Here is a 112,500-nt window from a genome sequence, read left to right as displayed (position 1 = left end):
TGCGCTCATTATTCGCATATGCCCCGCCTTCGGCGATGGTCCGTCGAGCAGCGGACTTGCTGGTGACCAAGCCGCATCGGGTGAGCAGCTCATCAATTGCCGGCAGCGCTCCATCGACGATCTCATCGGCCTGGACTGCGGCCAGAGCGGCCTCGCGCAGGGCAGCAGCCAGGGTCGCCTGCGGCAGTGCCGACAGATCTCCATGCCCAAAGAGTGCGCGTCCGGCCGCTTCGGCGCTGATGCGCTCCTGGAGACCGTGCACCAGATCGGTCAGTTCCTCCGCCAAAGCGCGCTGGGCAGCTCGCTCATGGGGTCGCTCAGCGGTTGCCACGTTGAGTTCGTCGATCTCCTCGCGCGATTTGAAACTGAAGGTGTGCAACAGGTTCTTGACATCGCGATCATCTGCATTGAGCCAGAACTGGAAGAAGTCATAGGGGCTGGTCAGCGCCGGATCCAGCCAGATGGTGCCCGTCTCGGTCTTGCCGAACTTCGTGCCATCGGCCTTGGTGAGCAGCGGGGTGGTCAGTGCATGCACGGACGTCTGTTCTGTGCGACGAATGAGATCAACGCCGGCCGTGATATTGCCCCATTGATCAGATCCGCCCGTCTGCAGCACACAGCCATAGCGGCGAAAAAGCTCGAGATAGTCAAAGGACTGCAGCAGTTGGTAGCTGAACTCTGTGTACGAGATGCCGTCCTTGGCCAAACGTGCTGCGACCGCCTCGCGATCCAGCATGCGGTTGACGCTGAAGTGCTTGCCGATATCGCGCAAGAACTCCAGCACAGACATGCTCTGAGTCCAGTCGAAGTTGTTCACCACAACTGCTGCGTTAGGACCTTCAAAGTCATAGAAGCGCTCCAGCTGCGCGCGGATTCGCCCAACCCAGTCATGGACGACTTCCTCGGAGTTCAGCGTGCGTTCGCCAGTCGATTTCGGATCGCCAATGAGTCCAGTAGCGCCACCCACTAAGGCCAATGGACGATGCCCTGCGTGCTGAAAGCGGCGCACAGTGAGGATCTGAGCCAGGTTGCCCAGATGCAGACTCGGGGCAGTGGGATCGAATCCGCAATACAGAGTCATCGGTCCAGCAGACAATGCCGCATGCAAGGCGCCTAGATCTGTGCTCTGTGCAATCTGTTCGCGCCAGAGCAGTTCGTCGATGATGTCGATCACGGCAGCACCTTACGCACGGCTGGTAATCCTGCGTTGCAGGGCCACCAGCAGAGTCCCCATAGCCCTGCGCGGAAGTTGCGACCAGGTCGGCGGATACTGCAGATATGGCTGCAGTGCAGGGTTTGACCGCCGAGCAGGTGCAGACAAGCCTGGCCGTGCACGGCAGGAACGCCATGCCGCAACCTCGACGGCCTTCATCTCTTCGCCGCTTCGTTGGCCAGTTGTTGCACTTCTTCGCCCTGATGCTTTGGGGCGCGGCCGCATTGGCACTGATCGCCGGCATGCCGCAGCTTGGTGTGGCGATCATCGCGGTGGTCATCTTGAACGCGGTGTTCGCATTCGTGCAGGAAGGGCGGGCCGACCGAGCTGCAGAGCGATTGCGTTCATTGCTACCGACAAGTGCGACGGTTATCAGAGACGGCAAACGGCGGGAGATCGACGCAGCTGACGTGGTCGTGGGCGATCTCATTGCCCTTGATCCAGGCGACCGGATTCCGGCCGACGGAAGCATCGTGCGCGCCACTGCTTTGAGCTTGGACACTTCAATGCTCACTGGTGAGAGCAGGCCCAGCCACGCAATTCCCGATGATCCGGTGTTCGCGGGCACCTTTGTTGTCGAGGGCGAAGGCACGGCAGTGATGTCGGCGGTCGGCAAGAACACACGGCTGGCTGCGATTTCGCAGCTCACCACCTTGACGCCCAAGCCCGAGACTCCCCTTTCGAAGGAGCTCAGGCGCGTCGTGCGCATGATCGCGGCGATCGCCCTGAGCGTTGGAGCTGTGTTCTTCGGCATCACCTTGCTGCTGGGGAACCCTCCGTCGGACGGCTTCATCTTCGCTGTTGGCGTCACTGTTGCGCTGGTTCCCGAAGCACTCCTGCCCACGGTGACGCTGACTCTGGCGTGGGGTGCGGAGCAGATGGCAAGGCGTCAAGTACTCGTGCGCGACCTGGAGGCCGTGCAGACACTTGGCTCCACCACCTTCATCTGCACGGACAAGACCGGCACGCTCACGCGCAATGAGATGACGGTGGTGGCCGCATGGACCCCTGATGCCTCTGCTCGCGTCGATGTGCCGGGATACACGCCCGAGGCCGAGGTCTTCATCAGTCCAGCCAGCGGGGAATTGTCCATGCGTCATATGGCCGAAATCGCGGTCGGCTGCTCAGATGGCTACGTCATCCCGGTCGGAGCTGAATGGCATGCCCACGGCGACCCGATGGAGGCCGCCATCGACGCATTTGCTCTGCGCCTGGGGCTGAATACCGATGCGGTGCGTCTGGCCGACGTCGGAGGGCATCGCTTTCCATTTGACCCTCGACGCCGTCGCATGTCGGTGGTCTGCGGCGAACTCGTGCAGGTCAAGGGCGCCCCTGATTCCGTGCTTGCCCTGTGCGGCAATGCGGACGGGGCGGAAGCTGTCGTCGCCGAGATGAGCTCCCGCGGTCTGCGAGTGCTCGCCATTGCCGAACGTCGCGTATCCGGGCCGCTGCCACCTGCAGTCGAGCAGGTGGAGCAGGACCTGATCCTGTTGGGGCTGATGGGCTTGGAGGATCCGCCTCGAGCCGACGTACGTCAGGCCCTGGAGGACTGCCGAGCGGCGGGGATCAAGGTGGCCGTGGTCACCGGAGACCATCCGGGCACCGCGTCCGCCATCGCCACCGAGGTCGGTCTTCGGAAGGAAACAGATCCGGTATTCGAGGGCAAGGACCTGCCTCAGGATGAAGCATTGCTGGGAGCTCTGCTTGATCACACCGGCGTGGTAGTCGCGCGGGTGTCACCTGAGGACAAGCTCCGGATCGCGCGGGCGCTGCGGGCGCGTGGCCACGTGGTTGCCATGACGGGCGACGGGGTCAACGACGTACCGGCGTTGCACGAAGCCAATATCGGCATCGCTATGGGGAAGTCTGGATCAGATGCTGCCCGCGAGGCGGCCGAACTCGTCCTGCTGGACGACAACTTCGCCTCCATCGTGGCAGGCATTGAGCAAGGCCGGACCACCTACATCAACATCCGCCGGTTCCTGACCTATCACCTGACGGACAACGTGGCCGAACTCACGCCCTTTGTCATCTGGGCTCTGTCCGGCGGACGGATTCCGCTTGCCCTGGGTGTGCTGCAGATCCTGGCGCTGGACATCGGCACTGACACGTTCTCCGCCGTGGCCCTAGGTGCCGAGCCTCCGGCTCGAAGACTCCTCAAGGGGCCTCCAGTCTCCGGTCGTCTGCTCAATCACACCGTGCTGCGCAGGGCCTTTGGAGTCCTGGGCCCAACCGAGGCGCTCATGTCGATGCTGGCCTTCCTGTTGACGTTCGTGGCCCTGGGTTGGCGCCCGGGACAGGAATTCCCGGGAGGTGACGCACTTCTTGCTGCCTCCGGTGCAGCCTTCATCACCGTCGTGTTCGCTCAGGTGGCAAACGGCTTCGCCTGCAGGAGTTCAACCTTGTGGCCGGGGCGCCTCGGGTGGCTCACCAATCGCCTGCTCATCCCTGCGACGGCCGTTGGCCTGGCGTTCTCCTTGTCGATCCTGCTGATACCGCCAGTCGCAAGCGTCTTCGGCCAAAGCACACCCACTCCGATCGGCTGGCTCATCGCCGGGCTCGCGCCAGCGGCCTTGCTCGCGGCAGATGCGGCAGACAAGTGGTTTCGGCGCCGCTCTCTGGCACACAGAGCACCCGACAGCCCACACAAGTTGCAATCGGGCTCAGACTGATGCCGCGGCCAGGTGCGGTTCTATTTCACGAAGGATCGCTGCCTTCGGCCTTGCTCCAACGGTCTGTGACACAACCGTGCCGTTCTTGAACAATGCCAGGGTCGGCAGGCTCATCACCTGGTAGCGCAGCATCGTTGCAGAGTTCATGTCGGTATCGATTGCCACAACCTTGAGGCGGCCGGCTTCCTCGCCAGCAATCTGCTCGAGCACTGGCGCGATCATGCGGCAAGGCGGGCACCAAGCGGCAGTGAACTCCACCAATACCGGCAGCTCGGACTCAAGGACATCCTCTGCAAAAGTGGCATCGGTCGTGTTGGCAACAGACATCAGTACTCCTAGATCGCTTGTCGATTCAGCGGTTATTCTGCGCAATGAGTGGGCCGTGGTGGTCGATGTGCTCGCCGCATTCGCACAGCAACTGCGCTGTGACGCGGCCACCGCAGCCCAGATGCCGGTAGTCCACTGCGCGTTCGGCAGATGCAGGCAGATGGCGGGAACCCCAGTCAGAGAGTGCCGCCAGCAGGGGCAGCAGATCCACGCCAGCGTCGGTGAGGGTGTACTCCTGCCGCGCGCGTTGCCCAGGCACGCGGTAGGCGCGTACCTGCAGGATCCCAGCCTCAGTGAGCCGTTGGAGGCGGTCAGCGAGCACAGCACGCGGAGCACCGGTGGCCAGATGCAATTCATCAAAGCGTCGTACGCCAAGGCCGATCTCGCGCACGATCATCAGCGCCCAGCGCTCGCCGATCACCTTCACTGCCTCGCCGAGCGCATCAACTGCTTGCCTCTCCACCACAGTTCTGAGTCTAGATTGTGAACTTATCTCTTGGCAAGCTGCCTGGCAGGCACATGCCTGCTGACTGTTGGTTCATCGGGAAGGAAGAAGCGCCAAGGCGTGAGAGCACCGGCACCGCCTACTCCGGTGCGCGCACTCACGCGAAATTCATCAGCAATGATCGCTGGAGTCCTCAGTTGCAGGCTGCCAGTGCTCGTCAGCAGGTCGGCGCCGTTCAGTGATCCGTCGATGCCTAGTGCCTTGGTCAGTCGCGCGGGACCCCTGGCGAGCTCACGATCGGTTCTTGCCGCGCTCCGTCGAGCACGCGCGTGCTCGAGTCCTTCTGTGATGGCACCCGCGCGCACCAACACAGCGCCCGCCTCCCCCACTTCGCCGGTGACGATGTTGAAGCACCAGTGCATGCCGTATGTGAAATACACGTAGGCGTGTCCGGGTAGTCCGAACATCACAGCAGTTCGCGGAGTCTGGCCACGGAAGGCATGCGAGCCGGGATCTACGCCGACACCGGCATAGGCCTCAACTTCGGTGATGCGCACAACGACCCTTGCCCCGCCAGCTTCCGAGCTGAGGTACGCACCGAGCAGTTGCGGTGCAACAACATGCGCTGCTTGCGTCAGATCAACCAACGTTGGCGCTCACTGGCCACCAGTGCATCGAGTTGGTCAAGTTGTTCGTGCACGCGGTTTGGTGCGGTGCCGCCAAATGCAGACCTCGAGTTCAAAGACCCTGACACGGTGAGCACTTCTCGCACTGCAGGTGTCAGGTGTGCACTGATGGCGATGAGATCGGCATCAGTGAGATCCCACAGCTCCAGATCCTTGGCTTCGGCTTGTTGCACACATGCACCCGCAATCTCATGCGCTTGGCGGAACGGCACACCTTCGCGCACCAGCCATTCAGCGATATCCGTTGCCAGCGCAAAGCCTTGCGGCGCTGACTGCGCCATCACATCAGTGTTGAATCGCAGAGTTGCGATCATGCCTGTCATGGCAGGCAACACGAGGTGCAATTGATCGAGGGTGTCGAACACCGGCTCTTTGTCTTCTTGCAAATCGCGGTTATAGGCAAAGGGCAAAGCCTTCAATGTCGCCAAGAGGCCAGTCAGATTGCCGATGAGACGACCTGACTTTCCACGAGCCAGTTCAGCAACATCAGGATTCTTCTTCTGCGGCATGATCGAGGATCCAGTTGACCAAGCATCGTCGAGCTTGGCCCACGAGAACTCGCGAGAAGTCATCAGGATGACCTCTTCACCAATGCGCGAAAGATGCACACCGATCATCGCAGCGACAAAGAGGAATTCTGCAACCCAATCGCGATCACTCACTGCATCGATGGAATTGCCAAGCGCTTGTTCAAAGCCCAAATCAAGTGCAACGCCTTGCGGATCAAGCCCCAACGAGGAACCGGCAAGCGCACCGGCGCCCAGTGGTGAGCGCGCTGTGCGTCTGTCCCAGTCCGCAAGGCGTTCAAGATCGCGCCCAAGGGCGTGCACGTGCTTGGCCAATTCATGCGCAAAGGAGACCGGCTGCGCGTGCTGCAGATGCGTGAATCCAGGTGAGGTTGTTTCGACATGTGCACGGGCTTGGATGAGGAAGGCCGATTGAAGATCGATGACCTCCTGAGCCAGGTAGCGCACTTGGTCGCGCAGGTACAGTCGAAAATCCGTGGCTACCTGATCATTTCTGCTGCGACCCGCCCTCAGCTTTCCGCCAAGTTCACCAAGACGTTCGATGAGCTGTCGTTCAACGGCAGTGTGGACGTCCTCATCGTCGGCACCCGGTTGTGCAGCACCGCTGTGAACGTCGGAGAGCAATGCCGTCAGCGCATCGGACACCAACGCCAGCTCACTGTCGGTGAGAAGGCCGGCCGCGTTCAACACCTTCGCGTGGGCCTGGGTCTGCTGAATGTCGTACGGAGCCAGACGCCAATCGAAGTGCACAGACCGACTGAGTGCCGCCATCGCATCAGAGGGACCGTCGACAAACCGTCCGCCCCACAACCGGGTTGGTTGCGCCTTGGTCACGAGGTTCTCCTCTGCTTGGCGTCGCGTTGAGTGGTGTCTCGTGCTGGCGCTTCGCCCCGCCTATCGGCGAGTGAGAGCAGATTGGCACAGAATTCCGTGGCTGCTTTGTTCGTGGTCATCACGACCATGATCGTGTCGTCTCCCGCAACAGTGCCAACGATCTGATCGAAATGGGCTCGGTCCAGGTAGCCAGCGAGGTAATGGGCAGCGCCTGGTGGTGTGTGCAGGACCGCGATATTCTGCGCAGCCTGGGCCCCTACGAGCACGTCAGTCACGACTCGCCCGATGGTGTTCGGAATAGCCAGATGCGTGACGACCTTGCTGCGCGAAATGACGTAGCGAGAACCCAGATGTGCATCTTGAGTCTTCACTGCACCGATGGCGTCAAGGTCGCGCGAGAGAGTCGTCTGCGTGACATCAAGTCCTTCAGACGCCAAGGTCTCGCGCAATTGCTCTTGCGAGCTCACGGTTCCTTCTTCAATGAGCGCTTCAATTCGAGTTCGACGAGCCGCCATCGTCTTGGGGGCGCTCATGCAGTCGCCCCAAGGCTGTCGAACGCTGCTCGCCAGCGCGTGATCGTGTCTTCCAGATCTCGATCGGTGATGTTGAGTGCAGGGGCAAGGCGGATGGCATCAACCGCAACAGGATTGGCCAGAATCCCGTTCGCACGCAAAGCGAAATCGACCTCTGCACTAGTGACGCCACTCAACTCGGCCGCCAGCAGCAGACCTCTTCCGCGAACTGAGTGGACTTTGCCTCCTGAAGCCAAGGACAACTGCTCAGTGAGCATCGCGCCCGATTCAAGAACTCTCGCAAGCAGTTCCTCGCGTTCGATGATGTCAAGGACCGTGAGCGCAGCGCGCGCCGAGATGGGGTTCCCACCAAAGGTTGAGCCATGCGAGCCAGGCGTGAGCAGAGTCGCCGCGTCGCCGAAGGCAACCATTGCCCCAATCGGAAGTCCGCCGCCCAGCCCCTTTGCCAAGGTCAGGACGTCAGGCTGAATGCCAAATCGCTGGAAGGCGAACCACTCACCCGTGCGCCCGATGCCCGTTTGGACTTCATCGAGGATGAGCAAGGCACCCATGCGGTCGCAAACGCTGCGCGCGGCCGTCAAATAGTCGTCGGGCGGAACGATCACGCCGTTCTCGCCTTGAATCGGCTCCAGGAACACAGCTGCAGTTTCAGAAGTCACTGCCGCTTCGAGGGCGCCCGCATCGCCGAATGGCACGACCGTGACTTCACCCGGGAGTGGACGAAATGGATCTTGCTTAGCGGGTTGCGCCGTGAGCGCCAAGGAGCCCATCGTGCGACCGTGGAAACCACCTGCAGCCACCACAACATGCGTGCGACCAGTGAGGCGAGTGAGCTTGAACGCAGCTTCGTTTGCTTCAGCCCCTGAGTTGCAGAAGAAGACCCGAGAGCCAGAGGGCGCGCCGCTGAGATCCACCAGCCGCTCTGCGAGTTCCAGGCCGGGTTCGGTTGCATAGAGATTGCTGGTGTGGCCAATGGTCTGCAATTGATTTGTGACTGCAGCAACGAGATCGGGATGCCCGTGTCCGAGCACATTGACTGCGATGCCGCCTATGAGATCGATGTACTCCTTGTCTTTGTCATCCCAGACCCGTGAGCCACGGCCCTTCACTAAGAGCAGCGGAGGCACTCCGTAGTTGCGCATCATCGTTGTCTCCCAACGGTCCTGCCAGTTCATGACTGTCCCGGATAGACCATGGTGCCGATGCCATCGTTGGTGAACACTTCAAGCAGCACTGAGTGCGCCACCCGCCCATCAATCACATGGGCTTGGGGAACTCCCCCGTCAATTGCTCGCACGCAGGCCTCCATCTTTGGCAGCATTCCCGATTCAAGAGTTGGCAGCAATGACCTGAGTTCGTTGACCTCTATCTGCCGAATGATCGACTCCCGATCAGGCCAGTCCGCGTACAGGCCTTCGACATCAGTCAGCACGACGAACTTCGATGCGTGCAGTGACTCAGCAAGAGCAGCAGCAGCGGAATCCGCATTCACGTTGTAGATCACGCCTTCAACATCGCGAGCAACAGTGGAAACGACCGGAATGAATCCATCATCGAGCAGCTTGATGACAAAGTCAGGCCGGACCTCTACGACATCGCCAACCTGCCCGATGTCGGTTGGCACGCCGTCGACCATGGCGGTGTGGCGTTCCGCGATGAACGTGTGCGCGTCCTCGCCGGACATGCCCACCGCGAATGGTCCATGGTCATTGATGAGTCCGACGAGTTCACGCTGGACCTGACCGACCAGGACCATGCCAACCACATCCATCACTTCCGGAGTCGTCACACGCAGGCCAGCCTTGAATTCGGACTGCACACCGAGTTTTTCAAGCATTGCATTGATCTGGGGGCCACCACCGTGCACGACGACAGGGCGCAGCCCAGCGAGGCGCATGAAGACGATGTCCTCCGCGAAACTGGACTTCAAAGCATCGTCGGTCATCGCATGACCGCCATACTTCACGACCACGGTCGCGCCATGGAAGCGTTCAAGCCACGGCAGCGCCTCAGCGAGCACAGCCGCCTTGGCCGAAGCCTGGTTCAGATCAGTCATTGCAGCCCCATGTTTCATTAGGCGGATCAGGTGGAGTACGCGGAGTTCTCATGGACGTAGTCAGCCGTGAGGTCATTGGTCCAGACAGTGGCGTCAGCAGAGCCTGCACGAAGCACCACGGTGATCTCGATCTCACGCGCAGCCAGACTCACATTCGAGCGATCCTCACCAAGCCCTCCGCCCCGGCAGATCCACACGCCATTCATGGCGACATCGACCTGATCAGGCTCAAAAACTGCGGATGTTGTCCCGGCGGCTGCCAAGACCCGGCCCCAATTGGGATCCTCCCCATGGAGTGCACACTTCAGCAGATTGCTGCGCGCGATGGCCCTGCCAACCTCAAGTGCGTCATCAACAGTCGCTGCCCGCTCAACGACAATCTTGATGTCCTTGGAGGCGCCTTCGGCATCGTGAATGAGTTGCAGCGCCAGATCTGCGCACACCGAAGTCAATACCGATGTGAACTCCTGCTCCGATGGTCGGACTTCACTTGCGCCGCTGGCGAGGAGCAGCACGGTGTCGTTCGTCGACATGCACCCATCTGAATCAATGCGGTCAAAGCTCACCGCTGTTGCCTGCCGCAATGCCGCATCGGCAAGATCCGCGTCAACGATCGCGTCAGTGGTGATCACGACCAGCATGGTCGCCAGACCTGGAGCCAACATGCCTGCGCCCTTGGCCATTCCACCTACGACATAGTCCTCGCCAGCCATCACGCTCTTCTTCGGCACTCTGTCCGTCGTCATGATGGCAAGTGCTGCATTGTCACCGCCGGTGGCGGACAACTCGGCCACGGACGCATCAATCCCTGCGCAGATCTTGTCCATCGGCAGCCGTTCGCCGATCAGGCCAGTGGAACAGACTGCAATCTCGCCAGCGCCGAATTCTGAACCGCGGGAAGCAAGCACTGTCGCGACGTATTCCGCCGTGTGATGGGTATCGGCGAAACCTTCAGGGCCAGTGCAAGCATTCGCGCCGCCGGAGTTGAGGACAACCGCCTTCAGTTCACGTTCCGCGAGCACTTGCAGGGACCAAAGCACCGGTGCGGCTTTGAATCGATTGCTCGTGAAGACTCCGGCTGCGGTGAACTCCGGGCCTTCGTTCAACACCAGTGCAACATCATGATTTCCGGAGGCCTTCAGACCTGCCTTGACCCCAGCTGCGCTGAAGCCCTTTGCTGCGGTCACGCTCATGGTGCAACTCCATTGCCCGTAAGGCCAAGCGTCTCGGGAAAGCCCAGCATGAGATTTGCGTTCTGCAGCGCTTGTCCGGCTGCGCCCTTGCCAAGGTTGTCCAAGGCGCAGATCGCGATGACGCGACCGGCACGCTCATCGAGCACGACCTGCACTTGGGCCGCATTTGTGCCGTAGACAGAGGAGGTCTGCGGAAGGTAACCCTCGGGCAGCAACTGGACAAAGGGCTCGTCTATGAATGCAATGGCGAGAACCTCGCGTAGCTGACCTGCGGTCGTTCCCGGCGTTGGCAAGGCGGTGCACGTCGACAGCATGCCTCGCGACATCGGAGCCAGCAGCGGTGTGAATGAGACCGTGATCTGCTTGCCCGCTGCCCGCGATAGCGACTGCTCGATCTCCGGTGTGTGGCGATGCACACCGCCAACCCCATACGCCGACATTGAGCCCATCACCTGCGAGCCCAGCTGCGCATCAGTTGGCTTGCGCCCTGCTCCAGACGTGCCAGATGCCGCCACGATTGAGATGCCTTCGGTCAAGATCAAGCCGGCGCTCAGCAAGGGTGCAAGAGCCAGAGCAACTGACGTCGGATAGCAGCCCGGGTTGGCCACCTTGGTTGAGGCCGCGATCTTCTCGCGATTGCCATCGAGTTCAGGAAGTCCATACGTCCAGGTGCCCGCGTGTGGAAGTTTGTAGAACTGCTCCCATGCCTGAGCATCGGCCAAGCGGAAATCCGCGCCGAGATCCACGACCGCAATGGATGCGGGCAATTGCTCGGCCAGGGAAGCGGACTCACCGTGCGGGAGTGCCAAGAACACCAGATCTGCATCGCCGAGGCTGTCCGCGCTTGTGGCATCGAATCGGCGATCGGCCAATTGCGAAAGATTTGGGTGCAGGGCAAGAACTGGCTCCCCCGCATTCGAGCCCGCTGCAATCGCAGCGATTTCTACCTCTGGGTGGGACAGCAGCAACCGCAGCAATTCGCCGCCGGCATACCCCGAGCCCCCCGCAACACTGATCCTGACCATGGACAGAGTATACGCATACGCGCATATTCTCGTTCAGCGCAGGGTTGCTCCGTGCCGTTCTGCGGCCAGATCAATGGCAGCTTGCCGCGCTTGAGCAATCTCTGCGGCCTCCAAGGTTCGATCCTCAGCCCGGAAGCGCAGCGCAAATGCGAGCGATCGCGAGCCTTCAGGCACCTGCTGGCCGCGATAGACATCGAAGAGCCGGACTGACTCCAGCAGTTGGCCAGCACCGTCGTGGATGGCTTGCTCGATCTGCGCAGCCGAGACTTCTTCACGCACCACTAGCGCAAGATCCTCCTTGGCTACCGGCTGAGCCGACACTCCTGGCGCTGGTCGAGCATCGGGAGCCGCTGCGACCAGCAAGTCGAAGTCGATTTCAAGCGCACAAGTGCGAGGCGGCAGACCCAGGTCCTCGAGTACGCGTGGGTGCAATTCTCCGGCGACGCCGATGACAGCATCGCCACTCTTCAACTGCGCGCATCGGCCCGGATGAAAGCTGACGTCGGATCCACGCTCAACTGTCAGGGTCAAGCCGAGCGCATCAACTACTGCATGGGCATTCGCGATGGCGTCTGACCATTCGAAGGCCCGTTCTGACGAAGACCAGGATTTAGACCGCTCGTGACCAACAAGAAGCGCCGCAATGGCAGTGACCTGCGCCGGGAGCATCGCGTTCAATGCCTGCCACTGCTCATCGTCTGGTCGTTGCATCACATTTGGGCGGGAAGCCTGAACGCCAACACGCCCACGCACGACTGCACCCAATTCGAACAGGAATAAATCGTCGAAGCCTCGGCTCAGATTTCGCTTCGCCGCAGCTGCCAGCCCTGGCAGCAACGATGCCCGCAAGAACGGCTGCTCTTCGGACATGGGATTGGCCAAGCGCACCTGAGAAGCCCGGACGTCGTCGGCAGCAAATCTGAATGCCGACAGCTCTGCCTCGCCGACGAATGGGTAGTTGAGGACTTCGAGTCCGCCACGTGCAGCCAACGCAAGACCAACGCGGCGGCGCAGGCGCTGTGCCTTGGACAGTCCATGCCCAACGGCGGCCTTGGGCAAAGTCGAAGGCACTGCGTCAAAGCCAATGAGCCGAATGACCTCTTCAACGAGATTGGCAGGATCGGTGATGTCTGCTCGCCAACTCGGCACCCGCACGAACAGGGTTTCGCCGGATGCGGTGACCTCACACCCCACAGCGCTCAGCAGGGAAACGACCGTGCCAATTGATATCGGCATGCCAGCGACCTGCGCAGGCTCATTGCTGTGCATCTCCACCACTGTGGGTTCATATGGCGCTTCCACTGCCGTCATGCCGAAGTAGGTGCCACCGCCGAACTCGATCAAAAGCGCAGCGGCCCGAGCCGAGGCATACGGCGCGAGCACACGATCCACGCCTCGCTCAAATCGGCGTGAAGCCTCCGATGAAAGCTTGTGACGTCGAGCCATCCGCGCGATTTCGCCAGCTGAAAAGTGAGCGGCCTCAAGTGCGATCGTCGTGGTGGTCTCGTCAATCTCCGTTGCAAAGCCACCCATGGTGCCGGCGAGTCCAATGACACCTCGATCGTCGAGGATCACGAGATCATCGGCAGCCAGAATGCGTTCAACATGATCGAGGGTCTCAAGAGCCGTGCCCGCAGGCACATGGCCTGCCCGCACAGTTCCCTGCAACTTGTTGGCATCGAAGGCATGCAAGGGCTGTCCTAGTTCGAGCATCACGTAGTTGGTGACATCGACGGCAAGCGAGACCGGGCGCATGCCACAGTCGATCAGTCGTCGCTGCATCCAAACAGGCGCACTGGCCTTCGGATTGAAGCCGTCAATCGTGCGCAGGGTGAACAGGCCGCATGCAGCCTCATCGTCTGAGCCACAGTCGACAGGACGCCCGCTGGCCACAGGAGCCGGCAGTTCGGCCAATGCCAGCCCAGGATCGGCGAACTCAAGGTCATAGGCGATAGCCAGTTCACGGGCGAGGCCTCGAATGGAGAGGGCGTATCCGCGATCTGGTGTGACAGCGATGTCCAGGATCTCTTCGCCCACGCCCACAATCGGCTTGGCATCCGCGCCTACTTCAGTGCTGGCTTCCAGGATGATGATGCCGTCGTGGTCGTCGCCTAGGCCCAGTTCACGGGCTGAACAGATCATTCCGTCGGACACTTTGCCGTAGGTCTCGCGTTGGGCGATGGCGAATCCCCCCGGCAAGACGGTGCCCGGCAATGCCACGACGACGTGATCGCCTACGTCGAAATTGCGTGCGCCACAGATGATCCCGCGGACTGCACCATTGGCAGTTCCGACGTCGACCAGGCACCAATGGATTGGCTTCTTGAATTCTGTGAGCTCGTCAATGCTGACCACTTGACCCACAACTACTGGCCCGTCGACGCCAAGTCCCACAACGTCGACTGTCTCAACCTCGAGCCCGGCATTGATGAGGCGCTCAGCGATCGCTCGACCACTTTGGTCGGCAGGGATATCAACGAACTCGCGCAACCACGAGACTGGAGCCCGCATCAGGATTCCAATCCAAAGGCGCGGGTGAACCTCGCATCGCCCTCGACCATGTCGCGCATGTCTGTCACACCATTGCGGAACATGAGGGTCCGCTCGATGCCCATGCCGAATGCGAATCCGCGGTGGACCTGCGGATCAATGCCGACCGCTTGAAGCACGCGCGGATTCACCATTCCGCAGCCGCCCCATTCGATCCAGCCTTCACTACCACAGGTGCGGCACGGGCGTTCAGGGTTACCCACTGAGGCCCCTCGGCAAACAAAGCACTGCAGATCGACTTCGGCGCTTGGCTCTGTGAAGGGGAAGTACGACGGTCGCAGTCGGGTGCGAATGCCAGCGCCGAACATCTCCTGCGCAAAGTGATCAAGAGTGCCCTTGAGGTCAGCCATCGTGATGCCAATGTCAACAGCCAGACCTTCAACCTGGTGGAAGACCGGTGTGTGTGTTGCGTCAAGCTCATCGGTGCGAAACACACGCCCTGGTGCAACGACATAGATCGGCACTTCACGCTCAAGCATTGCGCGAATCTGGATGGGTGATGTCTGGGTGCGCAGCACGACGCCACTGTCGGCGGACTCCACATAGAAGGTGTCCTGCATCGTGCGGGCCGGGTGATCGGGCGGAACATTGAGCGCGTCGAAGTTGACCCACTCGGCTTCGACCTCAGGACCTTCTGCGATGTCGTATCCCATTGCGATGAAGACATCGCAAATGCGCTCCATCAGAGTGGTCAGCGGGTGGCGTCCGCCAATAGGGCTGTCGTAGGTCGGCAGGGTGACATCAACTGTTTCGCTGTGCAGCACCTGCTCGTCTCGTTGGGCCAACAACACAGCTTCACGAGCTTCCAAAGCAGTCTTGATCTCCTGTCGAGCCAAACCCATGCGCTTGCCTGCATCGGCCTTGGCGGCAGGGGGCAGGGCGCCGATCTCACGATTGGCCAAGGAAAGCGGCGAACGATCGCCGGCATGAGCAAGTCGAACGTCTTTGAGTTCAGCGAGATCTGCACACGCGGCAATTGCTGCCAACGCTTCTGCCACGACAGCCTCCACAGATTCCGCATTGAGAGCAGAGACCTGCTTGGGGTCAAATGACGTGTTCGGACCAGACATGAGGCGCCGAGTATGTCACTCACCGAGGATGGCGCGGGCGACCTGCTCGGCCGTGGCGTCGAGGTCTCCCTCACCGCGCAGAACCAGATCAGGGTGCTCAGGAATTTCGTAGGCCTGACCCGCGCCCGTCATATTGGGCAGGTTTCCGGCCGCAGCCTTGGCGTACAAACCCTTGGGGTCGCGCTCGGCACAGACCTCGACAGGAGTGTCGACATAGACCTCGATGAAGTCACCGTCATCAAAGATGTCGCGCGCGGCTCGTCGATCGGACCGATAGGGCGACACCAGTGCGACGAGGACAACCACACCTGCGTCCATCATCAGCTTGGCCACTTCACCGACTCGACGCACATTCTCGGCGCGGTCTTCTGGAGTGAATCCAAGATCCTTGTTCAGGCCCGTGCGTACGTTGTCACCGTCGAGAACATAGGTATGCACCCCGAGAGCATGCAGTTTGCGCACAGCAGCATCAGCGATCGTTGACTTGCCGGAGCCCGGCAGGCCCGTCAGCCAAAGCACCTTGCCCGGATGACCATTGAGCAGCTGACGCGCACCACGGTCAACGTCGTAGGTATGTGGCACGACGTTGAAGGCTCGACGCATAGCGTGCCGCGTCAAGCCGGCAGCAACCGTGTCGGCCGTCACGCGATCAACGAGCAAGAATCCGCCGGTGTCGCGCGAGAGTGTGTATGGATCCATCGGGATTGGTCGATCAGTCGCGATTTCCACGCGACCAATCGCATTCATCTCAAGAATACGCACGGCATCCTCGTGGCCAGTGACCACATTGATCCGGTTGCGGACATTGGTGACAGTGGCCGGGACCGATCGCGAACCGGAGACCAGCAGATACGAGCGGCCATGCGCGAGGGGCTCTTCACTCAACCACACCAGGTCAGCAGCAAATCGATCAGCAGGCTGCAATTGGTCATCACCTGAGATGACGTCTCCGCGCGTGACATCGACTTCATGGTCGAGGGTCAGCGTGACGGCCTGACCAGCAACAGCAAGTTCAAGATCGCCGTCATAAGTGACGATGCGATCAACCTTGGCCGTGCGACCTGAGTCGGCAACAACAATCTCGTCTCCTGGCTTGACAGAGCCAGAGACCACAGTCCCGGCGTATCCGCGGAAGTTGCCCTCGGCGCGCACGACGTACTGCACGGGGAATCGAAATGGGCCTTCTACGGGATCAACACCGGGCTGCCATTGCGCCAGGGTCTCAAGGAGCGTGGGGCCGTGATACCAAGGCATTGACTCGCCACGCGTGGTGACGTTGTCTCCAGAGAAGGCGCTCATCGGAATAGCCAGCACTTCTTCGACATCGAGCCGCGCAGCAGTGACGCGAACTGTGCCGACGATCTCCTCGAAGGTGGCGTGGTCGTAGTCAACAAGGTCCATCTTGTTGACAGCGATGATCACGGTCTTGACACCCATCAATGCGCATACGGTGAGGTGCCGGTGGGTTTGTGGGCGAACTCCACGAGCCGCATCCACGAGCAGCACTGCGACATCGCCGTTGGATGCTGCCACTGCCATGTTGCGGGTGTATTGCTCGTGGCCCGGCGCATCAGCGATCAGAACGCGGCGCCCATTGGGCAGGTTCATGTGGCGGTACGCCACGTCGATGGTGATGCCTTGCTCACGTTCTGCTTCCAAGCCATCAGTGAGCAGCGAATAGTCGATTTCACCCAGCGGAACAGTCGAGCCGCCGCGACGGGTTCGACGGGCGTAATCGAGTTGGTCACTTGGCACGCTGTCGGTCTCGGCAAGCAGTCGACCGATGAGGGTGGACTTGCCGTCGTCGACAGAGCCGCAAGTGACCAGATGCAGCACAGGTGTGGTCGTCGACATTAGAAGTAGCCCTCCGCCTTCTTGGCTTCCATGGAGCCACCGCCTTCACCGTCGATCAGTCGGCCAGAACGCTCGGAGAGCTTCGAGGTTTCCATCTCGGTGATCAGATCGTCAATGTTGTCTGCTGTCGACTCAACCGCACCTGTGAGCGGGTAGCAGCCAAGGGTGCGGAAACGCACTGAGCGCATCGCGGGCTGTTCTCCGTCGCGAAGAGGGAAACGCTCGTCGTCAACCATGATGAGTGCTCCATCGCGCTCCACCACGGCTCGCAGCCTTGAGAAATAGAGCCCTGGGATCGGAATGTTTTCGCGACGGATGTAGCGCCAGACATCGAGCTCGGTCCAATTCGAAAGCGGGAACACGCGCATCGACTGGCCTTCGGACAAGGTGGTGTTGGCAGTGCGCCAAAACTCGGGGCGCTGCTTGCGAGGTTCCCAGCGATGTCCCGGCTCGCGCAGGGAGAAAATGCGCTCCTTGGCTCGGCTGCGCTCTTCATCGCGACGGGCCCCGCCAATTGCTGCGTCGAATCCGTACTTGTCGATGCCCTCGCGAAGGGCGACCGTCTTCATGATGCGGGTGTACTCATGCGTGCCATGAGTGAAGGGATTCACCCCTTCGGCAATACCTGCATCATTTTTCGCAATCCGCATGTCGAGGCCGAGTTCACGAACGCGCTGATCGCGGAATTCGATCATCTCCTTGAACTTCCACGTGGTGTCAACATGCATCACTGGAAATGGGATCGGTGCCGGTGCAAAGGCCTTCAAAGCAAGATGCAGGAGCACCGAGGAGTCCTTGCCGATGCTGTAAAGCAGCACCGGATTGCGAAATGCGGCTGCAGTCTCGCGATAGATATGAATAGCTTCAGCCTCAAGCGCATCAAGGACTGCCTCATATGGAACATCGGTCATGCCTCAGACATCAATTCCTGGCCGTATTCGTCCATACCTGACTCTGCCAGCAACATGGTGCCATCGCCGAAACGAGGGTCCTTGCCGCGAGCTGCTATCGCCGCTGCACGTGCTGCAGCCTTTGCTTCTGCTTCAGCCTGAGAAGCAGCAATAAACGCAGGATCCAACTGCGGACTGTCAGCGTGCACCTTCGGATGGCGCTCAGTGATCCAATCATCAAGTCCCTCGTTGGACTCCACCGAGGTGATCAGGCAGTACCGCGGCTGCGCTCCCGGGTGCCAGACAGAGTGATAGAGCCGCTGTGTGTCAATGACAGCCTGAGTTCCAGCGGGGAGCCTGACAAGGGTCTCAGTGGACGGATCATCCTTCACCTCTCGAAGCAACATGACTGAATCAACGTCGTCTGTCAGGTTGAAGAAGGCACGCAGGATCCAGCCAGTACCTTCAGGATTCAAGCGGTTGTTGTCATCTCGATGCAGGTTGTACACCGCATCTGCATAGGTATTCGGCTGGAGTTCGATCACTCGGCAGCGGCCGATATTGGTCTTGAATGTCTGCGCACGCTGGGTCAAGATCGGCGCAAGAGCGACATTTTCAGGAACCCACACCCCATCCTTGTCAGTCTTTGGCGGCACGTGATTCCAGAAGCCATCGCACTCAATGTCGCCATAGGCGCTGGCCAGAGGCGCAAACCTGGTGTCGCCCGAGGATTTCCAGTCCACATAGATCAGTTGCTCCCACTCCTTGGGATCCACTGACTGGTCGTATGAATCAACAATGACAAAGCCAGTCTCTTCAAGGACAGGCAGTTTCAAGTACGTCATAACACACTCCTTCTCATTGACTACCTCAGTTTCCCATGCAACCTTGCTGCATCGGCGTACAGACATACTGCTGCAGCAGCAGCAACGTTGAGAGATTCAGCACGGCCATAGAGCGGAATGCGCACCTGAACATCTGCTATCACTCTGGCCTCCTGGCTTACCCCTGGCGCCTCGGCTCCAAACACCCAGCAAATTGACTGATGACGGGGTACGGAACCTAGCCAATCAAAGACATCGATCGCAGCATCCCCTGTTGCAACTGCGAAAAGCATGCGAGAAGGATCAATAGACGCCGCTAGCGCACTCAGACTGACGTCAGTGGCGATCGGCAGGTGGAAGATCGAGCCAGCGCTGGCCCGGACGCACTTGCCATTGGTCGGGTCGACCGAACCCGCAGTCAGCAGCACTCCCCCAGCCCCCGCAGCATCAGCGGAGCGAATGATCGTTCCGGCATTGCCCGGGTCACTCACACCATCGAGCAGCACTGAAGCTGGGCCCCCACCGGGGAGCGCTGAACTGAGCGAAGCCGCCTCCCAACGGCAAATGCCAACAACTCCCTGAGGGGTCTTCGTCTCCGCCAAGGCTTCCATGACTGATGCGCTGACATGGGTTATTTGCACGCCGATGAGCAGATTCAGGAGCTCTTCGGGGGCACCATCGCTGGCGAAGACCTCAATCAGCAAGCCTGAAGGAACTGCCTCACGAACAGCCTGCGGCCCTTCGACAAGGAAAAGGCCGGCATCGCGCCGGCCCTTCCGAGAGTGCAGTCGCCGAACCGCGACCACCCGATCAGAAGTGCGGGAGGTCAGGATCGGCACATTGCCGAGCAAGGTTATGCAGTGGCTGCTGGGATTGCGGCCCGAGCAACATCCACCAGCGTGGCAAATGCCGCCGGGTCGTTCACAGCGAGCTCAGCGAGCATGCGGCGATCGACCTCGATGTTGGCTTCCTTGAGACCTTGAATGAACCGGTTGTACGTGAGGCCATTGGCGCGTGCGCCAGCATTGATGCGCTGAATCCACAGCCGACGGAAGTCACCCTTGCGAGTGCGACGGTCGGAGTAGGCGTAGACCATGGAGTGCGTGACCTGCTCCTTGGCCTTGCGGTACAAACGCGAACGCTGTCCGCGGTAGCCGCTTGCGCGCTCCAACATGTCACGGCGCTTCTTGTGCGCATTGACTGCTCTCTTTACACGTGCCATTGCAATTCTCCTGAACTTCTCTGCCGCATGATCGCGGCGAAACTTTTGGGATTGATCGGCTAGCGGCCGAGCAACTTCTTTACCTTCTTGGCATCACCTGGGGCCAGGATCTTGTCACCCTCGAGGCGACGCATGCGCTTGGAGGACTTGCTCTCCAACAAATGGCGGCGGTTGGCCTGCTCATGCGTGATTTTGCCAGTCCCGGTGACCTTGAAGCGCTTCTTGGCGCCACTGTGGGTCTTTTGCTTCGGCATGTCGATCCTTTGCTTGTTGTTCGGTGGTTCGGGCTTGGGTAGCGACCAGGTCGCTAATGCTTACGAGGCGTCCGCATGCAATTCTTGGACGGTCTCCTCAGGAGAGCCAGCCGCACTCTCAGGCTTTGGCACATCTGCCTTGCGGCGATGCGGAGCCAACACCATGATCATGTTGCGGCCGTCCTGCTTTGGAGTTGCCTCCACGAATCCAAGTTCCTGCACATCTTCAGCAAGGCGGCCCAAGAGTCGCAGTCCAAGTTCTGGGCGGCTTTGCTCACGACCGCGGAACATGATCGTGATCTTGACCTTGTCTCCAGCCTTCAGAAATCGCTCCACGTGACCCTTTTTGGTGTCGTAGTCATGCGAATCGATCTTTGGGCGAAGCTTCATTTCCTTGATGATGGTGTGCGTCTGGTTGCGACGCGATTCGCGCTCTTTCATGGCAGCTTCGTACTTGAACTTGCCGAAATCCATGAGCTTGCAGACTGGCGGCTTGGCCATGGGAGCAACCTCGACGAGATCGAGATCAGCCTCAACGGCTAGTCGAAGCGCATCCTCTATGCGCACGATGCCAACCTGTTCACCGTTTGGTCCAACGAGACGGACCTCGGGAACGCGAATGCGGTCGTTGATTCGTGGTTCGACGCTGATGGCGCCTCCTTATTCGTGCGGTCAGTTGCCGCACGCAATGTGTAACCACTGTGTGCAGCGCGATCTGCGCCTAGGGATGACCCTGAACGCAGCGCAAGAAGACGACATCACGAACCGGCACGGCGAGCGTGCCTGAGCGCGTGACCCGGGCCATCTGGTGCGACGGACGGGTGGGAGCCGGAGCCCCTCTTGCGCGATCCAGCCAAAGGCCAGATCAATCGAGGGGAAGGGTAGCAGCCAGGAGGGAGTGTGAAGAAATCCCCGTCGCTCAACCCTTAGCCAAGAAGTCCAGCCGCTGCCCTGATACGACGTGCCGGTTGGGTCCCAGGACGTCGATCACGATTGCCGTGGCTCCATCACCGATCGCTGCCCGCGCTGCATCTGGACCCCAGATTGGCACTGGACGAGCGCTTGGATCCCATAGCGCCATCGAGTCCAGACCGGTAAAGGCCAAGAGTCCCCGTTCGCCCGAAGGGCTGATCATGGACACCACCGACATGTGACTGTTCTTGTCGGCTCCAGATTCGTTGACTTCGCCAGCTGTGGCCACAACGGCCACCAGAAGTCGAGCTCCCATGAGCAATTCCAGCGGGAGATCGCGAGCAATATCTGCCGTCAGAGGCACTGCTCCCTGTTCCAGGGCCCCGCGAAGCAGGGCATCTGCGTGCCCATCGTCTGACTCAAAGGCAGGCGATGCCAGGGATCGACCCCGCCCGAGGTCCGGATCGCCCATCTCAGAGGCGGCAAGCGTGGATATCGGTCACCAGGATCCCGCGCGCACCAAGTTCGTAGAGATCATCCATGACTCGGTGAATGTCGTTGGAAGGAACCATGGCTCGCACAGCGGACCAATCCGAATCCTGCAGCGGCGACACCGTCGGTGATTCGATACCAGGGGTGATGGCACACGCTAGGGCCAATTCGGTCTGCCGGATGTCGTAGTCAACGAGCACAAAGGTTCGAGCAACCATCACGCTTTGGAGCCTGCGGATCACTGTTTCAACCGCCGCGTTTGCCGGTGCGTCAATACGTCGCACGACCAATGCCTCGGAAACCAGAAGAGGCTCGCCGATGACCTCGAGCCCGGCACGACGCATTGTGGTGCCGGTGGCAACCACATCAGCAACAGCATCTGCAACGCCAAGCGCAACTGCGTTTTCGACAGCTCCATCCAGGCGGATCACTGTGGCTTCAATCTGGGTTTGTGAAAGCCAGGCCCGCAGGAGTCCGTCGTAGGAAGTCGCGATGCGCTTTCCGGCCAAATCCGCGACGGAGTCGTACTTGCCAATCGGCGCAGCCAGGCGGAAAGTGGAAGGCGCAAAGCCGAGAGACAGCAACTCGGTTGCATGAGCACCAGAATCCAGCAGCATGTCTCGTCCGGTGATGCCGATGTCCAAAGTGCCCTCGCCCACATACAAGGCAATGTCCTTGGGGCGCAAGAAATAGAACTCAACATCATTGACCGGATCGTTCACGACGAGATCGCGAATTCCTGCACTGCGGAGATAGCCCGCTTCCTGAAGCATTGCGCGCGCAGGTTCAGCTAATTGCCCCTTATTGGGCAGAGCGACTTTCAACATGAGGGTTACAACCGCCGATACACGTCGTCGAGGGAGATATTGCTGGCAATCATCATCACTTGAAGGTGGTAGAGCAACTGTGCGATCTCTTCAGCAGTGCGTTCAGGGCCTTCGTGCTCAGCAGCAAGCCATACCTCTGCCGCTTCTTCCACCACCTTCTTGCCGATGGCATGAACCCCCTGCTCCACCAGCCTGACCGTGCCAGAGGTGGCATCGCGGGAGGCCGTTTTGTGTACAAGTTCGATGTACAACTCGTCGAAGGTCTTCACGCAACCAGCCTACTGAGGAACAGACTGCCCTGCGATGCCGGCGACAATGCGCCAGGTCGACAACGCGGCCTGCGTTGCTTCAAAGCCCTTGTCCTCTGTCGATCCGTCTAGGCCGGCCCGAGCCAAGGCTTGAGCTTCGGTGTCACATGTGAGCAAGCCGAAGCCCACAGGCACCAGGTAGTCGAGCGCGACTTGGGAAAGACCATCAGTCGCGGCAGCGCATACATACTCGAAGTGCGGGGTATCTCCGCGGATGACCACCCCGAGCGCGACAACAACGTCGAAGTCGTCCGATGCTGCACAGGCTTTGGCCACAATCGGCAATTCGAAGGAACCCGCAACACGAATGACGATTGGTGTTGCTCCGGCGCTTTCGCAAGCCCGATGGGCACCGGCCACAAGACCGTCCATCACGGCGACATGCCAAGAGGCTGCCACGATCGCCACGCGAGCATCCTTGGCGGTGACGGTGACTTCGGGTGCCCCTTGGCCACTCATGCTGAACCTTCCGATGTGTTATCGCCCAAGGTGTGACCCATGCGAGTGGCCTTCGTGCGGAGGTAATCCTCGTTGTGCACGTTCGAAGCTATCTCCAGCGGCAGCCGATCAACGATTGTCAAACCATAGCCTTCAAGCCCGGCGCGCTTGGCTGGATTGTTGGTGAGCAGGCGCATGCTTCGCACGCCAAGCTCATAGAGGATCTGCGCACCAGTGCCATAGTCGCGGGAGTCGGCGGGCAGACCGAGATCAAGATTGGCATCCACGGTGTCTCGGCCGTCATCCTGCAATCGATAGGCCATGAGTTTGTGCATCAGACCGATGCCGCGGCCTTCATGCCCGCGCATGTACAGCACGACTCCACGGCCTTCAGTTGCAACTCGACTCAGAGCCGCCTGCAACTGTGGACCGCAATCGCATCGCAGTGAACCGAATACATCGCCAGTGAGACATTCAGAATGCACACGCACAAGTACCTGCTCGCCATCGCCGATCTCACCAATGACCAGCGCAAGATGATCCGTGCCGTCCAGCTCGCTGCGATAGCCAACTGCGCGAAACTCTCCGAACTCTGTTGGAAGTTTTGTCTCGGCGACACGTACGACCTGAACCTCGTTCCGGCGTCGGAATCGGATGAGATCGGCAATCGAGATCATCCGCAAGCCATGCGCGTCGGCGAAGTCGCGACATTCAAGGGCCCGCATCATCGAACCATCGTCATTGACGAGCTCGCACAATGCTCCAGCTGGAGCAAAGCCCGCCATGCGCGCGAGATCCACTGAAGCCTCAGTGTGACCAGGGCGACGCAGGACACCACCCTCTACAGCGCGCAGCGGCATGACGTGACCTGGACGAGTCAGATCGAATGGATCGGTGGCACTGTCGCCAAGAACGCGAATCGTGTGTGCCCGATCTTTGGCTGAAATGCCTGTGGTCTCGACATCTCGTGCGTCCACCGATACCGCATAGGCCGTGCCTTTTCGGTCTTCGTTGACCGCGGTCATCGGGGGCAGCCCGAGCCGGTCAAGATCAGCTCCAGTCATGCCGACGCAGATGTATCCCGAGGTATGCCGAATCATGAATCCGGTCAGTTCGGGCGTAGCGGCGTTCGCCGGGAAAATGAGGTCGCCCTCATTTTCGCGATCTTCGTCATCAACGACCACGACTGCTTGACCCTCGCGCAGAGCCGCAAGCGCGTCCTCGATCGAATCAAGCTGAACCCCGTCGATTGCTGCCGTCCGTGGGGTGGCCGTTGCAGAAGGCGGAAGCTTCTCCGGAGGATGCTGGCTCTTGAACAGCTCGTCAGCCGGGATCATCGTCGCGCCTCGAGCAACCGTTCAACGTATTTCGCGATGATGTCGATCTCGAGGTTGACCAGATCACCAATCTGACGTTCGCCAAGGGTTGTCTCGCGCAAGGTCGTGGGAATCAGCGACACCGCGAACGACTCATGATCGACATTCACCACCGTCAGCGAGACCCCATCGACAGTGATCGAGCCCTTCTCCGCTACATACCGCGCAAGTTGCTCAGGCAGGGCAATACGGACGACCGTCCAGTGCTCGGCCGGTGAGATTACAAGAATCTGTCCGGTCGCATCGACGTGTCCCTGAACGAGGTGTCCGCCCAAGCGTCCGTCAGCCGGCATTGCCCGCTCAAGGTTCACGGCCGAGCCAATGCGCGCAGCACCGAGAGAGGTTCGCGTCAAAGTCTCGGCCATCACATCGGCAGTGAAGCAATCAGATTCGAGCTCGGCCACTGTGAGGCAGACGCCGTTGACCGAAATCGAGTCACCGAGTTTGGCATCCTGAAGCGCAACATCTGAGCGAATCATCAGGCGCGCAGAATCGCCCTGAAGGAGGACAGAAACGACCTCACCACGCTCTTCAACAATCCCGGTGAACACTCACTTGTCCTATCGCTGGCTCACGGCGCCGCGGGAAATCCGCCCGCGCACCATCACATCATTCCCGATCATCCGAACCTCGAGTACATCGACTGGAAAAGCTTTCGCCATGGGATGGGTCGAGGCGACTCCGGCTCCCATGAGGGTGGGAGCCACAAACCACACCACCTCATCGACACACTCAGCATCCAGAAAGGCCGTTGCCAGGGTCGGGCCCCCCTCAAGCAGCAGTTGCTGCACTCCTTTTTCGAGCAATAGCGCCAGCGCAGTCTGCGGATGACGATCACGTATCAGCAAAGTCTGAGCCGCATCATCAAAGATGCGCAGATCGCTGGGGAGCTCTCGCTCCCCCATCACTACCCGCAGCGGCTGAGCATCGACGTGGATCTCACGAACAGTGAGTTGGGGATCATCTGCGAGAGCAGTGGCAGTGCCAACGAGCACAGCATCGCTTTGTGATCTGAGTTCGTGGGTGAAGACGCGGGCTTGCGGACCCGAGATAGCCGTCGGCCCACGCTGGGCATCAGCAACTCGACCATCGAGGGTGTGAGCCAGCTTCAGGACCACATATGGACGTCCGGTTCGCTGCACATGCGTCCATGCCACATTGATCCGCTCGGCCTCGACCAGACCAATGCCCTCGACAACATCAATGCCTGCCGCTCGCAGCACCTCAGCACCACCAGCAGCCACGGGGTTTGGATCGTGCTGGGCGAAGATCACCTGAACAACACCAGCTTCAATCAGCGCCTGAGTGCAAGGACCAGTGCGACCCGTGTGGTTGCAGGGTTCGAGAGTCACAACAGCAGTAGCGCCTCGTGCCAGATCACCGGCGACTGCAAGGGCTTCGACCTCAGCGTGCGCGTTCCCAGGACCGTGGAAAAACCCAGCACCGACCTCATTGCCGAACTCGTCAAGGATGATGCAGCCCACTCGATGATTCGAGGTACGCGGCCCCCGGTACGCCAGCGAAATGGCCCGGCGCATTGCCTGGGCCGCGACCTCTTCGTTCAGTGGCTGCATGCCGCCTGCGCGATCTCGCGCAGCTGATCAACGACGAATCCGGGATCCTCTGCACGGTAGACGGCTGAGCCAGCGACGAAGACATTCGCCCCCGCTTCAGCGCAGCGGCCAATAGTTTCGGCATCGACTCCCCCATCGACCTGCACCCAGATGTCAGTGCCGGAGCGTTGGGCCAACTCGCGCGCACGCGTGATCTTGGGAAGCATCGTGTCCATGAAGGACTGACCACCAAAGCCTGGTTCGACCGTCATCACCAAGATCATGTCCAACTCGGGAAGCAAATCCTCGAGCACGGCGATGTCGGTGCCCGGCTTCACGGCAGCGCTCGCGCGCGCGCCAGCAGCACGAATATCTCGACAGATCTGAACAGGGTTGCTTGCCGCCTCAACATGGAAGGTCACGCTCCCGGCGCCTGCTTCTGCATATTGGGGTGCCCATCGATCAGGATCAGCGATCATCAAATGGCAGTCGGCCGGCAGTGAAGTGCTGCGGATCAGGGACTCGACTACTGGCAGCCCGAAAGTCAGATTCGGAACGAAATGGTTGTCCATCACATCGAGATGTATCCAGTCGGCAGTGGCTTCAACCCTGGCAACCTCCTGTGCCAATCGCGATAGATCCGCGTTCAACACACTCGGTGAAATCAGCAAGCCCACAAGCGCACACTAGTAGTCATGAGCAGGCTCTATAAGGGGCGCTGCAACAGGGCAAGGAACATTGCATCCGTGCCATGACGATGAGGCCACAACTGCACGAAGGATCCCCGAGCAGCGTCTGGCACTTCCGGCAGATAGCTCGGGGCATCCAAGAGTATGAGTTCTGGATGCTGCTTGCGGATGTCGCTGATGACCAACTCAGTCTCGGCAAAATGCGGAGAGCAGGTGACATAGGCGACGACCCCTCCTGGAGCCACGGCGGCGATAGCAGCAGTCAAGAGCGCTCGTTGAAGTGGTGCGAGTTCTGCCACGTCGCTCAATTTGCGACGCCAACGCGATTCTGGCCTGCGGCGCAAAGCCCCCAGCCCACTACACGGCACATCCACCAGCACTCGGTCGAAAAGCCCTTCCCATGGTCGCGATACGGCATCAGCGACCAGAACCTCCGCTGTGCTGTCTTCGCCCAAAGATTGGCGCACAAGGTGCGCTCGATGTGCATGCGGCTCAACAGCAATAAGCTGCACGCCTTGTGCGTAGGCGACGCAATCAAGCAGCGCTGCCTTGCCGCCTGGCCCCGCGCACATGTCGAGCCATCGGCCCTCGTTGCTCAAGACAGACACTCGAGTCAACGCAAGAGTGACGAGTTGGCTGCCCTCGTCCTGCACTCCCACTTCGCCGCTGCGGATCTGCGGGATTGACTCCGGGGTGCCATCGACAAGAGTGCCGGCAACAGGTGACCAACGTCCGGGCTCGACTCCAGGGATCTCCAACAATTCTTGGACGGGAATTCGTCGGGCAACTAGAGATGGCCGTGCCGGAGTGTTGTCGGCCTGAAGAAGTTCGCTCAATTCGGACTTGCGATCAGCCAGTACTTGGGAAAACGCGCGGACGATCCAGAGCGGATGGGACCACCTGATCGCCAGATCCTTCTCAGAAGTGCCGTCGACGCCGAGCTCAATTGCCCACTCATCTGCTGTTCGAGCCGAAACCTTGCGCAGCACCGCATTGACGAATCCAGCGCGGGAGGCAGCGCCACCCACGGCTCCAGCAGCTCTTGCCAGATTGCAAGTCGAGTCAACAGCCGCGTGCGTGGGCACCCGCATCATGAGCAGCTGATGAGCGCCCAGGCGAAGGAGATCCTTCATGCCGGCATCGACTTGCTCCCAAGGACGCGTGACGCAACTTGCCAGAATCGCGTCGTACCAGCCTTGCCAGCGCAATGTGCCGTAGCCCAACTCGGTGGCGAAGCCAGCATCGCGACCATCGAGTCGACGCTCGCGCAGAATACCGGGGAGGGCCAAGTTCGCGTACGCATCATCGACTCGGACGGTTCGCAGGAGTTCCAACGCGGATTCGCGCGACGGATCCCCGCTCACTGGAAAGCCAATCCGTTGAGCTGAACTCCACGAGCCCAGTCAAGGGCCAACATCTGCTTGCGCCCAGCGGCTTGCACTTGATCCAAACACGCCGCCCGTGTTGCCGTGCCGACCCACACCGCCACCTTGGAAACCTGAATCTCGCCGGGTGCGAGCATTGGCGGCTCCTCTGGCGGGCGCAGCGCGATAGGCGAGATCTTGAATCGATCGGCGGCCAGCATCGTCCAGGCGCCAGGATCAGGTGTCGTTGCACGAATTCTTCGATCCACGCCAACCCACGGGTCAGTCCAGCGAATCCGAGCATCGTCACTGCTCAACTTCGGCGCCAGGGTGACGCCAGAATCTGGCTGATCAACCGGAGAGAGTTCGCCCGATGCAATGCCATCAAGGGTGGCGATCAACAAGGAGCTGCCGTGCTGAGCCAATCGGGACAAGAGCACGCCAGCCGTGTCAGTGGGCAGCACTCGCTCGGTGAATGAGCCGAATACCGGGCCATCGTCGAGCCCAGGACCAATGAGAAATGTCGTGGCCCCGGTGACTTCATCCCCATGCAAGAGCGACCATTGCACGGGCGCGGCCCCTCGCCAGGCCGGCAGTAATGAGAAGTGCAGATTGATCCAGCCATAAGGAGCTGCGCCAAGCAAACTGGTCGGGACAAGGTTTCCGTAGGCAACCACTGGGATGCAATCGGGAGCCCACTTCGCCAGCGTTGCTTGGAATTCTGGTTCTTTGAGGGAGCCTGGAGACAGGACTGGTATGCGGTGCTCATCGGCCATAAGGCCAACTGGACTTCGCTGCATGGAACGCCCTCGACCAGCCGGTGCATCGGCACGAGTAATAACCCCGACCACCTCGTGATCGGTGGCCAGGAGCGCTTCAAGAGCAACGGCCGAGACTTCGGGGGTACCTGCAAACACAAGACGCAAGAGTTACAACCACTTCGCGTTGATTGGGTGCGGGCTGAGTTGCAGTGGTGGCGCCTGGCCAAACCACTCTGACTCACGAATCTCTTTCATTGCGGCCTTACGCAGGGTTTCGTCGAGACGATCAATGAACAGGATCCCGTCGAGATGGTCGGTCTCGTGCTGCACAGCACGCGCGAGCAATTCACTGCCCTCGATGACCACCGGTTCACCGTGCATATTCATCCCCCGCGCAACAACGCGCATTGCCCGCTTGGTGTCGAAGGAAAGTCCGGGGAGCGAGAGGCAGCCCTCATCTCCTTCCTGGAGTTCATCGGAGAGGTCCAAATCAGGGTTGATCAGATGACCAAGTTCGTCGTCAACCCAATAGGTGAAGACTCGTAGTGATACACCAATTTGCGGTGCTGCCAATCCGGCGCCGGGGGCATCCATCATGGTCTCGGTCAAGTCCTTGACCAGTTTGCGCAATTCACGGTCGAAGGTCACCACCGGTGCTGCCGGAACTCGCAATACAGGGTCGCCGAAGAGGCGGATCTCCTGGATGGACATGGGCGAAGTCTAGGCAGCCGGAAAGCAGTGCTGCTCTAGCCCTCAATAATTACGGGCACGATCATCGGGCGCCGCTTGTGATTGCTGTTCACCCATTTGCCCACTTGGCGGCGAACGCGTTGTTGCAGTTCATGCACATCGGTCACGCCGCCAACCAAGGCTTCCTCGAGCACTGTGCGAACCTGATCAACGGCAATTTCGAAGGACTCATCCTTCAAGCCGAGCCCGCGAGCATGGATCTCTGGACCCGCCACCACTTTGGATTCAATGAGATCGACCGCGGCAAAGATCGTGATGAAGCCCTCTTCGCCAAGAACGCGGCGATCCTTGAGCAAGTTCTCAGTGACATTGCCAACGCTGGATCCATCGACGTATACAAAACCCACGGGCAGATAGCCAGCGATCGCGGCCTTGCCGTCAATCAAATCCACGACAACTCCATCATCGGCCAAGATCACCCGATCGGGGTCGATGCCGACTCCGATAGCCAGTTGCTTGTTCGCACGCAGATGTCGCCACTCGCCATGGATTGGCATCACATTGCGTGGCTTCACAACGTTGTACAGATACTGAAGTTCGCCGGCAGCTGCGTGACCTGAGACATGCACAAGAGCGTTGCCCTTATGCACCACGTGCGCTCCGAGTCGCGAGAGACCGTTCACTACGCGATTGACGGAGTTCTCATTGCCTGGGATGAGCGAGGATGCAAGGACAATGGTGTCCTGCGGACCAACACTGATTGGGTGATCGCGATTGGCTATGCGTGACAGCACTGCCATCGGCTCGCCTTGGGATCCGGTGCAGATCAGCACTGTTTCATCGTCAGGCAGGCCCGCCAGCTCATCGACCGTGACCATCAAGCCACCGGGAACCTTGAGCAGGCCGAGGTCACGCGCCACGCCCATATTGCGGACCATCGACCGACCCACCAGCGCAACCCGACGTCCGTGCAACGCTGCCATGTCGACTATCTGCTGAATGCGATGCACGTGGCTGGCAAAGGAGGCCACGATGATGCGTCCATCAGCGCGCAAAAAGACACTGTCGAGAACTGGCTCAATTTCGCGTTCGCTTGCGACGAACCCGGGAACCTCAGCGTTGGTGCTGTCGACCATAAATAGGTCAACGCCTTGATCGCCAATGCGCGCGAAGCCGTTCAGGTCAGTAATGCGTCCATCAAGCGGCAGTTGGTCCATCTTGAAATCGCCCGTGTGCAAGATGGTGCCACCTGGAGTGCGGATCGCGAGAGCCAGCGCATCGGGAATGGAGTGATTCACGGCGAGAAATTCCAGCCCGAAGTTGCCAATCTGCAGGGTCTGACCTTCGCTGATCAGATTGACCGAACCAGCGATGCGGTGCTCGCGAAGTTTGCCTTCGAGCAGAGCAAGAGTGAATCGCGAACCGTAGATGGGGATGTCCTGCCGCAGCCGTAGGAGATAAGGCAGCGCACCAATGTGATCTTCGTGCCCATGTGTCAGCACCACGGCCTCGACATCTGCCATGCGGTCAGCTATCGGGCTGAAGTCCGGAAGAATCAGATCGACGCCTGGTTGGGAATCCTCAGGGAAGAGCACCCCGCAATCCAGAATCAACAAGCGTCCGTCGAATTCGAAGATGGTCATGTTGCGACCAATTTCGCCGAGTCCGCCAAGTGCGTAGATACGTAAAGCGCCTTTGGCCAATGGCGGCGGCGGCAGTAGTTCGCTATGAGTCATGCAGAGAATCCGGCGACGCCGCCAGCAGCGAGATCGCGCCACAGTTGCTCGCATTGCTCCGGTGATGCATCAAGCAATGGCAGGCGTACCGGCCCAGAGGGAAGCCCAAGTTGGGCGAGTGCAGCTTTGATGGTGACAACTCCTTGTGCGCGAAATACGCCTGTGTAAACGGGAAGCAGTGATGTGTTGATCTTTCGTGCGTGCTCGAGATCGCCTTCGCGGACGGCGCGAGCCATCTCAGCGAGACGATCCCCTACGAGATGGCCGACGACTGAAATCATTCCGGCGGCTCCAAGGCAGAGCAGTGGGAGATTGAGCGCGTCATCCCCGGAGTACCAAGCCAAATCAGTGCGGGCCATCACCCATTGAGCAGCCTCAATGTCTCCTTTGGCGTCCTTATTGGCAACGATCCGTGGGTGCTCAGCTATGCGCACGAAGGTCTCGGTCTCAATAGCGGTGCCGGTTCGCTTGGGAATGTCGTAGGTGATCATCGGCAGATCAGTTGCATCAGCAATCGCGTGAAAATGAGCCAGCACGCCCGACTGCGGCGGACGGTTGTAATACGGAGTCACAGCCATCACCCCCTGTGCACCTGCGGCGGCAGCGGCTCGAGCGGCGCCAATCGAATGCGAGGTGTCATTCGTGCCGACTCCGGCGATGATCGTTGCTCGATCGCCAACTGCCTCAATCACCGCGCGCAGAACCGCTAGGTCCTCCTCATCGGTCTTGGTTGGCGATTCACCCGTGGTGCCGTTGATGACCAGTCCGTCATGGCTCAGATTGTCAACAAGATGGCTGGCGAGCACCTGGGCACCGGCGAGATCGACACTGCCATCGGCATTGAAGGGGGTGACCATCGCCGACAGCATGTACCCAAACGGGGAATCGGGGGTGGTGAGGCCAGGCATAAGTACGAGAGTACCGGTCTATGGAGAAACGCGACCGTTCGCCACAAAGGCCGCATGGGTCAATGGCATCAGCTTGGCCCATTCTTCTTCGTATCGCTCCGCCACCATCTCGATTTCACGCTGGGGATACGAGGGGAACTTCGAATCCTCCGTCTTTCGACGCAAGGACAGGAAGTTCATGAGGGCCCGCGCGTTGACCGTGACATATGCGCTGGAGTAGATGGACACGGGAAGAACCATGCGCGCAACTTCGCGCGCAATCCCTGCGTCGAGCATTTCCTGGTAGGCGACGTAGGACTGCGTGCAGGATTCGCGCATTCGATTCTCGATGAGTTCGTGCTGCTCCTGGCTGCCATCGAGAAATTCATATGCGCCCGTCTTGCCAATCTGCACGAGTTTGCGCTCGCGGGCGGGGATATAGAACACCGGCTTCAACTCCCGGTAACGCCCGGATTCTTCGTTGTAACTGGCGATCCGGTGGCGCATGTGCTCGCGCCAGACGAAGATCGGCGCTTGGACGAAGAAAGTCATCGAGTTGTGCTCGAATGGACTGCCATGGCGCTCGCGCATCAGGAAGTTGATCAGGCCCTTGGAGCTGCCCGCGTCGGCATCGACATCGTCGAGTGACTGCTCGCCCGCGGTCGATACGCGAGCAGCAAACACCACATCGGCATCCTTGGCACTGTCGCGAACGAGTTCAACGGTGATGTCACTGCGAAAGGTCAAATCCACTGCTCAACCTTAGCCGCGTCCACTGGTCGCACGCGGATTCCGGGTGCGTGCCGCGAGTGGCGAATTCCGGCGAGACCCCCGCGCTCGCCGGAATGGTCCATTGCTAGCTCAGGAAGGAGTCGAGACCAACAGTGAGTCCAGGGTGGGCAGCAATGCGTTCAACAGCCAGCAGGACTCCGGGCATGAACGAAGTGCGATCCATTGAGTCGTGCCGGATCGTCAAAGTCTCGCCGATGCCCCCCAGGATGACTTCCTGATGGGCCACAAGGCCTCGCGCGCGCACGGAATGCACGCGAATGTCGTCAACGCTGGCGCCCCGCGCGCCTGCAATCTCCTGAGTCGTCGCGTCGGGACTGACGCCAACTCCGTGATCTTTACGAGCTTGGGCAATGAGTTCAGCTGTGCGTCGCGCAGTGCCCGAGGGGGCATCAACCTTGTCCGGATGGTGCAGCTCAACGATTTCAACTGACTCGAAATACGGAGCCGCGATCTGCGCGAACTGCATCATCAGCACGGCGCCAATGCCGAAGTTGGGCGCCACCAGCACATTGACGGTCGGCTCTGGTCCGAGCCAGGTGCGGAGCTGATTGAGCCGAGCTTCGTCGAATCCAGTTGTGCCCACAACGCAGTGCACTCCCTGCTGAATGCAATGGTCAAGAGTGGCCATGACGACCTCAGGCGTGCTGAAATCGACGATGACATCGCAATTGTTCAGCAGGTTGAGGTCATCGCCTAGATCTACTTCAGCAGCGACCTCGCAGGTCGTTGATTCTTGGATCGTCTGCACAACCTGTCGGCCCATGCGTCCACGCGCACCAACCACACCAACCTGAAGGAGACCGGAATCGACCATGGCGTGATGCTAGTGGCTAGGCGCGAAAGCCGAGATGTCGTCAAAAGGTCCAATGACTGCCAGGCTCGGAGTAGCCGCGAACAGTTCAGCAGCGACCTCATGCACCTGCACAGAAGTGACGCCATCGACCTGGCTCAACAACTGATCGATGCTCAAGAGTGGTTCGCCTTGAAGCTCAGATTTCGCAATGCGATGCATGCGAGCGCCTGTGTCTTCTTGGCCGAGCACCATCGAGCCGCTGACCTGACCTTTACCGCGCTGCACTTCATCGGCCGAAAGCCCATTGAGCACGACATCGGCGATTTGCTCCTGAAAGATCTCGAGCACAAGTGGCACCTTGGACGGCAGGCATCCGGCGTAGAGCCCGAGCATCCCGCTGTCTGTGAAGCCCTGGCTGAAGGCATATACGGAATAGGCCAAGCCACGCTTCTCGCGAACTTCTTGAAAGATTCGGCTGCTCATGCCGCCACCGAGCGCGGTCGTCATGACTGCCATGGCATAGCGCCGCTCGTCGCCTCTTGCCAAGCCCGGCACGCCCAGCACGAGGTTGGCCTGTTCAGTTGGGCGCGAGTTGAGAGTGATGCCGGAATTGACTGCGGGGCGGGTCTTTGCGCTGCGCAAGGGCTTTGGCTCGGCACTTGCATCAAGGAAGGGCGCGAAGCTTGCACGCACTTGCTTGACTACCTTCGCGTGATCAACATTGCCTGCGGCCGCGACCACCATTGATGAAGGTTGATAGTGCTTGCGATAGAAGCCTTTGACGTGGGCGCGACCAAGTCGGTGAATGGAATCGGTGGTGCCAAGAACTGGCCGACCGAGTGGGGAATCCCCATACATGAGAGAGGCAAAGTCATCATGGACAAGATCACTTGGATCGTCCTCGTACATCGCGATCTCTTCGAGGATGACTCCACGTTCATCCTCGATGTCTGAATTTCGCAACAGAGCGTCGGTGACGACATCACATACGACATCGATGATCATGGGCAGATCGCGATCGAGCGCCTTCGCGTGATAGCAGGTGAGCTCTTTACCGGTGAAGGCATTGAGATCGCCGCCTACGGCTTCGACCATCGACGAGATCTCCAGCGCCGATCGTTTGCTTGTGCCCTTGAACAACAGATGTTCAAGGAAATGCGCGGAGCCGTGTTGGGCGGGGGTCTCATCACGGGAACCGGCCGTCACCCAGACTCCGAATGCAGCAGAGCGAACTCCCGGAACATGTTGCGTGATGACGCGCAATCCGCCAGGGAGGACGGTGCGGCAGACAATGCTGCCGTCGTCCTCCCTGAGCAGAGTGGTGGTGTGTGCGCGCGCCATTTGTGACTAGGCCGTGGCTGCTTCTGTTACCGGCTGAAGCGAGAGTTTGCCGCGAGGGTCAATCTCCTTGATTTCCACCTCAACCTTGTCGCCGACCTTGAGCACATCTTCAACAGCCTCAATCCGCTTGCCACCGGCAAGCTTCTTGACCTCGGAGATATGCAGCAGCCCATCCTTGCCAGGAACCAGCGAGATGAATGCACCGAAGGTGGTCGTCTTGACGACCGTGCCAAGGTAACGCTCGCCAACCTCTGGCATCGTCGGGTTCGCAATCTGGTTGATCATCGCGCGAGCTGCCTCGGCTGATGGACCATCCGTTGCGCCGATGTAGATCGTGCCGTCATCTTCAATCGTGATGTCAGCGCCGGTCTCTTCTTGAATCTGATTGATGATCTTGCCCTTTGGCCCGATCACCTCACCGATCTTGTCTACCGGCACCTGAATGCTGATCACGCGCGGTGCCGTTGCTGCCATCTCATCTGGAGCGTCGATGGCCTCGGCCATCACCTCAAGAATGGTCAGACGTGCATCGCGCGCCTGGTTCAAGGCGCCAGCGAGCACCGAAGCCGGAATGCCGTCGAGCTTGGTATCCAACTGCAATGCGGTGACGAAGTCCTTGGTGCCAGCGACCTTGAAGTCCATGTCGCCATAGGCATCTTCAGCTCCCAGGATGTCCGTGATTGCCACGTATTCCTGCTTGCCGTCAACGATTCCGGAGATGAGCCCCATAGCGATGCCGGCGACAGGCGCCTTGAGCGGCACCCCTGCGTTGAGCAAGGACATGGTTGAGGCACAAACCGAGCCCATCGAAGTTGAGCCATTGGAGCTCAGTGCCTCAGAGACCTGACGAATGGCGTATGGGAACTCCTCTCGCGAGGGAAGCACCGGCACTAGTGCGCGCTCAGCGAGCGCACCATGGCCAATCTCACGACGCTTGGGTGAACCCACCCGACCCGTTTCTCCAGTGGAGTACGGCGGGAAGTTGTAGTTGTGCATGTAGCGCTTGCGATTCTCAGGGTTGAGAGTGTCAAGCTGCTGCTCCATGCGCAGCATGTTCAACGTGGTGACTCCCAGAATCTGGGTCTCGCCGCGCTCGAACAACGCCGAACCGTGCACCCGGGGAATGACCTGCACCTCTGCGGACAGGGTACGAATATCGGTAAGCCCACGGCCATCGATGCGGATCTTGTCGCGAAGCACGCGCTCACGCACGCAGTTCTTCGTCACCGAGCGAAGGGCAGCGGACAGCTCCTTCTCGCGACCGGCAAAGTTCTCACCGATTTGAGCAATTATCTCGGCCTTGATCGCATCGAGACGATCTTCGCGCTCTGCCTTGCCAAGAATCGTCAGTGCCTGAGCAACTGAATCTGCTGCCACTGCTGCAACAGCCTCGTAGGCATCGTCCTCGTACTCCAGGAACACTGGGAAGTGACCAGTTGGCTTTGCTGCCGTTGCAGCAAGTTCAATCTGGGCCTCGCAGAGCACTCGGATGAAGGTCTTGGACGCTTCAAGTCCCTGTGCCACGACCTCTTCAGTCGGAGCAGTTGCACCGCCCGCGATCAATTCGATCGTGCGAGCAGTGGCTTCGGCCTCAACCATGGTGATGGCTATGTCGTCGCCGGCGATGGAGCCTGCGACGACCATGTCAAACACGGCCTCCTCAAGCTGCTCATGCGTTGGGAAGGCAACCCACTGGCCACGGATGAGCGCAACGCGCACAGCGCCGATTGGGCCACTGAATGGCAGGCCGGCGATCTGAGTTGAAGCAGATGCAGCGTTGATCGCCACAACGTCGTAGAGATCGCCTGGGTTGAGGGCCATGACAGTGACAACCACCTGGACCTCATTGCGCAGGCCCTTGACGAAGGTTGGGCGCAGCGGGCGGTCGATCAACCGACAAGTGAGGATTGCGTCCTCACTTGGACGGCCTTCACGACGGAAGAAAGAGCCGGGGATGCGTCCCACGGCGTACATGCGCTCTTCGACATCCACCGTCAGTGGGAAGAAGTCGAATGAATCACGCGGCGACTTGCCTGCCGTCGTGGCTGAAATCAGCATCGTCTCGTCATCGAGGGTAACGGTGACTGAGCCTGCCGCTTGGCGGGCGAGTCGTCCGGTCTCGAAGACAATGACGCGCTGTCCCAGAGCACCGTTATCAATAACGGCCTGGGTTGTTGCAATTGCGGGACCCTCCACGGGTGCCTCCTGTTCGTTTACAGGGGCGCTCGCGAGTGCGGGCAAGTGGCGGTCTCCGATCGAGGCCCACGGGTGAATCACACCCGGAGGTCACTACCGAGGACCGACAGGCGACAGCGTCGCAGCGCCCCGAATCTCATACGCAGTATGAAGTTGTGCCATGCGGAAGGTATCCGCGTGGATAAAGCAGAACCGGCGCCTCTTGCGCCGGTTCTCAAGATTTAGCGGCGGATGCCGAGCTTCTCGATGATCGAGCGGTATCGCGCAATATCCGTCTTGACTAGGTACTGCAGCAAGCGACGACGCTGCCCCACTAGGAGCAGCAGGCCACGGCGGCTGTGATGGTCGTGCTTGTGAGTCTTGAGGTGCTCAGTCAAGTCGTTGATGCGACGGCTGAGCAGCGCGATCTGAACTTCTGGGGAGCCGGTATCACCAGGCTTTGAGCCGAATTCGGCAATGATGGCTTCTTTGGTTGCACTATCGAGCGACATACGTTCCTCTCGGGCGCGCCCCATTGTGGGACACATTTCAATTTCGACACGAATCGCAAAGCGCCCGCTTCACGACCGTCTGGAGACACAAGAGTAGCAGTCTTCACGCCGTTCAAATCTCACGCAGACCCAAGACCGCGCGAGTGGCCTCTACATCCGCATTCATCTGCTCGATAAGCCCTTCGAGGGCTTCGAAGACCATTTGGCCGCGCAAATGCTCAACGAACACGAGGGTGACTTCCTGGTCGTAGAGATCAAGATCGTCGCGATCCAGGACGTAGGTCTCAACGCGACGTGCAACTCCAGAGAACTGCGGATTGGTTCCAACAGAGATTGCCGCGGGCAATCGCTGATTGCCTGCAACGAGCCAGCCGGCATAGACGCCGTCAGCAGGGATGACGGGCTGGCCAAGCCAAAACAGATTGGCGGTGGGAAAGCCCAACTCACGTCCACGATGGTCGCCATGGACCACAATGCCAGTGAGTTCGTATTCACGGCCCAGCACCCGCGTTGCCTCGGCAATATCTCCGTCAGTTATGGCCTTGCGAACACGAGTGGATGACCAAGGCTCCTGATCGGCCGCCAAGCCGACCTGGTGCACGACAAAGCCATGGCGAATTCCAGCCTCGCGCAAGGTTTCTACGGTGCCAGCAGCGCGATGTCCGAAGCGGAAGTTCTCACCAACCACTACCGCCTTGGCCCTCAACGTGCCGACAAGCACACGGTGAATGAACTCTTCTGGCTCCCAGCCCGACACTTCTTTGGTGAACTTCAGCACGAAGACATCGTCGGCACCAGCGTTGAAGAGCAGGAATCGGCGCTCAGCCAGACTCGCAAGAGTCTGCGGTGCCGACTCTGGACGCACAACTGCCATTGGGTGTGGATCGAAGGTCACAGCGATGAGCGGCAGGCCAAGTTCATCGGCAAGTGCACGTCCCGCGGCGAGCAATGCCTGATGCCCACGGTGAACACCGTCAAAGACACCGATGCACAGAACAGCACCTTTGCGCTCATTGCTGTTGACGATCGTTTGGTCAGTGGACATTTCGAGGCAACCCTAAGTCAGACAAACACTGCGAGGTATTTGGCAGTCGGGCCGTGCTGCTCGGCCAGTGCCAGAAAATTCAGTTCGCTGTCGTAGACAGCAACGATTGGGGCTGCACTCTCCGCATACGTCCAGTCAATTCGGCGACCATTGCGGACCATCACCGCCTCTGGTTCGGATACCACCCAACTTGGGAAGATGCGGGAGACCGCCGATTCCATCGTCAACAGCGACTCTTCAGGGATCTGTGCGGCTTCGAGCTGCTCCAGCGAAAGTGCCTCGTGCTGGTCCCACGGGCCGAGCCTTGTCCTGCGAAGAGCTATGAGGTGCCCACCGAGCCCGAGCTCATTGCCCAAGTCCCTGGCCAAAGCGCGGATGTAGGTGCCCGAACTACACGTGACCTGCACATCCAGATCAAGCCATGGATCTACAAAATGATGATCAAGGAGGGTGAACTCTGTGACTTCCACTTTGCGCGGAGCAAGGACGACTTCCTCGCCTGACCGCACCATCGCGTAAGCTCGCTTGCCTTCGACTTTTATCGCGCTGACCGAACTTGGCACCTGCATGATCGTTCCAGTCAGCAGCACTATGCCTTCTTCTACTGAAGACATCCGCACCGCTGCCATAGCTTCTAAAGAAGCTTGCTCCGTGAGTTCACCTTGAGCATCATCGGTGCTTGTGCTCTGGCCTAGGCGAATAGTGGCCGTGTAGCTCTTGTCCGCACCAGCGATATATCCGAGGAGCCTGGTCGCACGGCCAACACCCAGCACCAGAACACCGGTGGCCATGGGATCCAAGGTGCCGGCGTGGCCTACCTTCCGGGTGCCAAGCACACGTCGCACTCGACTGACGACGTCATGTGAGGTCCAGTCGCTCGGCTTATCGAGAACGAGCAGCCCGTTCACTCCTCCTCGCCGTCGTCCTCACGGGGATGCCGATACGGATCGATGTCGCCTGCGTACTTGGCACTGGTGGCCTGCTCGTGGACACGGGCATCGTCTTCCTGCGCTTTGCGCAGCAGATCTTCGACGTGACGAGCGTTCTCAGGCATGGCATCGGCAAAGAAGGCGAGGGACGGAGTGAACTTGATCCCCGTCTGCTTGCCGACCTCGCTGCGCAACAAACCCTTGGCTGACTCCAAGGCAACCGCCGTCGCGTCCACAGACTCGGCATCGCCATACACCGTGTAAAAAACCGATGCCTCGCGAAGATCCGAGGTCATGCGCACTTCAGTAATCGTGATGAAGCCAAGCCGTGGATCCTTGACTCGCTTTTCGAGAGTCTCGGCCACGATGACGCGAACGCGATCTTCCAACTTATGCTGGCGCGCCTTGGTCATGGCTTCCGGGGCTTCTCACGCATCTCGAAGGTTTCGATGATGTCGTCGGCCTTGACGTCCTGGAAGTTGCCAAGGTTGATACCGCACTCGAAGCCCTCGCGGACCTCGGTGACATCGTCCTTGAATCGACGCAGGCCTGCCACAGCAATGTTGTCTGCAACCACTGCGCCATCGCGCACGAGTCGTGCCTTCGAGTTGCGCCGGATCTCACCTGTTTGCACAACACAGCCCGCGATCGTGCCGAACTTCGAGGACTTGAAGACCTCGCGCACCTCTGCGGTGCCGAGTTGGACTTCCTCGAACTCAGGCTTGAGCATGCCGCGAAGAGCCTGCTCAACGTCATCGATGGCTTGATAGATGACGCTGTAGAAGCGAACATCGACACCCTCGTGCGTTGCCAGTTCGGCAACCTTGCCTTCTGGTCGGACGTTGAAGCCGATGATGACTGCCTTGGAAGCAGCAGCAAGGGTCACGTCGTTCTTGGTGATTGACCCAACGCCACGGTGAATGACTCTCATGGAGACTTCATCGCCGACATCAATCTTGACCAAGGCCTCTTCGAGTGCCTCGACTGAACCGGAAACGTCACCCTTGATGATGAGGTTCAGCTCTGCAACCTCACCCTTTTCAATGGACTCCAGGAAGTCCTCCAGGGAACGCTTGACACGGTTCTTGGCAAGCAGTGCATTGCGCTCACGTGCTTGACGTGTCTGAGCAATCTGCCGCGCGATGCGGTCTTCGGACACAACCAAGAAGCTGTCGCCCGCGCCGGGTACGGATGTCAGTCCGAGCACCTGAACTGGGAAGGATGGACCAGCCACATCGACAACATTGCCCTCGTCGTCGTGCATGGCACGAACGCGACCGAAGGCATCGCCAGCGACGATCGAGTCACCAGCGCGCAAGGTTCCGCGCTGAACCAGCACGGTTGCCACTGGTCCGCGACCACGATCCAGATGTGCCTCAATAGCCACACCTTGAGCATCCTGATTGGGATTGGCGCGAAGATCCAGTGCGGCATCTGCAGTGAGCAGCACAGCATCGAGAAGTTCGGGGATACCGATGCCGCTCAGTGCAGACACATCAATGAACATGGTGTCGCCGCCGAATTCTTCAGCGACCAAGCCATATTCGGTGAGCTGTCCGCGAACCTTCATAGGGTCAGCGCCCTCTTTGTCGATCTTGTTCACAGCGACAACGATCGGCACACCTGCAGCCTGCACGTGGTTCAGAGCCTCAATGGTCTGCGGCTTCACCCCGTCGTCAGCTGCGACAACGAGAATCGCGATGTCGGTGACCTGAGCACCACGAGCACGCATGGCCGTGAAGGCCTCGTGACCGGGTGTATCGATAAAGGTGATCTTGCGCTCGCCTGAAGCAGTCACCGCTGTTACTTGGTAAGCACCGATGTGCTGAGTGATGCCACCAGCTTCACCACCGATGACATTCGTCTTGCGAATGGAGTCAAGCAAGCGCGTCTTACCGTGATCAACGTGACCCATGACGGTGACAACGGGCGGACGGGTGATGAGGTCAACGTCTGCGCCCTCATCCTCACCGAACTCGAGGTCATAGGACTCAAGAAGCTCGCGATCCTCATCCTCAGGCGAGACCACTTCAACGACGTAGTTGAGCTCTTCGCCAAGCAGACGCAGAGTGTCATCGTCAATCGACTGGGTGGTGGTCACCATCTCGCCGAGTTCAATGAGCACTTTCACGAGATCAGCCGGCATTGCGCCGATCTTGTCAGCGAAATCGGACACGCTCGCGCCACGAGGCAGCCGGATTGCCTCACCACTGCCACGGGTAATGCGTACGCCAGTCAGCGAAGGCGCCTGCATGTTGTCGAACTCTTGACGCTTGGCGCGCTTGGACTTGCGTCCACGCGAAGGTCGTCCACCGGGACGGCCAAAAGCGCCGGCAGTTGTGCCGCGACCGCCTGCACCGGGGCGACCCGGGAAGCCACCACCACCGCCACCGGGACCACCTGGGGCACCAGCGCCACCGCCCGGACCACCGGGACGACCAGCGAAGCCACCGCCCGGACCACTGGGACGACCAGCGCCACCGGGTCCAGCTGGGCCACGACCTTGAAAGCCACCAGGTCCTGAGGGGCGCTGCCCCGGACCACCAGGTCCGCTAGGGCGCTGCCCCGGTCCACCGGGACCACTTGGTCGTTGACCTGGACCCGCGGGACGCTGACCTGGGCCAGCCGGGGCGCCGGGTCGGGCTTGGCGCATTGCGGGCATCATGCCTGGGTTTGGACGCGGCGCACCTGGTACGGCCGGAGCTGAGGGAGCCGCCGGACGGGCCATACCCGTAGAGCCGCCAAAGGGGTTGTTGCCCGGACGCGGAGCCGCCGGACGGCCCATACCCGTAGAGCCGCCAAAGGGGTTGTTGCCCGGACGCGGTCCGGCAGGACGAGGAGCATCCGGACGCCGAGCATCAGGGCGGGGGGCGACAGCAGCCACTTCGGTGACGGCAGCTGCGGCGGCGGGAACCAGCGGCGCCACCGGTGCTGGCGCGACGGGACCTGGCGCAGGGGCTGCCTGTACCGGCGCCACCGGTGCCTGAGCCTGCACGGGCACAGGTGCCGGTGCAGTTGCCGGAGCGGGCGCAGCTGGCTTCGCCGCTGCTGCCTTCTTAACTGCTGGTTTGGCTGGGGCTGCCGTTGCCGGCATTGCCTCTCTGAGTTTGCGGGCGACAGGTGGTTCAACCGTCGACGACGCAGACTTCACAAACTCACCTAGATCAGCGAGTTTGGCGAGTACATCCTTACTGGTGACCCCTAGCTCTTTTGCGAGCTCATGGACCCGGACCTTTGACACGTTTCTCCTGTCTTCGGCCCGGGTTATCCAACCCGAACCGTCAGTGCGAACGACGCATGACTAACCCTGCTCGTTCATCGGGTGGATGACCTCATGTGAGCTCCCGACGCTTAGGCGGATGGATGTGCACGCGTGTGCGTACAGCGGCGATAACTATAGCGCGGATACTTCGGCCGCTGGACCCTCGAGGTGGGAGCGGATCTCGGCGGTATCGAGGGGGGCGGCCAGACGCAGGGCACGGCCGAAGGCCGATCGGCGTTCGGCCAGGTTCAAACAGCGCAGTGTCGGATGCAGCCAGGCTCCTCGGCCAGGCACATTCCGCCCGACAAGCAGGATATGGCTCGTGGCGGCCACCCGCATGAGGAGTTTCTGAGGCGCACGTTCCCGACAGCCCACACAGGTGCGCTCAGGGCTCATGCAGGTTCGGCTTGTGCCGCCTGCGGCTCAACCACCGCGGTGTCGGGTCGAATATCGATGCGCCAGCCGGTCATGCGAGCAGCAAGCCGCGCGTTTTGGCCCTCTTTGCCGATCGCCAAGGAGAGTTGGTAGTCGGGAACTGTCACCCGAGCGGCGCGGGCGACGGGATCAACGATAATGACGGAAGTGACCTGGGCGGGAGAGAGCGCGTGGGCGATCAACTCAGCAGGGTCATCGCTGAAATCGACGATGTCGATCTTCTCCCCGTGCAATTCAGCCATGACTTGACGCACCCGCTGTCCCATGGGTCCGATGCAGGCGCCCTTGGCATTGACTCCGGAAACAGTGGAGCGCACCGCGATCTTGGTGCGGTGTCCAGCTTCGCGCGATAGGGCTCCGATTTCAACGGTGCCATCGGCGATCTCCGGCACCTCGAGGGCAAACAGCGCTCGGACGAGATTGGGATGGGATCGCGAGACTGTGACGACCGGACCCTTGAAACCCTTCCGCACTCCGACGACAAGGCACTTCAAGCGGCTGCCGTGGCGATAGTCCTCGCCAGGCACCTGTTCCTCTGGCGGGAGATTGGCTTCAATCTTGCCGATGTCCACGCGAATCATTCGCGGGTTGGACGTCTGCTGCACCAATCCTGAAACGAGATCACCTTCACGACCGGTGAACTCAATGAGGGTGGCATCTCCCTCAGCCTCGCGGAGTCGGCCTAGGAATACCTGACTGGCAGTGGTGGCCGCGATCCGTCCAAAGCCGTCGGGAGTGTCGTCGAACTCGCGAATCACTGTGCCATCTTCGTCCAGCTCGGCTGCCCAGACCACGACGTGGCCAGTCTTGCGATCAAGGTCTACCCGAGCTCGCTCAGAGGACCCTGGGGTGCGGTGATAGGCGACCAACAGTGCCTGTTCGATTGAATCAACGAGGAGTTCAAGCGAGAGTCCCTTCTCGCGCACAAGAGCCTTAAGAGCCCCAACATCAATGTCCATCTTCGGCTCCTTCGGTCGTCACGCGGTTGAACTCAACCTGCACCCGGCCAAGCTCAACCAGGGACAGGGAAATTGTTTGGCTGGCAGTCGTCTTGCCGTCGACAACTTCAAGAGTGAGCTCTTCATCGGAGATAGCAGTGATGCGCCCAACGATCTGGGAGCCATCTCGCAACTGCACCTCAACGAGGCGGTCGTGCGCTCGACGCCAGTGCTTGACCTCTGTCAGTGGTCGATCAATTCCCGGGGAACTCACCTCGAGCACATAGGTTCCAGCGAATTGGCTGTTGAGGGGCTCGGCCTCCAGAGCCTCGGAAATCTCGCGGCTCACATCGGCGACAAGATCAATATTGATGCCGCCGTCACGGTCGATAACGACCCGGACAATTTCGCGCCGCCCTGCTTGCTGGATTTGCAGTTCTTCCAGGTCAAGCCCCGCAGCGACGATGAGGGGCTCAAGGCCTGCGCGGACGGATTCCACCGAAGCCGCCATGGTGCCTCCCAGCATTTAGTTTTCCTGACTTCACGGTCACCGGCTCAGGTGAGGCGCAGCCTTGGCAAGCAATATACCCGGCTCGTGCGATTCTTGGCCTGTGCCCGTACCGCGACTTCCGCTGCTGCGAGCCAAGCGTGGAGTGATCTGCGCTCTCTGCCTAACTTCGCTGCTACTCGTCAGTTGTGCAAGTGCGCCAGATTCACCATCGAGTGATTCGACAAATGCCTCCGCCACCAACTCGTCGACCGCGACAGCCCGGAGTTCCTCAGCCACAGCGACCCTCAGCCAGCTGATTGCAGGCATTGATGCCGCGGTGTACGCCTATGGCGTTGTGGGAGCACACCTGAGCGGGGCGACACAGCGCCAAGCCCTTCGAGCGATCACCACATTGGATCGTCAGCGAGCTGGATTCGAAACGGCACTGGGTTCTCAGGTCGATGAGGCAGCCGTTGCCTACGTCCTGCCAGGACCTGTCACTGATGCAAATCAGGCCAAGGCCCTGGCTGAACTGCTCGAGATGAAACTCATTCCGCTGTTCGATCAAGTAGCAGGGGCCACGACCGGAGCGACTCACGCACTGGCCGCGAACGCATCACGCAAAGCGGCACTGCGTGCCCAAAACTGGCAGCCCAGCAGCGCGCCAGCGAATTCGTAGTTGCTAGCTGTCGCAGATTTCAGCGAGCCGCTCAATGAGATCTTCTACAGCAACGTCCTCGCGCTCGCCGCTTCTACGATCCTTCACTTCGACAAGACCCTCGGACAATTTCTTGCCGACAATGACGATGGTCGGAATGCCGATCAGTTCGGAGTCATTGAACTTGACTCCTGGCGACACTCCGGATCGATCGTCGTACATCACTCGAATCCGCCTCGCTTCTAATTCAGCACCGATGCGCTCCGCCGCCGAATAGATCGCCTCGTCCTTGCCTGCCGCAACGAGGTGTACATCAGCTGGAGCAATCTCACGCGGCCAGATCAATCCCTTTTCGTCATGGGACTGCTCTGCAATCGCACCCACTGCACGTGAGACTCCGATGCCATACGACCCCATCGTCACTGTGACGAGTTCGCCGTTCTCATCAAGCACTTTGAGCCCCATTGCGTCGGCATACTTGCGCCCGAGTTGGAAGATATGGCCAATCTCTATGCCGCGTTCGATCTCCAAGCCGGCGCCGCAGTTGGGACAAGCATCACCTTCACGCACGTCAGCAACATCAATGACCCCATCCGCAGTGAAATCGCGACCAAGGACATAGTCGTAGAAGTGGCGGGCTGGCTCATTGGCGCCGGTGATCCATCGTGAACCGAGTACCACGCGGGGGTCAACGAGATAGCGGATGCCTGCATCACTTGATTGACCCAGGACGCTTGGCCCGATGTATCCCTTGACAAGGCTGGGATATTGCTCGAAGTCGGCTTCTTCAAAGGGCTTGGCCTCACTTGGTGCAAGCACGGCCTCCAGTCGCTTCGGATCGATCTCACGATCACCTGGCACACCGATTGCGAGGGCGGACTTGCCCCCCACTGGATCCGTTACGACGAAGAGCACGTTCTTCAATGTGTCGGCGCCACTCCACGGACGATCCGCGCGCGCGAAGTCTCGGTTGGAGAAGCTGACGAGTGCTTGGATCGTGCCCGAACTTGGAGTTTGTTCAATGTGCGCGGCCGCTATCCCGCTCGAGTCAACACTTGCCGGTGCGACGCTTGTGACGGCTTCGACATTGGCCGCATAGTCGCACGACGGGCATCGCACGAAGCTGTCCTCGCCGACAGGCGTGGGTGCCAGGAATTCTTCGCTCGCCGAGCCGCCCATCGCGCCAGACATCGCCGAGACAATGACGAAGTTGAGGCCGAGTCGGTTGAAAGTCGAGATGTAGGCATCGCGGTGCTGGTCATAGGAAATCTGCAAACCTGCGTCATCGAGGTCAAAGGAATATGAGTCCTTCATGACAAATTCGCGCCCACGCAAAATGCCAGCACGAGGCCTTGCTTCATCGCGATATTTGGTCTGAATTTGGTACAGGCTGACTGGCAGATCCTTATACGAGGAGTACTCGCCCTTCACCATCAGCGTGAACATTTCTTCATGCGTTGGCCCAAGGAGGTAGTCAGCACCCTTGCGATCCTGCAGCCGAAACAGGCCCTCGCCGTACTCGGTCCAGCGGTTGGTCAGTTCATAGGGTTCACGCGGGAGCAGCGCCGGAAAATGGACCTCCTGAAAGCCGGCAGAGTCCATCTCGGCGCGCACGATGCTCTCCACATTGCGATACACCTGATAGCCCAAGGGGAGCCACGAGTAGATGCCAGGCCCGACCCGGCGAATGAATCCCGCCCGCACCAGCAGTCGGTGGCTGGGAAGCTCCGCATCGGCAGGATCTTCGCGGAGGGTGCGCAGAAACAAGGTCGACATTCGCAGCATTTGGGCAGCCTACCGATGCCGGTACGGCTGTACTTTCGAAAAGAGCGGCGTCGATTTAGAAGAGCACCGTTGCGAAGGTGCCCACCTGTTCGAACCCAACTGCGAGGTAGGCCTTGCGCGCTGGCGTGTTGAAGTCATTGACATACAAGGACACCGTCGGGCTGAATCGCGCCCGCGCAGCAGCAACCACCGCGGCCATGCCCGGGATCGAAATTCCGCGACCACGAAGGCCGCGATCCACCCAGACCCCTTGTACCTGGCACACGAAGGGACTCACCGCGCCAACCTCGGCCTTGAACTCCACGAGCCCATCGCGCACTCGACCAAAACTGCGTCCTGAGCGGATCAAATCTGCGCATCGGCTGCGGTAGGCCAAGGTGTTGCCCCCGGCCACTGGCGACACGCCTATCTCCTCAGTGAACATGTCAATGGCGGCAGGTAGATAAGCATCGAGTTCGTCCAGGCGTATGCAGCGCACCTCCGGGTCGGGCTCTACTGGTCCATTTGAGCTGATCGCCATGAGTGGCTGCACATTCCGTACGGCTCGCGCCGAACCCCAAGCTGGTTCGAGCAAGCGCCAGAGGTCGAGCACCTCCTCAGCGCGCCCGAGCATCGAGGAAGAACGACGAAGCCGTGGGCGAAGGTAGTCAGCGAAGGCCGCGATGGCCGGCGGCGAGGCCTCAATCGGAACCAGATTCGCCCCGGAGAACAGCGCCGAGAAAAGTTGGCCGTCTTTGTAGTAGCCAAGGATTTCGCCACCGAGTTTCCAGGGGTCGACCCCACCAATGTGGACGCGCGATTCAACGAAACAGTGTGCAACGGGATCGCGTGCGAACAGCCGGAGCAACTGCTCCAGGTCTTCTGCCGATACCGCCCGCACATTGCCCACAGGGCGACGATAAGCCCAATCGCGCTAGTGGGCCACGACCTCTGGCGTGCCAGTTTCGGTCATCGACGCAGCGAGCTTGAGCGCCTCCTCGATCAGGGTCTCAACGATCATCGCTTCAGGGACGGTCTTGATGACTTCCCCCTTGACGAAGATCTGCCCCTTGCCATTGCCGGATGCCACTCCGAGATCGGCCTCGCGGGCTTCGCCTGGACCATTGACGACACAGCCCATGACGGCGACTCGCAAGGGCACGTCAAGACCTTCGAGTCCGGCCGTTACTTGCTCGGCCAAGGTGTAGACGTCGACCTGTGCCCTTCCGCACGAAGGACAGGAAACGATCTCCAAGCCGCGCTGGCGCAGATTGAGGGATTCAAGAATCTGATTGCCAACCTTGATCTCTTCAACTGGCGGAGCAGAAAGAGAAACGCGAATGGTGTCGCCGATGCCGCGGCTCAGCAGTGCGCCGAAGGCGACTGCCGACTTGATCGTGCCTTGGAAGGTCGGACCAGCTTCGGTTACGCCGAGGTGCAAGGGGTAATCGCACTGCTCCGCAAGTTGGATGTAGGCCTCAACCATGATGACTGGGTCGTGATGCTTCACCGAGATCTTGATTTCTCGGAAGTCATGCTCTTCAAATAGCGATGCTTCCCACAATGCTGATTCGACAAGAGCTTCCGGTGTGGCCTTGCCGTACTTCTGCAAGAGCCGCGGATCAAGGGAGCCAGCATTGACGCCGATGCGAATGGGAGTGCCAGCGTCGCGCGCCGCTCGTGAGATTGCGGCGATCTGATCATCGAACTTCTTGATGTTGCCTGGGTTTACTCGAACTCCAGCGCAGCCCGCATCGATTGCAGCAAAGACGTACTTGGGCTGAAAGTGAATATCGGCAATGACGGGGATGCCAGCCTTGCGCGCAATCTGCGGCAGTGCATCGGCGTCATCCTGACTGGGACAGGCAACCCGAACCACCTGACAACCAGCTGCCGTCAACTCGGCAATTTGCTGCAGAGTTGCGTTCACGTCAGAAGTCAGAGTCGTGCACATCGACTGCACACTGACGGGGGCATCTCCACCAACGGTGACTGGGTGTGTCCGGTGCTTGAGGACCACAGGACGCGACCTGCGTCGACCAGCGATCACGCGTGGTGCTGGTGCAGGCATGCCCAGTTGAATAGTCACGTCAGCATTATCCCTTTGTTCCTCGTCACATTGCTCATCAACCCAGAGAGATCGGCTTGATCAAGTCAGCCCAGATCACCACTGCGCCCATGCCCACCAAAGCGATAGCCACGATGTAGGCCACAGGCAGTAGGCGTGCGACATCGACCGGACCCGGATCTGGCCGTCCACGAAACTTCGCGATTGAGCGACGGATCGCCTCGTAGATGGCACCGGCGATGTGACCACCGTCAAGGGGCGGAATTGGCAGCAGATTGAAGAGGAACAGGAAGAGGTTCAAGGATGCAGCCAGGAGCAGGAAAGTGGCGATCTTGCCCGATATCGGCTCATCCATCGCCGCAATATCGCCTCCGATACGGCTTACTCCAACCACACTGACCGGGCCATCAGCTGCTCGCTCCTGACCACCGATGAGCGTCTGCGTCACCAACTCGTACAGCCGAACCGGCAAGCTGATGAGGGCGCCAACTGAGGCCGTTGTCAGATTCCACATGAATGACGGGACTTCGGTCCAACTCTCCCGGACATAATCGATACCTGGGCTTACGCCAACAAATCCGCCGGCAACGGTCGCCCCGGTGGCCACACCTTTGTCATCAAATTCGGGTCGATCAATGAGTACAACTTCCACTGGCGTCTGGATCTCCTTGCCGTTGCGAACCAGGTCAAGAGTCACCGTCGTTCCGCCGGAAGCGCGAAGCGTGGTACTCACTGAATCCCAATCCTGCGCGGTCTTGCCGTCCACTCCCTGGATCACATCACCTGGCTTGAGATCGGCCGCTGTGGCTGGAGTTGGGTTGGTGCCTGAAGGACAGTTGCCAGAGGGCAATGCCTCCCCAGTCGGGTGTTCCAGGCTCGGCGTGCACGGCACAACAGAGTTCACGGTGAGCGATGGCTGCGGCAGACCAATGCCAACGAGCACGATCGAAAAGAGCACGGTCGCCAAGAGGAGGTTCATGATTGGCCCGCCAAGCATGACCATCACTCGCTTTCGCACAGGTAATCGGTAGAACACGCGATCGTGGTCGTCTGGACCAACCTCTTCCAATGACTGCTGGCGGGCATCGGCGATCATCGTCGCGAAGCGACCCCTGCTCACCGACGTCGACAGTTCTTCAGCCTCGACCACCGGCGGCAGCATGCCGATCATTCGTACATAGCCACCCAGAGGAATGACCTTGAAGCCATAGCGCGTCTCACCCTTGACCCGGGTCCAAATGGCCGGGCCGAAACCAATCATGAATTCAGTGACCTTGACGCCGAATTTCTTGGCGGGCAGAAAGTGTCCGAATTCATGCAAGCCAATGGACAAGGCGATGAGCAGAACAAAAATCAAGATGCCGATGAGCTGCAGCATTAGCGCACTCCTTCCGCGAACACCGAAGCCACTTCCAGGGCTCGCCTACGAGCCCAGGCATCCGCCAGTTCGACGTCGTGCAAGGTCAGGGAGTTCCCCGTGACGAGCGCGGATCCCTCACGCCCATCGCCACCATCGAGGTGTTCGGCAAGGACTTCGCTGACCGTTCGCACGATCTGAGGAAATGCTAGGGCTCGATCCAAGAATGCAGCGACGCATGCTTCGTCCGCGGCATTGAAAACTGCGGGAGCTGTGCCCCCGGCTGCGCCGGCAGTGCGAGCAAGATCGATCGCAGGAAAGGCAAGCGGATCGACCGGGAAGAATTCCCAAGTGGCAGCTTGAGTCCAATCGCATCCAGGAATTGCGCCTGGCACTCGATCAGGCCACGACATACCAAGAGCGATGGGCAGCCGCATGTCCGGCGGACTGGCCTGCGCCAGAGTCGATCCGTCCACGAACTCAACCATCGAATGCACAATTGATTGCGGGTGAATCACTACGTCGATTTGATCGAAGGGCACGTCAAACAGCAGATGTGCCTCAATGACTTCAAGTCCCTTGTTCATCAGGGTGGCGGAGTTAATCGTGACAAGTGGCCCCATCGTCCAGGTCGGATGCTTCAGTGCTTGTTCAGGAGTAACCGATTCCAGGGCTTGGGGCGACCAGCCGCGAAAGGGTCCGCCCGATGCAGTCAGCAATAGCCGACTCACCTCTGGCCGGGTGCCGCCCAGCAACGCTTGTGCCAGTGCTGAGTGCTCAGAATCAACCGGCACGATCTGACCAGGCTTGGACACGGCACGAACAAGATCGCCACCGATGATCAACGATTCTTTGTTTGCAAGCGCAAGGGTGCGGCCAGCTTTCAGCGCTTCAAGGGTGGGCACCAGACCAGCTGCGCCTGCGAGTCCATTGAGGACGACATCGCAGGGCCATGAGCCCAGTTCCGCCTGTGCTGAGGCTCCACACAGCACCGAGATCGATCGTTGAGCCAGTCCGACGCGAGTCAAAGCCTGCGAGAAAGCGGCTCGAAAGTCGTCTGCACCTGCGGCCTGAGTCAGTGCCACAACCTCAACGTCGAACAGCGCCGCCTGCTCAGCAATGACTTCCAGATTTCGCCCGCTGGCTCCCAATCCGAGGATCCGGAAGAGCTCTGGATTTCGCATCGCCACATCCAGAGCCTGGGTTCCGATCGAACCTGTCGAGCCAAGGATGACAACCGAGCGCATGTGATCAGGGTACGACGCGGACTACAGATCCAAATCCGATAGGACAAGGACTCGCTCATATGTGAAGTCGTTCATCGCTGCCCGCAACCCCTCGCGGCCGGAGCCTGAGTCCTTCACTCCCCCGTAGGGCATCTGGTCTGAGCGGAAACTCGGAACATCGCCGATGACGACCCCGCCCACCTCAAGATCGCGATGTGCGCGAAAGGCAGCCTGAATCTGGTGAGTGAATACACCTGTCTGCAGTCCAAATCGCGAACTGTTGACACGTTCGATTGCGTCGGCCAGTCCGGTTATCGCCTGAACCGAAACCACGGGACCGAATACCTCCTGGGTCGCAATGCGGGATTGGGGATCGACATCGATCAGCAAGGTTGGTTGGACAGAAGTGCCAGATCGTCCGCCACCGACCAGCACGCGAGCTCCTGAAGCCACCGCCTCGATGATCCACTGTTCCACTCTCTCAGCCGCACTTTCGCTGATCAAAGGGCCGACGACTGTTGACTCTTCCCAAGGCGAACCCGTGGCCAGTGCTGCGACCTTGGACTGGAGCAGAGGAAGGAATCGAGCGAGCAAGGTGGAATCGATCATCACTTGCTGCACTGCCACGCATGACTGCCCTGCTTGGTAATAGCCGAAGGTGGCGATGCGAGTGGCCGCCCATTCAAGATCGGCGTCAGTCGCATAATCGGCGAGCACGATTGCGGCAGCATTGCCGCCGAGTTCCAGGATCACGTGCTTGCGTGGAGCTGATTCCTGAATAGCGAAACCTACGACGTCGGAACCTGTGAAGGAGATGACCGGCAAGCGCGGATCCTGCACGAGCACGGGTGCTACCTCGTTGCCGACTGGCAATACCGACCACATGCCTGGCGGAAGGTCGGTTTCAGCGAGCAACTCACCCAGCAACAGTGCGCCCAATGGGGTCGCTGGAGCTGGCTTTAAAACGATAGGCGCACCCACAGCGAGCGCCGGCGCAAGTTTGTGTGCGACCAGATTGATTGGGAAATTGAATGGTGAAATTCCCAGCACCGGGCCATAGGGAAATCTTCGAATGATTGCGGCTCTGCCTTTTGTCACGACTTCGGTATCGAGTCTTTGAAGCTCGCCACCAAATCTACGAGCCTCCTCAGCAGCCCAGCGGAAAGTCGAAACTGCGCGTTGTGCTTCTGCGCGGGCCCACATGATCGGCTTGCCGTTCTCAGCGGTGATGAGCCAGGCGGCTTCGTCCAGACGCGCTTCCAACCGCTGGCTCACGTGCAGCAGCGCAGCCGCGCGTTGCGCAGCCGTCGTTGCTCTTGCCGCATCCTTCACCGCTGCCGCGGCAGTGACTGCCTGCTCAACCTCCTGCAGCGAGGGCGCGATATACGTGCCAACAACCGAGCCATCGCCGGGGTGACGCACCTCGACGACATTGCCGATATCGACTGCACTGCCAGCGACCCAGGCGGGCCACAATCGCGCGGGATAGCTTCTCATGGCCTAAAGGTAGAGCTGGTCGGATTCAAAGATGCGATGGAAGGCATCGGTTCAGTCACGCAGACCGAATGCCTGGCCGTATCCCGTGCTCATCAGATCAAGGAAGGGCACTGAGTCAAATGCTTCGGGGCCCAGCACGCCAGTGCCTTCCCAAGCCCTGGTAGCCAAGAGCTCGAGAGCGATCACGGGATTCATTGCCGTTTGCCAGACGACGGCCTGCACGCCGTATTCCTTCATGGTCCACTCGTTGTCGGCTACGTGATAGAGATAGACCTCTTTCGGCAGACCGTCCTTGCCAAGACCTTTCACCCAAGTGCCGGCACAAGTCTTTCCGTGCATCAATGAACCGATGCTGGCCGGATCTGGGAGCGCCGCGGCAAGCAGATCGCGGGGGCTGACCATCGCGCCCTTGACGTTGATCGGCTCGGTGCGATCCAGACCTAGTTGATGCAAAGTCTTGAGCACATCAATGAACTCTCGTCCGAGCCCATACTTGAACGTGACCCTCTTGCAGTCAATCCATCGCGGGACGAGGACGACCTCCTCATGTTCGACGTTCACGCATTCAACTGGCCCGATGCCTTCGGGAAATTCAAAGATCTCGGCTTCGCTGAATGGCTCAGTCGTAAACCATCCGCGATCCTTCTCCCATATCAAAGGCGGGTTGAGGCACTCCTCGATGGTTGTCCAGATGGAAAAGCTGGGCGCAAAGTCGTAGCCGTCCACGCTCAGATTGGCACCATCGCGGATGCCGATCTCCTCGATCTCGCTGAAGAGGTGATCGGCGGCATAGCGGGCGAATACATCCGCCAATCCCGGCTCTACGCCCATGCCACACAGCGCCAATTGGCCACGCCCATGCCACTGCTCGGACTGCTCAAACTGTGCATCGCCCAGTTTGATGCCAGGCTCCTCAAAAGGGCGCTCTGGGTGTGGCCGCGAAAGACTCATGGCAGTGTCGAGATAGTTCACTCCCATCAGCGCGCACGCGTTAAAGATCGGCAGCACAAATCGCGGATCCACAACGTTCAGGACATGGGTGATGCCGTGCTTGCCGATGATTTCCGCAATGACTTTGGCATTGGAGGCATCAACCTGCTCGCCACTGAATCGAGCATCAGCTACACGCCCGACCAGCGAAGTCACCCGAGCGAAGTCATAGTCCGCGATCAGCCAAGATTCGAAATAATCACGCCGCTTTGCGATCAATGCAGCAGCCGTGCCAACACCTCCGGCGCCAATCGCAAGAACGCGCATCAATACTCCTCGTCAGTCGATCAGTGCGAAGTAAGACCATCCCACTAACTGTCGAGGCTGGCCATCACGTGTTTGATTCGCGTGTAATCCTCAAAGCCGTACATCGAAAGATCCTTGCCGTAGCCCGAGTGCTTGAAACCACCGTGTGGCATTTCAGCGATCAACGGAATGTGCGTGTTGATCCATACGGTGCCAAAGTCGAGATACTTGGACATCCGCAGCGATCGCCCGAGATTTGAAGTCCACACGCTTGCTGCAAGTCCGAACTCAACGTCATTCGCCATTTGCAGAGCCTCAGCTTCGTCAGCGAAACTTTGCGCAGTGATGACAGGGCCGAAGATCTCCTGCTGGATCATTTCGTCTTGTTGTTCCAGATTCGCAATGATCGTGGGCTCGATGAAGAAGCCGCGATCTCCCTGTCGCGAGCCTCCGACAAGGATCTCCGCGTGCCGTGGCTTTCTGTCGATGAACCCCAGGACTCGCTCGCATTGAGCAGCGTTGTTCACCGGCGGGATGAAGCCTTCGCCGCTGGGACCATCGGCATAGGTGGTGTGCATGGCAAGTGCCTGATCGGTGAGCGCCGACATGAACTCGTCGTAGATGCTGTCCGCCACAAGCAACCGCGTAGCGGCGGTGCAGTCTTGCCCGGCGTTGAAATAGCCAGCGACGGCGATCCACTCGGCAGCCGCCTGAATATCGGCGTCTTCGAAAACCACAACTGGGGCTTTGCCGCCGAGCTCAAGATGACTTCGCTTGAGATCGCGAGCGGCTGATTCGGCGACATTCATCCCTGCTCGCACAGAGCCTGTGATTGAAACCATGCTCGGAATCTTGTGTTCGACAAGGGCGCGACCGGTCTCTCGATCACCGCAGACAACATTGAACACACCGGCAGGCAAGGCCCCAGTTTCAGCAATGAGCTCAGCCATCCGAATAGTGGTGACCGGAGTCGTATCGCTCGGCTTGAGCACGACGGTGTTCCCGGCCGCGATCGCCGGGGCGAATTTCCAGACTGCCATCATCATCGGGTAGTTCCACGGCGTGACCTGACCGATGACTCCGACAGGTTCGCGTCGAATGATTGACGTGAAGCCCGCCATGTACTCGCCAGCGGAGCGACCCTCAAGCATCCGCGCCGCGCCGGCGAAGAATCGGAGCTGGTCGATCATCGGTGGCAGCTCCTCGGTCATGGTGACCGGAATCGGCTTACCTGTGTTCTCGCTCTCCAATGCCACCAGCTCTTCACCATGCGCCTCAAGAACATCGGCGATGGCGAGCAGTGCCTTCTGCCGAACAGCCGGGGTGGCATCGCGCCAACTCGGGAAGGCGCGCTGTGCCGCCTGATAGGCCGTGTCCACTTCGCTTGCAGAGCTGTTCGGGGATGAAGCAAAGATCTCGCCAGTGGTCGGGTTGACCAAATCGGTCCGATCGCCGGTGGAGTCCAACAGTTCTCCGTTGACAACATTGCGAAGCATGCGCTGAGTCATCTCGCCTCCATTCCTTCATGCATCATAATTCCGAATGCGTAATGGGCAGTATCTGACGCATTCGATTGCGTATTTCGTGGTGAATCGTTGAAACACCTGCGGATTCACTTGTCAATCCACGCAAATCCCCACACCATTGGGTTATGGCCCGCAAAGCGCGAACTGTGGTGGTCGATGAGGCATCCCGCTCGATCATCGAGCAGCTGCAAGAAGACGGTCGACGGCCTTATGCCTCGATAGGCAAAGCCGTCGGTCTTTCTGAGGCGGCCGTGCGCCAGCGAGTGCAGAGACTGACCGAAGCAGGCGTCATGCAAATTGTCGCGGTTGCCGACCCCGCAGCCCTGGGCTTCTCGCGCTCAGCGATGGTCGGCATCAAGGTGCTCGGCGACATCGAGGCAGTTGCCGACGAGTTGGACGCAATGCCCGAAATCGACTACCTCGTGATTTGCGCGGGCTCCTACGACCTCCTGGCAGAACTGGTCGTCAATGACGATGAGGAACTGCTCGACCTCATCAATGGGCGCATACGCGCGGTGATCGGCGTGCAGTCAACTGAGACTTTCGTCTATCTCAAACTTCGCAAGCAGATCTACACGTGGGGAACCCGATGACTACTCCAGCAAGCGAGTCACCGACACATGACTCTTCGTATGCAGATCGTGCACGCAGGCACTTGTGGATGCACTTCACTCGACATGCTCCATTGCTCGACGGCGAGGAACTGCCCGTCATCGTCAAGGGTGACGGCTGCTACATCTGGGACGATAAAGGTCGTCGTTACCTTGATGGCATCTCCAGTTTGTTCAATGTGCAGGTCGGCCACGGAAGAGCCGAACTGGCCCAAGCTGCTGCACGACAAGCATCGGAGTTGGCTTTCTTTCCGATCTGGGGCCTTGCGCATCCGCGGGCAATAGAGCTGGCCGAAAGACTCGCGCACCTAGCACCTGGAGATCTCAATCGAATCTTCTTCACAGCCAGCGGTGGCGAGGCAGTCGAATCGGCCTGGAAGTTGGCAAAGCAGTACTACAAATTGACGGGAAAGCCAGGCAAGCACAAGGTGATCAGCCGTGCAGTGGCCTATCACGGCACGCCACACGGAGCCCTTTCGCTCACCGGCATTCCCGCTGCCAAGGTGCCATTTGAGCCATTGGTACCGAGCGCTATCCGGGTGCCGAATACCAATTTCTATCGAGCACCTTTGCATCTGCGCGAGGATCTCTTCGCATTTGGCCAGTGGGCGGCGAATCGCATTGCCGAAGCCATCGAATTCGAAGGCGCCGACACCGTTGCCGCAGTGATTCTGGAGCCGGTGCAGAACTCGGGTGGGTGTTTCACCCCTCCCCCGGGTTATCTGGAACGGGTGCGGGAAATTTGCAACCAATACGACGTGCTGCTGATCGCCGACGAGACCATCACATCATTTGGTCGCATCGGTTCCACCTTTGCCATGGCGCGCTTCGGCGTCACTCCCGACATCATCACTTGCGCCAAGGGCCTGACATCTGGTTACGCGCCGCTTGGTGCGATGATCGCCAGCGAGCGACTATTCGAACCCTTTAGCCATGGCACGAATACCTTCCTGCACGGCTTCACCTGGGGTGGGCATCCTGTTTCTGCAGCCGTAGCCCTGGCCAATCTCGACATTTTCGAGCGCGAAGGCTTAAACCAACGAGTGCTCGACAACGAAGCTCTCTTCGCAAGGAAGCTCAACGAACTGCGCGATCTGCCGATCGTGGGAGACGTTCGCGGGACCGGCTATTTCTACGGAATCGAACTCGTCAAAGACAAGGCGACTCGCGAAACCTTCACTGACGATGAGTCCGAACGACTCTTGCGCGGCTATGTGTCCAAGGCAATGTTCAGCAATGGTCTGTACTGCCGCTCCGATGATCGTGGAGATCCTGTAGTCCAGGTGGCTCCGCCACTGATTGCGGGAGAGGAGCAATTCGACGAGATGACGCAGATCCTTCGCGAGGTGCTGACCCAGGCGTGGAACATCATCTGATCAATTCGTGGTGTTGCAGCCACGAGAGTCCCAGTTATTGCGTCCCGGCCAGGAGCGGAGTAATCGCCTCCAGCACTCGGATGTCCTCAATAGTGCCGGGGACAACTTCAGGGCGTCCATCGGCAATACCCCGCATCGTGCGGCGCAAGATCTTGCCTGAGCGGGTCTTGGGCAGCGCAGGAACAATGACGACTTCCTTCAACGACGCGACTGCGCCAATCTCTGACCGGATTGACGCGACGATCTGCGCTTGCAGAGCGGCCGGCTCAATCTCAGCGCCAGATTTCAGCACAACGAAGGCGCGAGGGATCTGGCCCTTGAGCTGATCGTGCACACCAATTACTGCGCATTCGGCGACCAGCGGATGCGATGCAACCACTGCCTCCATCGAACCGGTGGAAAGACGATGCCCCGCCACATTGATCACATCGTCAGTGCGTCCCATGACGTAGATGTAGCCATCAGAATCAACGAGACCGCCATCACCGGTGGTGTAGTAGCCGGGGAAGCTCGTGAGGTAGGAGTCGATGTACCACTGGTCATTGCCCCACAGCGTTGGCAAGGTGCCCGGCGGCATTGGGAGTCTAATGACGATTGAACCTTCGGCTCCGGAATGCACGCGCCGGCCTTCGGCATCGACAACCTGAACATCGAATCCGGGAACGGCAACAGATGGCGAACCGGGCTTGACGGTCATCGGCTCCAAACCGCGAAGGTTGGCGGCAATAGGCCATCCAGTTTCGGTCTGCCACCAGTTGTCGATCACTGGAACTCCGAGATGTTCATGGGCCCAGTAATAGGTGTCAGGGTCCAGGCGCTCCCCCGCCTGAAACAGGGTGCGCAGAGAACTGATGTCGTAATTGGCGAGCAGCAGAGCGTCAGGATCTTCTTTCTTGACTGCGCGAATTGCCGTGGGCGCTGTGAACAGGCCGTTGACCTGGTACTCCTCGATGACTCTCCAGAAGGCGCCAGCATCAGGAGTGCCCACTGGCTTTCCTTCAAACATGACTGTGGTCGCTCCAACCATCAGCGGGGCGTAGACGATGTATGAGTGGCCGACCACCCAGCCCACGTCCGAAGCTGCCCACCACACGTCGTCGGGGCCAATGTCGTAGATATTCGGCAAGGACCAGGTCATCGCAACCGCGTGCCCGCCGTTGTCGCGTACAACGCCCTTCGGCTTACCGGTAGTACCGGAGGTATAGAGGATGTACAGCGGGTCAGTTGCCGCCACTGGCACACAAGGATGTGGCTGAGCCGACTTCATGAGTTCCAGCCAGTCGTGGTCTGTCGGGCCAAGCTCGGCTGGTGATTGCTCGCGCTGAAAGATGACTGTTGCCTTGGGCGGTGACTTGCTCAGGGCGATCGCCTCATCGAGCATCGGCTTGTATTGGATGACTCGACTTGGCTCGATCCCGCATGAAGCCGAGACGATTACTCGCGGGGCCGCATCATCTATGCGTGCCGCGAGTTCTGCTGGGGCGAAGCCGCCAAATACGACAGAGTGAACTGCACCCAGCCGAGCACACGCCAACATCGCCGTGACTGCCTCGGGGATCATCGGCATGTAGATCACGACTCGATCTCCGTGCACAACACCGAGTTCAGCAAGCACCCCTGCGAAGTGACTCACCTCATGCAGCAATTCGGCATAAGAGATCTTCCGTTTTGCTTCGGCTAGGGGGCTGTCGTAGATCAGCGCCGTGTGATCCCCACGGCCCGATTCGACGTGGCGATCGACCGCGTTGTAACAACTGTTCAGCACTCCATCTGGAAACCAGCGATACAAGGGAGCAGAACTGGCATCCAAGGCCGAACTTGGGAACTGCTCCCAGCTGACGCCCTGTGCAGCCTCAAGCCAAAAGGCCTCAGTGTCGCTCGAACTGCGTTCATATGCCGAGCTGTAAGCACCCATGTTTGGACTCTAGAGGTCCGCGACGATCGACTTGGGCTTGCCTTCAGAAACACTTCGGCGATAAGCGGCCGAGTTCTGAGCAGCACTGGTAACAGCCCGAATAACTACGGCGATGAACACGATGTCGATCGCCATCTGCACCATGCAGACCATGCGGGCATCACTTTGGACGGGGGTGATGTCACCGAAGCCAACAGTGGCAAGAACGGTCAGTGCGAAATACAAGGAATTGAAGTGATCAAGGGGCTCACTGAATGAGCTGGGATCGGATGCCGACATCATCACATAGACCGCAGCAAAGAAAGCCAAGAACATCGCCGCAACCAGAATGAGCGCTTCGAAGCCGCTCACCGCTGGATACTTGGAGTTCTCCACTCGTCGCAGTTGGCGAATGAAGAAATAGATATACACAGCAACACCGAAGATCACGATGGCAATTGGACGCCACAGGGTGTAATCAGCTGTCTCCGGAACGAGGGAAAGCGCCCACATGATGGCGATGAATCCGGCGACCGTGCGCAGCATTGATGCCCCGATGACCCGGAAGAGGTCCCAGTTCAATTTCGGGCGATGAGCTTGGGGTTCAGACATGTCCCTGAGTTTGGCAGAGCGATTGCCTAAGAACCTGGAAGCCGGACTCAATCCGTGGTTGCAGCCAACTGACCGCAAGCCCCGTCGATCTCGCGCCCGCGGGTGTCGCGGACAGTGACCTGCACTCCGCGGTTGCGCAGGATGCGAACAAAAGCCGCTTCGTCGCGCGGCAGCGAGGCAGTCCATTTCGATCCTGGTGTGGGATTCAACGGGATGAGATTGACATGCACGAGCTCGCCTTCGAGCAGTCGAGCAAGCTTCTCCGCGCGGAAGGCCTGATCGTTGACACCTTTGATCATGGCGTATTCGATGCTGACTCGCCTGTGCGTCTTGTCGGCATATTCCCAGGCCGCATCGAGTACTTCTTGCACGGGGTAGCGCGTGTTGATCGGCACGAGGGTGTCGCGCAGTTCATCGTCGGGGGCGTGCAGCGAGACGGCCAGAGTGACAGGCAGACCTTCATCTGCGAGTTGGCGCATGCGCGGCACAAGGCCGACAGTCGAAAGGGTGATGCCGCGAGCGCCAATACCCATGCCACCAGGCGAGGGATCATTGATGCGATGGATTGCGCCGATCACCGAGTTGTAGTTCGCCATCGGCTCGCCCATGCCCATGAACACAATGTTCGAGACTCGGCCGGGACCGCCGGCAATCTCCTCGCGTTCCAGCGAGCGGGCTCCGGCAAGCACCTGCTCGACGATTTCGGCAGTGGACATATTGCGTTGTAGTCCGCCTTGGCCTGTAGCACAGAAGGGACAGTTCATTCCGCAGCCTGCTTGGCTGGAAATGCACATCGTCACTCGCCCGGGGTAGCGCATTAACACGCTCTCGACCAGAGCCCCATCATGCAAACGCCACACCGTCTTGACGGTCTGACCTTCATCGCAGGCGATCACTCGCACGGGAGTCAGCACGGTTGGCAGTAGTGAATCTTTGATCGCAGTGCGCGCCGCGGCAGGAACGTCAGACCAGGAGTCGGGGTCATCGGAAAGCCGGGTGAGCCACTGACGCGAGACTTGATCAGCACGAAATGCCGGCAAACCGAGTTCAGTTACAGCAGCTCGACGTTCGGCTGCGTCAAGATCGAGCAGATGCTTTGGCGGTCGACCGCGTCTAGGGGCTTCAAGCACCAGCTCTCCGGGCAGCTGCGCCGAACTCATGCTGAGCCAAGAAACATGGTGAACAGAGCCCAGCTGGTGAAGGCATTAGGAATCAATGAATCCAAGCGATCCATCACTCCTCCATGTCCTGGTAGCAATTTGCCCATGTCCTTGATTCCCAAATCGCGCTTGACCGCTGATTCTGCAAAGTCTCCAGCAGTTGCAGTGAAGCACAAGATGATGCCCGCTACTGCACCCTGCCAAGCCGGTGCATCCAGCAAGATCACAAAGGAACCGATGCCCACTGCAGTCTGCAACGCGATCGAACCGACCAAGCCCTCCCAGGACTTCTTCGGGCTGATCGACGGGGCGATCGGATGCTTGCCGAAGAGCACGCCCGCCGCATAGCCACCGATGTCATTGGCAGCCGTGAGGAATACAAACACCAAGACGCGCGTTGGACCATTGTCGGTCGCCAGGGTGAGCATGAGGAAACTGGCCATGAATGGCAGGTAGGCCGTCACGAACAGACTCGAAGTGACGTCCTTGACGTATCCGTCGCTGCCCCGTGGAATGCGCCAGAAGATCACGGTCAGCACAGCAACACCCATGACCACCAGTTGCCCAGTCACCCCGTACCAGAACGCCACAAGAGGCATGAATGCGGCGGCAAGCACAACAGGGATGCGGGTGAGTTGAATGCCGTACTGCTTGAATGCGTTGCTGAATTCGAGCACCGCGATCACCATCGCAATGGACACCACCACTCCGAAGGTCCACTTGTAGGTGAACAAGGTGAGTAGGCACAGCAAGAGCAGGCCCACTCCCGTCGCAATTGCGGCAGGCAGATTGCGACCAGCCCGCGAATTGCGATCAGCGGTGGACGAGCCAGGCTCCACTGCTAGACCTCGAGCAGTTCTGCTTCTTTATGCTTCAGCACTTCATCGATGTGCTCCACATGCTTGTGGGTGAAGTCATCGAGTGCTTTTTCTGCGCGACGAACCTCGTCTTCACCAGCGTCGCCATCTTTTTGCAGCTTGTCCAAACCATCCTTGGCATGCCGGCGAATATTGCGAATCGAGATGCGGGCATCTTCGGCCTTGGTCTTGGCGACCTTGATGAATTCTCGGCGACGCTCTTCGGTCAACTGTGGCAGCACAATGCGAATGACACTGCCATCAGAGGTTGGGTTGATCCCAAGATCACTGTCTCGCAATGCCTTTTCAATCCCAGGAAAGGCACCCTTGTCGTATGGGTTGATGATGATCATTCGGGCTTCTGGAGTCTGGAACGAGGCCAACTGATTCAAGGGCGTGTAGGCACCGTAGTAGTCAACAACAATCTTGTTGAACATCGCTGGAGTTGCGCGACCTGTGCGAATGGTTGCGAAATCCTCACGCGCCACAACGATCGCCTTATCCATGCGGTCCTCCGCATCAAGGAGGATCTCGTCGATCTCGTCACTCATCTTGTACTCCTCAATTGCATTTCACCCCGGCGTGCTTTCAGAACAAGGCTCGTTCAAGAACTCGACACTAAAGTACCGATGGTCTCGCCCCGCACGGCGCGCGCAATATTTCCGTCAACGAGCAGGTTGAAGACCACCAACGGAAGCGCATTGTCACGGCACAAACTGATGGCGGTTGCATCGGCCACCTTCAGGTTTCTGGCAAGTACTTCATCATGAGTCAAGGTCGTGAATCTGGTCGCGGCCGGATTCGTGCGCGGATCAGAGTCATAGACACCGTCGACACCCTTGGCCATCAACACAACCTCAGCGCCAATTTCAAGAGCGCGCTGTGCGGCAGTGGTGTCAGTGGAGAAATACGGCTGACCCAGCCCGGCTCCGAAGATCACAACCCTGCCCTTGTCGAGGTGACGCATCGCCTTGCGCGGGATATACGGCTCAGCAACCTGCCCCATGGTGATGGCCGTTTGGACTCGAGTTTCGACCCCCGCCTTCTCGCAGAAATCCTGGAGAGCAAGACAGTTCATCACGGTGCCGAGCATGCCCATGTAGTCAGCGCGAGCCCGATCCATGCCGCGCTCAGAGAGCTCAGCTCCGCGGAAGTAGTTGCCACCGCCGATCACGACTGCAACTTCGGTGCCGCTGTTGACCACATCGGCGATCTGGCGAGCAATGGACGCCACGACATCAGGATCGACTCCAAGCCCACCGCCACCGGCAAAGGCCTCGCCCGACAACTTCAGGAGCACACGTTGCCAGCCGCCTTGCGGCACAGCAGGCCAAGTGGAGATTGTGCCTTCGAGGGATTCTTGGATGGCCCCTGAACTTGATGCTTGTGCCATCTTCCCGTCCCCTCAGTTGCTCGATCAGACCTTAGTGGGAACTACTGACCAATCTCGAAGCGCACGAAGCCGGTCACGTCTGTGTTCGCCGCGGCGAGCACCTGGGCAACTGACTGCTTCTGCTCCACAACGCTGGCCTGCTCAAGCAGGACGTTGTCCTTGAAGTATGAGTTGACGCGTCCTTCAATGATCTTGGACATGGCCGCCTCGGGCTTGCCTTCTTCCTTGGCAGTTGCCTCTGCGATGCGACGCTCACTTTCGACGACATCGGCTGGCACTTCATCGCGGGTCAGGTACTGCGGACGCATTGCTGCGATCTGCATTGCGGCACCGCGAGCGGCATCCTCTTGGCCTGAGTAGGCCACCATGACGCCAACCTGAGCGGGCAGATCTGAAGATCGACGGTGGAGGTAAACAGTGACAGGGGCGGGCAGCACTGCCACCCGGCCGATCGTAATGACTTCACCGATCACTCCAGCCATTTCAGCGATCGCAGTCGCCGCGGTGCGTCCATCGGACAGAGTTGCGGCATTGACCGCGTCAGCATCAGTCAATTGACCATCAACGACGGCCTGCACGATGGCATCGGCAAGTGCTTGGAAGTCGGCATTCTTGGCGACGAAATCGGTCTCGCACAGCAGCTCAACAAGAGCATTGCCGTTTGCGGCAACCAGTCCGTTGGATGCCTCGCGCTCAGCGCCGCGCTTGGCGGCCTTGGCGGCACCGGAAATGCGCAGTATTTCTACAGCCTTGTCGAAGTCGCCATCGGCTTCCTCGAGGGCGCGCTTGCATTCCATCATTCCCGCGGCGGTGTAGTCGCGGAGCTTCTTGACTTCGACGGCGGTGATATTCGCCATGGCGATGATCCTTTACTGACGTATGAGTGATGCGTGCTTATGAATGACATGGAACCGGTGGCCGTCTGGCTTGCAGACGGCCACCGGGAAAAACTAGACGATCGGAATCTGATCGGCGACTTCTGCCTCGACAACAGGCTCCACGACAACTTCTGCTGCAACAACTGCATCTGCGCCGGCGAGAAGCTCACGCTCCCACTCAGCCAAGGGCTCGGGAGCTGCTTCGGAGATCCCTGCAGCGCGACTGGCGCGAGCCATCAGGCCCTCCGCCACTGCATCTGCGATCACCCGTGTGAGCAATGCAACTGAACGAATGGCGTCGTCATTGCCCGGGATCGGGAAGTCGACCTCATCGGGGTCGCAGTTCGTGTCGAGCACTGCGATGACAGGAATGCCAAGCTTGTGCGCTTCACCGACAGCGATGTGCTCCTTCTTTGTGTCGACGATCCACAGTGCGCTGGGAACCTTGCCCATTTCGCGAATTCCGCCAAGGACCTTCGAAAGCTTGTCCTTCTCACGACGCATCATGAGGAGTTCCTTCTTGGTGAAGCCGGAACCGGCAACATTGACCAGATCCATGTTCTCCAACTCCTTCAAGCGCGATATGCGCTTGGAGACGGTCTGGAAGTTCGTGAGCATGCCGCCGAGCCAACGCTCGTTGACGTAGGGCATGCCAACACGGGTGGCCTGCTCAGCGATCGCGTCGTGACCCTGCTTCTTGGTGCCAACGAACATGATCGTGCCGCCGTGTGCGACGGTCTCTTTCACGTACTCATAGGCACTGTCGATGAAGGCAAGCGACTGCTGCAGATCGATGATGTAGATGCCATTGCGCTCGGTGAGAATGAAGCGCTTCATCTTTGGATTCCAACGACGGGTCTGATGCCCGAAATGCACACCGCTATCGAGTAGCTGGCGCATGGTGACAACTGCCATGACGGCACTCCTTCTATGCGTCATTGCTGACGCTTCGGTTCTTGGCTCAGATCGGCTGATCTGCTCCCCTGATGACCCACCGACTCGCACCCGCCTAAGCGGGACCGAGCAAGTCGTCTCAACCGGAGGGTTGAGCGCGGGATCATGCGAATTCCCCATTTCTGAGGTGGGTGAAGTCTAGGGCAGTTCGACCACTCCTGTGTCCACAGGGCTGCTCGGGGTCAATTTGCTCCCCTGAGGCATTTGCACTCTGGCCAGCGGCTGGCTTCCCGGGCACTCTGGCCAGATGTCGCTTCTCGCAATCATGCTCGTCCTGAGTCAATGGCTGAGCCCCATCCCGGGTGCCCAGATATCGCAGGATTTCGACCCGCCTCACCAATCATGGGGTGCTGGGCATCGAGGAGTGGATTTCGTGGCGACTGTGGGCACCCAAGTCCAGTCGATCGGGCCCGGAACAGTGGTCTTCGTCGGACAGATCGCCGGAAAAGCTGTGATCAGCATCGATCACCCCACACTCGGGCTCAGATCAACCTACGAGCCGGTGACCGCCTCCGTCCACGTTGGAGACCTCGTGCAGTCCGGCGAACTCATCGGCGTCGTCGCGGCGCGGGCCGGACACTGCGCTGGTGTCTGCCTGCACCTGGGGCTCAAAGGACCCACTCTTGGGGACTATCGCAATCCGCTGGACCTCTTCGAAGGCGGATTTGCCGTACTGAAGCCCTTGGCGGGCTAGTCGCTCGCGGCTCGAGGATGCGCCTGATCGAAGGCTGATCTCAAGCGCTCGACTGACACATGCGTGTATTGCTGGGTAGTTGCCAGCGAAGCATGCCCCAACAGCTCTTGCACGGCCCGCAGATCGGCTCCGCCTTCGAGCACGTGCGTGGCCGCGGAGTGCCGCAGGCCATGCGGTGCCAGCCGAGGCAGATGGGCGTCCTGGGTGAGTCTCACGACGACGGAGCGGGCTGCACGCGGATCAAGGCGGTGGCCACGAACCCCGAGAAAGACAGCCGTGGGCGAATTTGGCACTACGAGTGCCTGACGAACATTGATCCAGGCCGCAAGGGCTCTTTCTGCGGGAATGCCGTATGGCACAACTCGCTCCTTGCGACCTTTGCCCAAGACGCGCACTGTGCGCGATTCCCAGGAGATATTCAGGAGGTCAAGGAGACACAGTTCCGAGACGCGCATGCCGGTGCCATAGAGCAACTCCACGATGGCATGGTCCCGGCTCGCCACCGGATCCTGATCGATCGCCCGGCTACCTGCGAACTCCATCAATTTCGTGGCCTCATTCGCATCAAGAATCACTGGGAGCTTGTGCGGAACTCGCGGGCTCTTCAGCCGTCGGCTCGGATCACTTGCAATCAAGCCTCGCCGTTCACACCATGCGGTGAACGCCCGCAATGACGCCGCGCGCCGCGCGATCGTGCTACGTGAATGGCCTGCCAGATGTTGTTCACCCAGCCAATCCCGCAGCAGAGCAAGATCAATCTGCTCAAGTTGCTCGCGGTGTAATGCGCTTGCAAATGTCAGGAGTCCGTTGACGTCGGAGGTGTATGCGCGGACGGTGTGTGCGCTTCGATTGCGTTCCAACACCAAATGACGTTCAAAGCCAGCAAGTGCTTCAGCGAACGCAGGCGCGATCACTTGTTCATTGCTGCTCACCGCTCAATGGTCGCAAAGAATCCTTGAATTCGAAGGCTCAGCCGCGCACAATGCGCCAGCCATCATCGGTGCACATGATGAGGCCCAGCATTTCCAGGGATCCAAGTGCGCCCAGAAGTTCATTTGTTCCAACCCCCGAGGCCAGGAGCAGATCGTGCTGATCAATTGCACGGGAACGTGGGAAGGCATCGAACACTTGCGCCTCAACGGGCCCAAGGGCATCTGTCGGGCGAGCAAGCGACTTTCGATCATCCGCATCACCAGTTGCGGAGATACCAAGGAGCTCCAGAATGTCGGTCCATCCTGATGCCAGAGTTGCAGTGCCTTCGCGAATCAGATGATGACAACCAGCAGACATCGGCGAGGTCACCGGGCCGGGCACTGCAAGAACTGGACGATTCAACTTGTAGGCAGCGTTCGCTGTGGAGGTGGTTCCCGATCGAAACGCGGCCTCGACCACAACAGTTGCACGCGTGAGCGCGGCGATGATGCGGTTGCGGGTGAGAAATCGTTGTCTGCGAGCGTCATTTCCCAAGGGCGATTCGGAGATCAACAGCCCTGTGTCGGCAATGCGGGCGAGCAATTCAGAGTGAGCCCGCGGATACGAAACATCAATGCCAGTCGCAACTACGCAGGCAGTCAGCCCACCAGCAGACAGAACTCCACGATGTGCAGCCGCATCAATGCCATACGCCCCACCTGACACCACCATCCAGCCGGCATCGCTGAGTTGCCCGCTCCAGTCGCGAGCGACGGATTCTCCGTAGGCAGTTGACGCACGTGCACCAACGATCGCTACCGACTTCAAAGCGGCAAGTCGAAGACTTGGAGCGCCCATCACCCAGAGCACAAATGGTCGGGAGGCGCCAAGGTCATCGAGTTGCGAAGGCCATTCAGGGTCACCGCGGGGAACAATCCGAGCCCCAATCGATTCGGCGTGCATGCGAATGGCATCAAGATCGACAGCGCCCAATCGGGCCCGTAGTGCGTCCTCGGCACGATTCCCAACGGCGCCCTCTCGAATACGAAGCACCACCTCTTCTGGGCCTAAATCATCAACGAGAGACCCGATGCGCTGATCGCCCGCCTCTACCACGTGCGCCAAGGTCAGCAATGCATCAGCGGCCGTCCTCAATTGCCCGGCTCCTGATTTCGCAGAGCCAGGGCTATGGAGACTTCCTCCCGGCCGGGCCGGTCGACTTCGGCGAGATCGGCCAAGGTCCACGACAGTCGCAATACCCGATCACTGCCGCGCGGATTGAGCCCTCGCCGCTCGGCCTCGATCAATAGCGCCATCGCCTGGTCCGTCGGCGAGAACTCTGATCGGAGGCGACGCCCTGATATCTGTGCATTGAGCTGCCACTGGTGGGACCGGTAGCGGTGCTTCGCGCGATCACGGGCTACCAGCACCCGCTGCGCAATCACTGCACTCGTTTCGGCATCCGCCATACGCAAATGAGCAGCTGTGGGCCGAGCGACGACGCATCGAATATCAATGCGATCCAGAAGCGGTCCAGACAGTCGTTCGGCGTATCTCCGCTTCGCCATCGGAGTACAGCGACATGACTCAGCACGATCAGTGGCCATTCCACAGGGGCAGGGGTTGGCTGCAATGACCAGTTGAAAGTTCGCGGGAGCCGTCATGCCGCGCTCCACGCGCATAAGCGACAACGAGCCTTGCTCGAGCGGCTGCCGAAGACCCTCAAGACAGGGACGCGCAAACTCAGGAGCCTCATCCAGAAACAGCACTCCACCGTGCGCGAGTGTGACTGCGCCCGGGACAAGCCTGCCCCCGCGCACAGCGCCGAGCATTGCTGCGATCGAAATTGAGTGATGTGGCGCAATGAATGGCGCCTTCGTCATGAGTCCGTGACCAGAGGGCAGTGCCCCCGCGATCGCATGTATTGCCGTGACATCCAGGGCCAGCTCGGCATTCAGCGGCGGCAGAATGCTTGGCACCCGTTGAGCGAGCATCGTTTTGCCAACCCCCGGTGGACCAAACATTGCGATGTGGTGGCCGCCCGCAGCCGCGACCTCCAAAGCCAGCCGTGCAAACTCATGACCGCGGACATCGGAGAAATCCAATGCCTCTGAACTGGGAATCTCAGCTTCGTCTGCTTCAGGAAGTGGCTCTTGCTGAGTTGATCCATTGAGCACGCCGACGAGTTGGCTGAGATTGGCGACAAGCAAGGGCTGCAATCCGGGAATAGCCATGACTGCCCTGGCATTGCCCGGACACACTGCCACGCGCACAAAGCCCGCACGCGAGGCAGCGATCGCTGCGGCAAGGGCGCCCGGAACGGGACGAACACCACCATCGAGACCAAGTTCGCCGATGAAAGTGACGTCTGGCGCAGTAGCACCGAGTTGCTGTGTTGCCTGCAAGATGCCAACCGCTATCGGGAGGTCCAAGCTGGTGCCAGTCTTTGGCAAGTCAGCTGGTGAGAGCCCAATGGTGACTCGAGAGTTTGGCCACACCAGACCAGAGTTGACGATCGCCGAACGGACTCGCCAACGAGATTCGGCCACCGACAACTGCGCTAGTCCCACCACCCCAACGCTCGGAAGCCCTTGGGAGACATCGACTTCAACCTTCACCATGAGCGCCGCTATTCCTGCTGGTGTCACTCCCCACACCTGAGCCAGCGTCATGCGCCCACGGAACGAAGATGCTCAATCTCCGGGGCTCCCCACGCCGGTTGCACAATGCAGATGACGTCTATCCGCACTTCGGGAACATGAGCCTCGTGAGCAAGGAGCCAGCGAAATGCCAGATGTCGAAGTCGACGCAATTTACGTACGGTGATGGCCTCAGCGGGCGAACCAAGTTGGTACGAACTGCGGGTCTTGACTTCGCAGATCACCAGGACGTGCCCGTCGCGCGCGACGATGTCGATCTCACCCACATCACATCGCCAATTGCGATCCAGGATTTCCAGCCCCTGCTGCTTCAGGAACTCTTCAGCAACTTCCTCGCCATACTTACCGAGCGCCTGACTGCGTCGCATGCAATACCTCCAGCAGTGATGCTGAACGTTGAGCGCCGATACGAGGGAGCGCAGCGAACACTCTGTGGAGCTCGTACCAGTTGCCAATTGCTGGGGACAACTACTGGTGAGCGACTCCCGGCAAATTCCACGAGCGCCGGTGTTGCGCACAGGCACCGAATTCGGCGAGCGCCGCGATATGCGCAGGCGATGCGTAGCCCTTGTTGTCCTGCCAGCCATACGAGGGAAATTCACGCGAGAGTCGGGTCAGTCGTTCATCACGTTCAACCTTGGCAAGCACGCTTGCTGCTGCCACGCTCGCGCACGACTGATCCGCCTTGACCTTTGTCACGACTTCTGGAACGGAGTCGAGCAAACCAGCCGCCAACTCCACAAAGGAGACCTGTTCTGGAGGAGTCAGCCAATCGTGGCTTCCGTCGAGCAGTACGACTTCAGGGATTTCGCGAAGAGCGAGCAAGGCTCGATGACCAGCGATGCGCAATGCGCCAATGATGCCGACCTCGTCGATCTCATCCGGACTGGCGTGGCCAACGCCGAAATCAACGGCCCAGGCCTTGATCCTGGGCACGAGAATATTGCGTGCATTCGGCGTGAGCTCTTTGCTGTCTCGTACTCCAGCCAAGGGTTCCCGAATGCTCCGATCAACAACGACAACACCCACACTGACTGGGCCCGCGAGGGCTCCCCGCCCCACTTCGTCCATTCCGGCGACCCTCGAATGGCCAGCTTTCACCAGACCGTGCTCGACGCGCAGAGTAGGACTGTTCACAATTCCGGTGTAGTGCTCTGATTCTGCAAAGCCGGGTCACCGAAGATGTCGGGTATTGACAGATACGTGAAGCGGTTCAATGGCCACACGACCACGAAGGCTCGCCCGACAACATCCTCCAGCGGAACGCCACCGCTGTTCACGTCGAGGTGGTAGCGCGAGTCGCGAGAGTTTCCGCGGTTGTCACCCATGACAAACACAGAGTCAGCTGGGACCTTCACATCGAACTTGACCTGATTGGTCGGCTGAATGACGTAACTCTCATTGAGCGGGACGCCATTGAGCACGATGCGCTGCAGTTTGTCACAGCACACGACATGGTCGCCCGCAATGCCGATGGCGCGCTTGACGAGATCACTGCCACTGTCGCTTGGAAGCAGGCCGATGAACATCAATCCGGTATGCAAGGCACCGCGTATCCCGTTTGCCGCCGGCCCAGGATCGCCAAGCCAACCGCCCGGATCCTTGAAGACCACCACCTCGCCACGCGACACTCCGCCAAAGTGCGTAGTGATTTTGGAGGCGATGATGCGGTCATTGGGCAACAGGGTGTTTTCCATCGACTCACTGGGCACGTAGAAAGCCTGAACGAGAAACGCACGCACAAGGGCCGAGAGCACAAGAGCGACAATGATGATGATGCCGAACTCGCGGACCCCAGCGAGGAAGCCATTTGGTGTCTTAGCCTTTGGCTGCACTGCTGCCGGCTCGATTTGTGGGTCGCTCACTGCGACACCTTTGCATAGGTGTCTGGAATCGAAACTGCACCCCAGAGCGCAGGCGGCCAGACAACAGCCATGACTCGGCCCACGACCTTGGACTCAGGCACCATTCCCCCACCCGGATCACCCAGGTGCGCGCGAGAGTCTGCACTTTGCGATCGATGATCACCCAGCACCCAAAGCTTGCCCTCCGGCACGATCACATTGAAGGCAATGGTGCTGGCCGGATCCCCTGGGTAGATATACGGCTCATTCAAAGCGTGGCTATTGACGAGAACTCGACCCTGTACATCGCAACATTGCACTCGATCCCCAGGCAGACCGATGACTCTCTTCACAAAGTCATTGCCGTCTGGCGCAATGACTCCGAAGGATTGACCAAGAGAAGTCAGCAGACCCGTGATCGGATCACGACGGGTCACGCTGTCTGCTGCTACGAAGGAGTCAGTGCCATCAAAGACGATGACATCACCGCGCTCAATTGCACGCAGGTGATACACAAAGCGATTGACGAGCACTCGATCGCCGACCCGCAGAGTGTTTTCCATTGAACCCGAGGGAATGGAGAACGGCTTGGCAATGAAGGTCGTGAACAGCACGACCAGGAGCACAGCCCCCAGCAGGGTCAGTGGAAGATCCCACCGAGAAGTCTTGCCCACAGAGCGGGCGACTAGCCCTCTGTCTTGGTCGGTACCGCGTCGCGCTTCTCGCGGATCTTGGCCTTCTTGCCACGCAGATCGCGGAGGTAGTACAACTTGGCCCGGCGGACATCTCCACGCATGACCAACTCGATCTTTTCAATGATCGGTGTGTGCAACGGGAAGGTACGCTCGACGCCAACGCCGTAAGAAACCTTGCGGACCTGGAAAGTCTCACCAACGCCGGAACCGGAAATTCCGATGACCACACCCTGGAAGACCTGAACACGAGTCTTATTGCCTTCCACAACCTTCACGTGCACCTTGACGGTGTCACCGGCGCGGAAATCTGGCAGATCGGTCCGCAACGAGGCGGCGTCAACAGCATCAAGGGTCTTCATGATCATCACTTCCTGCAAGCGCCACAGGCCGCCCACACATGGATAAGAGGAGAATTGCACCCAAGAACCGAATCCCCTGTGGCAGAGCACCGGCGAGCTGGGCTGGTGAAGTGTGCCATATCGGGCCGCACTCCCCCAAACTCGCCTCCCAGGCCTCGAACTGCAAGCATGGGCGAGACAAGCTGGAGGAGACAATCCGATGAGCACGCACCCACGAGCTGGGCAAGTGGCGCTGAATGAGGATCTCGTGCTGATTCCGAACCTCATTACCTCCTATTACACCTTGCACCCAGACCCCAAGGAGCCCTCGCAGCAGGTGAGTTTTGGCACCTCAGGTCATCGAGGCAGCGCCCTGACCCTGTCCTTCAATGAGGACCATATTGCCGCTGTCTCCCAGGCGATCTGTGATCACCGCAAGGCAGTTGGCATCGCCGGGCCCTTGTTCATGGGCAGCGATACTCATGCGCTGAGCGCTCCTGCCTGGTCAACAGCTCTGCAGGTATTCGCAGCAAATGCTGTTCGAGTGCAGGTAGATGCGGAGTTCAACATCGGCAAGGGCCACACCCCGACTCCCGCTGTATCGGTGGCGATCCTTGTTCACAACCGCGCGCTTGCTGAAACCAGTGCTGGCCGTTCCGATGGCGTGGTGATCACTCCGTCACACAACCCGCCAAAAGATGGCGGATTCAAATACAACCCACCAAATGGTGGCCCGGCCGGTTCGGACATCACTGGCGATATCCAGGCACGAGCAAACGCATATCTGACTGCCGGCCTAGTTGGCGTGCGCCGAGTGCCTCTGCGCGCGGCCATGGCCGCCAGCACTACTTCCTTGTACGACTTTCGAGGCAACTACGTAGCCGAGCTCGACAAGGTCATCAATATGAACGCGATCAAAGCCGCCGGCATCCGGATCGGTGCTGACCCGCTTGGTGGAGCAAGCGTGGACTACTGGCCTGCCATTGCCGAGAAGTACCAGCTCGACATCACCGTTGTTCACCCTTTCGTGGACCCGACTTGGGCCTTCATGACTCTGGATTGGGATGGGCGGATTCGGATGGATTGCTCGTCGCCCTTTGCGATGGCATCACTGATTGACAATCGAGCGCTGTATGACATTGCCACCGGAAACGACGCTGATTCCGACAGGCACGGAATCGTGACTCCCGACGGCTTGATGAATCCGAATCACTACTTGGCCGTCAGCATCGACTACCTCTTCAAGCAGCGCACGAACTGGCCGTCGGGCGCGGGCGTGGGCAAGACGATTGTCAGCTCGAGCATGATCGACCGGGTGGCGCAATCCTTGGCCCGACCCCTCTTGGAGGTTCCAGTCGGCTTCAAGTGGTTTGTGCCAGGTCTCCTCGATGGCAGCCTGGGCTTCGGAGGCGAAGAAAGCGCCGGGTCTTCGTTCCTTCGCCTGGATGGCTCAGTCTGGTCAACAGACAAGGACGGCATCATTGCGGCGTTGCTTGCTTCAGAGATGCTTGCGACCACTGGTGTGTCACCTTCAGTGCGCTATCGCGAACTCACCCAGCAGTTCGGGGATCCGGTCTACGAGCGCATCGATGCACCAGCGACTCGCGGGCAGAAGGCGGTGCTCGGGGCTTTGTCGGCATCTGCAATCACCGCAACCGAGCTCGCAGGCGAGGCGATCACCAGCGTTCTCACCGAAGCGCCGGGCAACGGTGCACCCATCGGCGGACTCAAGGTGACATCTGAGCATGGCTGGTTCGCCGCACGCCCATCCGGAACTGAGGATGTCTACAAGATCTATGCCGAGTCCTTCACAAGCGCCGAGCATTTGAAGGAGATTCAAGTTCAGGCGCAGGCGCTGGTGGATGCAGCAATTAACTGAGGTCTGAGCGCATCTGGTCTGAATGTAGTTGGGCTGTGCGGGCCCTGGATTGCTCTGCCCGCCACTGATCGATGCGGCCATGGTGACCACTGAGCAGCACTTCAGGCACATCAAGCCCGCGCCAGGACTGTGGTCTGGTGAAGACCGGACCTTCAACAAGTTCGCCGGACTGATCGATGCTGAATGAATCGTCAACTGCGCTGACTTCATTGCCAAGCACGCCGGGAAGAAGACGGCCGATGGCTTCGATCATGACCATCGCGGCCACCTCACCTCCAGCCAGGACGTAGTCACCAAGGCTGACTTCGGCCACACCATCCCAATCTGCAGCGGTGCTGTAGAACGCGGCCAGTCGGGCGTCGATGCCTTCATAGCGCCCGCACGCGAATACCAGCCAAGGATGCTCACTCCACTGCTGGGCGGTGGCCTGCCGGAACCTGGCACCTGATGGAGTCGGGATGACCAATTTCGGCCTCGCTTCGGCGCCAGCTCGGATGCCATCAAGTGCATTGCCCCACGGCTCAGGGCTCATCACCATGCCTGGCCCACCGCCGTAGGGAGTGTCATCGACGGTGCGATGCCGATCTGTCGTCCATTCACGAAGATCATGAATGCGCAGATCGATCGTGCCGGAGTCGACTGCCTTGCCGATCAACGAGAGTCGCAATGGACCCAAGTAATCGGGAAATATCGACACGATGTCGATCCGCATCAGCGCACCGAGTTCACGGGGAGTCAAGAATCTCGAACAGGCCTGATGGTGGGTCGATCACAATGCGACGCCCGGCGATATCCACCATTGGGACGAATTGATGAATGAACGGCACCAGTGCTTCGGGGGCATCCGGGCGAGTGATGGCCAGCAAATCCTGGCTGGGCAGATGAATGACCTCGCGAACGGTGCCCACTGGCTCTCCCGTTACCAGTTCAACTGCGCAGCCTTCGAGGGCATCGTCGTAGAACTCTTCTGGATCTTCAGGCAGCTCATCGAGGGGACGATCAATCTCGAGAAGGACCCCGCGCAGAGTCTCAGCGCCTTCGCGGTCGTGAACGCCTTCAAAGCTAAGCAAGAGGCGACCAGAATGCCAATGGGTCTGCTCGACTCTCAAGAATCGAGCAGACCCATCAACAACAAATTCAGCGCCGGGAGTGAACCGGCGATCAGGCTCGTCTGTACGAAGCTCGATCGTGACAACTCCGCGAACACCGTGTGGCTTTCCTATGCGGCCAACAACGACGCGCATCTTCAGTTAGCGCTCAGCAACATCGAGGAAATCGATGCGTACGCCGCGTCCGCCATTGAGCGCAGCGAGCACATTGCGCAGAGCTGTTGCCGTGCGCCCACCTCGGCCGATGACTCGACCCATGTCCTCAGGGTTGACGCTCACATTGAGCGTGGCTCCGCGACGTTGGGACTTCTCGGAAACGTTGACATCTTCAGGATTATCGACAATGCCCCGCACCAGATGTCCAAGAGCCTCTTCGAGCATCAGGCCGAGGTCTCTTCTGCTGGTGCCGCTTCTGCTGCAACCTCGGCGACTGCTTCAGCAACCTCAGCCTCAATCACGGCCTCGACGACAGCCTCGACTGCAACTTCTTCGGCTATGGCCTCAACGACTACTTCAGTTGCGGCTTCCTCAGCAGCGACTGCAGCAACCGGCGCGGCAGCAACGTCGAGCTTTGGCTTCTTGGTCACCTTGGGCTCATTGGCGGCCTCGGCAACAGCGGCCTCGAACACGAGAACCTTGGAAACCTTGGGCTCGGCAACCTGAAGGGTGCCTTCAGCGCCGGGCAGACCCTTGAACTTCTGCCAGTCTCCGGTGACCTTCAAGATGGCCTCGACTGCCTCGGTTGGCAGAGCGCCAACGCCGAGCCAGTACTGCACGCGCTCAGAGTCAACCTTGATCAGACTCGGATTCTGCAAAGGCTGGTAGATGCCGACCTCTTCAATGGCACGGCCATTTCGGGCGGTGCGAGCGTCGGCGACGACGATTCGGTACTGCGGTGCGTGGGTCTTGCCAAGGCGCTTGAGCTTGATCTTTACGGCCACGGTGGGCTTGTCTCCTGTTAGGTGAGGCGGTGCGAGCTCACGACTGAGTGGGGACACAGAGGCGGGCCAAAACCTTGCGGGCTGTCATGTCAGCAGATGAGAGGGTCGACTGACTCAACAATTGCCCGCTCATTCTGCCAGATGCCGCGTCCTGCTGCGACCAGGCCCTCTGTCAGTGCTACTGACCGAGCATCTTCTTCAGATCGGGGGGCAAAGTACCCAGATTCGGTGGCGTCGTGACCGCCGAAGAGTCGCCTGGTTGCGCCCGCTTTGCGGGGTTGCCACTTCTGCCCTTGGCTCCTTTGGCGGGGCGCTCTTGCTTGGCCATTCGGCCCTTGGACTTCTTGCCTGCACCGGCGCCGAAGCCCGGCATGCCGGGCAGTGTCGGCATCCCGCCCTTGCCTGCTTGTTTCATCATGACCTGAGCCTGCGCAAACCGCTCCATCAGGCTGTTGATCTCGCTGACTTGAGTACCTGATCCCTTGGCGATTCGCACTCTGCGGGAGGCGTTGAGCAGCTTGGGGTCTTTACGTTCTGCTGGAGTCATCGACAAGATGATGGCGGCGACGCGATCCAGATCCCGATCGTCAATCTGATCGAGCTGAGCTTTCATGTTGCCCATGCCGGGAAGCATTCCGAGCACACTTGACAGTGAGCCCATCTTCTTGACGGCCTGCATCTGCTCCAGGAAATCCTCGAGGGTGAAGTCCTCCCCCTTGGCGACCTTTGCAGAAAGCCGCTCGGCCTGATCAGAGTCAAAGGCTCGCTCAGCCTGCTCAATCAGAGTGAGGACATCCCCCATATCCAGGATCCGGCTGGCCATCCGCTCGGGATGGAAGACCTCGAAATCCTCGAGCTTCTCGCCAGTTGATGCGAACATGATCGGCGCGCCCGTGACGCTCTTGACTGACAACGCGGCGCCACCACGCGCATCACCATCGAGCTTGGTGAGCACGACTCCGTCAAAGCCGACATTGGTCATGAACTCTTCGGCCGTGCGCACCGCGTCCTGACCGATCATGGCGTCAACGACGAACAGCACTTCGTCCGGCTGGGCTGCATCGCGAACCTTGCGGAGTTGATCCATGAGCTCGGCATCGATGGCCAGGCGCCCCGCGGTATCCACGATCACCGTGTCATAGAGCTTGGCTTCAGCGAAGGCTCGCGCATCGCGGGTCACCTTGACCGGATCGCCGACTCCGCTGCCTGGCTCAGGGGCGAACACCGCCGCGCCAGCGCGCTGCGCCACCACCTTGAGCTGATCAACGGCGTTGGGCCTTTGGAGATCAGCAGCTACGAGCAAGGGGGTGTGCCCCTCGCGCTTCAAAGCGACGGCGAGCTTGCCCGCAAGTGTCGTCTTTCCTGCGCCTTGCAAACCCGCCAGCAAAATGACCGTCGGGGGCTTCTTGGCATATCTGATGGTTCTGGTTTCACCACCAAGAATGGTGACCAACTCCTCGTGCACGATCTTGACAACCTGTTGCGCGGGGTTGAGTCCACCGGTAACTGAGACTTCCAGCGCTCTGGTCTTGACCACCGCACAGAATTCCCGAACGACGGGTAGGGCAACGTCGGCCTCGAGTAGGGCGATGCGAATTTCACGGACGGTCGCATCGATATCGGCCTCGGAGAGCCGGCCTTTGCCACGGAGTCCCTTGAATGTCGCTGCGAGGCGATCTGAGAGGTTGCCAAACACAGGGTTCAGGGTAATGGCTGTAAGAGTTCGCCCAGCACAGTCACCTTCACCGCAGCAGCGTGCTGCTCGCTGAGGGCCTGGCCATTGCGGTCAACCAGAAAGAAGACATCAACTGCGTCTGAGCCAAGTGTCTGAACACGAGCTCCAGTGATCGCCGCATCCGTCGAGGCAATTGCCCGCGAGATTCGGTAGAGCAGACCAGGTGCGTCATGGGCACGAACCTCAAGAACAGTCGAGCGCTCAGATGCTGTTTCGATGACATCGATGCGTGGGGCAGCTGCTTGAACATTGGGGCTGTACGCCTCATCGCGTTTGCGCAGTCGCTCCGCCACATCAAAGGAGCCGTCGATTGCCCGCCGAAGTTCTTCACTCAGCAGTTCGATCCCGGGCGGATCTCCGAAGATGGGCTGCACATTCCACAATTGCACTGCGCGATCACCATCTGTCACGACTTGGGCTGATCTCACTTGGAGTCGGTGAACCGCGAGCACGCCGGCCACGGTGGCGAGCAGGCCAATGCGGTCGGGCGCGGCCAAAGTGAGCTCGTAGCCGTCCTCCGCGTTAGCCATGACCACCCAGATGCCATCATGATCAATCGCGACTTGCTGATCATCAGTCAGATGCGGCAACTGCGGCAGTGGCCGGCCGGCAATTGCCTCATGCGTGCGCATCACCAGTTCGTCGACAAGATTCTTGCGCCAAGCCGTCCACATTGATGGACCGGTGGCTATGGCATCAGCCTGAGTCAGCGCCGCAAGGAGGTCCAGGATCTGTGGATCCGCAATACGTTCGGCCACATACGCAATCGTGGCTGGATCGGCTAGGTCCCTTCGGGTCGCGATCTCCGACAACATGAGATGATGCAAGACCAGTAGTGACACGATGCCAATGTCGGCAGCCCCGTAACCCATGGATTTCATCACGCTGACAACGAGAGTTGCCCCCAGCTCGCTGTGGTTGCCAACGCGTGCTTTGCCAAAATCGTGGAAGAGAGCACCGAGCAGCAACAGATCGGGGCGATCCACATTGCGAGTGAGCGCACTGGCCTGCACTACGCATTCGATGAGGTGCCGATCGACGGTGTACTTGTGCAAGGCGTTGCGCTGAGGCGCGGCGCGAACGACATCCCACCCTGGAATCAACCGCGATATCACTCCTGCTTGATCCAGGGCTTCCCACACTTGCACTGTCGCAGTGCCAGCTCCCAAGAGCGACAGGAAGGCATCACGCGCCGGTTGAGTCCACGGATCTGGCAGCGGTCCACTTTCCTGTGCGAGCCGACTGACCGTATGCGGAGCCAAAGGAATGCCTGCCTGCGCAGCCGCGGCCGCGGCTCGCAGGATGAGCACTGGGTCCTTTTCGGGACGGGCTTCAATCGCCAGCACAGCTTCGCCGGCCTGCACCACAACACCTTCAGTCAGCGGCACCCGCTCAGGGCTCCCCTTGCGCACGGGACGCATGCTGAAGCGCGAGGATCGCACCGTGAGGCGATCGACTCGATGCCAAGTCGTGTCGGATGAATACGCAATGGCACGGGCCGCTGTGTAGACACCGCGCAAGAGATCATCGGCATCACCCACTCCAAGGGCGTTGGCAACCGCATCCTGTTCCTGCAGCAGCAGGCGATCGCTACTTCGGTGACTGACTTGGTGCAGTGCATCGCGAACATCAAGAAGGTAGTCAACGCCTTCCTGCCAGTACGAGTGTGTGATGTCGGTGATCCACGAAGCGGCTATAGCGCGCAGCACCGTGGCTTCGCGAAGACCGCCATAGGCCTCTTTGATGTCTGGCTCAAGCATGGTGTTGAGCTCTCCGAAGAGTTCTTTGCGCTGATCAACGAGCAAGCGCAAATCACCGATTCGCTTCGGCGCAGTGGCACGCCAATCGGCATATATGGCCTTGCGCAACTGATCGCCAATGGTGACGTCCCCTGCAATGACGCGGAGGTCAAGCAGCCCGAGGATGACTTTGATGTCCTCGCTGGCCAATCGTCTGGCTTCGGCAACAGTGCGCACACTGTGATCAAGGGCGATGCCCGCGTCCCAAATTGGGTACCAGAGTTCTTGGGCGATGGCGGCAGCCCTGCGCGGATCAATGCGGTGCAAGAGCACCAAATCCAGATCGCTGCCCGGGGCAAGTTCGCCGCGGCCATGGCCGCCAACAGCAACCAGGCACACACCATCGGCAAGTGGATGCGAGTCCTTGAACACCTGGGCCAGCCAGGCGTCAGTGAGTTCGGTCAAAGCAGTGCGACGTCCTGGACCAAATGGCCCAGGACGTCGCACGATGGCTTCACGTGCGCTGACGAACTCAGCATCGACGCGCATCAATAGCCCGGTGAAATTACAGTGCGTCCGCGCCGCGCTCGCCGGTACGAACCCGAACGACGGCTTCGACTGAGGAGACCCAGACCTTGCCGTCGCCGATGCGTCCAGTCTGGGCCGCAGCAACAATTGCGTCGACTACGCGGTCAGCATCGACGTCGTCAACGACGACCTCAACACGAACCTTTGGCACAAGGTCAACCGTGTATTCAGCGCCACGGTAAACCTCAGTGTGTCCGCGCTGCCGGCCAAAGCCGGAAGCCTCTGACACGGTCAGGCCGTGGATACCCGCAGCCTCCAGTGCACCCTTGACATCCTCGAGCTTGAACGGCTTGATGATTGCGGTGATCAACTTCATGTCTAGCCTTCCTCTGAGTTCGATGCTGCGTGTCCCATGCCGGCGAAGACGCCGCCGCCACCTGACTCCCCAAGCTCGTATCCGGTTTCTGCGTGCTCAGAGACATCGATGCCGGTGATTTCCTGCTCTTCGGTAATCCGAATGCCCATGACCAATTTCAGGATATAGGCGATGATCAACGTCAGGATCCCCGAGTACAGGAGTACGGCGAACGCACCGACTGCTTGCTTGCCAAGTTGATCGAAGCCACCACCGTAGAAGAGCCCATTGACACCTGCAGGTGCATCCTCCGTAGCGATGAAACCGATGAGCAGAGTGCCGACCATGCCACCCACGAGGTGGACGCCAACAACGTCCAGTGAGTCATCGAACTTGAAGAGGTACTTCAAGCCAACTGCCAGAGCACAAAGCACACCGGCAATGAGACCCATCAGGAGAGCGCCGAGTGGGCTGACTGCGGAACAGGATGGCGTGATGGCCACAAGCCCGGCAACAACACCGGATGCAGCACCAAGCGAGGTGGCATGTCCGTCACGAATCTTCTCTGTGATGAGCCAGCCGATAGCTGCCGCACAGGTTGCCGCAAAGGTGTTGACGAAGACGACCGAGGCCGTGTTGTCAGCAGCAATTTCCGAGCCTGCGTTGAAGCCGAACCAGCCGAACCAGAGCAGAGCAGCACCGATCATCACCAAAGTGAGGTTGTGTGGACGCATTGGCGACTTAGGCCAACCGACTCTCTTGCCCAAGACGATACAAAGCGCAAGACCGGCCACACCGGCATTGATATGGACCGCGGTACCGCCGGCGAAGTCGATCACGCCGTACTTGTATAGCCAGCCGCCGTTGTCACCAGCAAGGTCGAATACCCAGTGAGCAACGGGGAAGTACACGACCGTTGCCCAGATCCCTGCGAAAATCAGCCAAGCGGCGAATTTCATGCGGTCTGCGACAGCACCTGCGATAAGTCCGACGGTGATGCAGGCGAACATCGCCTGGAAGGCGACGAATCCCATCACAGGGACGGTGGCCTCTGGGTTATCAGCCATCAAGCCTTGGAGGCCCCAATACTGACTGATGTTGCCGAGCCAGCCGTGCTGTCCATAGGAATCGCCAAAGGACATCGAGTAGCCGTAGAGCACCCACAGGACACCGACGATGAACAGTGCACCCATAACCATCATGAGCATGTTGAGGACGGACTTCATGCGGACCATGCCGCCATAGAAGAAGGCCAGCCCAGGGATCATGAGCAACACCAGCGCTGAGCTGGTGAGCAGCCAGGCGGTATTGCCTGAATTCAAAGCCGAATCCATTCCAGTCTCCTTTCGAACCACAGAGTGATCGGTCGCGTAATCGACAAGCGGAGGTTCTCGTTCGCAGGTTTCCCTTGGCTGCGCAGATGATTACCGTCCTGTCACATATTTGGTGACTAAGTAACGGATGTGTTAACGCTTAGGACTCAGGCGGACATTATTCGGCGTATTTCGCCAAGGTCGCCATCATCATCGTGGACCACATCTCAGCAAGACCGTCGCGCTTTTCATCCGAAAGTTCCTGATACGACATCGCCGTCACGCCAAGGACAAGGCCGAGGGCGATCACTGACATCGTGGCCGCTTCGTCGCGCGTAAAGACCGCACCTTTATAGGCCATCAAGACATTGGCGAACTCTTCGACCAATTCGGTTCGGATCTTCTCGATGCGCCGTGCCACGCCGGGGTTGATACGGGCGTGTGAGAGAGCCTCCAAGCGAGCCCATCTGATGTCATCGCGATCGCGACTGAAGATCTGGCGAGCTTGGTTTCGGATGGCAATACGCAATTCAGCTGGCTCTGTCGGGAAATCAGCCAGGCCAGCGAGATCTTGGGCAACCAGTCCCTGGTAGATCCGGCCATAGCCCTCGGCGATCAAATCCTCGCGGTCATCGAAATACTTGTAAATGAGCGCGGCACTGACCTTGGCCTCTTTGCAGATCTCTGCAACGCGAATATCTCGGCCAGCTCTCAGGGCTCTTTCGGTAGCCAAAAGCAGTCGCTCGCGGCCATTGGGCACGTCAACGATCGCGGGATCAGCCACTGACTATCGCCTCCACAAATGCAACGGCATCAAACAGTGCCAGATCGTCGGGCCCTTCGCCCAGCCCGACTAATTTCACTGGCACTCCCAATTCACGCTGAACGGCGATCACGATACCGCCGCGGGCTGTTCCGTCGAGTTTGGTCAGGACAACTCCAGTGATTTCGACGACTTCCGCGAACACGCGCGCCTGCACGAGACCATTTTGCCCAGTGGTGGCATCGAGCACGAGTAGCACTTCGTCAACTGGTGATTGCTTCTCAATGACTCGCTTTACCTTGCCAAGTTCATCCATGAGGCCGGTCTTGGTGTGCAAGCGTCCTGCAGTATCGATAACAGCGGTGTCAATATCAGCCGCCGTTGCAGTTGACACTGCGTCGAAGGCCACCGCCGCCGGATCGCCTCCTTCTGGGCCACGCACAACTGCCGCTCCGACGCGATCACCCCAGGTCTGCAATTGCTCTGCTGCCGCTGCTCTGAAGGTGTCGGCCGCTCCGAGCAGGACCGATTGATCTTGGGCGATAAGCAATCGGGCCAATTTGCCTGTCGTCGTGGTCTTGCCCGTGCCGTTGACGCCGACGACCAGCACAACTGCCGGTCGGCCGTCCACCTTGGTCACCAAAGAGCGATCGAGGTTTGGATTGACAAGCTCGAGCAGGCCTTCGCGCAGCAGTTGGGTGAGGCGATCAACGCTACGCCCACCTTCGACCTGGACGTCAAGGCGAAGCTTGGCGATCAATTCGGTAGTTGGGCCTATGCCGAGATCTGCGGCGAGCAGGGTCTCTTCGATTTCATCCCAAGTGTCACTGTCGAGTTGATCGCGACTGAGAAGTGCAAGCAGACCCTTGCCAATTGCAGTATTCGAGCCGGCAAGCCGCGCGCGAAGGCGCTGCATGCGGCCAGTTGCTGATTCAGGAATTTCAAAGCCGAAAGACTCCAACTCGTCACTGGGTATTGGCTCTTGATAGGCGGGCTCAGTCCAACTCGACCCCTCGCCAGCGTTGGCGCCCACATCAGCGATTGGAATTGGCTCATCGCTGTCGATTGGCGCTCGACCAAAGGTGATGAGTTCTTCTGCGCTCTCGCGCGATCCTCGAGTGACAACGGCATAGACAAGTGCCACAACCACAACCAGGACGATCAGGACACTGAGCGCGACCCACAGTTGGGTGCTCATGATGCTGTTGCCGCCTCACGAAGCCGTTGCCCGATGACCTGCGTGACTCCATCGCCTCGCATCGAGACTCCGTAGAGCGCATCAGCAATTTCCATCGTGCGCTTTTGGTGGGTGATGACTATCAACTGTGAACCTGTACGCAGCTCGTCAATGATGTCGATGAGGCGACCAAGATTGATATCGTCAAGGGCAGCCTCAACTTCGTCAAGGACATAGAACGGACTTGGGCGTGCTTTGAAGAGCGCAACCAGAAAGGCGACGGCAGTCAGCGATCGCTCGCCACCAGACAGCAGGGAAAGCCGCTTGATCTTCTTTCCGGGCGGTCGTGCTTCGACGTCGACACCAGTGGTCAACATGTTGCTTGGATCGGTCAGAATCAGCCGACCCTCCCCCCCCGGGAAGAGTCGACTGAACACTCCTTCAAACTCGCGTTCGATTTCGACGTAGGCCTCGGTGAATACCTGCTCTACACGGGCATCGACTTCTTTGATGATGTCGAGCAGATCATCACGCGTGCGTCGAAGGTCATCGAGCTGCTCGGATAAGAACTGATGACGCTCTTCCATAGCTGTGAATTCTTCAAGTGCCAGAGGATTGACGCGACCGAGCAATGCCAATCCTCGCTCGGCTGCCCTCAGCCGCTTCTCCTGCTCGGCGCGAACGTATGGGTAGGGCTCCGGCTTCGGCGCATCGGCTGGAATTTCGTCACCGGGAACCGTTGGGCTCGGCGGGACGAGTTGATCGGGGCCATATTCCTCGAGAAGGACCTCGGCTTCAATGCCGAATTCCTCCATCGCTCGATCAGTCAATTGCTCAATGCGCATGCGCTGTTCGGCACGCGTGACTTCATCGCGATGCACGCTGTCCTTGAGCAGATCGAACTCGACGGCAAGTTCGCGAATGCGTCCTCGCACAATGGTGAGGCGTTCGTCACGACTCTTGCGAATTCGCTCGGCACCAGTGCGCTCGTTGCTCGCGATAGCTACGGAAGCCTCGGTGCGAGAAAGTGCCGCGCGCGCGCCATTGAGCACGGCAACAGCAACGATGAGATCGCGCGCGCGTTGCTCGCGACGTTGGACCGCAGCTACTCTGGCTTCGCGTTCGGCCGCTGCGGCTCGTTCGAGTTGGTCGGCGCGAATACCTACGGCGCCCAGACGCTCTTCACCAGTGCGCAGCGAAAGGCGCGCTTCAACCTCGAACTGCCGGGCCACAACGGCCTGCTGGGCCAATTCGCCTCGTTGATCCGCGCCAAGGTCTGTGTCGGGTTCACTTTGCGCCGCGGCCAGGCGCGCGACGAGTTCGTCGTGGTGAGCCAAGTCGGTCGCGTTGGCAATCTTACCAGCGGCGAGAGCTGATTTGAGTCGATCAGCCTCGGCGCTGGCCGATCGCGCGATCTGACCAAGTTGTCCCAGCTGTTCAGCGACGGCCGCCATGCGGGCGTCAGACTCGTGGAGGCCCGAAAGGGTTGCCTCAACCTGAGTTGCTGCCTGTGCTTGAGTCTGTCGTGCTGCCACCATGTCAAAGCGGGCACGCTCAGAGGCATGCACGGCTTGTTGCAAAGCGGCAGAAGTCTCGTCGTACGCGGCTTGCACCTCAAGCAGACTCAAGGTGCTCTGCGAGCCGCCGTGCACCACATCGCGCGCGAAAATGTCACCCACTGGTGTAACAAAAGTGAGTTCTGCGTGCAACTGAGATTGCGTTGCCGCTTGATCGACGTCACCAATGAGCACGACACCGTCCAGGAGCCGATCAACGGCCGATGTCAAAGCTTCATCACAGGTGACCTGCTGGCGCAGCCACTGCCCTACTGGCGCGGGTCCTCGGAGCGGTGAAGGCGCCGTTGGCTCGTGCGAGGCAATGACGAGTGCTGCGCGTCCGGCATCTCGCTCTTTCAACAGAACTATTGACGTAACGGCCGCTTCTACGCCTCGCACAACAACGGCGTCGGCAAGATCACCCAGGATCGCGGCGACTGCCCCTTGCGCACCCGATTCGATATGCAGTTGAGACGCGAGAGTTCCGAGCATCCCCGGAAGTCGATCGCCTTCGGCCACCAGGACCCCGCCAGCGTCCTTGCGCATCAGGGACATCGACAGCGCCTCGAGACGCGCCGAAAGCGCGGCTCGCTCCCGCTCGCTGCGTGCTTCCACTCCGCGGAGTCGCTCGACCTCGGCGTCGGCCGCGACCAGAGCCGATTCGGCATCCTCATGGCGTGCGTCGAGACCAAGTTCACCCTCGTCAAGCCCGGCGACCTGAACCTCAATCGACTGGAACTCAGACATGGCTTGTTCGCTGCGTGCCGTGGCTTCGCCTATGGCCCCGCTCAAACGCTCGAGTTCATGCGCGCGCGCTTCAACTCGCGAGTGCGCCGCATTGACCAGCCCAGTGAGCCGGACCAAACCCTCGCGACGATCAGCTGCTGCTCGCTCAGAGGTGGCAACCCGTCGTTCTTCAATCGCCAGGGCCTCTTCGGCGCCCTGGCGTGCGGTGACCGCTCCGGCGAGGCCATCGCGGGCAGCCTCCACTTCACGCCCAAGCTCAAACTCCTGAGAACGAAGACCACGCGCCTCGGCATCGAGTTGTTCTGGATCGCGGCCGGGATTTTCTTCAACCGGCTCCGGCTGAAGATTGCGCACGCGCTCGGCTGCAAGTTGCACGAGACCGTGAAAGCGCTCGCGCAATCCGCTCACCGCAAACCAGGTCTCTTGTGCTTCCTCCAGCCGGGGAGCATCTGCGAGTGCTTCTTGCTCCGCGAAGGACTCCTGCTCACGCAATTGCGTGAGGGCTGACTCAACTGAAAGCTGACGCTCGCGCAAGGCTGATTCATCTGCCACTTCAGCCGCGAGTGCTTCCCGCATTTTCACGAGATCGTCGGCCATGATGCGCAACCGCGAGTCGCGTACATCGGTTTGGATCACGACAGCTCGACGAGCGACCTCGGCTTGGCGTCCCAGCGGCTTCAACTGACGGCGAAGCTCGGTGGTGAGATCCTGCAAGCGCGTGAGATTGGCCTCCATCGAATCCAATTTTCGGAGGGCCTTCTCCTTGCGCTTGCGGTGCTTGAGGACCCCGGCTGCCTCTTCTATAAAGCCACGGCGATCTTCTGGGGTGGCTTGCAAGATGGTGTCGAGTTGTCCTTGGCCCACGATCACATGCATCTCGCGACCGATACCCGAATCGCTGAGCAGTTCCTGAACATCGAGCAGCCGACATGGCTGGCCGTTGATGGCGTATTCGGAGCCACCGTTGCGAAACAGGATTCGGGAGATCGTGACTTCGGTGTACTCAATGGGCAAAGCGCCATCGGAGTTGTCGATTGTGAGCGAGACCTCAGCTCTGCCGAGCGGAGCCCGCCCTGAGGTGCCCGAGAAGATGACGTCCTCCATCTTGCCGCCGCGCAAGGATTTGGCCCCCTGCTCACCCATGACCCAGGCCAAGGCATCCACGACATTGGACTTGCCGGAGCCATTTGGACCCACAACACAGGTCACCCCTGGTTCAAAATGGAGGGTCGTTGACGAGGCGAAGGACTTGAAGCCCTTGAGGGTCAGCGTCTTGAGATGCACTTCGCTCCGGGTATCTGGGGCGTGGGGAAGGCCGCCGTGGACGTTTCACTTCAGCCTATCGGTCACCCTCGATCAGGGATTCTCTTGACGCACCCATCCCGAGCTCCCAAATCGTGAGCAGACGCCCATCGGGGCAACCTTCGCCGCCCGCGCTACCGCGAATTTGCCTCGCAGCTCCCCCCAATCATCGGAGGCTTCATCGTCCTGCGCTATCCGCCAGCTCGCGGCACTGAACTTTCAGTTTCAACCCATGAACTTGCTCAGGCGCGCTGACAGCGCGGGCAGTAGAAACTGGATCGATTCATGAAGCGCGCGCGATGCATCTCGGTGCCGCATCGTGCGCATGGCTCGCCTTCACGGCCGTAAGCATTGAGTGATCGACTGAAGTAGCCCGACTCCCCGTTGACGTTGACGTACAGCGAATCGAAGCTGGTTCCTCCTTGCGCAAGCGCATCGGTCATCACCGCTCGGACATCGTCTAGCAACTGCCTGCACTTCGAAGTGCTGATACTGGAACCGGATCGAGTCGCTCGAATTCTTGACCGCCAGAGTGACTCGTCGGCATAGATGTTGCCGATGCCAGAGATGAGATTCTGATCCAGCAACAGTCGCTTGATTTCAGAATCCCGCAATCGCAGACGGGCGAGGAACAGGTCATCGTCAAAGTCTGGATCGAGCGGATCGCGTGCAATGTGATCAATTGAACGAGGGATCTGGCCATCGCGATCATCAGGTACCAAGACGTCTGTCATGACCGAACCAAAGGTGCGTTGATCCACGAATCTCAGCTGGGGCCCTTCATCGGCAAATGCGAAGCGAACGCGCAAATGGGGCTCATCAACTTTCTCGACGGATTGCATGAGCAGTTGACCGCTCATGCCCAGATGCACGACCAGACATTGATCGGAAGCCTCGAGTGGCAGCCACAGATATTTTCCTCGCCGGCTGGCGCAGGCAAAGATGCGACCCTTCAGCATCGATGAAAGAGAGGCCTCCTGCCGACGAACCGCTCTCGAATGCAGGATTTCCACCTCATTGATGCTTCGTCCTACTGCCCACTGCCCCACCCCACGACGAACGACTTCGACTTCTGGCAGTTCAGGCATCGTGGGTCAACGCGCGATATGCCATCTCTGCTGCCTGTTGCTCTGCGATCTTCTTGGATCGACCGTCACCAGTGCCGAGCACCGTCTGGGCCACGAGGACTTCGGCATGGAATTCCTTTGCATGATCCGGACCAGAATCCTGAATTGCATAGATCGGAACTCCGCGTTCCTGCGACGCGCACACTTCCTGTAGAGAAGTCTTCCAATCCAGGCCGGCACCCAAATCAGCAGAAGCGATGATCATCGGATCAAAGATGCGGTGAATGAACTCGCCAACGCCGCCGATTCCGCTGGTGAGATAGATAGCTCCTATCACTGCTTCGGTGCTGTCGGCGAGGATCGAGGACTTGTCCTGACCGCCTGTGCTGATCTCTCCGCGACCAAGCAGCAGGTAGGAGCCGAGATCCAATGCTCGGGCGACCTCGGCCAGCGCGCGCGCGTTGACAACCGCCGCACGAATCTTCGCCAGCTGTCCCTCGGCGAGTTCGGGATAACGGCGATACAACTCGTCTGTTACCAAGATGCCCAAAACCGAGTCACCGAGAAATTCCAGGCGTTCATTGTCGGGCGCTCCACCATGCTCGTAGGCAAAGGATCGATGCGTGAGCGCGAGATCGAGCAGATCTTCGGTGACATCGACTGCCAGCGAAGTGCGCAGGCGAACGAGCTGTGCTTTGCGCGCGGGATTGCGCGAATTGCTCATTGCTGAGCTAATTCCAGTGCCAGCGCAAGGTCCCCAGCAGTTTCGGCTTGCTCCAGTTGTTCATCGGTCAGAACGATGCCGGTCGCCTCATGCAAGGCCCGTGCAACCAGCACGGCGATCAGCGGCCAATGCCCGAGATTCTCAAGCGGGGTGTCCTCGCGAAGATTCACCGGATGGCCCAGTACCCGCGTCATGGCAGCAGCTACCTCGTCGATCACGGCTGCTCCGCCAATGCTGTGCGCACATTGCCCACGAGATCCTGCTCAACAGCACGCTGGGCCAACTCGACACATCCGATGACCTGCGCAGCGGTGCCCGCACCGTGACCCACCACTGTGACTCCCTCAACGCCAAGTACCAAACCGCCGGCGAAAGATCCAGAGGCAGCCTGCCGCACAACTCCGCGAGCTGGACCGGGATCGCCATAGGCCTGTCCGATGCGATGTGCCGACCAGGCCGCAGCGCCCTCGATGCTTTTCAACACAACATTTCCGGTGAAGCCATCGGTGACGATGACCTGGGCGATGGACCCGCGGGTGATGTCAAAACCCTCAACTGGACCAACGTATTTGAGCCCGGCTGCGCCAAGTTCGCTCTGCAATTGGGAATCGGCCTCAATGCGCAGCTCGTCGCCTTTGCCTGACTCTGAGCCAATGGTCAGAAGTCCGATAGTGGGAGTTTCCACGCCAACGGCCCGCGCGAACGCAGCACCCGCGATTGCAAATTGGACCAGCGCACTTACCGAAGCACTCGTGGTAGCACCAACGTCGAGCAGGACCACAGGCCGCGCAAGCGCTGGCACGACGACGGCGAGGGCCGGACGCTGCATTCCGGGAATACGCCCAAGAGTGAGCACTGCTGCAGCCACCGATGCGCCTGTATGGCCAACCGATACCCAGGCATCGGCCAGACCATCACGGACGGCTCGGGCAGCAACAACAACAGTGGTCTCAGCATCATCTCGCTGCGCATCTGTGCGCACCACTTCAAGGGGGTGCGCGTCCATGGTCACGCCTAAGGGAGCTGGCAGCAGGGTGACACGATCAAGATCGACGCCCCGCGCCAGCAATTGACTGCGAGCGACGTCGATGGGACCAACGAGAACAAGCCGGAGTCCGGGATGCTCGCCCACCGACAGCAAGGTGGCCGCCGCATCGGCGATAACTCCGGGTGCCCCGTCTCCCCCGAGCAGGTCGACGGCAACCGTGGTCATGTGGTGACTAGACGTCCAGAACGCGACGCTTGGCGTACGTGCCGCAGGTCGGGCAGGCTGTGTGCGCAAGACGCTTGGACTGGCAGCGCGTGCACGTCACCAGGTTTGGGACAGTGGTCTTCCACTGCGAACGTCGGTGACGAGTGTTGGAGCGCGACGTTTTCCGCTTTGGTACTGGCACGGTCTTCCTCTTTCAACTGTTGCGTGGTTCGGGCAGGGCTTCGGCGGACGCCTTGCCCGGTTCTGGTTTCGCGAGTTCGGCCAAGGCCGCCCAACGCGGGTCAGCGATCTGATGCTCATGACCTGGATGATCATCAAGGCGTACCCCGCATTCAGAGCACAAGCCCGCGCAATCCTCCTGGCACAGAGGCGCCATTGGTAGCGCCAGCACCACAGCGTCCCGCAGCGTCGGCTCGAGATCGATGAGATCACCCTCGAGAGTCGGCAGCGGATCCTCGTCACCCTCGGGCTCCTCGACAATCGCGCCGCGAGAATCCGTGGCGGGATAGGCAAACAGCTCGCTGATGTCAACCGCTTCCTCCCAGGTCAGCGGCTCCAGACAACGCGCACATTCGGCGCTGACCTGAAGTTCCGCTTCTCCGCTGACCAGCACTCCTTCCATCACTGATTCGAGTCGAAGTTCCAACTCAATCGGCGAATCCGGAGCGATTCTGGCCAACGCGACGCCCAAGTCACCTGGTGCTGGTGCCGTTCGGCTCACTGTGATCATCGACCCAGGCCTGCGTTGCAGGCCCAGCGCGTGCGTGTCCAGCACGAGCGCACTGCGTGGATCGAGGCTGTTCACAGCTCCCCTTTTGGAAATTCCAGCGGCATTCACCGAGGTAAACCAAGGCCTCGCGAGAGGCTGACAGGCAAGCGTACCCGGTTTGCCCCAAGGACCCAAAGCGGCCCGGCGACCCTAACTCTGGTCGTCGTAGAAGCCGCCGCCGAAGTCATCATCGGTCTCGGGTGCGGGAGCCAGCTCCTGATACATCTGGCTGCGCAAGCGCTCGCGGCCTCTGTCGACGGTCTGCAAAGTCTTTTGCAGAGTGATCTCGAAGGTGGCCAACTTGGCATCGATGTAGTCATCGGTTTCAGTGCGCATGCGGCTGGTCTCATCGTCGACTGCGCTTCGCAGCGCTTCTGCCTCAGCGACAGCGGCCAGATAGACCTCATGCTGAGCCACCATGCGATCAGCCTCTGCTCGCGCACGCTCCAGAATGCGATCGGCCTCACGGCGACCATCGAGTACCACGGACTCGCGATCAGCCAGCAGCTCATCTGCACGATAGACCGATTCGGGCAACAGTTGCCGGACCTCTTCGATCAAATCCAGGACCTGCTGGCGGTTGACGATGCACGAAGCCGACAGTGGCATGGCCTTGGCGTCTTCGATGACAACGGCAAGCTCTTCTAACCGGTCCTGCAAATCCACAACCACTCCTTACCAATTACCCGGCGCACCAACGCAATCCGATGCCTACGGTCTCATGGATGGGGCAAAAGTCTGGTTATTGCTTGGCCTCGGCGACGCGTGCCAGCAGGCGCGCCTGCACAGGGTCGGGAAGCAAGCCATCGATATCGCCGCCGAAATTGGCCACCTCTTTGATCAAACTTGAGGATAGATAGCTGTAAATCGGATTGGTGGAGACAAAGAGAGTCTCGATGCCGGTCAGCCGATAGTTCATCTGAGCCATCTGCAGCTCGTAGTCGAAATCGGTGACGGCACGAAGTCCTTTGACGATCGCCTGGACTTGATTTGCCTTGCAGTAGTCAACGAGCAGCCCCATGAAGGAATCCACCTTGACGTTGGGATAGGGAGCAACGACCTCGCGGAGCATGTCCATGCGCTCCTCGACGCTGAAAGTGCCGGCCTTGTTCTTGTTGATGGCCACCAAAATCACAACCTCGTCGGCCAGATGCGCTGCTCGAGCAAAGACATCAAGGTGCCCATTGGTTACCGGATCAAAGGATCCTGGGCAAACTGCTTTTCGCACCGATCATTCTCCTGTCATGGCTGTCGGGCGACCGTACCAAAGCACGGTGTCCCCGTATCTGCGTTGGTCAAACTCGTCCCACGCCGGCGGAAATGGAGACTCATGATCATGTGATCCACGCTCGACCACCACACAAGCATCTGCCGCGATCCAGCCAGACATCTGCAAAGCATCAAGGTTCTTTCTCAAGCGATCGGCAGCGACGTCGTACGGCGGATCCGCAAATACCAGTGAATGTGCCCGAATGGCCGGGCGTAGGGCCAATGCTTCAACAGTGGTCTGCACCAGAACGACTCCTGCGAGCCCAACCGCATCGATATTTGTTCGGATCACCTCCGCCGATGCATGAGTCCTCTCGACGAGCACGACATCAGTGCAGCCGCGACTGGCAGCCTCCAGCCCAATCGCGCCGCTTCCTGCATATAGGTCGAGCACGGTCACCTGTGACCACGACCTTCCTTCATGCAGCAAAATGCTGGTGAGAGTGGAGAAGAGTGATTCCCGCACCCGATCCGAAGTCGGACGGGTTCCATGAGCCGCAACGGCAAGACGTCGTCCGCGCTCGCTGCCAGCAATGATCCGAGTCATGCTTTCTCCAAGAATTCCGCTTGATCCTCGGCAATGAGTTCATCCAGAGCACTCACGAGAGCGGGATACTGCGCAAGCGAGGGGTCCTCGGATACCAAGGCAATAGCGCACTCTCTGGCTTGCTCGATGACCTCGACGTCGCTGACGACCTGTAACAACTTCAAAGATGAGCGCTTGCCAGCTTGCGAAACACCCAGCACATCACCCTCGCGGCGCTGCAACAGATCGAGTCTGGAGAGCTCGAAGCCATCAGTTGTCGAAGCCACCGCGTCCAAGCGCTCACGAGCGGGTGATCCCTCAGGTGCATCAGTCAGCAGCAAGCACAGGCCCGCGAAACTGCCCCGACCAACACGGCCTCGAAGTTGGTGCAACTGCGAAATCCCGAAACGATCGGCGTCAAGGACAACCATCACTGTCGCATTGGGAACATCGACGCCGACCTCGACCACGGTCGTTGATACCAGAACGTCAATCGCGTTTGCTGCATCTGGATTTGCAAAGGCCTTCATCACCGCACTCTTCTCATCGGAGGTCATCCGACCGTGCAGGATTGAGATGCGCAGACCAGCAAGAGGACCACTTTCCAGATAGGCAGCGGTTTCCCGTACACCCGCAGCACGAGTTGCTGACTGGGAATCTTCAGCAAGAGTCTCTTCTTCTTCGTCGTCCTGCCCGATCCGAGCGCAGACGACGAATGCGCGATGCCCAGCAGCGACCTCCTCTCGCACGCGTTCCCAAGCTCGATCCACAAATGCTGGACGTTCGCTTGCGGCGACGACGTGCGTGGTCACACCTGCTCTTCCGGCTGGCAGGCCTTCAAGCAGAGATACGTCGAGATCACCAAATACTGTCATTGCCACAGTTCTCGGTATCGGAGTCGCGGTCATAACGAGCACGTGCGGTCGGGTGTCATCGGCGGCCTTGGCGGCAAGTGCCGCACGCTGTTCAACACCAAATCGATGCTGCTCGTCAACAACCACAAGACCAAGATCTCTGAATTGCACCGTGTCAGTGAGCAGGGCATGAGTGCCGATCACGATGCCGGCGTCCCCAGAGATGATCTTGAGCAAATCCTTGCGTCGCTGTGCCGCCTTCATCGAACCGGTGACCAGCGCAACTTGAGTGCCGGAGTCATGTCCGCCGAGCATTCCACCCTGCGCGATTGGCCCGAGCAATGAGGTGATCGATTGGAAATGCTGCGCGGCTAACACTTCAGTCGGTGCAAGGAGAGCAGCTTGACCTCCAGAATCGACGACGCTGAGCATCGCGCGCAAGGCCACCAAGGTCTTTCCTGAGCCGACCTCGCCTTGCAGCAGTCGATGCATGGGATGAAGCCCGGCGAGGTCATCGGCGATTTGCGCCCCAACGATCTCTTGGCCTTCAGTGAGTGTGAACTGCAAACCAGCATCGAATTCCCTCAGCAGTGGTCCATCGCGGATAACCCGCGCGCGGGCAGGGAGTTGCGCAAGCTCAGCGCGCCGCTGTGCCAGCACGGCCTGCAGGAGAAAGGCCTCCTCGAACTTCAGCCGTTTGCGCGCTTCGTCGATCTCGATCTGGCTCTCCGGGCGGTGGACGGCAATGAGAGATTCACGCAGATTCAGGAGGCCGCGCTCATCGCGCAAGCCTTCAGGGATTGGATCTGGAAGCGGGGGCAGGGTGTCCAGGATGACGCCAATAGCCCGCGCGATCTGCATTGAACTCACACCGATGGTTGCCGGATACACCGGAATGAAGGCGCCCGCGAACATCGCGATCCGCTCCTCATCCTCGTCAACATCATCGGCGAAGAGTTCAAATGTGGGATGGGTGAGCTGTCGCTTGCCGCGATAGCTCGTCACTTCACCTGCAAAGAGACCTCGGCGGCCAGTGCGGAAAATCGCCTCGCGCCAACGCTGGTTGAAGAAGGTCAGACTGATGCGCTCAGTGCCATCGCTGACGACCACCTCCACGAGGTTGCCTCGCCGCTGGCGCATCGGGCGGCTGGTTACGCTGACCACCTCTGCAAGCAAGGTCACGGCCTCGCCGTCGATGAGAGTTCGCATGTCGGTCAGCTCTCCCCGCGCCACGTACCGCCGTGGGTAGTGGCGCAATAATTCGCCGACAATCGTGTAGCCAAAGGCCTTCGTCAGCGCCGCGGCGGTCTTGCCTCCAAGGACCCGATCCAGCCGGGTTGACGCCTCCTCCGTACTGATGGCGCACCTCCCGGATTTGCCGGACTTTCACCCGGTTTTGTAAGCCAAGCCAGACTCGGGTAACCTAGGTCGGCTGCTCGAAGAACTCGTTGGTATCGGACAGCATCCAACACCAGGCTCGACCCCGTCACGCGCTCCGGCGCGATCGGGATCTGCCCTGAACACGATAGGAGTGCACGGTGTCTGCTAACTGCGACGTCTGCGGTAAGGGCCCAGGCTTCGGGCACAGCATCTCTCACTCACACCGACGCACCAAGCGTCGTTGGAACCCGAACATCCAGCGCGTTCGCACGCTCGTGGGCAAGACCCCCAAGCGCCAGAATGTCTGCACCTCTTGTCTGAAGGCCGGCAAGGTCGTTCGCGGATAGTTCCCCTCATTCTTATCAGGCGCAGTCATTGACTGCGCCTGATTTGTTTTAGCGGGCTCAAGATCGAAAGTGCTCGTGTCCACCAGCGCCCGTTACGAAATGACCATCCACGAGCACTCCTGGCCCTTGAGCCGATACCTCCCGCACTTCGCCGATGACGACGAAACTCGACGGCACTTTCACCGTCTTGGGGAAAGTGGCGAGCAATGCGTGGTCATCGCCACCTGTGAGCATCCACTCGCGCGGATCCATGTTGTACGCCGAGGCAGCCGAGGCGAGTTCTTCTGGCACCTGGATCAGCGAGCTGTCGATCGCGAGGACCACATCGGAGGCTTGAGCAATGTGCCGCGAGTCGGCGATGAGCCCATCGCTCACGTCAATCATTGACGTTGCGCCCGTCAGTGCGGCAAGTGGTCCGGCGCCGTAGGGCGGCAGCGGGTAGCGATGCGCATCAACGAGCTTCTTCGGTGATCGGAATCCGCGTGACAGTAGTGCCAGTCCGGCTGCTGCCCAACCATGTCGCCCAGCAATGGCGATGAGATCGCCGGCCTGAGCACCGGATCGCAAGACTGGCTTGCGACCTTCGAGATCACCGATGGCCGTCACCGTGATCATCACAGTGTCAGCGGAGGTGACGTCACCTCCTACGAGTGCGACCACAAGGGAATCCAGTTCGGCACGAAGACCAGCGGTGCAGGAGACTGCCCACGCCGACGGCAGATCAGCCGGCGCTGCGAACCCAACGACCACCGCAGTCGGCCGGGCTCCCATGGCAACGATGTCCGCGAGGCTCGCAGCTGCCGCACGCCGGCCGATGTCGATCGGCGTAGACCAGTCACGCCGAAAATGGCGGCCCTCAATCAAGACGTCCGTGCTGATGACGACTGAGCCGTGGGCCGAAACGACCACCGCAGCGTCATCTCCGGGCCCGACAAGCACTTGAGACATCTCAGGCAATCCCTCGGTGACCTTGGCTATCAGCGCAAATTCACCAAGTTCAGCGAGGCTGCCCGGTTCCGGCGGATTCAACGGAGTCCGGTGCCACGCCGCACGGCATCCATGATCAGTGCATCAAGTACTTCGGAGTAACTCAAGCCTGATGCCTGCCACATTCGCGGGAACATGGAGATCGGAGTAAATCCTGGCATGGTGTTGACCTCATTGATCAAGATGGCGCCATCTGCACCAATGAAGAAATCGACTCGGGCCAACCCTTCGCAGCCGAGCGCTTCAAAGGCCTGGACCGCAAGCGCCTGAATCTCTTCTTCCATTTCCGGCTCCAACTGCGCCGGAACAATCAGTTCGGCGGAATCCTCGAGATATTTCGCATCGAAGTCATAGAACTCATGCTGTCCACCAACGACGATCTCGGCACATCTGCTTGCCCCGACCCGGCCATCGAGTTGAACCAGAACCCCGCACTCAATCTCACGCCCGGCTTGGACAGCTGCTTCGACAATCACACGCGGGTCATGCATACGGGCTTCTTCGACCGCGGCCGCCAGTGCGGAGAGCGCTTTGACCTTGGAGATTCCTCGCGAGGATCCAGCTCGCGCAGGCTTCACGAACATGGGCAGGCCGAGATCAGATGCGCGGGTGAGGCATTCCGGGGTGCTTTCACGCCACTGACGATCAGAGATTCCGATGAAGGATCCGACCGGCAAGCCTGCGTGGGCCAGGAGCACCTTCATGGTGATCTTGTCCATGCCCGCTGCAGACGCCAATACTCCCGATCCGACATAGGGCAGTTCGCAGAGTTCGAGCAGCCCCTGCACAGTGCCGTCCTCGCCCCATGGGCCGTGAAGGACTGGGAACACCACATCTATCTTCCCGAGTTGAGCAAGGAGCTGTGCCGGGTCTGGACTCAGCGCGGCACATTCCCCGGTCTCTGCGACCTTGGGCAAGTCGGTACCTGTGACTGAGAAATCAAGGGCCGGATCCGCCTTGAGCCAACGGCCCTCAGTGGTGATGCCGATCGCCAGGACCTCATATTTCGTAGGATCCAAAGCACGCATCACTCCGGCGGCACTGATGCAAGAGATGCTGTGCTCACTGCTTCGACCACCAAAAATTACAGCGACGCGCAATCTGGTCGAACTCACCCGCTGGCCCCGAGTGCAGCACCTTCATGCTCAGGCTTGGTGTCGCGAGCCATGAAAGCTGCCGCCATAGTGCGGGGTGCTGCTCCATAGTGCAGCACGTTGACGACCTGCTCCGTAATCGGCATGTCGACATTGTGAGCCCGAGCAAGTTCCAAGATCGGCTCGCAGCTGCGGTAGGCCTCGCAGGTCTGCCGAGTGCGCTCAATGGTCTCCGCGACCGAAAGCCCACTGCCGATGTTCTCGCCGAAAGTGCGATTGCGCGACAGTGGCGATTGACAGGTAGCCACGAGATCGCCAACACCAGCCAAGCCCTGGAAGGTCAGCGCATCTGCGCCAAGAGCCACGCCTAGACGGGCGATCTCGGCCAAGCCACGCGTCATCAGCGAAGCCTGCGAGTTCTCGCCCAAGCCCATGCCCGCCGCCATGCCGTTGGCCACAGCGATGACGTTCTTCACCGCGCCACCGACCTCGGTGCCAATCACGTCGGTCGTCCAGTACGGGCGAAAGTAGTCCGTGGTGCAAGCGTCCTGCAACAACTGTGCGCTGGATTCGTCAACACAGGCAACCGTGGTGGCCGAAGGTTGGCGCATCGCAATCTCACGTGCCAGATTCGGGCCGGACACCACGACAATCCGCTCCGGTGCCGCACCAGTCTCGTCGGCAATGACCTCGCTCATGCGGCGCATGGTTCCAAGTTCAATGCCCTTGATGAGACTGACCAAGATGGCATTGGCCGGAATGAACACCGCCCATTCAGCAAGATTCGCGCGCAGCACCTGAGCTGGCAGGGCAATGACGACGATGTCGGCGCCTGCAAGCGCATCCGCCGCATCTGTGGTGGCACGCACTGATGATGGGAGAACCAATCCCGGGTGGTACAGCTCATTGCTGTGGACAGAGTTGATCTCAGCAGCAATCGTCACATCGCGCGACCACATGACGACATCGCTGCCCGCATCAGCCATCACCATTGAAAAAACAGTGCCCCAGGAACCGGATCCCATTGTTGCCACGCGGCTCATAGCTGAACCTCAGCGAGACCGGCGTTGAACACTGGCTCAGACTAATGCCCCCATGCGGTTGGATGCGGAGATGCTCTGGACCGCTCTCATCCCAGTGAAGGCCTCCCCCTTCGCCAAGAGTCGACTTGATCAGGACCCTTCGACGCGAGCTCGCCTTTCGGAGGCATTTCTCACCGATGTCCTCAGCGCTGTCACTGGTTCGGCAAATATCAGTGGCATCCTCCTCGTTACCGATGATGCAGATCTGCACGCGCGAGTGGATCCTTCGGTGCGGATCCACCTCGCTGAGGCGCACGGGCTCAATCCAGAATTGGCCGAGGGCTTGCGCATCATTGGCGGCGGACCTGTGGCCGTTATCGCGGCCGATCTGCCGTGCCTCACGGTTGACGCGCTGACGGCAACCCTGCGGCTAGCACACGCCGTAGATCGCAGTTTCGTCACTGATGTGCAAGGACTAGGCACCACGATGCTGCTTGCCAATGACGCACGTGAATGTGTGCCGATGTTCGGTCATCGATCACATGCCCGCCATGCCCAAGCCGGCAACGTGGAAATTCAGCCCGACTCCGCTGCCGATGCAGCCTTGATGGCCAGAGTACGTCGTGATGTCGACACCGCGCTTGATCTGTGGGATGCGCTGCGCATAGGTGTCGGTCCGGCAACCTCAGCTGCGCTGTCCGCGCAGATTTAGACCGGGCATAAGTGAAGGGCCAGGCCAGTTTGGCCAGGCCCTTCACTTATTACGAGATCTAGCGGCGGGTGGCCTTCTTGGCCACAGCCTTCTTTGCCGGTGCAGCCTTCTTTGCCACAACCTTCTTGGCCACAGCCTTCTTTGCCGGTGCAGCCTTCTTTGCCGGTGCAGCCTTCTTTGCCGGTGCAGCCTTCTTCGTGCCAGCTACTACAGCCTTGAACTCGGCAGCAGCGCGAAACTTAGGAAGTTTGGTGGCCTTGATCTTCACGGCTTCGCCCGTGCGCGGGTTGCGGCCCAGACGAGCATTGCGCGCTGCGCGCTCGAAGATGCCGAAGCCACTCACTGCAACGCGCTCGCCCTTGGCAACAGCGCGCTTGGTCTCGTCCAGGAATGCATCGATGATGTCAGTCACGTCACGCTTGCTGTGGCCCAGTGTGCCAGCAACAGCGTCAATCAGTTCAGCCTTGTTCACAGAAAAACCCCTCCGGAGGGTAGAGGACGACCCTTTGTCGACCTCGCATATTTACGCACGACATCTCAACACTGGGACACCGACGCGCCGATCAAAACATGTTGGAATTACTAGTGATTTTCAACACCACTTGTAAGAAACCATTGGAAGGCAACAACATGAGTCACTTGCGCCCCTTTCCGTGGGATTCAGCCAATCGAAGTCGGCATGAAACTGGGCCTCTTGGACTCGAAGGCCTTGATGGCGTCGCCTTGCTTCATCGTGATGCCAATGTCGTCCAGCCCCTCCATCAGACGCCAACGAACGTAGTCATCGACCTCGAAGTCTGCGGTGATATCGCCGGCAGTGACCTCTCGCCTATCCAGGTTGACGGTGACTGGCAGAGCTGGGTTGGCCTCAACCGCCGCCCAGAGTCGTTCCACATCATCCTGTGACATCTGCGCTGTCAGGAGACCGCCCTTGCCTGAATTGCCACGGAAGATATCGGCAAATCGCGAGGACAGCACCACCTTGAATCCAAAGTCCTGCAAAGCCCAGACCGCATGCTCGCGGGAGGAGCCGGTGCCAAAATCAGGGCCGGCAATCAGAATTGAAACCCCTTGATACTCAGGGCGATTCAGCAGGAACTCTGGGTCCTTGCGCCATGCGGCAAAGAGGCCATCCTCGAAGCCGTGACGTGTGATGCGCTTGAGATACTCGGCCGGGATGATCTGATCGGTATCAACATTGCTGCGGCGCAATGGAGCGGCAGTGCCCGTGAAGGTCGTGAACTTGTCCATGATGGCTCCTGGTTTGGAATGGGAAACGTGTCGTATTACAGATCGGCGGGGGCGGCCAGATGGCCTGCAATTGCAGTTGCTGCTGCAACTGCTGGTGAAACCAAATGGGTGCGGCCCCCTGGTCCTTGACGGCCCTCGAAGTTTCTATTGGACGTCGATGCGCTGCGCTCGCCCGGTGCCAACTTGTCTGGATTCATCGCCAGACACATCGAACAACCGGCTTCACGCCATTCAGCGCCGGAAGCGCGAATGATCTCGTCCAGCCCCTCTTCCTCAGCCTGGTTCTTGACTCGTACTGAACCTGGAACCACAAGCATTCGAACCTGCGGATCCACCTTTCGGCCCTTGAGAACTTCAGCAACCATGCGCAGGTCCTCGATGCGCCCGTTGGTGCACGAACCCACGAACACGGTATCGACCTTGATTTCGCGCAAAGGCATGCCAACGGTCAGTCCCATGTAATCCAATGCACGCTCGATCGCTTCGCGATCGACCTCGTCCTTGGCATCAGTTGGAGACGGCACAGAACCCGACAGCGGCAAGCCCTGACCCGGATTGGTCCCCCAGGTGACAAAGGGCGTCAACGCTGTTGCATCCAAATAGACTTCGGCGTCGAACACAGCATCGTCATCTGTTGGCAGCGTTGACCAATAGGCCACCGCTGCGTCCCAGTCCGCTCCCTTGGGCGCATGCTCGCGGCCTTTCAGATACTCGAAGGTGGTCTCGTCAGGGGCAACCATGCCAGCACGAGCACCGGCCTCGATGGACATGTTGCAGACCGTCATGCGGCCTTCCATCGACAGCGCGCGAATCGCTGAACCGCGGTATTCCAAAACATAGCCTTGCCCGCCGCCGGTGCCGATCTGCGCGATGACAGCCAAGGTCAGGTCTTTGGCCGAAACTCCCGCTGACAAATCACCTTCTATCGTCACGGCCATAGTTTTGAAGGGCTTCAAGGGCAGAGTCTGCGTTGCGAGCACATGCTCAACCTCACTCGTACCGATGCCGAAGGCCAGGGCTCCGAACGCACCATGTGTTGATGTGTGCGAGTCGCCACAGACGACAGTCATGCCCGGCTGAGTCAGGCCCAACTGGGGTCCAACGACGTGCACAATCCCCTGCTCGATGTTGCCAAGGGAATACAGCGGCACACCAAATTCGGCGCAGTTGGTGCGCAGCGCCTCCACCTGCGCGCGCGAGACTGGGTCCGCAATCGGCTTGAGAATGTCGATGGTCGGAACATTGTGATCCTCGGTTGCAAGGGTCAAGTCCGGGCGGCGCACCTTGCGGTTGGTCGCACGCAATCCATCGAAGGCCTGGGGGCTGGTTACTTCATGCACCAGATGCAGATCGATGTACAGCAGGTCGGGCTCGCCAGCTGCTTGGCGCACTACGTGTGCGGCCCATACTTTCTCGGCCAGTGTCTTTGCCATCATGCACTCCTTCAGTGTCAGAATTGACATCTCACTATGTGAGACGCCAATATCACGCTATGGACAACAGTAGCGGAGTCGGTGTCATTGACAAAGTCGCGGCCATCCTTGGAGCTCTCGCCCAAGGGCCGCAGTCGCTTCCCGCGCTTGCGCGGAACACCGGACTGCCCCGGCCCACAGCGCACCGCCTCGCGGTGGCACTTGAACATCACCGACTGGTTGGCCGATCGGAGACTGGCCAGTTCACCCTTGGTGACCAGATCCGTGAGTGGGCCAACCCACACCTGTCATGGGAAGCCGCCGCAGACATGGTTGTTCGTGAATTGCGCGATGCCACAGGCGTCAGCGCACAGGTGTATCGGCGAGCTGGAGAGCAACGCCTGTGCATCGCGGCTGCGGAGCCGCTGCGCGGACTGCGAGACACCGTTCCCGTTGGAGCCTTGCTCACCATGAAGGCCGGTTCAGCCGCACAAGTGCTCGCCGCTTGGGAACCGACTCACGAGCGCACTTCGCTGCTCCAAGGAGCAGCCTTTTCCGAGGCAATCCTCACCATTGTGCGCAAGCGTGGTTGGGCTCAATCGGTGGCTCAGCGCGAACCTGGTGTCGCATCAGCAGCCGCGCCCGTGCGAGACGCCAAGGGCATAGTGGTCGGCGCGATTTCCATTTCGGGTCCGGCTGACCCTCTCGCCAAGCCAAGCAAGGCCCAGATTTCGGCACTGTTGGCAGCCGCTCAGCAATTGGAATCGGCAATCGCCACCTAGAAAAGACTTCAGGCCCCCTCCATGCGGAGGGGGCCTGGTAGCCCCGACGGGATTCGAACCCGCGCTACCGCCTTGAGAGGGCGGCGTGCTAGGCCACTACACAACGGGGCCAAATTGATGGAGTCGCCTCCAACAATCACACGCTGCGATCATGAGAATCGCGACGTTCGCTGGGGTACCAGGACTCGAACCTAGACTAACTGAACCAGAATCAGTTGGGCTGCCAATTACCCCATACCCCATGGGACTTGCTATGACCGACTGCAAGATATTAGGGGTTCGCCGAGCTGGACCCTAATTCGGCCCTCCCCCTACCCGTGGGGTTGACGCGTCAGAGATGCAGATGCGCCAGCGGGATGACGTGCTTGCCCAATGTTGCAGTCGATTGGGGTCTCGTTTCCCATTGCGCTGTTCCGTCGCTATCAACGAGAACTACTGGATTGACGGTTGCCGGTGGGATCAACGTCGCAAATCAAGGACTGCGCAGGACTCCTTTGAGGCGTTCGAGGCAGATCTCGCGGCCGAGAATTTCCATTGATTCAAACAGTGGCGGGGAGATGCGGCGACCAGTGACCGCTACGCGAATCGGCCCAAAGGCGAACTTCGGCTTGATTCCCAGTCCGTCGACTAGCGCAGCACGCAAGGCTTCGTGAATCGCGTCTGTCTTCCATTCCACGACCCCCGTTAGCGCTTGGATTGCCGCGCTAATGGTTGGGCGCGAAGCCTCGCCAAGTCCCGCACTTGCTTCTGCTTCATCGACAGCAAAGTTCGCAGGTTCAATGAGTAGGAAACCCAGCATCGCTGGCGCCTGGACCAAAGTGTCCATTCGCTCCTGAATGAGTGGAACTGCCTGCGCAAGCACCGCCACATGCTGCGGACTGACAGTCTCACTGACCAGACCCTCGGCGGCCAGCAGAGGCAGAAGCCGAGTGGTGAGTTCGTCAACGGACAGTGCGCGAATCCAATCGCCATTGATCGCAGTGCACTTCTTCAAGTCGAAGCGAGCAGGATTTGCGCTGACTCGATCAAGGCTGAAGGCCTGGGCCATTTGCTCCAAACTGAAGAACTCTTGATCATCGCCCATAGACCATCCAAGGAGAGCGAGGTAGTTGAGCAGTGCTTCGGGAAGGAAGCCGTTGTCGCGATACATCTGTAATGAGGATTCTGGGTCGCGCTTGGAGAGCTTCTTGTTGCCCTCACCCATCACATACGGGAGATGGCCGAATGCTGGAGTAGCCCCATCACTGACGCCGATGGCTCCCAGCGCTTCATACAAGGCCAACTGGCGAGGAGTGGAGGACAGCAAATCTTCTCCGCGCAGCACATGCGTGATCCGCATGCTGGCATCGTCAACAGGATTCACGAGCGTGTAGAGAGGCTCTCCATTGGCGCGCACGAGGACGAAATCAGGCACATGCTCAGCGCCAAAGGTGATCGGGCCCCGCACGAGGTCATCCCAGGTGTGATCCCGATCAGGCATGCGAAAGCGAATAACAGGTAGGCGCCCTTGGGCGAGGAATGCGACTCGTTGCTCCGCAGTCAGATCGCGACAGGTGCCCTCGTAACCGGGCGCGCGATTGTTCTGCTTGGCCAACTCGCGCTGGGCCTCGAGTTCGTCAGCCGAGCAGAAGCAGGGATAGGCATATCCGCCATCAACGAGCTTGCGCGCCACGTCGGCATACAACTCCAGCCGCTGCGACTGCCGATAGGGACCATAGGGTCCGCCGATCTCAGGGCCCTCGTCCCAAGTCAGTCCCAACCAGCGCAGGGCACCCAAGAGTGCCTCGTAGGACTCCTCAGAGTCGCGGGCACTGTCGGTGTCCTCAATGCGAAAAACAAAGGTTCCACCGGTGTTGCGGGCAAAGGCCCAATTGAACAATGCCGTGCGAATCATGCCCACATGCGGATTGCCTGTAGGCGAAGGACAAAACCGAACGCGAACCTCAGGCACGGTCTGTAACCGGATTGGTCAAGGCGCCGATGCCATCGATGCGGACAGTGACTGAATCGCCGGCCTTCATCGGCCTGGTACCGCTCGGTGAACCGGTAAGGATCACATCGCCTGGCAGCAAGGTCATCACTGCGGTCACAGCTTCAACGAGCGTGGGAACATCGAAGAGCATGTCCGCCGTGTCGCCATCCTGGCGAAGATCGCCATTGACGTGGCACAGGATCGCAGTGTGCTCCCAATTGAAATCTGTTTCGATCCATGGCCCCAAAGGGCAGAAGGTGTCAAAACTTTTAGAACGAGTCCACTGTCCGTCGCGATTCTGCAGATCACGGGCAGTCACGTCATTGGCGCACGTGAATCCGAGAATGACCTCATGCACTCTCTCGCGCGGGACCTCGCGACAGACGCGTCCAATGACGATCGCCAATTCAGCCTCATGCTCGACGTGCTCGGACTGCCACGGCAACTCGATCAATTCACCAGGCCCGATCACCGAGGTGTTCGGCTTGAGAAACATCAATGGTTCGACTGGCGGCTCACCAAGACCTGTCTCGCGAATGTGATCGAGATAGTTCTTGCCGATCGCCACTACCTTGCTCGGGAGTACTGGGGCGACGAGGCGAGCATCGGCAAAGCGGACAAGGCGACCGTCAGGCACCAACTCACCGAAGGGATGACCATCGAGCAGAGCAATGACCGTGCCTTCACCTGGGTCGCCATTTGGGTCTAAGCCTTCAAGGACACCAAAGAACAACTCATCATCAACCGCAACTCGACAAATTCGCACCGTCGGAGCCTACCGACCGACGAATCTGGACTACTGCCCAGCAAGCACCCGACTGGCACGCAGCAGGCCGAAGCGAACGGCATCGTCCAGAGCCTTCCAGGATGCAGCGATGACGTTCTCGTGCACCCCGACGGTAGTCCAGTCGGCTTCGCCATCCGTGGTTTCGATGAGCACCCGTGTAACTGCATTGGTTCCGCTGCCACCGTCAAGGATGCGCACCTTGTAATCGATGAGCCGCAAGGTTCCGAGCTCTGGGTACATCTGGATGAGCGCGGCGCGAAGTGCGTTGTCCAGCGCATTGACTGGGCCATTGCCTTCAGCAGTCGAGATCACCCGATCACCGTTGGCGTGCACCTTGACGGTGGCCTCTGACGCTACGACTCCATCGGCGCCCTGCTCCACGATCGTGCGCCAAGACTCAACTTCAAAGGCACGTTCGCGACCGTCTTCGGCGAGCATCAACAACTCAAAGGATGCATCGGCCGCTTCGAAGCTCCAGCCTTGGGATTCAAGTTCCTTAACTCGGCTGACGACGCGTGTGACGAGTTCAGGATTGGTCGAAAGGTCGTATCCGAGCTCGGTGCCCTTCAACTCCACAGAAGCACGTCCGGCCATCTCAGTGACCAGCACGCGTTGCACATGCCCGACCTGAGCCGGATCGATGTGGTTGTAGAGCTCAGCGTTGATCTTCAGAGCCGACGCGTGCAGGCCAGCCTTGTGCGCAAAGGAGGAAGAGCCTGCATATGGCTGATGCATGTCTGGAGCGATGTTCGCGATTTCAGCGATTGCCTTTGAGATGTGCACCGTCTCGCGCAGGCTGTCTGCTGGAAGCGCATCTATGTCCATCTTCAATTGCAGGTTGGCGACTACCGAGAACAGATCGGCGTTGCCAGTGCGTTCGCCGTAACCATTTGCAGTGCACTGAACGTGAGTAGCGCCAGCGGAAACGGCAGTTACCGTGTTGGCGACTGCACATGCCGTGTCGTCCTGACAGTGGATGCCCAGACGGACTCCCGAACGCTTTGCTACGTCAGTCACAGTGTCGTGGATGCCCACCGGAAGCATTCCGCCGTTGGTGTCACACATGACTCCAACGCTGGCACCTGCCTCGGCGGCGGCAACCAGCAGGCGAACTCCGTAATCGGAATCGTGCTTGTAACCATCGAAGAAGTGCTCCATGTCGACGAATACCCGGCGGCCCTCACCGACCAGAAACTTCACCGTGTCGACAACCATGCGCTCGTTCTCATCGACGTCAGTGCGCAGGGCCTCAACCACATGGCGCACGTCCGACTTTGCGACCAGAGTGATGACGGGCGCCAGCGAGTCCAGCAACGCCTGCACTTGGCCATCCTCATGCGCCTTCTTGCCGGCCTTGCGAGTTGAACCAAAGGCCACGAGTTGCGCGTGCTTGAGGTCAAGCTCAGCGCGAGCACGCTCGAAGAATTCGGTGTCCTTCGGCAGCGCGCCTGGCCAACCGCCCTCAATGAATCCGACTCCGTACTCGTCCAGAAGGCGCGCCACAGCGAGCTTGTCATTCACTGAGTAGGAAATGCCCTCACGCTGGGCGCCATCGCGCAGCGTGGTGTCGTAGACATGGAAGGCGTCGGAGCGAGTCATGGTGCTTCCTTCAGGTTGAGCGAATCGGCTCCATCAACGAAAAAACCCCCCGCAGGGTGCGAGAGGCGGCGCGTTGATGAGTATCAACGCGCTAGTTAATGATGATGCCGTGGTGCAGCATGCAGGAGATCATGCCATAAGCCCCACCAAGAGGGAATGCCGTTTGCAAATCAATCAGCAGATCGTGTGCATCCACCCGTGCGTGTCTGGCGCCTCGCCCGTTTGGATGTCGAGCAATGCATGACGCAATTGCATGGTGATGGGGCCCGGCTTGCCTTCATTGATCTCGAAGGCAAAGTGCTTCCGGCTCTTCACAGTGCCCACAGGAGTAATCACGGCGGCAGTGCCGCAGGCGAACACCTCCGAAATATTCCCTGACTCAACGCCCTGGCGCCATTCATCCACGCTGATCAAGGCCTCTTCGGAGGAGTAGCCAAGATCATTCGCCAACGTAAGCAAGGAGTCACGAGTGATGCCCGCCAGTAGAGATCCGGTGAGCGAAGGGGTGACCAAGCGCGCCTTGGGACCTTGCCCGTACACGAAGTAGAGGTTCATCCCACCCATCTCTTCGATCCAGTTGCGCTCCACGGCGTCCAGCCAGACCACTTGCTCACAGCCCTCGGCCGCAGCTTCGGCCTGCGCGATGAGCGACGCTGCATAGTTGCCAGCGCACTTGGCTTCCCCCGTGCCCCCGGGAGCCGCCCGCACATAGTCCTCAGAGATCCACACGCTGACCGGCTTGACGCCCTGCGGGAAGTAGGCGCCGGCTGGCGATGCAATCAGCAAATATTGGTATGAATCCGCGGGTCGCACACCCAAGCCAACCTCGGTGCCGATCATGAACGGTCGCAGGTAGAGCGCCTGATCCACTCCAGCTGACACCCAAGCACGATCCTGACTCACCAAGGCTTCCACCGAGGAGACGAACAGATCCGTGGGAAGTTCGGCCATCGCAAGGCGTCGAGCCGAGCGCTGAAAGCGCTCGGCGTTTGCAACCGGCCGGAAGGTCTTGATGCTGTCGTCGGCGTGCTTGTAAGCCTTGAGCCCTTCGAAGATGGCCTGGCCGTAATGCATGAAATTCGTTGCCGGGTCAACACTCAGGGGGCCATAAGGAATGAGTTCGGCATCGTGCCAACCCGCGTCCACACTCCAGCGCGCAGAGATCATGTTGTCGGTGAAGTAGCGGCCAAATCCAGGGTCGGCCAGAATCGCATCGCGTTGCGCATCAGGCAACGGATGGTCGGACGGCTTCAGCTCAATAGGCCACGTGCCCGTGGCTACCCGCTGGCTGGTGGCGGTCATACAACTCCTATCGACTGCGAGAAGGTTAGGTTACCCAAGCAAGGGCAATTCATCGTCAATGGAATCCGGTCTTCAAAGCAAGCTGTATTCAAGCCCCCACCCAGGACTAGCCAGCCTTGGCAGCAGCTCCGGCGGCGAGTGCATCGCCGATCTGCGATGTCGAGCGTTCAGAAGTACCGCGTGAAGCAAGATCATCGGAAACTGCCGATTCAACCCAGCCCGCGGCCTCTGCGTAGCCGACATGGTCGAGCAGCATCGACAAGGACAGCACCGTGGCCGTTGGATCGGCCTTGCCCTGACCCGCAATGTCTGGCGCTGAGCCATGCACCGGCTCAAACATGCTCGGGTTCGTGCGCGTGGGGTCGATGTTGCCGCTCGCCGCCAGTCCGATTCCGCCAACGATTGCTGCGCCGATATCGGTGAGGATGTCGCCAAAGAGATTATCGGTGACGACGATGTCAAAGCGCTCAGGCTGCGTGAGGAAGAACATTGCCGCAGCATCCACATGGCAATAGTCGGTTTCGACCCCCGGGTAGTCGAGTGCAACATCATTGAAGGCACGCATCCAAGTATTGCCGGCGTACACAAGAACGTTCGTCTTGTGCACCAGCGTCACCTTGTTGCGACGCTTCGTCGCACGCTCAAAGGCATCTCGAATGATGCGGACAGCACCAAAGTAGGTGTTCAGACTTACCTCGGTTGACACCTCATGCGGGGTGTTTTCGCGTAGCACTCCGCCGGCGCCAACGTATGGGCCTTCGGTGCCTTCTCGGCAGACAACAAAATCAATGTCTTTGGTGGTCTTGCCGGCAAGCGGTCCGACAACTCCGGGATACAGACGAACCGGACGCAGATTGACGTGGTGATCCATGAGGAAACGAAGTGGCAGCAGAACGCCGCGCTCGAGAATGCCTGGCTTGACTGAAGGGTCGCCGATGGCGCCGAGCAGGATCGCGTCGTAGGTGCGCAACTCTTCTACGACTGCATCAGGCAGTAGTTCTCCAGTGGTGTTGTAACGGCGAGCCCCGAGGTCGTACTCGGTTGTTTGCACAGTGATGCCAGCTGCCGGTGCGACCGCCTGCAGCACCTTGACGGCCTCGGCCACTACTTCAGTGCCAATGCCATCGCCGGGGATCAGAGCGAGATTGAGTGTCGTAGACATGAGGCAGAACTCTACTCAATCGGGAGCTCATGATGCCGCGGGATTCTGACCGAGAAATCTCGCACCTCGTGGATCAAGCGCTCAACCAAACGCAGCGCAATGGGCCCACCGTTACCGGACGGCATCGACGTCTAGTTTGCAAAATACGATGCCGGACCAGGCTCGCTGAGCACCATTCATGTGAGCGTGCCCCTTGCCTATCTTTAGCCCTGCTACAATTTGCAGCCTATGAACCGCGCGCTGCTCCTTCGCTGCCGCGACGAGGCCTGACCAACCGGCCCCTCGTCGCGGGATTCGCGTTTGCCGGTAGGCCATTCGAATCAGCTAGGAGCCCGCGATGACATTTCAATCCAAAGACACACAGCAGCCCTCGGGTATGCCGTTCTACCGCTACATCCCTTTCACTCCCCCGGTGCTGCCTGACCGCGTCTGGCCACATGCCCGCATTGAGAAAGCACCGCGCTGGTGTGCCGTTGACCTGCGTGACGGCAATCAAGCGCTCATCGATCCGATGACACCGGCGCGCAAATTGCGCATGTTCAACCTGCTCGTCGGGATGGGGTACAAGGAGATCGAGGTCGGATTTCCTTCAGCCTCGCAAACCGACTTCGACTTCGTGCGTCAGCTCATCGAAGAGGGACTGATTCCCGAAGATGTGACGATTCAAGTGCTCGTACAGTCCCGCGAAAGTCTGATTGAGCGAACCTTCGAATCAATCCGTGGCGCCAAGCAGGCGATCGTGCACGTCTATAACTCGACATCAACCTTGCAGCGTCGCGTCGTCTTTGGTCTGGACAAGGCAGGCATCCTGGACATCGCAGTTCACGGTGCCCAATTGGTGCAGAAATACGCCGAGCAAATCAAGGACGAGACAGAGGTCTACTTCGAGTACTCCCCCGAATCCTTCACTGGCACTGAGCTGGAATACGCAGTCGAAGTGTGCAATGCCGTCACAGATGTCTGGGAGCCAACACCAGACCGCAAGGTGATCATCAATCTGCCCGCCACAGTGGAAATGACTACCCCGAATCTCTATGCGGATTCAATCGAATGGATGCATCGCAATCTGAAGCGGCGCGATTCGATCATCTTGTCCCTGCACCCCCACAACGACCGGGGTACCGCAATTGCGGCCGCTGAGTTGGGCTACATGGCCGGCGCCGATCGCATCGAAGGATGCTTGTTCGGTAACGGAGAGCGCACAGGCAATGTCTGTCTGGTCACCTTGGGATTGAACTTGTTCAGCCTGGGCATCGATCCGCAGATCAATTTCAGCGATATCGATGAGATCCGTCGCACGGTTGAGTACTGCAATCAGATTCCTGTGCACGAGCGCCATCCTTACGGAGGCGATCTGGTGTACACCGCTTTCAGCGGGTCGCATCAAGACGCCATCAACAAGGGTCTGCGCATTATGGAAGCCGAGGCTGCCGAGTTGGGCATCTCTGTTGGCGAGCATCGCTGGGAGGTCCCGTACCTGCCGATCGATCCGAAGGATGTTGGTCGCACTTACGAGGCGGTCATTCGCGTGAACTCACAGTCAGGCAAGGGCGGGGTCGCATACATCATGCGCACCGAGCACAAGCTGGAACTGCCACGTCGCCTGCAGATCGAATTCTCCAAAGTCGTGCAGACAGTCACCGATTCTGAGGGCGGCGAAGTGCAGCCCGGCGAGATGTGGGGCTTCTTCTCAGCTGAGTACCTGCCAGATCCGGCAGCACCCTGGGGCCGCTTCGCTCTGAAGTCGGTCAAGCAGGAATCAGCCGTTGATGGCGACACCACAGTTGATGTGACCATCACGGACAAGGGCATCGAAGTTCCGCTAAAGGGCATTGGCAACGGTCCAATAGCTGCTTTCTGCGATGCCTTGGCTTCGCACGGAGTCGAGGTGCGGGTCTTGGATTACGCAGAGCACGCCATGAGTTCAGGCGGTGACGCCAAGGCAGCGGCATACCTCGAGTGCGCCATCGACAATAAGGTGATTTGGGGCGTGGG

109 protein-coding genes, 2 tRNA genes and 1 pseudogene (1 of these 112 only partly in view) are annotated in these 112,500 nt (G+C 59.6%); 10 read left to right on the top strand and 102 right to left on the bottom strand.

The features are described 5' to 3' along the window. On the bottom strand, positions 1-1,174 hold the 5' portion of the coding sequence (gene tyrS, locus Q7L55_03660) for a tyrosine--tRNA ligase (protein ID MDO8731657.1). 113 nt of this gene lie to the left of the window's left edge; 1,174 of the gene's 1,287 nt are visible here — the first part of the coding sequence; its start codon is at positions 1,172-1,174; its stop codon lies beyond the left edge, outside the window. 104 nt (positions 1,175-1,278) lie between these two features. Between tyrS and Q7L55_03655 the strand changes: the two genes are divergently transcribed. Next, the gene (locus Q7L55_03655; protein MDO8731656.1) at positions 1,279-3,885 is read left to right on the top strand and encodes a cation-transporting P-type ATPase; all 2,607 of its coding nucleotides are present in this window, start codon (positions 1,279-1,281) and stop codon (positions 3,883-3,885) included. Here Q7L55_03655 and trxA read toward each other — a convergent pair. From trxA to rimP, 43 genes are all read right to left on the bottom strand, one after another. Continuing rightward, positions 3,877-4,212 carry a thioredoxin gene (gene trxA / locus Q7L55_03650; GenBank protein ID MDO8731655.1) on the bottom strand — a complete coding sequence of 112 codons (336 nt, stop codon included), beginning with the start codon at positions 4,210-4,212 and terminating at the stop codon, positions 3,877-3,879. The two genes, Q7L55_03655 and trxA, sit on opposite strands and share 9 nt — an antisense overlap. 25 nt (positions 4,213-4,237) lie before the next feature. Next, positions 4,238-4,678: a helix-turn-helix domain-containing protein gene (locus tag Q7L55_03645; protein ID MDO8731654.1), complete on the bottom strand. Its 441-nt coding sequence runs from the start codon at positions 4,676-4,678 to the stop codon at positions 4,238-4,240. A gap of 23 nt (positions 4,679-4,701) precedes the next feature. Continuing rightward, positions 4,702-5,304, bottom strand: a complete 603-nt coding sequence (locus Q7L55_03640; GenBank protein ID MDO8731653.1) for a DNA-3-methyladenine glycosylase — start codon at positions 5,302-5,304, stop codon at positions 4,702-4,704. Next, a complete protein-coding gene (gene argH, locus Q7L55_03635) occupies positions 5,292-6,704 on the bottom strand; it encodes an argininosuccinate lyase (protein ID MDO8731652.1) in 1,413 nt (470 codons plus the stop codon). Before argH ends, Q7L55_03640 begins: the two co-directional genes overlap by 13 nt. Beyond that, on the bottom strand, positions 6,701-7,237 hold the full coding sequence (argR, locus tag Q7L55_03630) for an arginine repressor (GenBank protein ID MDO8731651.1): 537 nt from the start codon (positions 7,235-7,237) through the stop codon (positions 6,701-6,703). Before argR ends, argH begins: the two co-directional genes overlap by 4 nt. Further along, a complete protein-coding gene (locus Q7L55_03625; GenBank protein MDO8731650.1) occupies positions 7,234-8,412 on the bottom strand; it encodes an acetylornithine transaminase in 1,179 nt (392 codons plus the stop codon). The genes argR and Q7L55_03625 overlap by 4 nt, the downstream gene beginning before the upstream one ends. After that, entirely contained in the window at positions 8,409-9,293 is an 885-nt protein-coding gene (gene argB, locus Q7L55_03620; GenBank protein MDO8731649.1) for an acetylglutamate kinase, read from the bottom strand. Before argB ends, Q7L55_03625 begins: the two co-directional genes overlap by 4 nt. Positions 9,294-9,319: 26 nt before the next feature. Further along, a complete protein-coding gene (gene argJ, locus Q7L55_03615; GenBank protein ID MDO8731648.1) occupies positions 9,320-10,486 on the bottom strand; it encodes a bifunctional glutamate N-acetyltransferase/amino-acid acetyltransferase ArgJ in 1,167 nt (388 codons plus the stop codon). Beyond that, on the bottom strand, positions 10,483-11,511 hold the full coding sequence (argC, locus tag Q7L55_03610) for an N-acetyl-gamma-glutamyl-phosphate reductase (protein MDO8731647.1): 1,029 nt from the start codon (positions 11,509-11,511) through the stop codon (positions 10,483-10,485). Before argC ends, argJ begins: the two co-directional genes overlap by 4 nt. 33 nt (positions 11,512-11,544) lie before the next feature. Continuing rightward, the gene (gene pheT, locus Q7L55_03605) at positions 11,545-14,022 is read right to left on the bottom strand and encodes a phenylalanine--tRNA ligase subunit beta (protein ID MDO8731646.1); all 2,478 of its coding nucleotides are present in this window, start codon (positions 14,020-14,022) and stop codon (positions 11,545-11,547) included. Next, complete coding sequence (gene pheS / locus Q7L55_03600; protein ID MDO8731645.1) at positions 14,022-15,131, bottom strand: phenylalanine--tRNA ligase subunit alpha; 1,110 nt, start codon at positions 15,129-15,131, stop codon at positions 14,022-14,024. Before pheS ends, pheT begins: the two co-directional genes overlap by 1 nt. Before the next feature lie 15 nt (positions 15,132-15,146). After that, positions 15,147-16,985, bottom strand: coding sequence for an adenylyl-sulfate kinase (gene cysC, locus Q7L55_03595; GenBank protein ID MDO8731644.1), 1,839 nt, complete (start codon positions 16,983-16,985; stop codon positions 15,147-15,149). Next, on the bottom strand, positions 16,985-17,896 hold the full coding sequence (gene cysD / locus Q7L55_03590) for a sulfate adenylyltransferase subunit CysD (GenBank protein MDO8731643.1): 912 nt from the start codon (positions 17,894-17,896) through the stop codon (positions 16,985-16,987). The genes cysC and cysD overlap by 1 nt, the downstream gene beginning before the upstream one ends. Then, positions 17,893-18,720, bottom strand: coding sequence for a hypothetical protein (locus tag Q7L55_03585; protein MDO8731642.1), 828 nt, complete (start codon positions 18,718-18,720; stop codon positions 17,893-17,895). The genes cysD and Q7L55_03585 overlap by 4 nt, the downstream gene beginning before the upstream one ends. Before the next feature lie 20 nt (positions 18,721-18,740). Beyond that, complete coding sequence (locus Q7L55_03580) at positions 18,741-19,538, bottom strand: RNA methyltransferase (GenBank protein ID MDO8731641.1); 798 nt, start codon at positions 19,536-19,538, stop codon at positions 18,741-18,743. 14 nt (positions 19,539-19,552) lie between these two features. Then, positions 19,553-19,921, bottom strand: coding sequence for a 50S ribosomal protein L20 (gene rplT / locus Q7L55_03575; GenBank protein MDO8731640.1), 369 nt, complete (start codon positions 19,919-19,921; stop codon positions 19,553-19,555). A gap of 59 nt (positions 19,922-19,980) precedes the next feature. Further along, positions 19,981-20,175, bottom strand: a complete 195-nt coding sequence (gene rpmI / locus Q7L55_03570) for a 50S ribosomal protein L35 (GenBank protein ID MDO8731639.1) — start codon at positions 20,173-20,175, stop codon at positions 19,981-19,983. Between the two features lie 60 nt (positions 20,176-20,235). Continuing rightward, positions 20,236-20,826 carry a translation initiation factor IF-3 gene (infC, locus tag Q7L55_03565; GenBank protein ID MDO8731638.1) on the bottom strand — a complete coding sequence of 197 codons (591 nt, stop codon included), beginning with the start codon at positions 20,824-20,826 and terminating at the stop codon, positions 20,236-20,238. A 268-nt stretch (positions 20,827-21,094) separates the two neighbouring features. After that, the gene (locus tag Q7L55_03560) at positions 21,095-21,559 is read right to left on the bottom strand and encodes an SseB family protein (GenBank protein ID MDO8731637.1); all 465 of its coding nucleotides are present in this window, start codon (positions 21,557-21,559) and stop codon (positions 21,095-21,097) included. A 1-nt stretch (position 21,560) separates the two neighbouring features. Continuing rightward, positions 21,561-22,406: an ATP phosphoribosyltransferase gene (gene hisG / locus Q7L55_03555; protein MDO8731636.1), complete on the bottom strand. Its 846-nt coding sequence runs from the start codon at positions 22,404-22,406 to the stop codon at positions 21,561-21,563. 5 nt (positions 22,407-22,411) lie between these two features. Further along, positions 22,412-22,675, bottom strand: a complete 264-nt coding sequence (locus Q7L55_03550) for a phosphoribosyl-ATP diphosphatase (protein MDO8731635.1) — start codon at positions 22,673-22,675, stop codon at positions 22,412-22,414. A 9-nt stretch (positions 22,676-22,684) separates the two neighbouring features. Further along, the gene (ribH, locus tag Q7L55_03545; protein MDO8731634.1) at positions 22,685-23,173 is read right to left on the bottom strand and encodes a 6,7-dimethyl-8-ribityllumazine synthase; all 489 of its coding nucleotides are present in this window, start codon (positions 23,171-23,173) and stop codon (positions 22,685-22,687) included. Then, positions 23,170-24,489 carry a bifunctional 3,4-dihydroxy-2-butanone-4-phosphate synthase/GTP cyclohydrolase II gene (locus Q7L55_03540; protein MDO8731633.1) on the bottom strand — a complete coding sequence of 440 codons (1,320 nt, stop codon included), beginning with the start codon at positions 24,487-24,489 and terminating at the stop codon, positions 23,170-23,172. Before Q7L55_03540 ends, ribH begins: the two co-directional genes overlap by 4 nt. Continuing rightward, positions 24,486-25,079, bottom strand: coding sequence for a riboflavin synthase (locus Q7L55_03535; GenBank protein MDO8731632.1), 594 nt, complete (start codon positions 25,077-25,079; stop codon positions 24,486-24,488). Before Q7L55_03535 ends, Q7L55_03540 begins: the two co-directional genes overlap by 4 nt. Before the next feature lie 9 nt (positions 25,080-25,088). Then, positions 25,089-26,102, bottom strand: a complete 1,014-nt coding sequence (gene ribD / locus Q7L55_03530; protein ID MDO8731631.1) for a bifunctional diaminohydroxyphosphoribosylaminopyrimidine deaminase/5-amino-6-(5-phosphoribosylamino)uracil reductase RibD — start codon at positions 26,100-26,102, stop codon at positions 25,089-25,091. After that, a complete protein-coding gene (rpe, locus tag Q7L55_03525) occupies positions 26,090-26,758 on the bottom strand; it encodes a ribulose-phosphate 3-epimerase (GenBank protein ID MDO8731630.1) in 669 nt (222 codons plus the stop codon). Before rpe ends, ribD begins: the two co-directional genes overlap by 13 nt. Before the next feature lie 29 nt (positions 26,759-26,787). Next, on the bottom strand, positions 26,788-28,134 hold the full coding sequence (locus Q7L55_03520) for a transcription antitermination factor NusB (protein MDO8731629.1): 1,347 nt from the start codon (positions 28,132-28,134) through the stop codon (positions 26,788-26,790). Beyond that, entirely contained in the window at positions 28,131-29,060 is a 930-nt protein-coding gene (gene fmt, locus Q7L55_03515) for a methionyl-tRNA formyltransferase (GenBank protein MDO8731628.1), read from the bottom strand. The genes Q7L55_03520 and fmt overlap by 4 nt, the downstream gene beginning before the upstream one ends. A gap of 3 nt (positions 29,061-29,063) precedes the next feature. After that, entirely contained in the window at positions 29,064-29,606 is a 543-nt protein-coding gene (def, locus tag Q7L55_03510; GenBank protein MDO8731627.1) for a peptide deformylase, read from the bottom strand. A 35-nt stretch (positions 29,607-29,641) separates the two neighbouring features. Continuing rightward, a complete protein-coding gene (locus Q7L55_03505) occupies positions 29,642-31,321 on the bottom strand; it encodes a ribonuclease J (GenBank protein ID MDO8731626.1) in 1,680 nt (559 codons plus the stop codon). Further along, on the bottom strand, positions 31,318-32,229 hold the full coding sequence (gene dapA, locus Q7L55_03500; protein MDO8731625.1) for a 4-hydroxy-tetrahydrodipicolinate synthase: 912 nt from the start codon (positions 32,227-32,229) through the stop codon (positions 31,318-31,320). The genes Q7L55_03505 and dapA overlap by 4 nt, the downstream gene beginning before the upstream one ends. Before the next feature lie 18 nt (positions 32,230-32,247). Further along, positions 32,248-32,961, bottom strand: coding sequence for an FAD-dependent thymidylate synthase (gene thyX, locus Q7L55_03495; protein ID MDO8731624.1), 714 nt, complete (start codon positions 32,959-32,961; stop codon positions 32,248-32,250). Positions 32,962-33,064: 103 nt separating this feature from the next. After that, positions 33,065-33,814 carry a 4-hydroxy-tetrahydrodipicolinate reductase gene (dapB, locus tag Q7L55_03490; protein MDO8731623.1) on the bottom strand — a complete coding sequence of 250 codons (750 nt, stop codon included), beginning with the start codon at positions 33,812-33,814 and terminating at the stop codon, positions 33,065-33,067. Between the two features lie 9 nt (positions 33,815-33,823). After that, positions 33,824-35,134, bottom strand: coding sequence for a pitrilysin family protein (locus Q7L55_03485; protein MDO8731622.1), 1,311 nt, complete (start codon positions 35,132-35,134; stop codon positions 33,824-33,826). Positions 35,135-35,140: 6 nt separating this feature from the next. Then, the gene (locus Q7L55_03480) at positions 35,141-37,330 is read right to left on the bottom strand and encodes a polyribonucleotide nucleotidyltransferase (GenBank protein MDO8731621.1); all 2,190 of its coding nucleotides are present in this window, start codon (positions 37,328-37,330) and stop codon (positions 35,141-35,143) included. Between the two features lie 221 nt (positions 37,331-37,551). After that, complete coding sequence (rpsO, locus tag Q7L55_03475) at positions 37,552-37,821, bottom strand: 30S ribosomal protein S15 (protein MDO8731620.1); 270 nt, start codon at positions 37,819-37,821, stop codon at positions 37,552-37,554. A 112-nt stretch (positions 37,822-37,933) separates the two neighbouring features. Beyond that, on the bottom strand, positions 37,934-38,866 hold the full coding sequence (locus Q7L55_03470) for a bifunctional riboflavin kinase/FAD synthetase (GenBank protein MDO8731619.1): 933 nt from the start codon (positions 38,864-38,866) through the stop codon (positions 37,934-37,936). A 17-nt stretch (positions 38,867-38,883) separates the two neighbouring features. After that, a complete protein-coding gene (gene truB / locus Q7L55_03465; protein ID MDO8731618.1) occupies positions 38,884-39,774 on the bottom strand; it encodes a tRNA pseudouridine(55) synthase TruB in 891 nt (296 codons plus the stop codon). Then, positions 39,771-40,208 carry a 30S ribosome-binding factor RbfA gene (rbfA, locus tag Q7L55_03460; protein MDO8731617.1) on the bottom strand — a complete coding sequence of 146 codons (438 nt, stop codon included), beginning with the start codon at positions 40,206-40,208 and terminating at the stop codon, positions 39,771-39,773. Before rbfA ends, truB begins: the two co-directional genes overlap by 4 nt. Beyond that, the gene (gene infB, locus Q7L55_03455) at positions 40,205-43,036 is read right to left on the bottom strand and encodes a translation initiation factor IF-2 (protein ID MDO8731616.1); all 2,832 of its coding nucleotides are present in this window, start codon (positions 43,034-43,036) and stop codon (positions 40,205-40,207) included. Before infB ends, rbfA begins: the two co-directional genes overlap by 4 nt. 153 nt (positions 43,037-43,189) lie before the next feature. Continuing rightward, positions 43,190-43,453: a YlxR family protein gene (locus Q7L55_03450; protein ID MDO8731615.1), complete on the bottom strand. Its 264-nt coding sequence runs from the start codon at positions 43,451-43,453 to the stop codon at positions 43,190-43,192. Further along, positions 43,450-44,451: a transcription termination factor NusA gene (gene nusA / locus Q7L55_03445; GenBank protein ID MDO8731614.1), complete on the bottom strand. Its 1,002-nt coding sequence runs from the start codon at positions 44,449-44,451 to the stop codon at positions 43,450-43,452. The genes Q7L55_03450 and nusA overlap by 4 nt, the downstream gene beginning before the upstream one ends. Continuing rightward, complete coding sequence (gene rimP, locus Q7L55_03440; protein MDO8731613.1) at positions 44,441-44,941, bottom strand: ribosome maturation factor RimP; 501 nt, start codon at positions 44,939-44,941, stop codon at positions 44,441-44,443. Before rimP ends, nusA begins: the two co-directional genes overlap by 11 nt. Positions 44,942-45,041: 100 nt before the next feature. Here rimP and Q7L55_03435 point away from each other — a divergent pair, with 100 nt between their 5' ends. Then, positions 45,042-45,599: a DUF4439 domain-containing protein gene (locus Q7L55_03435; protein MDO8731612.1), complete on the top strand. Its 558-nt coding sequence runs from the start codon at positions 45,042-45,044 to the stop codon at positions 45,597-45,599. Between the two features lie 3 nt (positions 45,600-45,602). Here Q7L55_03435 and Q7L55_03430 read toward each other — a convergent pair whose 3' ends face one another. The 8 genes from Q7L55_03430 to Q7L55_03395 are packed head-to-tail and all read right to left on the bottom strand — an operon-like array spanning position 45,603 to position 56,234. Then, positions 45,603-47,363, bottom strand: a complete 1,761-nt coding sequence (locus Q7L55_03430) for a proline--tRNA ligase (GenBank protein ID MDO8731611.1) — start codon at positions 47,361-47,363, stop codon at positions 45,603-45,605. Positions 47,364-47,418: 55 nt separating this feature from the next. Continuing rightward, a complete protein-coding gene (locus Q7L55_03425; protein ID MDO8731610.1) occupies positions 47,419-48,252 on the bottom strand; it encodes a DUF4081 domain-containing protein in 834 nt (277 codons plus the stop codon). A 24-nt stretch (positions 48,253-48,276) separates the two neighbouring features. Further along, positions 48,277-49,431: a flavodoxin-dependent (E)-4-hydroxy-3-methylbut-2-enyl-diphosphate synthase gene (gene ispG, locus Q7L55_03420; GenBank protein ID MDO8731609.1), complete on the bottom strand. Its 1,155-nt coding sequence runs from the start codon at positions 49,429-49,431 to the stop codon at positions 48,277-48,279. Between the two features lie 37 nt (positions 49,432-49,468). Beyond that, on the bottom strand, positions 49,469-50,788 hold the full coding sequence (locus Q7L55_03415) for a site-2 protease family protein (GenBank protein ID MDO8731608.1): 1,320 nt from the start codon (positions 50,786-50,788) through the stop codon (positions 49,469-49,471). After that, positions 50,788-52,014 (bottom strand): 1-deoxy-D-xylulose-5-phosphate reductoisomerase, encoded by a 1,227-nt coding sequence (gene dxr, locus Q7L55_03410; protein ID MDO8731607.1) that lies wholly within the window; start codon positions 52,012-52,014, stop codon positions 50,788-50,790. Before dxr ends, Q7L55_03415 begins: the two co-directional genes overlap by 1 nt. Positions 52,015-52,035: 21 nt before the next feature. Further along, positions 52,036-53,490 carry an aldehyde dehydrogenase family protein gene (locus tag Q7L55_03405; protein ID MDO8731606.1) on the bottom strand — a complete coding sequence of 485 codons (1,455 nt, stop codon included), beginning with the start codon at positions 53,488-53,490 and terminating at the stop codon, positions 52,036-52,038. A 51-nt stretch (positions 53,491-53,541) separates the two neighbouring features. Beyond that, positions 53,542-54,747 (bottom strand): saccharopine dehydrogenase C-terminal domain-containing protein, encoded by a 1,206-nt coding sequence (locus tag Q7L55_03400; GenBank protein MDO8731605.1) that lies wholly within the window; start codon positions 54,745-54,747, stop codon positions 53,542-53,544. A 44-nt stretch (positions 54,748-54,791) separates the two neighbouring features. Further along, positions 54,792-56,234, bottom strand: a complete 1,443-nt coding sequence (locus tag Q7L55_03395; GenBank protein ID MDO8731604.1) for a gamma-aminobutyraldehyde dehydrogenase — start codon at positions 56,232-56,234, stop codon at positions 54,792-54,794. 143 nt (positions 56,235-56,377) lie between these two features. Between Q7L55_03395 and Q7L55_03390 the strand changes: the two genes are divergently transcribed. Both Q7L55_03390 and Q7L55_03385 read left to right on the top strand, forming a co-directional pair. Then, positions 56,378-56,845: an Lrp/AsnC family transcriptional regulator gene (locus Q7L55_03390; protein ID MDO8731603.1), complete on the top strand. Its 468-nt coding sequence runs from the start codon at positions 56,378-56,380 to the stop codon at positions 56,843-56,845. Next, a complete protein-coding gene (locus tag Q7L55_03385; GenBank protein ID MDO8731602.1) occupies positions 56,842-58,239 on the top strand; it encodes an aspartate aminotransferase family protein in 1,398 nt (465 codons plus the stop codon). Before Q7L55_03390 ends, Q7L55_03385 begins: the two co-directional genes overlap by 4 nt. Before the next feature lie 34 nt (positions 58,240-58,273). On the opposite strand, the gene Q7L55_03380 is transcribed toward Q7L55_03385, so the two are convergent. The 8 genes from Q7L55_03380 to rpsB all read right to left on the bottom strand — a co-directional run bounded on the left by Q7L55_03380 (position 58,274) and on the right by rpsB (position 65,948). Then, positions 58,274-60,154 (bottom strand): propionyl-CoA synthetase, encoded by a 1,881-nt coding sequence (locus Q7L55_03380; protein ID MDO8731601.1) that lies wholly within the window; start codon positions 60,152-60,154, stop codon positions 58,274-58,276. 9 nt (positions 60,155-60,163) lie between these two features. Beyond that, a complete protein-coding gene (locus Q7L55_03375) occupies positions 60,164-60,745 on the bottom strand; it encodes a potassium channel family protein (GenBank protein MDO8731600.1) in 582 nt (193 codons plus the stop codon). A 47-nt stretch (positions 60,746-60,792) separates the two neighbouring features. Then, a complete protein-coding gene (gene rlmN, locus Q7L55_03370) occupies positions 60,793-61,905 on the bottom strand; it encodes a 23S rRNA (adenine(2503)-C(2))-methyltransferase RlmN (protein ID MDO8731599.1) in 1,113 nt (370 codons plus the stop codon). Further along, the gene (locus Q7L55_03365) at positions 61,902-62,744 is read right to left on the bottom strand and encodes a phosphatidate cytidylyltransferase (GenBank protein ID MDO8731598.1); all 843 of its coding nucleotides are present in this window, start codon (positions 62,742-62,744) and stop codon (positions 61,902-61,904) included. The genes rlmN and Q7L55_03365 overlap by 4 nt, the downstream gene beginning before the upstream one ends. A 2-nt stretch (positions 62,745-62,746) precedes the next feature. Beyond that, a complete protein-coding gene (frr, locus tag Q7L55_03360; protein ID MDO8731597.1) occupies positions 62,747-63,313 on the bottom strand; it encodes a ribosome recycling factor in 567 nt (188 codons plus the stop codon). 53 nt (positions 63,314-63,366) lie between these two features. Further along, positions 63,367-64,155 (bottom strand): UMP kinase, encoded by a 789-nt coding sequence (gene pyrH, locus Q7L55_03355; protein ID MDO8731596.1) that lies wholly within the window; start codon positions 64,153-64,155, stop codon positions 63,367-63,369. A 41-nt stretch (positions 64,156-64,196) separates the two neighbouring features. Next, positions 64,197-65,012, bottom strand: coding sequence for a translation elongation factor Ts (tsf, locus tag Q7L55_03350; GenBank protein MDO8731595.1), 816 nt, complete (start codon positions 65,010-65,012; stop codon positions 64,197-64,199). A 93-nt stretch (positions 65,013-65,105) separates the two neighbouring features. Beyond that, positions 65,106-65,948 carry a 30S ribosomal protein S2 gene (gene rpsB / locus Q7L55_03345; GenBank protein MDO8731594.1) on the bottom strand — a complete coding sequence of 281 codons (843 nt, stop codon included), beginning with the start codon at positions 65,946-65,948 and terminating at the stop codon, positions 65,106-65,108. A 286-nt stretch (positions 65,949-66,234) separates the two neighbouring features. On the opposite strand from rpsB, the gene Q7L55_03340 reads away from it, so the two are divergent. Then, on the top strand, positions 66,235-66,681 hold the full coding sequence (locus tag Q7L55_03340; protein ID MDO8731593.1) for a M23 family metallopeptidase: 447 nt from the start codon (positions 66,235-66,237) through the stop codon (positions 66,679-66,681). Here the strand turns inward: Q7L55_03340 and Q7L55_03335 are convergent. The 8 genes from Q7L55_03335 to rplS all read right to left on the bottom strand — a co-directional run bounded on the left by Q7L55_03335 (position 66,678) and on the right by rplS (position 73,151). After that, positions 66,678-67,613, bottom strand: coding sequence for a tyrosine recombinase XerC (locus Q7L55_03335; GenBank protein MDO8731592.1), 936 nt, complete (start codon positions 67,611-67,613; stop codon positions 66,678-66,680). The two genes, Q7L55_03340 and Q7L55_03335, sit on opposite strands and share 4 nt — an antisense overlap. A 37-nt stretch (positions 67,614-67,650) precedes the next feature. After that, entirely contained in the window at positions 67,651-68,748 is a 1,098-nt protein-coding gene (gene dprA, locus Q7L55_03330) for a DNA-processing protein DprA (GenBank protein ID MDO8731591.1), read from the bottom strand. Next, a complete protein-coding gene (locus Q7L55_03325) occupies positions 68,745-70,265 on the bottom strand; it encodes a YifB family Mg chelatase-like AAA ATPase (protein MDO8731590.1) in 1,521 nt (506 codons plus the stop codon). The genes dprA and Q7L55_03325 overlap by 4 nt, the downstream gene beginning before the upstream one ends. Further along, positions 70,262-70,621 (bottom strand): YraN family protein, encoded by a 360-nt coding sequence (locus Q7L55_03320; GenBank protein MDO8731589.1) that lies wholly within the window; start codon positions 70,619-70,621, stop codon positions 70,262-70,264. Before Q7L55_03320 ends, Q7L55_03325 begins: the two co-directional genes overlap by 4 nt. A 100-nt stretch (positions 70,622-70,721) precedes the next feature. Next, positions 70,722-71,393 (bottom strand): ribonuclease HII, encoded by a 672-nt coding sequence (locus tag Q7L55_03315; GenBank protein MDO8731588.1) that lies wholly within the window; start codon positions 71,391-71,393, stop codon positions 70,722-70,724. Then, complete coding sequence (gene lepB / locus Q7L55_03310; protein ID MDO8731587.1) at positions 71,387-72,118, bottom strand: signal peptidase I; 732 nt, start codon at positions 72,116-72,118, stop codon at positions 71,387-71,389. The genes Q7L55_03315 and lepB (Q7L55_03310) overlap by 7 nt, the downstream gene beginning before the upstream one ends. Further along, positions 72,115-72,771 carry a signal peptidase I gene (lepB, locus tag Q7L55_03305; protein ID MDO8731586.1) on the bottom strand — a complete coding sequence of 219 codons (657 nt, stop codon included), beginning with the start codon at positions 72,769-72,771 and terminating at the stop codon, positions 72,115-72,117. Before lepB (Q7L55_03305) ends, lepB (Q7L55_03310) begins: the two co-directional genes overlap by 4 nt. Positions 72,772-72,782: 11 nt before the next feature. Further along, on the bottom strand, positions 72,783-73,151 hold the full coding sequence (gene rplS / locus Q7L55_03300; GenBank protein ID MDO8731585.1) for a 50S ribosomal protein L19: 369 nt from the start codon (positions 73,149-73,151) through the stop codon (positions 72,783-72,785). A gap of 199 nt (positions 73,152-73,350) precedes the next feature. Between rplS and pgm the strand changes: the two genes are divergently transcribed. Then, complete coding sequence (gene pgm / locus Q7L55_03295; GenBank protein ID MDO8731584.1) at positions 73,351-75,009, top strand: phosphoglucomutase (alpha-D-glucose-1,6-bisphosphate-dependent); 1,659 nt, start codon at positions 73,351-73,353, stop codon at positions 75,007-75,009. 28 nt (positions 75,010-75,037) lie between these two features. Here the strand turns inward: pgm and trmD are convergent. From trmD to recG, 21 genes and pseudogenes are all read right to left on the bottom strand, one after another. Beyond that, positions 75,038-75,721 (bottom strand): annotated as a pseudogene (trmD, locus tag Q7L55_03290) (tRNA (guanosine(37)-N1)-methyltransferase TrmD). Between the two features lie 13 nt (positions 75,722-75,734). Next, positions 75,735-76,253 carry a ribosome maturation factor RimM gene (rimM, locus tag Q7L55_03285; GenBank protein MDO8731583.1) on the bottom strand — a complete coding sequence of 173 codons (519 nt, stop codon included), beginning with the start codon at positions 76,251-76,253 and terminating at the stop codon, positions 75,735-75,737. 6 nt (positions 76,254-76,259) lie between these two features. Further along, on the bottom strand, positions 76,260-76,499 hold the full coding sequence (locus tag Q7L55_03280) for an RNA-binding protein (protein MDO8731582.1): 240 nt from the start codon (positions 76,497-76,499) through the stop codon (positions 76,260-76,262). Next, positions 76,499-77,059 carry a 30S ribosomal protein S16 gene (gene rpsP, locus Q7L55_03275; GenBank protein MDO8731581.1) on the bottom strand — a complete coding sequence of 187 codons (561 nt, stop codon included), beginning with the start codon at positions 77,057-77,059 and terminating at the stop codon, positions 76,499-76,501. Before rpsP ends, Q7L55_03280 begins: the two co-directional genes overlap by 1 nt. A 178-nt stretch (positions 77,060-77,237) precedes the next feature. Then, positions 77,238-78,755: a signal recognition particle protein gene (ffh, locus tag Q7L55_03270; protein ID MDO8731580.1), complete on the bottom strand. Its 1,518-nt coding sequence runs from the start codon at positions 78,753-78,755 to the stop codon at positions 77,238-77,240. 5 nt (positions 78,756-78,760) lie between these two features. After that, on the bottom strand, positions 78,761-81,082 hold the full coding sequence (locus tag Q7L55_03265; protein MDO8731579.1) for a [protein-PII] uridylyltransferase: 2,322 nt from the start codon (positions 81,080-81,082) through the stop codon (positions 78,761-78,763). Positions 81,083-81,098: 16 nt separating this feature from the next. After that, positions 81,099-81,437 carry a P-II family nitrogen regulator gene (locus Q7L55_03260; protein MDO8731578.1) on the bottom strand — a complete coding sequence of 113 codons (339 nt, stop codon included), beginning with the start codon at positions 81,435-81,437 and terminating at the stop codon, positions 81,099-81,101. A gap of 2 nt (positions 81,438-81,439) precedes the next feature. Then, complete coding sequence (locus tag Q7L55_03255; GenBank protein ID MDO8731577.1) at positions 81,440-82,750, bottom strand: ammonium transporter; 1,311 nt, start codon at positions 82,748-82,750, stop codon at positions 81,440-81,442. A 157-nt stretch (positions 82,751-82,907) separates the two neighbouring features. Further along, the gene (locus Q7L55_03250) at positions 82,908-83,513 is read right to left on the bottom strand and encodes a TetR/AcrR family transcriptional regulator (protein ID MDO8731576.1); all 606 of its coding nucleotides are present in this window, start codon (positions 83,511-83,513) and stop codon (positions 82,908-82,910) included. Beyond that, positions 83,506-84,690: a signal recognition particle-docking protein FtsY gene (gene ftsY, locus Q7L55_03245; GenBank protein MDO8731575.1), complete on the bottom strand. Its 1,185-nt coding sequence runs from the start codon at positions 84,688-84,690 to the stop codon at positions 83,506-83,508. Before ftsY ends, Q7L55_03250 begins: the two co-directional genes overlap by 8 nt. After that, positions 84,687-88,256 (bottom strand): chromosome segregation protein SMC, encoded by a 3,570-nt coding sequence (gene smc / locus Q7L55_03240; protein ID MDO8731574.1) that lies wholly within the window; start codon positions 88,254-88,256, stop codon positions 84,687-84,689. Before smc ends, ftsY begins: the two co-directional genes overlap by 4 nt. 260 nt (positions 88,257-88,516) lie before the next feature. Continuing rightward, positions 88,517-89,362, bottom strand: coding sequence for a bifunctional DNA-formamidopyrimidine glycosylase/DNA-(apurinic or apyrimidinic site) lyase (gene mutM, locus Q7L55_03235; protein ID MDO8731573.1), 846 nt, complete (start codon positions 89,360-89,362; stop codon positions 88,517-88,519). Beyond that, positions 89,355-90,065: a ribonuclease III gene (gene rnc / locus Q7L55_03230; GenBank protein MDO8731572.1), complete on the bottom strand. Its 711-nt coding sequence runs from the start codon at positions 90,063-90,065 to the stop codon at positions 89,355-89,357. The genes mutM and rnc overlap by 8 nt, the downstream gene beginning before the upstream one ends. After that, on the bottom strand, positions 90,062-90,283 hold the full coding sequence (locus tag Q7L55_03225) for a phosphopantetheine-binding protein (GenBank protein MDO8731571.1): 222 nt from the start codon (positions 90,281-90,283) through the stop codon (positions 90,062-90,064). The genes rnc and Q7L55_03225 overlap by 4 nt, the downstream gene beginning before the upstream one ends. Further along, positions 90,280-91,278, bottom strand: coding sequence for a phosphate acyltransferase PlsX (locus tag Q7L55_03220; GenBank protein ID MDO8731570.1), 999 nt, complete (start codon positions 91,276-91,278; stop codon positions 90,280-90,282). Before Q7L55_03220 ends, Q7L55_03225 begins: the two co-directional genes overlap by 4 nt. Positions 91,279-91,285: 7 nt before the next feature. Continuing rightward, positions 91,286-91,459: a 50S ribosomal protein L32 gene (gene rpmF / locus Q7L55_03215; protein ID MDO8731569.1), complete on the bottom strand. Its 174-nt coding sequence runs from the start codon at positions 91,457-91,459 to the stop codon at positions 91,286-91,288. A gap of 12 nt (positions 91,460-91,471) precedes the next feature. Next, the gene (locus Q7L55_03210; GenBank protein MDO8731568.1) at positions 91,472-92,083 is read right to left on the bottom strand and encodes a YceD family protein; all 612 of its coding nucleotides are present in this window, start codon (positions 92,081-92,083) and stop codon (positions 91,472-91,474) included. A gap of 114 nt (positions 92,084-92,197) precedes the next feature. Next, the gene (locus Q7L55_03205; protein MDO8731567.1) at positions 92,198-92,713 is read right to left on the bottom strand and encodes a hypothetical protein; all 516 of its coding nucleotides are present in this window, start codon (positions 92,711-92,713) and stop codon (positions 92,198-92,200) included. A 76-nt stretch (positions 92,714-92,789) separates the two neighbouring features. Next, the gene (coaD, locus tag Q7L55_03200; GenBank protein ID MDO8731566.1) at positions 92,790-93,275 is read right to left on the bottom strand and encodes a pantetheine-phosphate adenylyltransferase; all 486 of its coding nucleotides are present in this window, start codon (positions 93,273-93,275) and stop codon (positions 92,790-92,792) included. 3 nt (positions 93,276-93,278) lie between these two features. Beyond that, positions 93,279-93,863 carry a 16S rRNA (guanine(966)-N(2))-methyltransferase RsmD gene (gene rsmD / locus Q7L55_03195; GenBank protein MDO8731565.1) on the bottom strand — a complete coding sequence of 195 codons (585 nt, stop codon included), beginning with the start codon at positions 93,861-93,863 and terminating at the stop codon, positions 93,279-93,281. Then, complete coding sequence (gene recG / locus Q7L55_03190) at positions 93,860-96,055, bottom strand: ATP-dependent DNA helicase RecG (GenBank protein MDO8731564.1); 2,196 nt, start codon at positions 96,053-96,055, stop codon at positions 93,860-93,862. The genes rsmD and recG overlap by 4 nt, the downstream gene beginning before the upstream one ends. Before the next feature lie 179 nt (positions 96,056-96,234). Between recG and rpmB the strand changes: the two genes are divergently transcribed. Next, positions 96,235-96,423 carry a 50S ribosomal protein L28 gene (rpmB, locus tag Q7L55_03185; protein MDO8731563.1) on the top strand — a complete coding sequence of 63 codons (189 nt, stop codon included), beginning with the start codon at positions 96,235-96,237 and terminating at the stop codon, positions 96,421-96,423. A gap of 57 nt (positions 96,424-96,480) precedes the next feature. Here the strand turns inward: rpmB and Q7L55_03180 are convergent, their stop codons facing one another. The 3 genes from Q7L55_03180 to Q7L55_03170 are packed head-to-tail and all read right to left on the bottom strand — an operon-like array spanning position 96,481 to position 99,547. After that, positions 96,481-97,452 carry a thiamine-phosphate kinase gene (locus tag Q7L55_03180; protein MDO8731562.1) on the bottom strand — a complete coding sequence of 324 codons (972 nt, stop codon included), beginning with the start codon at positions 97,450-97,452 and terminating at the stop codon, positions 96,481-96,483. Then, on the bottom strand, positions 97,449-98,525 hold the full coding sequence (locus Q7L55_03175) for a D-alanine--D-alanine ligase family protein (protein MDO8731561.1): 1,077 nt from the start codon (positions 98,523-98,525) through the stop codon (positions 97,449-97,451). Before Q7L55_03175 ends, Q7L55_03180 begins: the two co-directional genes overlap by 4 nt. After that, entirely contained in the window at positions 98,522-99,547 is a 1,026-nt protein-coding gene (locus Q7L55_03170) for an NAD(P)H-dependent glycerol-3-phosphate dehydrogenase (GenBank protein MDO8731560.1), read from the bottom strand. Before Q7L55_03170 ends, Q7L55_03175 begins: the two co-directional genes overlap by 4 nt. A gap of 70 nt (positions 99,548-99,617) precedes the next feature. Between Q7L55_03170 and cofC the strand changes: the two genes are divergently transcribed. After that, complete coding sequence (cofC, locus tag Q7L55_03165) at positions 99,618-100,238, top strand: 2-phospho-L-lactate guanylyltransferase (GenBank protein ID MDO8731559.1); 621 nt, start codon at positions 99,618-99,620, stop codon at positions 100,236-100,238. Positions 100,239-100,296: 58 nt separating this feature from the next. Here cofC and Q7L55_03160 read toward each other — a convergent pair whose 3' ends face one another. The 3 genes from Q7L55_03160 to leuC form a co-directional block, all read right to left on the bottom strand. Then, positions 100,297-100,710: an HU family DNA-binding protein gene (locus Q7L55_03160; protein ID MDO8731558.1), complete on the bottom strand. Its 414-nt coding sequence runs from the start codon at positions 100,708-100,710 to the stop codon at positions 100,297-100,299. A gap of 188 nt (positions 100,711-100,898) precedes the next feature. Further along, a complete protein-coding gene (gene leuD, locus Q7L55_03155; protein MDO8731557.1) occupies positions 100,899-101,489 on the bottom strand; it encodes a 3-isopropylmalate dehydratase small subunit in 591 nt (196 codons plus the stop codon). 35 nt (positions 101,490-101,524) lie between these two features. Then, positions 101,525-102,922, bottom strand: coding sequence for a 3-isopropylmalate dehydratase large subunit (leuC, locus tag Q7L55_03150; protein MDO8731556.1), 1,398 nt, complete (start codon positions 102,920-102,922; stop codon positions 101,525-101,527). A 59-nt stretch (positions 102,923-102,981) separates the two neighbouring features. Between leuC and Q7L55_03145 the strand changes: the two genes are divergently transcribed. Beyond that, entirely contained in the window at positions 102,982-103,683 is a 702-nt protein-coding gene (locus Q7L55_03145) for an IclR family transcriptional regulator C-terminal domain-containing protein (protein MDO8731555.1), read from the top strand. A 35-nt stretch (positions 103,684-103,718) separates the two neighbouring features. Here Q7L55_03145 and Q7L55_03140 read toward each other — a convergent pair. The 7 genes from Q7L55_03140 to Q7L55_03110 all read right to left on the bottom strand — a co-directional run bounded on the left by Q7L55_03140 (position 103,719) and on the right by Q7L55_03110 (position 110,505). Beyond that, positions 103,719-103,794: transfer RNA gene (locus Q7L55_03140), tRNA-Glu, on the bottom strand. A gap of 59 nt (positions 103,795-103,853) precedes the next feature. Then, positions 103,854-103,925 (bottom strand) — tRNA-Gln (locus tag Q7L55_03135). A 230-nt stretch (positions 103,926-104,155) separates the two neighbouring features. Next, positions 104,156-105,634, bottom strand: coding sequence for a glutamate--tRNA ligase (gene gltX, locus Q7L55_03130; protein MDO8731554.1), 1,479 nt, complete (start codon positions 105,632-105,634; stop codon positions 104,156-104,158). Beyond that, positions 105,627-106,421 carry a fumarylacetoacetate hydrolase family protein gene (locus tag Q7L55_03125; GenBank protein ID MDO8731553.1) on the bottom strand — a complete coding sequence of 265 codons (795 nt, stop codon included), beginning with the start codon at positions 106,419-106,421 and terminating at the stop codon, positions 105,627-105,629. Before Q7L55_03125 ends, gltX begins: the two co-directional genes overlap by 8 nt. Positions 106,422-106,451: 30 nt before the next feature. Then, positions 106,452-108,041, bottom strand: coding sequence for a citramalate synthase (gene cimA, locus Q7L55_03120; protein MDO8731552.1), 1,590 nt, complete (start codon positions 108,039-108,041; stop codon positions 106,452-106,454). Positions 108,042-108,215: 174 nt separating this feature from the next. Then, on the bottom strand, positions 108,216-109,343 hold the full coding sequence (locus Q7L55_03115) for a branched-chain amino acid aminotransferase (protein MDO8731551.1): 1,128 nt from the start codon (positions 109,341-109,343) through the stop codon (positions 108,216-108,218). Positions 109,344-109,449: 106 nt separating this feature from the next. Further along, on the bottom strand, positions 109,450-110,505 hold the full coding sequence (locus Q7L55_03110; GenBank protein MDO8731550.1) for a 3-isopropylmalate dehydrogenase: 1,056 nt from the start codon (positions 110,503-110,505) through the stop codon (positions 109,450-109,452). A 337-nt stretch (positions 110,506-110,842) separates the two neighbouring features. On the opposite strand from Q7L55_03110, the gene leuA reads away from it, so the two are divergent. Next, on the top strand, positions 110,843-112,500 hold a 1,658-nt coding region (gene leuA / locus Q7L55_03105), incomplete at its 3' end, for a 2-isopropylmalate synthase (GenBank protein MDO8731549.1).

Source organism: Actinomycetota bacterium (assembly GCA_030650795.1).
In the GTDB taxonomy this organism is placed as follows: Bacteria; Actinomycetota; Actinomycetes; order S36-B12; family S36-B12; genus UBA11398.
The sequence above is the reverse complement of the archived record's forward strand: the minus strand, read 5'-3'. Positions and strand labels throughout refer to the sequence as shown.

Excerpts from the sequence above, each read along its gene's own strand:
- Q7L55_03655 (MDO8731656.1), top strand. The coding sequence starts at position 1,279 with ATGGCTGCAGTGCAGGGTTTGACCGCCGAGCAGGTGCAGACAAGCCTG.
- trxA (MDO8731655.1), bottom strand. The coding sequence starts at position 4,212 with ATGTCTGTTGCCAACACGACCGATGCCACTTTTGCAGAGGATGTCCTT.
- argR (MDO8731651.1), bottom strand. The coding sequence starts at position 7,237 with ATGAGCGCCCCCAAGACGATGGCGGCTCGTCGAACTCGAATTGAAGCG.
- Q7L55_03625 (MDO8731650.1), bottom strand. The coding sequence starts at position 8,412 with ATGAACTGGCAGGACCGTTGGGAGACAACGATGATGCGCAACTACGGA.
- argB (MDO8731649.1), bottom strand. The coding sequence starts at position 9,293 with ATGACTGATCTGAACCAGGCTTCGGCCAAGGCGGCTGTGCTCGCTGAG.
- argJ (MDO8731648.1), bottom strand. The coding sequence starts at position 10,486 with ATGAGCGTGACCGCAGCAAAGGGCTTCAGCGCAGCTGGGGTCAAGGCA.
- argC (MDO8731647.1), bottom strand. The coding sequence starts at position 11,511 with ATGGTCAGGATCAGTGTTGCGGGGGGCTCGGGGTATGCCGGCGGCGAA.
- pheT (MDO8731646.1), bottom strand. The coding sequence starts at position 14,022 with ATGCGGGCTCCAGTCTCGTGGTTGCGCGAGTTCGTTGATATCCCTGCC.
- pheS (MDO8731645.1), bottom strand. The coding sequence starts at position 15,131 with ATGTCTGGTCCGAACACGTCATTTGACCCCAAGCAGGTCTCTGCTCTC.
- cysC (MDO8731644.1), bottom strand. The coding sequence starts at position 16,985 with ATGTCGACGACCACACCTGTGCTGCATCTGGTCACTTGCGGCTCTGTC.
- cysD (MDO8731643.1), bottom strand. The coding sequence starts at position 17,896 with ATGACCGATGTTCCATATGAGGCAGTCCTTGATGCGCTTGAGGCTGAA.
- Q7L55_03585 (MDO8731642.1), bottom strand. The coding sequence starts at position 18,720 with ATGACGTACTTGAAACTGCCTGTCCTTGAAGAGACTGGCTTTGTCATT.
- rplT (MDO8731640.1), bottom strand. The coding sequence starts at position 19,921 with ATGGCACGTGTAAAGAGAGCAGTCAATGCGCACAAGAAGCGCCGTGAC.
- rpmI (MDO8731639.1), bottom strand. The coding sequence starts at position 20,175 with ATGCCGAAGCAAAAGACCCACAGTGGCGCCAAGAAGCGCTTCAAGGTC.
- Q7L55_03560 (MDO8731637.1), bottom strand. The coding sequence starts at position 21,559 with ATGGGCGATCCGGACCTCGGGCGGGGTCGATCCCTGGCATCGCCTGCC.
- hisG (MDO8731636.1), bottom strand. The coding sequence starts at position 22,406 with ATGTTGAAAGTCGCTCTGCCCAATAAGGGGCAATTAGCTGAACCTGCG.
- ribH (MDO8731634.1), bottom strand. The coding sequence starts at position 23,173 with ATGAGTGGCCAAGGGGCACCCGAAGTCACCGTCACCGCCAAGGATGCT.
- Q7L55_03540 (MDO8731633.1), bottom strand. The coding sequence starts at position 24,489 with ATGATCCCGGCTGACGAGCTGTTCAAGAGCCAGCATCCTCCGGAGAAG.
- ribD (MDO8731631.1), bottom strand. The coding sequence starts at position 26,102 with ATGCAGCCACTGAACGAAGAGGTCGCGGCCCAGGCAATGCGCCGGGCC.
- def (MDO8731627.1), bottom strand. The coding sequence starts at position 29,606 with ATGTCCATCCAGGAGATCCGCCTCTTCGGCGACCCTGTATTGCGAGTT.
- Q7L55_03505 (MDO8731626.1), bottom strand. The coding sequence starts at position 31,321 with ATGACTCATAGCGAACTACTGCCGCCGCCGCCATTGGCCAAAGGCGCT.
- dapA (MDO8731625.1), bottom strand. The coding sequence starts at position 32,229 with ATGCCTGGCCTCACCACCCCCGATTCCCCGTTTGGGTACATGCTGTCG.
- dapB (MDO8731623.1), bottom strand. The coding sequence starts at position 33,814 with ATGGTCGATTCCGGTCTCCTTCAGGTTGGTGTGGTTGGTGCGCGTGGA.
- Q7L55_03485 (MDO8731622.1), bottom strand. The coding sequence starts at position 35,134 with ATGGCGCGCGCACACACCACCACTCTGCTCAGGGAGGACGACGGCAGC.
- rpsO (MDO8731620.1), bottom strand. The coding sequence starts at position 37,821 with ATGTCGCTCGATAGTGCAACCAAAGAAGCCATCATTGCCGAATTCGGC.
- Q7L55_03470 (MDO8731619.1), bottom strand. The coding sequence starts at position 38,866 with ATGTCCACTGACCAAACGATCGTCAACAGCAATGAGCGCAAAGGTGCT.
- rbfA (MDO8731617.1), bottom strand. The coding sequence starts at position 40,208 with ATGACCAAGGCGCGCCAGCATAAGTTGGAAGATCGCGTTCGCGTCATC.
- Q7L55_03450 (MDO8731615.1), bottom strand. The coding sequence starts at position 43,453 with ATGAGCCCTGAGCGCACCTGTGTGGGCTGTCGGGAACGTGCGCCTCAG.
- nusA (MDO8731614.1), bottom strand. The coding sequence starts at position 44,451 with ATGGACATTGATGTTGGGGCTCTTAAGGCTCTTGTGCGCGAGAAGGGA.
- rimP (MDO8731613.1), bottom strand. The coding sequence starts at position 44,941 with ATGGCGGCTTCGGTGGAATCCGTCCGCGCAGGCCTTGAGCCCCTCATC.
- Q7L55_03430 (MDO8731611.1), bottom strand. The coding sequence starts at position 47,363 with ATGCTGCGAATGTCGACCTTGTTTCTGCGCACCCTCCGCGAAGATCCT.
- Q7L55_03415 (MDO8731608.1), bottom strand. The coding sequence starts at position 50,788 with ATGCTGCAGCTCATCGGCATCTTGATTTTTGTTCTGCTCATCGCCTTG.
- dxr (MDO8731607.1), bottom strand. The coding sequence starts at position 52,014 with ATGCGCTCGGTTGTCATCCTTGGCTCGACAGGTTCGATCGGAACCCAG.
- Q7L55_03405 (MDO8731606.1), bottom strand. The coding sequence starts at position 53,490 with ATGAGAAGCTATCCCGCGCGATTGTGGCCCGCCTGGGTCGCTGGCAGT.
- Q7L55_03400 (MDO8731605.1), bottom strand. The coding sequence starts at position 54,747 with ATGCGCGTTCTTGCGATTGGCGCCGGAGGTGTTGGCACGGCTGCTGCA.
- Q7L55_03395 (MDO8731604.1), bottom strand. The coding sequence starts at position 56,234 with ATGACTCAGCGCATGCTTCGCAATGTTGTCAACGGAGAACTGTTGGAC.
- Q7L55_03390 (MDO8731603.1), top strand. The coding sequence starts at position 56,378 with ATGGCCCGCAAAGCGCGAACTGTGGTGGTCGATGAGGCATCCCGCTCG.
- Q7L55_03385 (MDO8731602.1), top strand. The coding sequence starts at position 56,842 with ATGACTACTCCAGCAAGCGAGTCACCGACACATGACTCTTCGTATGCA.
- Q7L55_03380 (MDO8731601.1), bottom strand. The coding sequence starts at position 60,154 with ATGGGTGCTTACAGCTCGGCATATGAACGCAGTTCGAGCGACACTGAG.
- Q7L55_03375 (MDO8731600.1), bottom strand. The coding sequence starts at position 60,745 with ATGTCTGAACCCCAAGCTCATCGCCCGAAATTGAACTGGGACCTCTTC.
- rlmN (MDO8731599.1), bottom strand. The coding sequence starts at position 61,905 with ATGAGTTCGGCGCAGCTGCCCGGAGAGCTGGTGCTTGAAGCCCCTAGA.
- frr (MDO8731597.1), bottom strand. The coding sequence starts at position 63,313 with ATGAGTGACGAGATCGACGAGATCCTCCTTGATGCGGAGGACCGCATG.
- pyrH (MDO8731596.1), bottom strand. The coding sequence starts at position 64,155 with ATGGCACAAGCATCAAGTTCAGGGGCCATCCAAGAATCCCTCGAAGGC.
- tsf (MDO8731595.1), bottom strand. The coding sequence starts at position 65,012 with ATGGCGAATATCACCGCCGTCGAAGTCAAGAAGCTCCGCGACTACACC.
- rpsB (MDO8731594.1), bottom strand. The coding sequence starts at position 65,948 with ATGGCAGTTGTCACCATGCGCCAGCTACTCGATAGCGGTGTGCATTTC.
- Q7L55_03340 (MDO8731593.1), top strand. The coding sequence starts at position 66,235 with ATGTCGCTTCTCGCAATCATGCTCGTCCTGAGTCAATGGCTGAGCCCC.
- Q7L55_03325 (MDO8731590.1), bottom strand. The coding sequence starts at position 70,265 with ATGACGCTGGCTCAGGTGTGGGGAGTGACACCAGCAGGAATAGCGGCG.
- Q7L55_03320 (MDO8731589.1), bottom strand. The coding sequence starts at position 70,621 with ATGCGACGCAGTCAGGCGCTCGGTAAGTATGGCGAGGAAGTTGCTGAA.
- rplS (MDO8731585.1), bottom strand. The coding sequence starts at position 73,151 with ATGAAGACCCTTGATGCTGTTGACGCCGCCTCGTTGCGGACCGATCTG.
- pgm (MDO8731584.1), top strand. The coding sequence starts at position 73,351 with ATGAGCACGCACCCACGAGCTGGGCAAGTGGCGCTGAATGAGGATCTC.
- rimM (MDO8731583.1), bottom strand. The coding sequence starts at position 76,253 with ATGCGCGTCGTTGTTGGCCGCATAGGAAAGCCACACGGTGTTCGCGGA.
- Q7L55_03280 (MDO8731582.1), bottom strand. The coding sequence starts at position 76,499 with ATGCTCGAAGAGGCTCTTGGACATCTGGTGCGGGGCATTGTCGATAAT.
- Q7L55_03265 (MDO8731579.1), bottom strand. The coding sequence starts at position 81,082 with ATGCGCGTCGATGCTGAGTTCGTCAGCGCACGTGAAGCCATCGTGCGA.
- Q7L55_03260 (MDO8731578.1), bottom strand. The coding sequence starts at position 81,437 with ATGAAGTTGATCACCGCAATCATCAAGCCGTTCAAGCTCGAGGATGTC.
- Q7L55_03255 (MDO8731577.1), bottom strand. The coding sequence starts at position 82,750 with ATGGATTCGGCTTTGAATTCAGGCAATACCGCCTGGCTGCTCACCAGC.
- ftsY (MDO8731575.1), bottom strand. The coding sequence starts at position 84,690 with ATGAGCACCCAACTGTGGGTCGCGCTCAGTGTCCTGATCGTCCTGGTT.
- mutM (MDO8731573.1), bottom strand. The coding sequence starts at position 89,362 with ATGCCTGAACTGCCAGAAGTCGAAGTCGTTCGTCGTGGGGTGGGGCAG.
- rnc (MDO8731572.1), bottom strand. The coding sequence starts at position 90,065 with ATGAGCAATTCGCGCAATCCCGCGCGCAAAGCACAGCTCGTTCGCCTG.
- Q7L55_03220 (MDO8731570.1), bottom strand. The coding sequence starts at position 91,278 with ATGACCACGGTTGCCGTCGACCTGCTCGGGGGAGACGGGGCACCCGGA.
- rsmD (MDO8731565.1), bottom strand. The coding sequence starts at position 93,863 with ATGACTCGGATCATTGCTGGCAGCGAGCGCGGACGACGTCTTGCCGTT.
- Q7L55_03170 (MDO8731560.1), bottom strand. The coding sequence starts at position 99,547 with ATGAGCCGCGTGGCAACAATGGGATCCGGTTCCTGGGGCACTGTTTTT.
- cofC (MDO8731559.1), top strand. The coding sequence starts at position 99,618 with ATGCTCTGGACCGCTCTCATCCCAGTGAAGGCCTCCCCCTTCGCCAAG.
- leuD (MDO8731557.1), bottom strand. The coding sequence starts at position 101,489 with ATGGACAAGTTCACGACCTTCACGGGCACTGCCGCTCCATTGCGCCGC.
- leuC (MDO8731556.1), bottom strand. The coding sequence starts at position 102,922 with ATGGCAAAGACACTGGCCGAGAAAGTATGGGCCGCACACGTAGTGCGC.
- Q7L55_03145 (MDO8731555.1), top strand. The coding sequence starts at position 102,982 with ATGGACAACAGTAGCGGAGTCGGTGTCATTGACAAAGTCGCGGCCATC.
- cimA (MDO8731552.1), bottom strand. The coding sequence starts at position 108,041 with ATGACTCGCTCCGACGCCTTCCATGTCTACGACACCACGCTGCGCGAT.
- Q7L55_03115 (MDO8731551.1), bottom strand. The coding sequence starts at position 109,343 with ATGACCGCCACCAGCCAGCGGGTAGCCACGGGCACGTGGCCTATTGAG.
- Q7L55_03110 (MDO8731550.1), bottom strand. The coding sequence starts at position 110,505 with ATGTCTACGACACTCAATCTCGCTCTGATCCCCGGCGATGGCATTGGC.